Consider the following 115,343-nt stretch of genomic DNA (forward strand, 5'->3'; position numbering starts at 1 on the left):
CGCACACGTCCAACACGGCGGCGGCGGGCTGACACCCTCAGATATCGCACCCGCCCGGCTCCACCAACACCAGATCGATGAGTTGCAACGCCTATACCGGATTGCCGACGTGTTGCCGCTGACCCCGCTGCAGCAGGGATTGCTCTTCCATGCCCGAGCCGCACAGCGCACGGGGGATGACGTTTACGCGGTGCAGCTGGGTATCACGGTGAGTGGTCCGCTTGATCCGGACCGGCTGCGCGATGCGGTGCAGATCGTGATTCAGCGGCATCCTCACCTGGCGGCCCGGTACCTCGAGCATTTCGATCAGCCGGTGCAGGTTATCCCCGCTGATCCCGGGGTGCCCTGGCGGTATGCCGAGCTGAAGGCTGGGGACGTCGAGCAGTGGGTGGAGTGGCTGTGCGCCGCCGAACGCGCTGCGGTGTGCGCCCTCACCGACGAGCCGCCCGTTCGCGTTGCATTGATTCGCACCGCACCAGAGCAGCACCGCATCGTGCTCACAAATCATCACATCGCGCTCGATGGTTGGTCGCTGCCGCTATTGCTGGCCGAAATCTTCGCAGGTTATCAGGGGCAGCGGCTGCCCGCGCCGGTTCCGTATCGCCGCTTTGTCAGCTGGCTCGCCGAGAGGGACCTCGAGGCCGCGCGCGCGGCCTGGGGTGCGGTGTTGGCCGGCTTTGAAGTTCCCACTTTGGTCGGGCCAGCGGATCGGGTGGGGCAGGGGTGTCGTGGTGTGGCCTCCTATCGGGTGTCGGAGCACATCACCGGCGCGATAAGCGAACTGGCCCGCGCGCAGCACACCACCGTCAACACCGTGCTGCAGGCGGCCTGGGCGCAGCTGCTAGCAGGGCTCACCGGCCAGCACGACGTCGCCTTCGGTGCGGTGGTCTCGGGCCGGCCGGCCGAGGTGCCGGGCGCCGACGCGATGGTGGGCCTGCTGATCAACACCGTGCCGGTGCGGGCCAACCTCACGACGACAACCACCACTACCGACCTGCTCGATCAGCTGCAGCATGCACACGCCAAAACCGTTGAGCACCAACACCTGGCGCTCAACGAGATCCACCGCATCACCGGCCACGGACAACTGTTCGACACCGTTTTCGTCTACGAGAACTACCCGACCGAGGCCGCAGCCTTGGTGGGGGCCGACGGGTTGACCGCAAGCGAGCTCAACATCCACGACTGTTATCACTACCCCCTGACGATCCAGGCTGGGCCGGGCCGTGAACTCAACCTGAGGGTGCAGTACCGCACCGATCTTTTCGCCATCGCCGAGATCGAGGCGGTGGTGGAGCGATTTACGCGGATGTTGGCCGCCATGACCGCTGACCCGGCGCTCCCGCTCATGTCGCTGAATCCAACTGATGGGAACGGTCGTAGTTGGGGCAGCGGGGCGGTGCTGACCCAACCCGCGACCACAGCGGAGCCGTCGCCGAAACGTCATGTCATCGGTGGCAGTGATAGCCCCGCTCCGACCACCCTGGTCGATGAACTTCTGGCCGACATCTTCGTCCAAGTGCTGGGCGTGGGCCGCGTCGGAGTCGACGAGTCATTCTTCGACCTGGGTGGGGACTCGCTGTCGGCCATGCGAGCAATCGCCGCGATCAATACGGCCCTGAACATCGAACTCCCCGTGACCACGCTCTTCGAAGCGCCATCGGTTCGACGGCTGAGCGAACAGGCGAGCAAACATGCCAGCAAAGAGAATTTCCTGCGGTGAATTCAGGAGAGTCGGTGAAATCCCTTCTTAAAAGGTTGGTATCCGGGCTGATTGACCCGGTCGTGTTCGGCCTGATTGTGTTTGGGACTGCCGGCACACTCCACTACTGGCAAGCGTGGGTTTTTCTCACGGTATCTTCCCTTTCGACATGGACGCTCGGCATCTTCCTGCTGCGTACCAACCCCACCGTGCTTCAGAGGCGCACGCGTGGCGGGCCGACAGCAGAGACTCGAAGTGCGCAGAAGATCATCATCGTCGGCTGGTACTTGTCGCTCGCCGCAACGGTTGTGCTCAGCGCCCTTGACCATCGCTTTGGTTGGTCGGCGGTACCAACCGCAACCTGCTTGGTCGGCGATGTCCTGGTAGCCGTCGGCCTCAGTGTGGTGATGCTTGTGGTCATTCAAAACAGTTATGCGGCGGCCACAATCCGCGTCGAAGCAGACCAAAAGCTGACGTCTACCGGTCTCTATGGGCTGGTGCGGCACCCCATGTATTCCGGCAACGTCATCATGATGGTCGGCGTCCCGTTGGCGCTCGGTTCCTACTGGGGACTGGTCTTCGTCATAACGGGCGTGATCATGCTCGCCCTGCGCATTCGGGACGAAGAACAGCTTCTCAGAGGCGAATTGGACGGATACCGCGAATACACCGAAAAGGTTCGCTACCGCCTCGTGCCGTGTATGTGGTGACCCTATTTCCCAACGTTGTGGATCAGCTCTACGCTCCTCGCGGCAAATCAGGATCACACGCGGTGCCTGATTTACGGCTGATCACTACGCTCGCCGGCGGGCTGCATTGTCGCCTGCTTCGAGTTCGACAGAGCGGCTCCAGCGGTTTACGCAATATTGCACACATGTCGAAATATCCCGCTAACATCAGCTAACCGACGGCAGTAAATTTTCCGCCGGTCATCTCACCAGTAGAAAGGTGTGATCGATGGAAAAGATACTGAAAGCTATTGCAGTGGCCGCGGTCCTGACCGGTGTGATGCTGGGGTCGTCGGGCTGCATAACGATAGACCTTGCCCCCCACGTTCTTGGCCCGGCAACTGGCCTCTGACGGCGGATGAATTCGTTCGTCATTAGCTTGACGAACGCCGACTGCCGGCGGCGACGCGGCTGCTGACATAGCGTGTGTCATCGCTGTGCTCTCAAAAGCGATGTGGCTGGTCACATCTCAAGAGGGAGGGCGCTAGGCCGCATCGGGCCCTGGACGCTTTTCGCCGACAAGTTTTCACTTCCATGAGTGAGACTGAATTTCTCGTGGGTGAAATCGCTCCCGCATGGAATCTGCATACCTCGCATTCGGTGAGCGCGGCGCAAAGCGAATCGACCGTTTAAAAGTCAGGGCCAAGGTCAATCTTTAGAGCTACAGGTTCCTGATGGGAGGTCCTTTGATGAGCAAGCTTATTCGCCACATGGCGGGCGCCGCCATGATGGCAATAGCGCCGATGACGTACGTGGTTGCGGTGTCTCCGGGGATGAGCTCGGCTCAACCCCCAGACTGCGGTCCGGGGAACTGGTGGAACCCGGGAGCCAATGCGTGTCAGCCGTTGGGGGCGCCGCCGCCGCAAGATTGCGGCCCGGGGAACTGGTGGAACCCGGGAGCTAATGCTTGTCAGCCGTTGGGGGCGCCGCCGCCGCAGGATTGCGGTCCGGGCAACTGGTGGGACCCAGGGGCCAATGTGTGCCGCCCCGTCGTGCCACCGCCGCCGTCTTAGAGCCGGAGCGCGGGGGAGTTGAGCGCGGCCCCGGTGGCGCGCAAACAAAGCCGTATCAAGTCGTATATCGGTCTTACGAGTCGCCGAGTGCCCTCGGTGAGATTCGAACTCACACTGTACGGGTTTTGAATCCGTTTCCTCTGCCAGTTGGGATACGAGGGCGCGGCCTCTTACCTTAGAGGCAGCCTCCCACCATAGAGGATCAGGAGTGCCCGCCAGTCTCACCGCCCCCGAGGTCGCTGGTCTGAGGCGGTCACGACACAATATTTGTCATGACAGGCCCCACGACCGACACCGACGCCGCTGTGCCGCGCCGGGTCCTGATCGCTGAAGACGAAGCGCTCATCCGAATGGATCTCGCCGAGATGCTCCGGGAGGAGGGTTACGAGATCGTGGGCGAGGCCGGCGACGGGCAGGAAGCCGTCGAACTGGCCGAGCGCCATCAGCCGGATCTGGTGATCATGGATGTGAAGATGCCGCGCCGCGACGGCATCGACGCGGCCTCGGAGATAGCCAGCAAGCGCATCGCCCCGATTGTGGTGTTGACCGCCTTCAGCCAACGCGACTTGGTGGAGCGGGCGCGGGACGCCGGCGCGATGGCCTATCTGGTGAAGCCGTTCACCATCAGCGACCTCATCCCGGCCATCGAATTGGCCGTCAGCCGCTTCAGCGAGATCGCCGAACTCGAACGCGAGGTGGCCTCGCTGTCCGACCGACTGGAGACCCGCAAGCTCGTGGAGCGCGCGAAAGGGCTGCTGCAGAGCGAACAGGGCATGACGGAGCCCGAGGCCTTCAAGTGGATTCAACGGGCCGCGATGGACCGCAGGACCACGATGAAGCGGGTGGCCGAAGTCGTCCTCGAGACATTGGATCCGTCCAAAGACGCCTGACTGTGCACCCACGGCGTCCGATGTGCGCTGGTGGCGACGACACGCCGACGCCAGCCGCCGTGGTTGCACAGTGAAGGCCGCCAGCGGCGGTAAACCCTAGCGCGCGACGATCACCGACGAGCCGTGCCCGAACAGCCCCTGGTTGGCGGTCACCCCGACGGTGGCGTTCTCCACCTGCCGGCCGGTCGCCTGGCCACGCAGCTGCCAGGTCAGCTCGCAGACCTGAGCGATCGCCTGGGCGGGAATCGCCTCGCCGAAGCACGCCAGCCCGCCCGACGGGTTGACCGGCACCCGGCCGCCGATGGTGGTGGCGCCGCTGCGCAGCAGCTCCTCCGCTTCGCCCTTGGGGCACAGCCCCAGGTGCTCGTACCAGTCGAGTTCCAGCGCGGTGGACAGGTCGTAGACCTCGGCCAGGCTCACGTCTTCGGGCCCGATGCCCGCCTCGGCGTAGGCCGCATCGAGGATCTGGTCCTTGAACACCCGCTCCGGTGCGGCCACGGCGGCGGTGGAATCCGTTGCGATGTCCGGCAATTCGGGCAGATGCTGCGGGTAGCGGGGGGTGACGGTGCTGACCGCACGCACCGACGGCACGCCCTCGAGCGAGCCGAGGTGCTTGCGGGCGAACTCGGCGCTGGCGACGATCAGCGCCGCGGCGCCATCGGACGTGGCGCAGATGTCGAGCTGCCGCAGCGGGTCGGAGACCACCGGACTTGCCAGCACGTCCTCGACCGAAGATTCCTTGCGGTAGCGGGCATTCGGGTTCTGCAGGCCGTGCTGGGAGTTCTTCACCTTCACCGCGGCGAAGTCCTCGGACGTCGCGCCGTAGAGGTCCATCCGCCGGCGCGCGAGCAACGCGAAGTACACCGGATTCATCGCCCCGATGAGGTGGAAGCGCTGCCAGTCGGGGTCGTTTTTGCGTTCGCCGCCGACCGGCGCGAAGGCGCCCTTGGGTGTGGTGTCGGCGCCGATGACCAGAGCGACGTCGCAGAAGCCGGCCAGGATGTGGGCGCGGGCGCTCTGCAGCGCCTGGGAACCGCTGGCGCAGGCGGCGTAGCTCGAGCTGACCGGCACACCGTTCCAGCCGAGCTTCTGGGCGAACGTCGACCCGGCGATGAAGCCCGGGTAGCCGTTCCGGATGGTGTCGGCGCCCGCGACCAACTGGATCTGCTGCCAGTCCAGCCCGGCCTCGGCCAGCGCGGCCCGCGCGGCGACCACCCCGTATTCGGTGAAGTCGCGGCCCCATTTGCCCCAGGGATGCATTCCGGCGCCGAGGATGTAGAGCGGTTCCGGAGCGCTCATGAGGCCACCTTCCACGCGTGCACGAGGCGTTCGACGCCGTCGTCGTCGGTGAACAGCGGCATCGTGGTCAGCTCCATCTCCATGCCGACCTTCAGATCCGCCGCCAGCGTGCCCTCGACCACCTTGCCCAGCACGATGATTCCCTCGCCGGCCAGTTCCACCGCGGCGATGGCGAACGGCTCGAACGGGTCCGCCGCCGGGTAGGGCGCCGGTGGGGGATAACGATTCTCGGTGTAGCTCCACAACGTGCCCCGGGTCGACAACGCGACGGGCTCTAGGGCATCGCTGGCGCACGCCGGGTTGGGGCAGTTGTTCTCCCGCGGCGGGAAAACGTAGGTGCCGCACTCGGGGCACTTGCTGCCGATCAAATGGGGATTTCCGGCGTCATCGGTGGCGAACCACCCGTCGATCGCGGGTTCATGAGTGGTGACCTCGGGCACTGGGCCAGACTACCCAGCGCACACCCAAAACTGAAACGTGTTGCAGTTCTCCCGGTGGCGCGGTTGGGGCGCCCAGCCCGTCACACCGGGTGCTTAGAGTGAGACGCGTGCCCGCCACCAAAACCACCACGAAGGCCAGCGAGGAACAAACCGCGCCGACGCTGATGCTGCTGGACGGCAACTCGCTGGCGTTTCGGGCGTTCTATGCGCTGCCCGCCGAGAACTTCAAAACCCGTGGCGGGCTCACCACCAATGCGGTCTACGGCTTCACCGCGATGCTGATCAACCTGCTCCGCGACGAAGCCCCGACGCATATCGCCGCGGCCTTCGACGTGTCCCGCCAGACTTTCCGCTCCGAGCGCTACCCGGAGTACAAGGCCAACCGCTCGGCGACGCCCGACGAGTTTCGCGGCCAGATCGACATCACCAAGGAAGTCCTCGCGGCGTTGGGCATCACCGTGCTCGCCGAGGAGGGGTTCGAGGCCGACGACCTGATCGCCACCCTGGCCACGCAGGCCGAGAACGAGGGCTACCGGGTGCTGGTCGTCACCGGCGACCGCGACTCGTTGCAGCTGGTCAGCGACAACGTGACGGTGCTGTATCCCCGTAAGGGGGTCAGCGAGTTGACCCGGTTCACCCCGGACGCCGTCGTCGAGAAGTACGGGCTGACGCCTCGGCAGTATCCCGATTTCGCCGCCCTGCGTGGCGATCCCAGCGACAACCTGCCGGGCATTCCGGGCGTGGGGGAGAAGACCGCCTCCAAATGGATCGGCGAATACGGGTCGCTGCAGGGGCTGGTGGACAACGTCGACTCGGTGCGTGGAAAGGTGGGCGACGCGCTGCGCGCACATCTGGCCAGCGTCATCCGCAACCGCGAGCTGACCGATCTCGTCAAAGACGTGCCGCTGGCCCAGACCCCGGACACGTTGCGGCTGCAACCGTGGGATCGCGACCAGATTCACCGGCTCTTCGACGACCTGGAGTTCCGGGTATTGCGCGACCGGTTGTTCGAGACCCTCGCCGCGGTGGAGCCCGAGGTCGACGAGGGCTTCGACGTGCGCGGTGGCGCGCTGGAAGCCGGCGAGCTGGCCGTGTGGCTGGCCGAGCACAGCTCGGGTAAGCGGTTCGGCCTGGCCGTCGTCGGCACCCACCTGGCCTACGACGCCGACGCGACCGCCCTGGCCATCGTCTCCGCCGACGGCGAGGGCCGCTACATCGACACTTCCGAGCTGGATCCCGAAGACGAAGCGGCGCTGGCGTCTTGGCTGGCCGACCCCGGGCCGCCCAAGGCGCTGCACGAAGCCAAGCTGGCGATGCACGACCTGGCCGGGCGGGGCTGGACGCTGGCAGGCGTCACGTCCGACACCGCGCTGGCGGCCTACCTGGTGCGCCCCGGGCAGCGCAGCTTCTCCCTCGATGACCTTTCGCTGCGCTACCTGCGCCGCGAACTTCGCGCCGAAAACCCTGAACAGCAACAACTTTCGCTGCTCGACGATAACGAGGGCACCGACGACCAGGCCGTGCAGACGCTGATCCTGCGCGCGGTGGCGGTGCTGGACCTGGCCGACGCGCTCGACGAGGAGCTGGCCCGCATCAACTCCACCTCGTTGTTGAGCGGCATGGAGCTGCCGGTGCAGGCGGTGCTGGCGGGCATGGAAAACGCCGGTATCGCAGTCGATTTGGATCTGCTGAGCGAGCTGCAGAGCGATTTCGCCCACCAGATCCGCGACGCGGCCGAGGCGGCGTATGCGGTGATCGGCAAACAGATCAACCTGGGCTCGCCAAAACAGCTGCAGGCGGTGCTCTTCGACGAGCTGGAGATGCCGAAGACCAAGCGCACCAAGACCGGCTACACCACCGACGCGGATGCGCTGCAATCGCTTTTCGACAAGACCGGCCACCCTTTCCTGCAGCATCTGCTCACCCACCGCGATGCCACCCGGCTCAAAGTCACCGTCGACGGGTTGCTGAATTCGGTCGCCTCGGACGGGCGCATCCACACCACGTTCAACCAAACCATCGCCGCGACGGGCAGATTGTCGTCGACCGAGCCGAATCTGCAGAACATTCCGATCCGCACCGAGGCGGGGCGGCGGATTCGCGACGCGTTCGTCGTCGGCGACGGCTACGGCGAGCTGATGACGGCCGACTACAGCCAGATCGAGATGCGCATCATGGCCCACCTCTCCAAGGACGAAGGCCTCATCGAGGCGTTCAACACCGGCGAGGACCTGCACTCCTTCGTGGCTTCGCGGGCATTCGGCGTCCCGATCGAAGAGGTCACCGCCGAGCTGCGCCGCCGGGTCAAGGCGATGTCCTACGGCCTGGCCTACGGATTGAGCGCGTACGGCCTTTCCGCCCAGCTGAAGATCTCCACCGAGGAAGCCAAAGACCAGATGGAGCAATACTTCGCCCGATTCGGGGGAGTGCGCGACTACCTGATGCAGGTCGTGGAGCAGGCCCGCAAGGACGGTTACACGTCAACGGTCTTCGGCCGCCGGCGCTACCTGCCCGAACTCGACAGCAGTAACCGTCAGGTGCGCGAAGCGGCCGAGCGCGCGGCGCTCAACGCGCCGATTCAGGGCAGCGCGGCCGACATCATCAAGGTGGCGATGCTCGAAGTGGACAGGGCGATCAAGGATGCCGGGCTGGCGTCCCGGATCCTGTTGCAGGTGCACGACGAGTTGCTGTTCGAGGTCGCGTCGGGCGAGCGGGAACAGCTGGAGGCGTTGGTACGCGACAAGATGGGCAGCGCCTATCCGTTGGATGTCCCGCTGGAGGTCTCGGTGGGTTACGGCCGCAGCTGGGACGCTGCGGCGCATTAGACGACTAGCGCGCCGAACCAGGGAGTGTCATGAACGCAGGCTGGATCGTTCCTTTCATCGTCCTGGGCGGCGCGCTGCAGACGTGCGGAGCCGCCATGAACGGCCAGCTCTACAAGCACCTGATCAACCCGTGGCTGGCGTCTGCGATCTCATTCGCGGTGATCACCGTTTTCTTCATCGCCGCGTTCGCGTTGATGCCGAAACCGCTGCCCACCGCCAGGGATGTCGCGTCGATGCCCTGGTGGGCCGTGGTCGGTGGCCTGGTCGGCGCCGTCCAGGTCTATGCCGGCCTGACCCTGGTCAACCGGGTCGGGGCCGGCACTTTCATGGGCATCACCGTCACGTCAGCCCTCGTCATGTCGCTGGTGATCGACCATTTTGGCTGGTTGAGGCTCGATCCTCATCCGATCACGCTGCCCAGGGCCCTCGGCGGCGTGCTCATGGTGTGCGGCGTAGTGCTGATCGCCAAGTTCTGACTGGTGGCTCGTCCGAATTTGCCCGCACGTCGTGTCCGCGTCAGACTTGCCGAGGTATGAGCGGCCGAGTTTGGCCAGCATGTGCCCAGTCGAGTAGCCTCGACAGGTAAATCCCAATTGTCCCTACGACCAAACCTGTCCGGAGCAACCCAACAACATGCCGAGTCCCGCCGTCACCTCGCCGCAAGTAGCCGTCAACGACATTGGCTCGAGCGAGGACTTTCTCGCCGCAATAGACAAAACGATCAAATACTTCAACGATGGCGACATCGTCGAGGGCACGATCGTCAAAGTGGACCGGGACGAGGTGCTCCTCGATATCGGCTACAAGACCGAGGGGGTCATCCCCGCCCGCGAACTCTCCATCAAGCACGATGTCGACCCCAACGAGGTCGTTTCCGTCGGTGATGAGGTCGAAGCCCTGGTCCTCACCAAGGAGGACAAAGAGGGCCGGCTGATTCTGTCCAAGAAGCGCGCACAGTACGAGCGCGCCTGGGGCACCATCGAGGCGCTCAAGGAGAAGGACGAGGCCGTCAAGGGCACCGTCATCGAGGTGGTCAAGGGTGGCCTGATCCTCGACATCGGGTTGCGCGGCTTCCTGCCCGCCTCGCTGGTGGAGATGCGCCGAGTGCGCGATCTGCAGCCGTACATCGGTAAGGAGATCGAGGCCAAGATCATCGAGCTGGACAAGAACCGCAACAACGTGGTGCTGTCGCGGCGCGCCTGGCTGGAGCAGACCCAGTCCGAGGTGCGCAGCGAGTTCCTCAACCAGCTGCAGAAGGGCGCCATCCGCAAGGGTGTCGTGTCCTCCATCGTCAACTTCGGCGCGTTCGTCGACCTCGGCGGGGTGGACGGTCTGGTGCACGTCTCCGAGCTGAGTTGGAAGCACATCGACCACCCGTCCGAGGTGGTCCAGGTCGGCGACGAAGTCACCGTGGAGGTGCTCGACGTCGACATGGATCGCGAGCGGGTTTCGTTGTCGCTCAAGGCGACTCAGGAAGACCCGTGGCGCCACTTCGCCCGCACCCACGCCATCGGCCAGATCGTGCCCGGCAAGGTCACCAAGCTGGTTCCGTTCGGTGCGTTCGTGCGGGTCGAGGAGGGCATCGAAGGTCTGGTGCACATCTCGGAGCTGGCCGAGCGCCACGTCGAGGTTCCCGACCAGGTGGTCGCCGTCGGCGACGACGCGATGGTCAAGGTCATCGACATCGACCTGGAGCGCCGCCGAATCTCGTTGTCGCTCAAGCAGGCCAACGAGGATTACACCGAGGAGTTCGACCCGGCGAAGTACGGCATGGCCGACAGCTACGACGAGCAGGGCAACTACATCTTCCCCGAAGGCTTCGACTCCGAGACCAACGAGTGGCTCGAGGGCTTCGAGAAACAGCGCAACGAGTGGGAAGCCCGCTACGCCGAGGCCGAGCGCCGGCACAAGATGCACACCACGCAGATGGAGAAGTTCGCCGCCGCCGAGGCCGCCGGGCCCGCCGAGCAGTCACCGGGCAACGGTGCTCCTCCGGAGAAGGCGGGCGGATCGCTGGCCAGCGATGCGCAATTGGCCGCTCTGCGGGAGAAACTCGCCGGCAACGCGTGACGCTTTCCTGACCACGCCATGCTGCGCATCGGGTTGACCGGTGGCATCGGCGCCGGCAAGTCGGCGCTGTCGTCCACCTTTGCGCAGTGCGGCGCAGTCATTGTCGACGGGGACGTCATCGCCCGAGAGGTGGTGCGGCCGGGCACCGAAGGGCTGGCGGCGCTCGTCGAGGCGTTCGGTGACGACATCCTGCTGCCGGACGGATCGCTGGATCGACCGGCGTTGGCCGCCAAGGCGTTTCGCGACGACGAGGCCCGCAAGACGCTGAACGGGATTGTCCACCCGCTGGTGGGCAATCGCCGTTCGGAGATCATCGCCTCGGTGCCCGAGGATTCGGTTGTCGTCGAGGACATTCCGCTGCTGGTCGAGTCCGGCATGGCGCCGCTGTTCCCGCTCGTCGTCATCGTGTACGCCGACGTCGAGGTGCGGCTGCGGCGCCTGGTCGACCAGCGCGGCATGCCCGAGGACGACGCCCGCGCCCGGATCGCCGCGCAGGCCAGCGACGAGCAGCGCCGCGCGGTCGCCGATATCTGGTTGGACAACTCCGGCAGCACCGAGCAGTTGGTGCAGCGCGCCCACGACGTGTGGAACAACCGCATCCTTCCGTTCGCACACAACCTGAGCGCCCACCAGATCGCCCGGGCTCCGGCCAGGTTGGTGCCGCCCGATTCGAGTTGGCCGGACCAGGCGCAACGAATCGTGAATCGCTTGCGGACCAGCTGCGGTCATCGTGCCCTGCGGGTCGACCACATCGGCTCGACCGCCGTGCCGGAGCTCGCCGCCAAGGACGTCATCGACGTCCAGATCACCGTGGAATCCCTCGCCGTCGCAGACGAACTCGTCGAGCCGTTGCTGTCCGCCGGGTACCCGCGCCTGGAGCACATCACCGCTGACATGGCAAAGGACGACGCCCGCAGCACCGTCGAGAGTTATGACCACACGAGCGATCCGGCGCTGTGGCTCAAGCGGATTCACGCCGCAGCGGATCCCGGTCGACCCACCAATGTGCACATCCGGGTGGACGGCTGGCCCAATCAACAGTTCGCCCTGCTGTTCGTGAACTGGTTGACGGCCAACCCGGAGGCCCGCGCAGACTATCTGAGCGTCAAGCGCACCGCCGCAAGGTCCGGTGGCGGAGACATCGCGGGTTACGTCGAGGCGAAGGAGCCGTGGTTCCTCGACGCCTACCGCCGGGCCTGGGAGTGGGCCGACTCGACGGGCTGGAAACCCTAGGCTAGGGCAATGGTGCCCCGCACTGCAGCGTCCCGTTCATCGGGTCCGCACTGCCGGCCACCGGCCTGACCAATTGGTCGGATTGGACGAAAACGTTGTCGTCCACGTCGATCTCGCAGTGCACGTTCGCCGAGTACGGGAAGCGCACCACGATGCGCATGCCGGCCAGCTGTGGATCGGGCAACACCGTGTCGGCTTCGAATGCGTTGCCGGGCATCGAGCTCAGCCCGGCCGTGTTCGTCTGACCGCCGTTGATCACGAAGGTGGCCTGACTCCCCGTCGTGACGCCGTCGATCCTGGCTCGATAGGTGATGTTGTGCAGATCCGCCCGTGCCGTTACCGGATTCAACACGGCGATAACGGATACGGCGGCGATCGGCAGCAGACCGCGGGCTGTGCAGCTCATAGGAGCTGAGATTACGCCCGACGTAGCCCGGTTCACCAGGCTGGCTATCGGGCCGCCGGCGGCTACCGCGCCCGCCAGGTTAGCTCCATGCCGTGGTGTGCCAGCCACCGCGACAGGTCATAGCCGTTGGCCGCCAACCCATCCACGGCGGCCACAGCGCGTCGCACCGCCTGCTCGGCGACCTCGGGGGTCAGCAGGCCGTGGCGGACGGCGTCCAGCAGCTCGTCGACATCGGTGAGGTCGGCTCTGGCGCCGGTGCGCACCTCGATGTCCAGATAGTGATCCTCGGAGTGCCACGACGTGGGGCCGGGCAGGTATTCGCCCACGTCCAGGTAGTAGTCATGGTCGCGTTCATGCCCGGGATTGAAGTGAAACACGGTGGCGCGCAAGCCTAACGACGGCAGCAGCCACGACTCGAGGTAATGGAACTGGGCGCGACCGGGAGTGGGGCGGGCGACGTAGAGGCCCCACGGGTGCACCGCATACTCGTCGACGGTCCGCACGATGCCCTTGGGATCGGTGTTCGTGCGGGCCGAAAGATCGAACGTCTCGTGCTTCGGCGGGTGAATGATGTCACCCTACCGCCGCTGCGCGATCCCTCACCGGCGCAACCGAATCTTCCATCGCACGAAGCCGGCGTAGAACAGCGACAAGGCGGCCAGCATGCCCATGTCGAGCAGCCAGATCTTCGGCGCGTGTTGCCAGAACCGATCCTGGGACAGCAGCGAATCGGGCACCAGGTGGCGCAGATCCACCGTCGAGGATGCCGCGGCATAGCCCCAGCGCGCCGGCATCGCCCAGGACAACTGGTTCAAGCCGAGCCGACCGGTCACCGGCACCATCCCGCCGCACAGCACCAGCTGGGCCATCACCGTCACCACGAACAGCGGCATGATCTGCTCGCTGGAGCGCACCAACGACGAAATCGCCAGTCCGAGAATGGCCGAGGCGATACACGTGGCCGCGACGGTGGCGAACAGCTCGAAGGTGGCCCCGACGGTCGAGTGGCCGAACAACACCCCGCCGCGCGTCGGGGCGCTCTTGCCGATCACCACGATTGCCGTGACGATCGCCGACTGCAGTATCGCGAAACCGCAGAACACCGCGGTCTTGGCGAGCAGGTAGGCGGTGGTCGACAACCCGACCGCCTGCTCGCGCTGAAAGATGGGGCGTTCGCCGACTAGATCGCGAATTGTCAAGGCGGTGCCCATGAATGCCGCCGCCGGCATCAGCAATGCCAGTATCTGGGCGGCTTCGTCGGGTGTGCCCGCATTCGGTGCGGGGACATGAAAGCCGTTGTTGCCCGGCACCGTCAGCGACAGCGAGCCGAGGATGAAGGGCAGCAACGCGAGGAAGACGAAATAGGCGCGGTCGGCGATCACCAGGCGGACCTGCCGGCGGGCGATGGTGGAGATCTGGCGCCGCACGCTGGTGTGAACCGGTTCACCGAGGCCGCTCGGCTCGTCGGTCTTGTCCGGCAGGTGCCTCTGGGGCCGCTTTTGCGCCTCGTTCTGTTCCAGGAAGCGGCGGTTGGCTTCGTCGGGGTCGGCGCCGACCTGGGTGAAGATCTTCGCCCAGTTGGTGGTGCCCATCGCCCCACCGATCTGGTCGGGCGCGCCGCAGTAGGCGGTCTTGCCGCCGGGAGCCATGAGCAATACCTGGTCACACACGTCGAGGTAGGACAGCGAGTGCGTCACCACCAGCACGACCCGACCGGCATCGGCCAACTGGCGCAGCATCGTCATGACCTGCAAATCCAGGGCGGGATCCAGACCCGACGTCGGCTCGTCGAGGATCAGCAATGACGGCCCGGTCAGCAGCTCGAGCGCCACCGAGGCGCGTTTGCGCTGTCCCCCGGACAGCTTCTCCACGCGGGTATCGGCGTGCTTGGTCAGGTCGAGTTCGTCGAGCACCTGGGCGACGACCTTGGCGCGGTCGGCTTTGCTGGTGTCCGGTGGCAGCCGCAGCTCTGCGGCATAGCCCAGCGCCTGGTTGATGGTCAGCTGGCGATGCACCACGTCGTCCTGCGGGACCATGCCGATCCTGCTGCGCAGGGATGCGTACTCGGCGTGAATGTCGTGGGCCTCGAAGGTGACTGAGCCCGAGGTCGGTGTGGTGTAACCGGCGATGAGCCGGGCCAGGGTGCTCTTTCCGGCGCCCGAGCCGCCGATCACGGCGGTCAGTGTGCCGGGGCACGCGGTCAACGAGATGTCGTCCAGCAGTTGTTTGCCGTCGTCGACGACGTATTTGACGTTACGCACCTCGAGTCCGCCGGTGCGGGCGGTTGCGCCGCCGTGTTCGGTCAGGGTGCCGTCGCGAAACACCAGGTCGACGTTGCCGATGGTGACGATGTCGTCCTCGGACAGGATGGCGGACCCGACCCGGGTGCCGTTGACGAACGTTCCGTTGACGCTGTTGTCCCGGATCTCGGTGCCCAATTGGGTGGGCACCAAGCTGGCGTGCTGGCGTGACGCCAGGACATCGGAGACCACGATGTCGTTCTCGGGGGCGCGGCCGATCGTCATCGCGCCTGCCGTGCCGGCGGCCGACGACGCGCGCGGCGAGAGCAATTTCACAAAGCGCGTCGCCAGGTTCGACACGTCGGCCGTCTTGGTGTCGATCACGGTGAATTCCGCCGCAGGTGTGGCGGACGGCCGCGGCGGTGCCTTGATCTCGCCCGCGCCGGGCGGTGTGACGTGCAACCTTGCCGGCGAGCTTGGGTCGATGACGGTCAGTTCCTCTAGTGGCGGGCCTCCGGGCGGCGGTGTGGGTGGCACGCGGGGCGGTGGCGCCTGTCGCGGCGGTCCCGCCGGCTGCCGGGGTGGCACGGGGCGCGACGGCGCACCCTGCCCACCGCCGCGCGCCGGGCTCCTGTCCGGGGCGCCTTGCCGCGCCTGCGGGCGCTGCGGTGGCCGCGTCGGATTGGTTTGCTCAGCCAGCGCCGACCAGGCCAGGGTCGGCGGGCCGGAGTCGTGGCTTGGCCGCGTGCGGGGCGGCAGGCCGGCATGGCCGGTCTGCGGTCCGATCGCGAAGGTCAGGCGCGGACCGTGGGGGTTTCCGACGTGAAGGCTTTGGCCGTCATGGATATCGACCACCGGCATCCGGTAACCGTTGAGGTAGGTCCCGTTCAGCGAGCCGTTGTCGATTGCCAGCCAACGGCCTTGATCGAACCGCAGGATCAGATGCGCGCGCGAGATGCGCGGATCGGCGATGCGCACATCGGCCTGCACGTCGCGACCGACGACCACCTCGTGGCCGGCCGCGAAGGATCGTTGGGACCCGTCATGCCGAATTGTCAGGATGGGCGGGGCGGGTCTTGTCACTATTCAAGTATCGGCCCGAGTTGACAGTGCTCTGTATTGGACCCGGCTGTGACTTCGCTTTGTTTCTGCGCCGCGACTCATAGCGCATTCATAGCCTGCTGCGACGAATCGCCCACTGCTGTGCGGCATTATTCGATCGGGAGGCTGCAATCTTCGATTGTGTCCGTGCGTGCCGAGCACAGTGTCGTATCGGCAGACTGCAAGACGGAATAGAGGGCCCAATCGCGATGCGCAGCCCGTGGTGTGCGATCCGCATCACACGCGGGCGACACCCGGGCGGTGCCGGGACACGAGGGGGCGAGGCGTTGACGAACGAGCACAAGGGGACCACCCGGCGCATCGGCGCCGGGCGGCAGCTGCTGAGCAATCCGCGACAAGCCGGTGGGGCGTTGCGCGCCGGTTTTCACTCGTTGCCGGCCATGCCCATCGGTCAGCTGTTCCGCCGCATACCGCGCGTCGATTCGGCACCGAACGCGGAACCCATGGTGGCACAACAGAGAAACGAGTCCTCTGCGGCGCGCCTGGCGGTATCTAACGGCGCGTCGTTCGCCGGCTACACGATTCTGCGGCAGCTTGGCGCCGGCGGAATGGCCGAGGTCTATCTCGCGCTGCATCCCAGGCTGCCCCGCCGTGACGTGATCAAGGTGCTCGCCGAGGCGGTGACCGCCGACCCCGAGTTCCGCGACAGATTCAATCGGGAGGCCGATCTCGCGGCGACGCTGTGGCACCCCCACATCGTCGGTGTGCACGACCGGGGCGAATTCAACGGGCATCTGTGGATTTCGATGGACTACGTCGAGGGCACCGATGCCTCGCGGCTGGTCAAGGAGAACTACGCGGAGGGGATGCCGACCCGCGAGGTGTGCGCCATCGTGCAAGCGGTCGCGGGCGCGCTGGACTACGCGCACGATCGCGGCCTGCTGCATCGCGACGTCAAGCCCGCCAACATACTGCTCACCCATCCCGAAGAGGGAGAGCGTCGAATCCTGTTGGCGGACTTCGGTGTGGCACGTCACCTCGGGGATATCAGCGGGATCACCGAAACCAACGTCGCGGTGGGCACGGTGGCGTATGCCGCGCCCGAGCAGCTGACGGGTTCTCCCATCGACGGCCGGGCAGACCAATATGCTTTGGCCGCAACGGCTTTCCATCTTCTCACCGGAGCACCTCCGTTTCAGCATTCGAACCCGATCGCGGTGATCAGTCAGCACCTGCACGGGGATCCGCCGCGGCTCAGCGATTTCCGGCCCGACCTGGCGGCGCTCGACGAGGTGTTTCTTCGGGCCCTCGCCAAACGGCCCGAGGAGCGGTTCGAGCGCTGCCGCGCGTTCGCCACCGCCGTCCGCGAGTCACTAAATGGCGGCGCCGAACTCGGTGGCGGGGCCGGGGCCCGTGCCGCCGTCTCGTCGCCGCATCGCCGGCGCGGGCCGGGCGGCGCCGTCGTCGGCCTGGCCCAACGGTTTTCGTCGAAGGCCCGGTGGGCGGCCGCGCTGGTGTGCGCGGTGCTCATCGCCGTCGCGGCGACCTGGTCGATCCTCTACTCCGTGCAGCCCGACACGCGCCCGGCCAACCCCGCGCTCGCGTCGAAACCCTCCGTCCCGGCCCCGAGCGCCGCACCGGCCCCCGGCGGGCCGGTGCGCGGACCGGTGCTCAACGGGACTTACCGGCTGGACTACGACCAGACCAAGCGCACCACCAATGGCGTCTCGATCCGGCACGGCGGGGCCGCCACCAGCTGGTGGGCCTTCCGGTCGGTATGCACAACCGACGGATGTGCGGCCACCGGCACCCAGCTGGACGACGCCACCCACCAACTCGTCGACACCACCGACGGCGGGCAGAGCGACACCCTGCGCTTCGTCGGCGGCTACTGGCAGGGCACTCCGACCCAGCGGCGGGTGGGCTGCACCCCGCCCAATGGCCCGGTCGCGGCCACCCAGCAGGAAACCATCGGGTGGTCGCTGGCGCCGCAGGCCGACGGCACGCTGCGCGGCACCTTGACCGAGACCGTGCTGAGCAATGAGTGCGGCGCCCAGGGTGCGGTGGTGCGGGTGCCCGTGGTGGCCACCCGGACCGGCCAGACGCCCGCCAAGGTCACGTTGAGCGACCCCAACCAGGCGATCAATGCCTCGACCACCGCATCCGCCCCGGCGCCGCCGGTGCTCGGCGGGCCGTGCGGCGACGTCGGCAAGGTCGCCTACGACCCGACCAACAGCGAGGAGATCGTCTGCGAGGGCAGCAGCTGGGCCAAGGCGCCGATCACGATGGGGGCGCACGCCGCCGGCAGCTCGTGTGACCGGCCGGGCACGCCGGTGTTCGCCATGAGCACGTCCAGCGACGGCTACCTGCTGCAATGCGATCCGATCACCCGGACCTGGACGCGGCCGGCGGGGTAGTTTCCCGGGTACCACCAGGCGAGCCCCGAATCCGCTACCGCGACCAGCTCGCCGACACTTGTCGGTGATCGGTTCTACCCTGGTGCCATGGCGTTCGCCACGGAGCACCCCGTAGTAGCGCATTCGGAGTATCGCGCTGTCGACGACGTCGTGCGCGTCGGCGGCGACTTCGAGGTCGTCAGCCCGCACGATCCCGCCGGGGACCAGCCGGCCGCCATCGAGGAGCTGGAACGCCGGATCAAGGCGGGGGAGCGCGATGTCGTGCTGCTCGGCGCTACCGGTACCGGGAAGTCGGCCACCACCGCGTGGCTCATCGAGCGACTGCAGCGGCCCACCCTGGTGATGGCGCCCAACAAGACGCTGGCCGCCCAGCTGGCCAACGAGCTGCGAGAAATGTTGCCGCACAACGCGGTTGAATATTTCGTCTCGTACTACGACTACTACCAGCCCGAGGCGTACATCGCGCAGACCGACACCTACATCGAGAAGGACAGCTCGATCAACGACGACGTCGAGCGGCTACGGCATTCAGCGACGTCGTCGCTGCTGTCGCGCCGGGACGTGGTCGTGGTGGCGTCGGTGTCGTGCATCTACGGCCTGGGCACACCGCAGTCGTACCTGGACCGCTCGGTCGAGGTGCGGGTGGGCGCCGAGGTGCCGCGGGATGCGCTGCTGCGGCTGCTGGTCGACGTCCAGTACACCCGCAACGACCTGTCGTTCACCCGCGGCTCCTTCCGGGTGCGCGGCGACACTGTCGAGATCATCCCGTCCTATGAAGAGCTGGCGGTGCGCATCGAGTTCTTCGGCGACGAGATCGAGGCGCTGTACTACCTGCACCCTCTGACGGGCGACGTGATCCGGCAGGTCGATTCGCTGCGGATCTTCCCGGCCACCCACTACGTCGCCGGCCCGGAGCGGATGGCGATGGCGATCTCGACGATCGAAGCGGAGCTGGCCGAACGGCTCGCCGAGTTGGAGGGGCAGGGCAAGCTGCTCGAGGCGCAGCGGTTGCGGATGCGCACCAACTACGACATCGAGATGATGCGCCAGGTCGGGTTCTGCTCGGGCATCGAGAACTACTCCCGGCACATCGACGGCCGGGGTCCAGGCTCGCCGCCGGCGACCCTGCTGGATTACTTCCCGGAAGACTTCCTGCTGGTCATCGACGAATCCCACGTCACCGTGCCGCAGATCGGCGGCATGTACGAGGGCGACATGTCGCGCAAACGCAACCTGGTCGAATACGGATTCCGGCTGCCGTCGGCGTGCGATAACCGCCCGCTGACCTGGGAGGAGTTCGCCGACCGGATCGGGCAGACCGTGTACCTGTCGGCCACCCCGGGCCCCTACGAGCTCAGTCAGTCCGCCGGCGAGTTCGTCGAACAGGTGATCCGGCCCACCGGCCTGGTGGACCCGAAGGTGGTGGTCAAGCCGACGAAGGGGCAGATCGACGACCTGATCGGCGAGATCCGGAAGCGCACCGAGGCCGATGAGAGGGTCCTGGTCACGACGCTGACCAAGAAGATGGCCGAGGACCTCACCGACTACCTGCTCGAGATGGGCATTCGGGTGCGCTATCTGCACTCCGAGGTCGACACGCTGCGCCGGGTGGAGCTGCTGCGTCAGCTGCGGCTGGGCGAGTACGACGTGCTGGTCGGCATCAACCTGCTGCGCGAGGGCCTGGACCTGCCCGAAGTGTCGCTGGTGGCGATCCTGGACGCGGACAAGGAGGGCTTCCTGCGCTCGTCGCGCAGCCTGATTCAGACCATCGGCCGCGCCGCCCGCAACGTCTCCGGCGAGGTGCACATGTACGCCGACACCATCACCGATTCGATGAAGGAGGCCATCGACGAGACCGAACGGCGACGGGCGAAGCAGGTCGCGTACAACGAGGAACACGGCATCGACCCGCAACCGCTGCGCAAGAAGATCGCCGACATCCTCGACCAGGTCTACCGCGAGGCCGACGACAGCGAGACGGTGGAGATCGGCGGGTCGGGGCGCAATGCGTCCCGCGGCCGCCGCGCGCAGGGCGAGCCGGGTCGCGCGGTCAGCGCCGGGGTGTTCGAGGGCCGCGATACGGCCAGCATGCCGCGCGCCGAACTGGCCGACCTGATCAAGGACCTCACCGCCCAGATGATGGCCGCGGCCCGTGACCTGCAGTTCGAGCTGGCGGCGCGGTTCCGTGACGAGATCGCGGACCTGAAGAAGGAACTGCGGGGGATGGACGCCGCCGGCTTGAAATGAGTTTGCTGGCAACATATCTGCCGCTCTTGCCGCCGCGAAAGCCCATACGGTAGAGGAGTGACCGACGCGGCGACCATCACCGGAGGCTGGCGTGAGCTGCTGGGCGCGAGGTATCTGAGGACCTCCGTACTGCTGGCCGGCGGGGTAGCGCTGTACGCCACCAACGAGTTCCTGACCACCAGCTTGTTGCCCAACACCATCGCAGAAATCGGCGGCAGCCGGCTCTACGCGTGGGTGACCACCCTGTATCTCGTCGGCTCGGTGGTCGCGGCCACGATGGTCAATCCGATGCTGCTGCGCGTCGGTGCGCGCGCGTCATATCTGCTGGGGCTCGTCGTATTCGGCGTCGCCAGCCTCGTTTGCGCTGCCGCTCCGACCATGCATGTGTTGATTGCTGGCCGGGCCATGCAGGGGGTGGCCGGGGGATTGCTGGCCGGCCTGGGTTATGCGGTCATCAACTCCGCCCTACCCCGCTGGTTGTGGACTCGCGGCTCCGCGCTGGTGTCGGCGATGTGGGGGGTCGCGACGGTGGTCGGCCCCACCACGGGCGGCCTGTTCGCGCAGTTCGGCATCTGGCGGTGGGCGTTTGTCGCGATGGCCGTTCTGACCGGCCTGATGGCCCTGCTGGTCCCGGTGGCGCTGGCCCGCGTCAGCCCGCCGAGCGGCGTCCCCAGGATGAGAGTCCCGGTGTGGTCGCTGCTGATCATCGGGCTGGCCGCGCTGGCCGTCAGCGTCGCGCAGATTCCGCACAACCCCGCCGCGACATATGGGCTGCTCGCGGCCGGCGTCGGCCTGGTCGGCGTGTTCGTGGTCGTCGACTGGCGCATGCACGCGGCCATCCTGCCGCCCAGCGTGTTCACTTCCGGCCCCCTGAAATGGATCTACCTCACCATGGGCGTGCTGATGGGCGCGGCGATGGTGACCACCTACGTGCCGTTGTTCGGACAGCGGCTGGCGCACCTGACGCCGATCGCGGCCGGGTTCCTGGGAGCGGCGCTCGCGGTGGGCTGGACGGTCAGCGAGATCGTCAGCGCCTCGCTGGAGCACCCGCGGACCATCGGGCGGGTGGTTCTCGTGGCCCCGCTGGTGGTGGCGGCGGGACTGGGGCTCGGTGCCGTGGCGCGGCACGGCGACGACTCCGGCTGGACCGCCGCGCTGTGGGCGGTCGCCCTGCTCGTCGCCGGCATCGGGATCGGGATGGCCTGGCCGCACCTGTCGGCCCGCGCGATGGCGTCCGTCGCGGACCCGGTCGAAGGCGGGGCCGCATCCGCGGCGATCAACACCGTCCAGCTGACCTCCGCGGCGATCGGCGCCGGTTTGGCCGGTGTCGTCGTCAACACTGCCACGGGCGGGGACCAGATGGCGGCGCACCTGCTGTTCACGGTGTTCACCGCGTTGAGCGCGGCCGGTGTGGCCGTGTCCTATGCCGCGACGCGCGCCGCCCGGCAGGCCCAGCCGGTCGGCGCCGGAGGCTGAGCTCAGTCCCGCGCTGTGCCGGCCGCGTGGCAAATCACCGCGTGGACTTCACAACCTGCGAGTAGTGGAATTGCCATCGCTCGACGATGCGGAAGCCGAGATAGCCCGGGAATCGGTACGCCGGAGCGCGCCCGAACGCGTTTCCGGGTGGCAGCGATCGCCCGGCTTGATGGTCGGGCAGCGAGTTGTCCTTATTGGTGATGGTCCAGATCGCCGGGCATTTGTTGATTTTGGCGGTCGTCAGCCACACGGCGACGTGCCCGTCCCACAGCGACCCGACCTTGGGGCCGTACGCGCCGCGCTCGACGTCGATCAGCGACCGGAAGGCCGCCGGCCGGGTGGCCAGCAGCGCGCGAATCGGGCCGGGCCGCCACGGCACGGTGTTGTCGACCATCAGGCAATCGCCTGCGGCGGCGTGCGAGCTGATCAGATCGGCGACCTGGCTGTAGTCCCACCCCTCCTTGGCGTACGGCCAACGTTGGACGAACAGGTAGTCGGGGACGGCCGCGGCGACGAAAAGTGCGACAAGACCGGCGATCAGCCACCCCCGGCGCCCGACGGTGACGATGCAGATCGCCAGCACAACGGCCATCGCCGGCGTGGTCAGGATCAGGTAGCGGGGGAAGTACATCGGCTCGCCGACCGCCGAGTAGATGACGACGGCGGCGGTGGGCAATACCACCCAGGCGATGCAGCTGGTCAGCAGGCGAGCGATGTCGCCCGGCGGGGCGGGCGCGCCGGCCAGTCGAGCGGCGACCGCGGCCACCATGATGACCGCACTGAGCACCGCGAACGGAACGCTGTGGTCGAAGTACTGGCGTTGGGTGATGTCGAAGGCGTAGTGCCAGCTGACCGGGAAAAGCCAATTGACCTGGAACGCCTGCCCGTGCGCGAACAGGATGAACGGCGTCATCGCACCCAGCGCGACGGCCGTGCTGGCCGCCCACCAGATCGTTGGAAACCTGCGGGATCCTTTGGCGGCCACCAGCGGCAGCATCGCCGCGTAGACGAGGACAAGCAGGATCAGGTTGAGGCTCAGCAGAATCGACGCCATCAGCGCCACGGCGTAGCCGACCCACAGCCAGGGCCGGCGCCGCCGCACCGCGGCGACGAACATTACCGTCAGCCAGATCGCCGCGGCCACCGACATCGCATACGAGCGGGCCTCGATGCCCGCCCACGTGATGCGCGGCAGGATCGCGAAGACGACTCCGGCGCATACCGCGGTGCCGCGGCTGGGGGTGAACTGCCTGGTCAACACCACGACGCCGGCCGCGGCGACCCCGACCGCCAACGCGCTCGGAACGCGCGACCAGAACTCGGTGGGCGGGAAGATGGCGAACCAACCGTGCATCAGCAGGTAGTAGGCGCCATGGACGGCGTCGATGTGGCCCAGCAACCGCCACAGCTCTGGCAGCGTCCGGCTGGCCGCAGCCGATATCGTCGCGCCCTCGTCGAACCAGAGCGACGGCCGGCAGGCCCAGGCGGCGCTGACGACGGTGGCGAACAGCGCGATCGCCCAGGGATCGAGCAATCTGCCGCGCGCAGGCCCGCACACCGGTTGGGAGCCAACAGCCCCGGCACGCGGTTGCAGAGTGGGCTCGAGGGTGGGCATGGACATGATGCTTGTTACTTTAAGTCGCTGGTCATGCAGTCGGTCACAAAGCGTCCGGCGCATTCGCTATGCGGGTGTTGATTCACGAAAAGCGGCGTAATGCAATGCCTTCCACGCCGGGCGCGTGCAGGTGAATGTTCTGCCATTGTCGATATCCTCCGTTGCCGCAGCCAAAACCCGCAAATTGCGGACGCGCCACGCCGCGTTGTGTCGTTGATCTGTCTCCTCTGTATCGAGCAAACGCGCTACTGTCTTGGGTTGGCTGACCAACCGAAACTGGGAGGGTAAATGGGCGCCTATCGGACTGTGGTGGTAGGAACCGATGGCTCGGACTCGTCGATGCGCGCTGTGGAGAAGGCGGCGCAGATCGCCGGAGAGGACGCCAAGCTGATCGTGGCGTCGGCATATCTGCCCCAACATGAGGACGCCCGGGCGGCCGACGCCCTGCGGGAGGAAAGCTACAAGGTTTCGGGCACCGCACCCATTTACGCGATTCTGCGCGACGCCAAGGACCGTGCCCACGCCGCAGGCGCGAAGAACATCGACGAGCGACCCGTTGTCGGGGCGCCGGTCGATGCGCTGGTGCAGCTCGCCGAGGAGGAGCAGGCCGATCTACTCGTGGTCGGCAACGTCGGCTTGAGCACGATCGCCGGTCGGCTGCTGGGATCGGTGCCGGCCAACGTCTCGCGTCGGGCCAAGACCGACGTGTTGATCGTGCACACCACCACCTAGCACCCCGCTACCAGCCCCGCTCGCGCCATTCGCTCAGGTGGGGGCGCTCGGCGCCCAGCACCGTGTCGTCACCGTGGCCGGGGTAGATGACGGTTGAGTCGTCATACACGTCGAACACCCGGGCGGAGACGTCCTCGATCAGCTGGCTGAAATCACCCGGCTGCCACGTCTTCCCGACGCCGCCGGGGAACAGGCAGTCGCCGGTGAACAGCTGCGTGACCCCGCCGGTCGCGGGGCCGTCGAGCGCCAGCGCGATCGATCCCGGGGTGTGCCCGCGCAGGTGGATGACGTCGAACGTCAGCTCGCCGAGGCGCACGGTGTCACCGCCCGCCAGCAAACGGTCCGGCTTGACCGGCAGCGGGTCCGCGTCGATCTCGTTGGCCGCGGTCGGCGCCCCGGTGGCGGCCGCCACCGCCTCCAGCGCCTGCCAGTGGTCGAAATGCTGGTGGCTGGTCACGATCAGGGACAGCTTCGGCGCGTGCTGCTGGATCAGATCGAGCAGCACGTCCGCGTCGTTGGCGGCGTCGATCAGCAGACTTTCGCCGGTAGCGGAACACGTGACCAGATAGGCATTGTTGTCCATGGGGCCCACCGAGACCTTTAGGATCGTGGCGCCGGGCAGGGTCCGGCGGGCCGCGGTACCGGGCTCAACGTGTCCGGTGTAGTTGTCGTCCACTGCAGTCATACCGGTCACGCTACTGGTCAAAACTCGCTTGTCGGTATGGGCACATAGCATGGAATGCGCCGTGCGCAATTCCGGTTCGGGATGCGCACGGGGCTACCAGGAGGCCACGAGAAGTTGCCGGAAAGTTCTGAGAGGGGCAGCGTTGGCTGACCGTCTGATCGTCAAGGGCGCCCGCGAACACAACCTGCGCGGCGTCGATCTCGACCTGCCCCGCGACGCGCTGATCGTCTTCACCGGGCTGTCGGGTTCGGGAAAATCGTCGCTGGCCTTCGACACGATTTTCGCCGAGGGGCAGCGCCGCTATGTGGAGTCCCTGTCCGCCTACGCCCGCCAGTTCCTGGGCCAGATGGACAAGCCGGACGTGGACTTCATCGAGGGGCTGTCCCCGGCGGTGTCCATCGACCAGAAATCGACCAACCGCAACCCACGCTCGACCGTCGGGACCATCACCGAGGTCTATGACTACCTGCGGCTGCTCTACGCGCGGGCGGGTACGCCGCACTGTCCGATCTGCGGCGAGCGGATCGCCCGCCAGACCCCGCAGCAAATCGTCGACCAGGTGCTGGCGATGCCGGAGGGCACCCGATTCCTGGTGCTCGCCCCGGTGGTACGCACCCGCAAGGGCGAGTTCGCCGACCTCTTCGAGAAGCTCAACGCCCAGGGCTACAGCCGGGTGCGCGTCGACGGCGTCGTGCACCCGTTGACCGATCCGCCGAAGCTGAAGAAACAGGAGAAGCACGACATCGAGGTGGTGGTGGACCGCCTGACCGTCAAGGCGTCCGCCAAGCAGCGGCTCACCGATTCGGTGGAGACCGCGCTGAACCTGGCCGACGGCATCGTCGTGCTCGAGTTCGTCGACCACGAACACGACGCGCACAACCGGGAGCAGCGGTTCTCCGAGAAGCTGGCCTGCCCCAACGGGCACGCCCTGGCGGTCGACGACCTGGAACCGCGGTCGTTCTCGTTCAACTCGCCCTATGGCGCCTGCCCCGAGTGCAGCGGCCTGGGCATCCGCAAGGAGGTCGACCCGGACCTGGTGGTGCCCGACCCCGAGCGCACCCTGGCCGAGGGCGCGGTGGCGCCGTGGTCCAACGGCCACACCGCGGAGTACTTCATTCGCATGATGGCCGGGCTGGGCGACGAGCTGGGTTTCGACGTCGACACCCCGTGGCGCAAGCTGCCGGCCAAGGCCCGCAAGGCGATTCTCGAGGGCTCCGACCACCAGGTGCACGTGCGATACCGCAACCGGTATGGGCGCACCCGGTCCTACTACGCGGATTTCGAAGGCGTGCTGGCTTTCCTGCAACGCAAGATGGCCCAGACCGAGTCCGAGCAGATGAAGGAGCGCTACGAGGGCTTCATGCGTGACGTGCCCTGCCCGGAGTGCGACGGCACCCGGCTCAAGCCGGAGATCCTGGCGGTCACGCTGACCGCGGGGGACCGGGGCGCGAAGTCCATCGCCGAGGTCTGCGAACTGTCGATCTCGGACTGCGCGGAATTTTTGAACCGGCTCACCCTCGGCCATCGCGAGAAGGCGATCGCCGGGCAGGTGCTCAAGGAAATCCAGTCGCGGCTGGGGTTTTTGCTCGACGTCGGGCTGGAGTATCTGTCGCTGTCGCGCGCCGCGGCCACACTGTCCGGTGGTGAGGCACAACGCATTCGGCTGGCAACCCAGATCGGGTCCGGTCTGGTCGGCGTGCTGTACGTGCTCGACGAACCGTCCATCGGGCTGCATCAGCGCGACAACCGTCGGCTCATCGAAACCCTCACGCGGCTAAGGGGTTTGGGCAACACGCTGATCGTCGTCGAGCACGACGAGGACACCATCGCGCACGCCGACTGGATCGTCGACATCGGCCCGCGCGCCGGCGAGCACGGCGGCGAGATCGTGCACAGCGGCACCTACAGCGAGCTGCTGGCGAACGACGATTCGATCACCGGCGCCTACCTGTCCGGCAAGGAACGCATCGAGATGCCCGCCAAGCGGCGCGCGGTGGACCGCAAGCGTCAGCTGACCGTCGTCGGCGCCCGCGAGCACAACCTGCGCGGCATCGACGTCTCGTTCCCGCTCGGCGTGCTCACCTCGGTCACCGGGGTGTCCGGATCCGGCAAATCCACGCTCGTCAACGACATTCTGGCCGCGGTGCTGGCCAACCGGCTCAACGGCGCCCGCCAGGTCCCCGGCCGGCACACCCGGGTCACCGGGCTGGACCACCTGGACAAGCTGGTGCGGGTGGATCAGTCACCGATCGGTCGGACGCCGCGGTCCAACCCGGCCACCTACACCGGGGTGTTCGACAAGATCCGCACCCTGTTCGCCGCCACCACCGAAGCCAAAGTCCGTGGCTACCAACCGGGCCGGTTCTCGTTCAACGTCAAGGGCGGCCGCTGCGAGGCGTGCACCGGCGACGGCACCATCAAGATCGAGATGAACTTCCTGCCCGACGTGTACGTGCCCTGCGAGGTCTGTCATGGCGCTCGATACAACCGGGAAACGCTGGAGGTGCACTACAAGGGCAAGACCATCTCCGAAGTGCTCGACATGTCCATCGAGGAGGCCGCGGAGTTCTTCGAGCCGATCACCGGCATCCACCGCTATCTGCGCACCCTGGTCGACGTCGGGCTGGGATACGTGCGGCTCGGCCAGCCCGCGCCCACGCTGTCCGGCGGTGAGGCGCAGCGCGTCAAGCTGGCCGCGGAACTGCAGAAGCGCTCGACCGGGCGTACCGTGTACATCCTCGACGAGCCCACCACGGGCCTGCATTTCGACGACATCCGCAAGCTGCTGAAGGTCATCAACGGCCTTGTCGACAAAGGCAATACGGTCATCGTCATCGAGCACAACCTGGACGTGATCAAGACCTCGGACTGGATCGTGGACATGGGACCGGAAGGCGGCGCCGAGGGCGGAACCGTTGTCGCGGAAGGAACCCCGGAGGACGTCGCGGCCGTGCCCGAAAGCTATACCGGGAAATTCCTCGCGGAGGTGATCGGGCGTACCCCCGCGTCATCCGGTGCGCCGCCACGATCGAACAGGCGTCGCAAAGTCACCGCCTGAGTCGGCTCAACCCTCGTCGGGCCGCATCGACTCCCGGATCTGGGCGAGCCGCTCGGCCGCCGCGCGCTGGCGTTCGTCGTACTGTTCCTGCACCGACCGGCCCTCGGGTGATTCCGCGCCGAGTTCGGCGGCGCCCTGCGCGGTCGCGTAGCGGGACTCGATCTGGTCGCGCACCGACTCGAAGGTCGGCACACCGGCGTCGTCGTATTCCGGGACGGGCCCGGTGGAGCTGGAAGCGGATCCTTCGTCGGGCATGCCGCCACGCTATCGCGGCTGGCGCTCGAAGTACCGAACCATCTGTTGCCAATACACCAGCGTCAGCGCCATCTGTACCGCGACCGCGATCAGCGCCGGCCGCAGCCGATGCCGGCGCGCGGCGAACAGCGCTATCAGCGCGGCCGCCGACGCCGCCGCGCTGACCGCCATCGCCGCGTCGCGGGGCCGACGGCTGATCCACAGCTCTTCGCCCAGCATCGCGCGCGTCGACCATGCGCGTCGATGCGCGGGCTTGCCGAATACCAACGGATTTACCGTCAGCCACAACGCAATCCACACCGCATGCGCCCATCGCCGCGTCCAGATCGGGACCAGGATCAGCGGTGTGCTCGCCCATCGGCTCCATGCGCTGCACGGATGGCAGTGCCGAGCGAAGACGGCACGCCGAACGCGCGCGACGGACAGCGCAGGCACTATCGGGTGTTGGAGTGCTCGGCCGGGACGACCACCGGGGTGCCGACGGCGGGCGCGGACGCGGCGGGCAACGGCGTCCGCGGTATCCCCGGAGTGCCCAGCTCGCCGGCGAGCCAGGGCAGCGACGTCGCGAACACGCGGTCCGCGAACGGCCAGTCGTGCTTGCCGGGCTGGGGCACCACCGCGCAGTCGATTCCGTTGGAGCGGCCCAGCGCACAGAGTGAATAGGCCGCCGCGGTCTGATTGCCCGGATTGGCGGCCGCGTCGCGCCCGGCGACGCGGATCGCGCCGCTGTCGGCCAGCTGGAGGTCGCGCCGTGCGGCGGGCGGGCCGTCGGACGAGATCGCGAACCAGCCGGCCACGTCGCGGTAGGGCCCGTGCCGGTTGATCACCGTGCTCGGATCGAAAGCCGCCCAGGCGTCGGCGTTTCCGCCGAACAGCCTGGCGATGGTTTGGGCCTTGTTCCCGGCGTTGGGGAAGAAATCGCCGGCCACGTCGACGAACGCGCTGAACATATCGGGGTGCATGACGGTCAGGTCCACCGCGCAGGTCCCGCCCATCGACCAGCCGGCGACGCCCCAGTTGGCCCGCCTCGGGCTGACGCCGAAAGTCGAAATCATAAATGGCACAACATCTTTGGTCAGATGGTCGGCCGCGTTGCCGCGAACACCGTTGACGCATTCGGTGTCGTTGTTGAACGCGCCGCCCGAATCCACGAACACCAGCACCGGCGCCTTGCCGTCGTGCGCGGCCGCGAAGTCGTCAATCGTCTTGACCGCGTTGCCCGCTCGGGTCCAGTCCGCCGGCGTGTTGAACTGTCCGCCGATCATCATCACGGTCGGCAGCGGCGGAGGCGGCGTGGTGGCGAACCACTCGGGCGGCAGGTAGACCAGCTCGCCCCGGTGTTTGAAGTGCGATCCGTCGGAGGGGATCGCCACCGGCACCACGGTGCCGTGCGGCGGCCGGGTCCCCTTGGCGGCCATGGCGGTAACGGTGGCCTGATCGGTCTGATCGGGCAGCGGGCCCGACGTCAGCTGGCTCCACGCCGATTGCACGGTGGGGAAGTAGCCCACCCAGAGGTTGAGCATCAGAGACGTGCTGAGCAGGCACAGTGGCACGGCCAGCACCGCGGCGCCACGCCGCCAGCGGCGCGCGGTGCGCCAGCCCAGGACCAGCACCGCCGCCGCCATGCCCGTCAGCGCGATCCAGATCCACAGCGCCGCCGGGGCGGGGTCATCGGAAAGCCCGCGGTCGACGATGTACCAGTGCGTGAGGTAGGCCGCGACCACGCCGGCCAGCGCGGCCCCCGGCAGCCACACCGTGCGCCACCGGCGCGACCGCCAGCCGATCGCCGACGTCAGCACCAGCGCGGCGAGCACCTGGACCGTCGCGGGCACCCAGCCGTGCATCAGCGAGGTGTGGCTACTTGCCAGGAACTGCGCGGGCGCGCTGTCCATCGGGGCTGTCACGTGACTCATTGTGATCTATCGGTAACCTGCCCGGAACCTGTTTGCCGAATGTTCGCTTTGGGCTTTCTGGACGGATGCGGCCGCCGCTAATGCGGTTTGGCCAGCGGGAATGGCAACGTCTCGCGGATGCTGCGTCCCGTTATGAGCATGACGAGCCGATCGATGCCCATCCCGAGCCCGCCGGTGGGCGGCATCGCGTATTCCATCGCCTGCAGGAAGTCCTCGTCGAGCTCCATCGCCTCGGGATCGCCGCCGGCAGCTAACAGCGATTGCTCCTGCAGGCGGCGGCGCTGCTCGACGGGGTCGGTGAGCTCGCTGTAGGCGGTGGCCAGCTCGACGCCCCACGCCACCAGGTCCCACCGCTCGGCGACGCCCGGTTGGGTGCGGTGCGGCCGCGTCAACGGCGACACCGACGTCGGGAAGTCGATATAGAACGTCGGCTCCTCGGTCCGGTCCTCGACCAGGTGCTCGTACAGCTCCAACACCACCGCGCCGGCATCCCAGTGCGCCCGATAGGGGACGTGTGCGGCGTCGGAGAACTTGCGCAAGACCGACAGCGGAGTGGCCGGGTCGATGCGCTCGCCCAGCGCCTCGGACACGGCGTCATGGACGGTCTTGACCGCCCACACCCCGGAGATGTCGACCGGTTCCAGCCGCCCTTCGGCCCCGGCGCGCAGCACGGTCTGCTCGCCGTGCGCGGCCTGGGCGGCATTCTGGATGAGCTCGCGGCATCCGTCGATCCACACCTTGTAGTCGGCGTGCGCCTGGTAGGCCTCCAGCAGGGTGAATTCCGGGTTGTGGCTGAAGTCGACACCCTCGTTGCGAAAAGCCCGGCCCAGCTCGAAGACTCGCTCGACGCCGCCGACACACAGCCGCTTCAGGTAGAGCTCCGGCGCGATGCGCAGGAACAGGTCCAGGTCGTAGGTGTTGATGTGCGTGACGAAGGGCCGCGCGGTGGCCCCGCCGTGGATCTGCTGCAGGATCGGGGTCTCGACCTCGATGAAGTCCCTGGCGAACAGCGTCTGCCTGACCGAGCGCAACACCTCGCTGCGCGCCTTGATCAACTCACGCGACTCGGGATTGACGGCCAGGTCGACGTAGCGCGTCCGCACCCGCGCCTCCGGGTCGGTCAGCCCCTTCCACTTGTTCGGCAACGGCCGCAGGCACTTACCGATCATTCGCCAGTCGGCGACGATCAGCGAGCGGCTGCCCTTCTTGGAAAAGCCCATGTGGCCGGACACCTCGACCAGGTCGCCCAGGTCGATGGCCGCGGTGAAGTCGGCGGTCCGGCCCCGCTGCAGCTGCGAATTGTCCAGCAGCACTTGCATTTCCCCCGACCAGTCGCGCAGGTGGGCGAACAGCACCCCGCCGTAGTCACGGATCCGCAAGATCCGGCCCGAGACGGTGATGTCGGCGTCATCGTCTGCGTCGAGCGCCCTGGCGACGGTGTGGCTGGGCGGAGCTCCGACCGGATACGCGTCGACCCCCTCGCGCTGCAAGATCTTCAGCTTGGCCAGCCGCACTCGAACCTGTTCGGGCAGGCGGGACCTGAACTCCTCCTCGTCGGCGGACTCGCGGCGCTCCCGCAGCCCGCTGACGTCCGGGGCGCTGCCGTCGTGATGGAGCAGCCCGGATTCCGCCAAGCGCGGCGGGACGGCGGGGTAGTGGCCGGTGTGCGTCTTGCGCCGGCCGAACGGCAACACCAGGAAGCCCTCCGCGAGGGCCGAAGCGACGCCGACCCGGGGAATCAGGCGGGCGTCCTCGTAACAGGCGTAGCGCGGCACCCACTCCGGTTGGTATTTCATGTTCGAGCGGTAGAGGGTCTCCAGCTGCCACCACCGCGAGAAGAAGAGCAGCAGCCCCCGCCACAGCCGGGCGACGGGACCGGCGCCGAGCTGAGCGCCCTGTTCGAACGCCGAGCGGAACATCGCGAAGTTCAGTGAAATGCGGGTGATGCCAAGGGCTTCGGCGCCCAATGCCAGGTCGCTGACCATCAGCTCGATGGTGCCGTTGGGGGATTGCGGCGAACGGCGCATCAAGTCCAGGGAAACGCCGGTGGTGCCCCAGGGAACCAGCGACAGCATCGCCACGACGTTGCCGTCGCGGTCCAGCGCTTCGACCAGCAGGCAATCCCCGTCGGCGGGATCACCGAGCCGGCCCAGGGCCATGGAAAAGCCACGCTCGGTCTGGGTGTCCCGCCAGGCGTCGGCGCGGGAGATGGTGTCGGCCATCGCGTCAGCGGTGATGTCGCGGTGCCGCCGGATCCGCACGGTCAGCCCCGCCCGGCGGGCCCGGGTTACGGCCTGACGCACCCCGCGCATGTCGGGCCCGGACAGTTTGAAATCGGAAGTCCGCAGGATGGCTTCGTCGCCCAGCTCGAGCGCGTTCAGACCGCCTTCGCGATACGCCCGCGCCCCCTGGGTGCTGGCGCCCATCACACCGGGCGCCCAGCCGTAGGTCTGGCACAGACCCAGCCAGGCGTCGACGGCCTGCGGCCACGCCCTCGGATCACCGATCGGGTCGCCGCTGGCCAGGCAGACGCCGATCTCGACCCGGTAGGTGATCGCGGCGCGCCCGCTCTGGGCGAAGACCACCGACTTGTCGCGGCGGGTGGCGAAGTAGCCCAGCGAGTCGTTCTTGCCGTACAGCTCGAGCAGCCCGCGGATCGCCGATTCGTCCTCACCGGTCAACGCGTTCTCCGCGCGCTGGGATTGGAACAGCACGATCGTCGCCACGATCAGCGCCAGCGCACCGAACAACCCGAAGATCGCGTTGAGGAACACGTGCGGCCGGCCGGTGAACAGATCCGGATCCGCCAGCGCGAAACCGACCACCCGGTTGGCCACGTAGGGCAGGCGGTCCTGGCGGGCGAGGGTGCCCGGAAACAACTCGACCAGACCCCAGGACACCAGAATCCCCACCACGTCGCCGGCGACCAGTACCGCGGCGGCCTTGACCAGGGCGCCCTTGCGGACCTTGGCCCAGAACTCCCGGTAGGCCAACACCAGCAGGACGATCGCCACGATATGCAGGGCGAACCCGAGGTTCTCGCCGAAGATCTGGGCGGCGGTGTTGTCGCCCGCGGCGATGTCGGCGGCGTTGAGCGCCGCGGCCAGAATCATGTTGGCCAGCAACAGCACCCAGGCGATGCGCTTACGCGCGGTCAGGGCCGCGGCCAGCAGGGCCAGGATGAACGACCACGCGATGCTGGTGTCCGGGAAGTTGAAGAGATAGTCGTTGATGAACTCGCGCGGCACTTTGATCAAGTACCTGATCAGCGGGGACACGCTCCCGAGCAGCGAGACCGTGGCGATGACGCCCACGGTCCACCCCGCCGCCGCCGGCACCCAGCGGTACCGCGAGTTCGACCGACCGCCGGGTCCCACACGCGGCCCCGAACGAGGAGATGCGAGAGTCACAGACCGCGAGGATATGCGCTCAATCCGGGAAAAGCTTGTGTAACCGTTAAGTGTGGCGGGCACTAGTTGGACACGTTTTTCGGACCCTACCCCGGCCGGTTCGGGCCCGTGCGCCCGGCCGAAGTGCTAAGCGGCACCTCAAGGCTGCTAAACTAGCGCCTGCGACCATCCCGGCGAATGCCAGGAACAGTTAAGTGGAGTCCCACTCCCACCGCGAGCCGACGAAATCCCTGTGCGGATCTTCGAAGGTTTGGCGGTCCGGTCACAGGCATCGCGGATGCCTGTTCCGCGGGCAACGCGGGCGGCTCGAGTAGTTCCAGCCGCGATCGGTCGGCATTGGGCCCTGCTGATGCAGGGCTTTTTTGCTAGTGGTGTGGTGTCTCCGCCGCTGATTCCCGGACCGACCCAGGCAGTCGTCACCGCAGGACATAGAGAAGCCCAACAAGGGAGGCCCCATCAGCACTGAGACCCGCGTCAACGAGCGCATTCGCGTACCTGAAGTCCGGTTGATCGGCCCAGGGGGAGAGCAGGTAGGCATCGTGCGCATCGAAGACGCACTGCGCGTCGCTGCGGACGCCGATCTCGACCTCGTCGAAGTTGCCCCTAATGCCAGACCCCCGGTCTGCAAGATCATGGACTACGGCAAGTTCAAATACGAAGCGGCGCAAAAGGCGCGCGAATCCCGCCGTAACCAGCAGCAGACCGTCGTCAAAGAACAAAAGCTGCGACCGAAGATCGACGATCACGATTACGAGACCAAAAAGGGTCACGTCATCCGCTTCCTGGAAGCGGGATCGAAGGTGAAGGTCACCATCATGTTCCGCGGACGTGAGCAGTCGCGGCCCGAGCTGGGCTATCGATTGCTGCAGCGCCTGGGTGCGGACGTGGCCGAATACGGCTTCGTCGAAACGTCCGCCAAGCAGGACGGCCGCAACATGACGATGGTGCTGGCACCGCATCGCGGCGCGAAGACTCGCGCCAAGGCGCGGCATCCGGAGGGACCCGGGGCCGGCCCGGTCCCGGACGATGCGGCCGCCGAAGCCGAACCTTCGTCGAACTGACCCACGCGAGACTCCGTAAGAGCTCAAGTACTCCACAGAACAGAGGAAACATGCCCAAAGCCAAGACCCACAGCGGGGCGTCAAAGCGGTTCCGGCGCACCGGTACCGGCAAGATCGTGCGCCAGCAGGCCAACCGTCGGCATCTGCTCGAGCACAAGCCGACCAAGCGGACCCGCCGCCTCGACGGCCGGACGACGGTGTCGGCCAACGACACCAAGCGTGTTAACAGCCTGCTGAACGGCTGACCACCACGCCGGCCAGACCCGTAGTTGCGAGCTGGCACGGCGACCCGACCAACTAATTTGTGAACGAGAGTAGGAACATCCAATGGCACGCGTGAAGCGGGCGGTCAACGCCCACAAGAAGAGGCGCAGCATCCTCAAGGCCTCGAAGGGCTATCGCGGCCAGCGATCCCGGCTCTACCGCAAGGCCAAAGAGCAGCAACTTCATTCACTGAACTACGCCTACCGCGACCGTCGCGCGCGCAAGGGCGAGTTCCGTAAACTGTGGATCTCGCGGATCAACGCGGCGGCACGCGCCAATGACATCACCTACAACCGGCTGATCCAGGGCCTCAAGGCCGCCGGTGTGGAAGTGGACCGAAAGAACCTGTCCGACATCGCGATCGCCGACCCGGCCGCGTTCACGGCGCTGGTCGACATCGCGCGGGCGGCACTGCCCGAGGATGTCAACGCTCCCTCGGATTCGGGAGAAGCGGCCTAACTGCGCGCGGACCGGCCAGGTGCTGACCGAACGTTCGGCCAGGGTCGCCGCGGCGGTCAAGCTGCACCGCCACGTCGCCCGCCGGCGGGCGGGCCGGTTCCTCGCCGAGGGCCCCAACCTCGTGGCGGCCGCCGTCCGCCGCGGGCTGGTTCGCGACGTCTTCGTCACCGAGGCCGCCCAGCAGCGTCATGCGTCGCTGCTGGCGACCTTGGGTTCCGCGCGGTGCCCGGTGCACCCGGTCACCGAGCGCGCGGCGAAAGCGTTGTCCGACACCGTCACCCCGGCCGGGCTGGTCGCCGTGTGCGAAACGCCGGCCACCCGCCTTCAGGACGCGCTGGCCGGCTCGCCTCGGCTGGTCGCGGTCGCGGTCGAGATCAGCGAGCCGGGCAACGCGGGCACCCTCATTCGCCTCGCGGACGCGATGGGTGCGTCCGGCGTCATCTTCGGCGGCCACAGCGTCGACCCGTACAACGGCAAGTGCCTGCGCGCGTCGGCGGGCAGCATCTTCTCGCTCCCGGTCGCGGTCGCGCCCGACACGGCTGCCGCCCTCGACGCGGTGCGTGCGGCGGGCCTGCAGCTGCTCGCCACCACCGTGGACGGTGAGACACGGCTCGACGAGGCCGCCGAACTTCTCGGCGCGCCGACGGCGTGGCTGTTCGGCCCCGAATCACACGGTCTGCCAACCGAAATCGCGGCGGTGGCCGACCACCGGATGCGCATCCCCATGGCCGGCGGCGCGGAGAGTCTGAACGTGGCGTCGGCCGCGGCCATCTGTCTGTATCAGAGCGCGCGGGCGCTGGGCCTGCCTACGCGGCCTTAGCCGGCCGTTTGGGCCTGCCCCGCCCGGCGCGCAGGCCGGCGAGCGACAGGGTCGTGTGCACCAGGGAACCCGCGCGTTCCATCAGCGCCCGGGCGGGTTCGAGTGGCGACCTGGGCGGCGGCGGGAAGTAATGCATCGGCAGGCCGCGCCGGTCGCGCGGCGGCGCCATGAACGGCGGCGCCTCGACCAGCGGGGCGTCGCTGGGCAGCCGTCCCTCGGCGCGCCGGTAGGCCGCCAGCGCGCGCGGGTGCAGCCGGATCTCGTCGGGAACCGCCAGGAACGCCAACTCGACGGCCTTGCCGAACAGCCGCAGCAACACCTCGTCGCCCGGGGTCCAGCGCATGCCGGCCTTCTCGCGCACCGCCGGTTCGAAGAGCCCGGCCGCGATCCAGCGCTGGCCGGCGACCAGCGGCTTGAAGAGCTGGTCCCAGATCGGGGTGGGGACCAGGACGAACTTCGGCTTCGGGATGCGTATCTCGAAGATGTCCAGTGTCGCCCGGTTGATCTCCAGCTCCTCGCGGCAGACCCGCTCCCAGTACTCCTGGAATTCCTCCCACGATCCGGGCACCGGCCGCATGCTCATCCCGTACATCCGGTACCACTGCACGTGCTCGGCGAACAGCTGCCGCTTCTCGGCCTCGGTCAGGCCGCCGCAGAAGTATTCGGCCACCTTGACGATCAGCATGAAGAACGTGGCGTGCGCCCAGTAGAAGGTCTCCGGGTTGAGCGCGTGATAGCGCCGCCCTGCGGCGTCGGTCCCCTTGATGGTGTGGTGGTAGCTGGTGATCTGGCGTCCCGTCTGCGATGCCCGGTCGCCGTCGTAGACCACGCCCATGATCGGGTAGACCGACCGCGCCACCCGCTGCAGCGGCTCCCGCAGCAGGATCGAATGCTCCTCGACCGCCGCGCCGAGTTCGGGATACATGTTCTGGATCGCCCCGATCCAGACGCCCATCATTCCGGTGCGCAGATCGCCAAAGTACTTCCAGGTCAGGGAATCTGGGCCGAGCGGATCGACGGCTTCCGACCCGGAAGCGTGCACAGTGCCAGTCATCGCGGCCTCCTGCTCCAGTTGCGCTCACGATAACTTTGACAACGAACGTTGTCTATGATTTCCGGGATGTGTTCGCTCGGGTGTTATCGAGCTTCCACATCGGTGTGGCGCCATCGTGATCAGGCGCTTTGATGCGAGATGTGACACATCCGCCGGACCCGGCCGGGACCGTCGTTGCCTGCCTTCGACGAAACCAAATAACCTGGCCTGGTGGAACTCGCGCGTCGCGATCTGGACCCGGGTGAGCCCGACGAGACCCAAGCGCAATCCGCTCCGCAACGCTCTCCGGTACACAGCGCGACCCAATGGCTGCACAGCCGCAACCGCAGCCCCGGGGCGGTCGCGTTCGTCCGGCGTGCGCGCCGGCTGCTGCCCGGCGACCCCGACTTCGGCGATCCGCTGTCCACGGCGGGCGAGGGCGGTCCGCGCGCCGCGGCGCGTGCGGCCGATCGGCTACTGGGAGACGGCGACGCCGTGTCCCGCGAGGTCAGCCTCGGTGTGCTGCAGCTCTGGCAGGCGTTGACAGAGGGAGTGTCGCGCCGGCCGGCCAATCCGGAGGTGACGCTGGTCTTCACCGACCTGGTCGGCTTCTCCACCTGGTCCCTGGAGGTCGGCGATGACGCGGCGCTGGCGCTGCTTCGGCAGGTGGCGCGGGCCCTCGAGCCACCGCTGCTCGACGCGGGCGGACACATCGTCAAGCGAATGGGCGACGGCCTCATGGCGGTCTTCGGCGATCCGACCGTCGCCGTGCGGGCCGTGCTGACCGCCAAGAAGGCGCTGAAATCGGTCGAGGTGGCCGGTCACACGCCGCGGATGCGGGTCGGCATCCACACCGGGCGACCGCAGCGATTGGCCGCGGACTGGCTTGGTGTCGATGTGAACATCGCCGCACGAGTTATGGAAAGAGCCACCAAGGGTGGAATCATGGTGTCGAGTTCAACGTTGGATCTCATACCGCAAAGCGAGTTGGACGCGTTGGGCGTCGAGGCCAAACGCACGAGGAAGCCGGTCTTCGCGCCGAAGCCCGCCGGCATTCCCGACGATTTGGCGATCTATCGCCTCAAGACTCTTAAGGAGTTGTCAGGCTCTGATGACACAGAAGAAGCGACACCGCAGCCATAATGGACGCCAATGTTAGGGGGCATCTTCTCCCGGCTCGCCCGGGTGCGATTCACGCTCGGGTACGCGGCGCTGCTGCTTGCCATCAGCTGCGCCATCCTGGCCCTGGGCCCGCAGGCACATGACGTCATCGTTGCGCGCGCCAGCACCAACGTGCACAACCTCGCCCACGGCCACCTCGGCACGCTGCTGGGCAGTGCGCTGGTGGTCGACGCCGGCCCGCTCTACTTCTGGCTGCCCTTCCTGACCTGCCTGCTGGCGCTCGCCGAGCTGCACCTGCGCACCATTCGGCTGGTGGTGGCCTTCGTCGTCGGCCACATCGGTGCGACGCTCCTGGTGGCGGCCGCGCTGGCCGCGTCGGTCGAATTCGGGTGGTTGCCCTTGTCGATCACCCGGGCCAGCGACGTCGGAATGAGCTACGGCGCCCTGGCCGTGCTCGGCGCGATGACGGCCGTGATTCCCTCCCGCTGGCGGGCCGCCTGGGTCGGCTGGTGGGTATCGGCGGGCATCGTTTCGGCGATCGTGGGCGGTGATTTCACCGACGCCGGGCACACCGTCGCCGTGATCCTCGGCGTGCTGGTCTCCGCCCGGTTCCGGCAGCCGATCCACTGGACGCCGGCGCGGTACCTGATGTTGGCGGCGTCCTCGGGCTTCGGCTTCCTGATGCTGGCCCACCACTGGGGGACCCTTGCGGCGACCCCGGTGTTCGGACTCGTCGGCGCCTTCGTGGCCTACCAGGTGGCGAAGTTGGCCGGCGGCCGCCGCCTGACGGCCGTGCCGTTCGACGTCGACGACGCGCTGGGCGGTCCGCAGCCGGCCGTCGCCGGTTAAGCCAGCTCCCGGCCGCCCGCTGCGCCCGGCTTAGCTGCCAGCGCCCGCCAGGCGCCACGCGCCGAATCACTATGATCAGCACTTGCTGCGGGCAATGTGCAGCCAACCTTGAAGCAAGGAGAGTGTCGCCGCGTGGCCGATCGACCCGTCGACCTGTCGCCGGAAGCCCTGGCCCAAGCGGTCAGCGCGGCCCGGGAGGCATTCACGCGTGCCGGCGATCTCGACAGTTTGGCGCGGGTCAAAACCGAGCACCTCGGTGACCGCTCACCGCTGGCGCTGGCGCGCCAGGCCCTGGGCGGCGTCCCCAAAGACGAGCGCGCCGACGCGGGCAAGCGGGTCAACGCCGCCCGAACCGAAGCCCAACACGGTTACGACGAGCGACTCGCGGTTTTGCGCGCCGAACGCGACGCCGCGGTGCTGATCGCCGAAGGCATCGACGTCACGCTGCCCTCGACGCGGCAGCCGGCCGGCGCCCGGCACCCGATCACGATCCTGGCCGAGCACATCGCCGACACCTTCATCGCCATGGGCTGGGAACTCGCGGAGGGCCCGGAGGTCGAGACCGAGCAGTTCAACTTCGACGCGCTCAACTTCCCGGCCGACCACCCCGCCCGCAGCGAACAGGACACCTTCTACGTCGCGCCCGACGGTTCCCGCCAACTGCTGCGTACCCACACCTCGCCCGTGCAGGTGCGCACCCTGCTCGCCCGCGAGCTACCCGTCTACATCGTGTCGATCGGCCGGACGTTTCGCACCGACGAACTCGACGCCACCCACACGCCGGTCTTCCACCAGGTCGAGGGCTTGGCGGTGGACCGCGGCCTGACCATGGCGCACCTGCGGGGAACGCTGGACGCGTTCGCACGCGCCGAGTTCGGTCCCGAGGCGCGCACCCGGATCCGGCCGCACTTCTTCCCGTTCACCGAACCGTCCGCCGAGGTCGACGTCTGGTTCGTCGGCAAGAAGGGCGGCCCCGGCTGGGTGGAGTGGGGCGGCTGCGGGATGGTGCATCCGACCGTCTTGCGCGCCGCCGGGATTGACCCGGATGCGTACTCCGGCTTCGCATTCGGCATGGGGCTGGAAAGGACGTTGCAGTTCCGCAACGGCATTCCGGACATGCGCGACATGGTCGAGGGCGACGTCCGCTTCTCGCTGCCGTTCGGGGTGGGTGCCTGATGCGCGTTCCGTACAGCTGGCTACGTGAGATCGTGGCGGCTGGGGCGCCGGAGTGGGACGTCACCCCAGACGAGCTCGAACAGACATTGGTGCGCATCGGCCACGAGGTCGAAGAGGTGATCACCCTCGGGCCGGTCGAGGGCCCGCTGACCGTGGGCCGGGTGACCGCCATCGAAGAACTCACCGGTTTCAAGAAGCCGATCCGGTTCTGCCACGTCGACGTCGGCGCGGGCAGCGTCCGCGAAATCGTCTGTGGTGCAACCAACTTCGTGGTGGGCGACCTCATCGTCGCGGCGCTGCCGGGCACCACATTGCCCGGTGACTTCACCATCGCCGCCCGCAAGACCTACGGCCGCAACTCCGACGGGATGATCTGCTCGGCAGCAGAACTCGGCATGGGCGCCGACCACTCGGGGATCCTGGTGCTGCCCCCGGGCACCGCCGATCCGGGAGCCGGCGGCGCGGCGGTGCTTGGACTCGACGACGTGATCTTCCACCTGGCGATCACGCCCGATCGCGGCTACTGCATGTCGCTGCGCGGCCTGGCCCGCGAGATCGCCTGCGCCTACGACCTCGACTACGTCGATCCCGCCGGCAGCCAGGTGGTCAAGCCGCTGCCGGTCGACGGGGAGGCGTGGCCGCTGACCGTGCAGCCCGGCACCGGGGTGCGGCGTTTCGCGCTGCGCCCGGTCATTGGCATCGACCCCGCGGCCGTGTCGCCGTGGTGGCTGCAGCGCCGGCTGCTGCTGTCCGGCATCCGCGCGACCTCCCCGGCGGTCGACGTGACCAATTACGTGATGCTCGAGCTCGGCCACCCCATGCACGCCCACGACCGCAAGCGGATCACCGGGAGCTTCGGCGTGCGGTTCGCCCGGCCCGGCGAGACCGTGGTGACCCTCGACGACATCGAGCGCAAACTCGAGCCGGCTGACGTCCTCATCGTTGACGACACGGCGACCGCCGCGATCGGCGGCGTGATGGGCGCGGCGAGCACCGAGGTGCGCGCCGACTCGACCGACGTGCTGCTCGAGGCCGCGGTCTGGGATCCCGCCGCCGTCTCGCGCACCCAGCGCAGGCTGCACCTGCCCAGCGAAGCCGCGCGTCGCTACGAGCGCGGCGTGGACCCGGCCATCTCGGTGGCCGCGCTCGACCGGTGCGCCACGCTGCTCGCCGACATCGCCGGCGGGGAGGTCGGCGACGGCCTGACCGATTGGCGCGGTGACCCGCCGCGCGACGACTGGTCGCTCCCGCCCCTCGAGATCGCCGTCGACCTGCCGGATCGCGTCGCCGGCGTGGGCTATGCGCCGGGTACGACCGCCAAGCGGCTCACCCAGATCGGCGCCGGCGTGGCGGAGCGCGACGGCATTCTGATGGTGACCCCACCGAGCTGGCGGCCCGATCTCGCGCAGCCGGCCGACCTCGTCGAGGAGGTGCTGCGGCTCGAGGGGCTGGAAGTCATTTCGTCGGTGCTACCGTCGGCGCCGGCCGGCCGTGGCCTGTCCGCGGTGCAAAAGCGCCGCCGCGCCATCGGCAGGTCTTTGGCACAGTCCGGGTACGTCGAGATCCTGCCGACCCCGTTTCTGCCCGCCGGTGTCTTCGACCTGTGGGGCCTGGCGGCCGACGACCCACGGCGGACCACCACCGACGTGCTCAACCCGCTCGAGGCCGACCGCCCGCAGCTGGCCACCACGCTGTTGCCCGCGTTGCTGGAAGCCTTGGTGCGCAACGTCTCTCGCGGCCTGGTCGACATCTCGCTGTATGCCGTGGCGCAGGTGGTCCAGCCGACGGCGGAAACCCGCGCCGTGGAGCTCATTCCCGTGGATCGCCGGCCCACCGACGGCGAAATCGCCGCGCTCGACGCGTCGTTGCCGCGGCAACCGCAGCACGTCGCGGCGGTCCTGGCCGGCCTGCGCGAGCGCCGCGGACCCTGGGGTTCCGGCCGCCGCGCCGAGGCCGCCGACGCGTTCGAGGCGGTGCGCATCATCGCCCGCGCCAGCGGGATCGACGTACGTTTGCGCGCGGCGCAGTACCTGCCGTGGCATCCGGGGCGGTGCGCCGAAGTGCTCGTCGGGGATACCCCGGTCGGTCATGCGGGCCAGCTGCATCCCGCGGTGACCGAGCGCTCCGGGCTGCCCAGGGGCACCTGCGCCCTCGAGCTGAACCTGGACGCGATGCCCATCCCGCTGACCCTGCCCGCGCCCCGGGTGTCGCCGTTCCCGGCGGTGTTCCAGGACCTCAGCCTGGTGGTGCCCGCACACGTACCGGCCCAGGCGGTGGCCGACGCGGTACGCGAGGGCGCGGGGGAGTTGCTCGAAGACCTTCAATTGTTCGACGTGTTCACCGGCCCGCAGATCGGCGAGGACCGCAAGTCGCTGACGTTCGCGCTGCGGTTCCGCGCGCCCGATCGCACGCTGACCGAGGACGACGCCACCGCGGCCCGCGATGCGGCGGTCCGCCGCGCGGCCGAGGCGGTCGGCGCGGAGCTGCGCGCCTAGTGGAATGGATTTGCAAACCACTGCATAACCATGCAGAATCGGCGGAATGGCCGACGGGATGAAGGTGGCGGTTGCCGGTGCCAGCGGATACGCCGGCGGTGAAATCCTACGCCTGCTGCTCGGGCACCCGGCCTACGCGCACGGGCGCCTGACGATCGGCGCGGTGACCGCGGCCGCCAGCGCCGGCAGCACGCTCGGCGAGCACCACCCGCACCTGACACCGCTGGCCCAGCGCGTGGTCGAACCGACCGACCTCGCCGCGCTCGCCGGCCACGACGTCGTGTTCCTGGCCCTGCCGCACGGCCATTCGGCCGCGCTGGCGCAGCAGCTCGGCCCCGACACGCTGATCATCGACTGCGGCGCCGACTTCCGGCTCACCGACGCTTCCGCCTGGGAGCGGTTCTACGGATCGCCGCACGCCGGCAGCTGGCCGTACGGGCTGCCGGAGTTGCCCGGCGCGCGCGAGCGGTTGCGCGGCGCGCGGCGCATCGCGGTACCGGGCTGCTACCCGACGGCGGCGCTGCTGGCGTTGCTGCCCGCGGTGGCCTCCGACCTCATCGAGCCCGCCGTCACCGTGGTCGCCGTCAGCGGCACCTCCGGGGCCGGCCGCGCCGCCAAGACCGACCTGCTGGGCGCGGAGGTCATCGGCTCGGCGCGGGCCTACAACATCGCCGGGGCGCACCGGCACACCCCCGAGATCGCCCAGGGCCTGGGCGCCGTCACGGGTCGCGACGTCACCGTGTCGTTCACCCCGGTGCTCATCCCGACGTCGCGCGGCATCCTGGCGACATGCACCGCACGCACGCGGGCGCCGCTGCCGCGGCTGCGCGAAGCCTACGAAAAGGCTTACCACGCAGAACCTTTCATCCACCTGCTGCCCGAAGGACAACTGCCCCGCACCGGGGCCGTGATCGGCAGCAACGCGGCGCACATCGCCGTCGCGGTCGACGAGGCGGCGAGCACGTTCGTGGCGATCGCCGCGATCGACAACCTGGTCAAGGGAACGGCCGGAGCCGCCGTGCAATCGATGAACCTGGCGCTGGGTTGGCCGGAAACCGACGGCCTTTCGGTGATCGGGGTGGCGCCGTGACGTCCACCGCGGCCGAGGCGCGGTTGCTGCGCGAACAAGGCGTCACCGCGCCGGCCGGATTCCGGGCCGCCGGCATCGCCGCCGGGATCAAGGCCTCGGGCAATCCCGACCTGGCCCTGGTCCTCAACGAAGGACCCGACTACGCGGCGGCCGGGGTGTTCACCCGCAACAAAATCAAAGCCGCGCCGGTGCTGTGGAGCCAGCAGGTGCTGAGCACCGGCGCGCTGCGCGCGGTGATCCTCAACTCCGGCGGCGCCAACGCCTGCACCGGACCGGGCGGGTTTCAGGACACGCACGCCACCGCGGAAGCCGTCGCGGCCGCGCTGTCGGATTGGGGAACCGAAACCGGCGCCGTCGAGGTCGCGGTGTGCTCGACGGGGTTGATCGGCGACCGGTTGCCGATGGACAAGGTGCTCGCCGGGGTGCGCGCGATCGTGCAGGAGATGGCCGGTGGGCTGTCCGGCGGCGACGAGGCGGCCCAGGCGATCATGACCACCGACACGGTGCCCAAACAGGTTGCGCTGCACCATCCGGGCAACTGGACGGTCGGCGGGATGGCCAAGGGCGCCGGCATGCTCGCGCCGTCGCTGGCCACGATGCTCTGTGTGCTCACCACCGACGCGGCCGTCGACGCCGCGGCCCTGGACTCCGCTCTGCGGAACGCCAGCGCCCGCACCTTCGACCGGCTCGACATCGACGGCGCGTGCTCGACCAACGACACGGTGCTGCTGCTCGCGTCGGGCGCCAGCGAAATCGCCCCCAGCCAGGCCGATCTCGACGAGGCGGTGCTGCGGGTGTGCGATGACCTGTGCGCCCAGCTGCAGGCCGACGCCGAAGGCGTCACCAAGCGGGTCAATGTCACCGTGCAGGGGGCGGCCTCCGAGGACGACGCGCTGGTCGCCGCCCGGACGATCGCCCGCGACTCCCTGGTCAAGACGGCGGTGTTCGGCTCGGATCCCAACTGGGGCCGGGTGCTCGCCGCTGTCGGTATGGCGCCCGTCGCCCTGGACCCCGACCGGATCACCGTGTCGTTCAACGGCTTCGAGGTCTTCGCCGAGGGGGCCGGGGCCCCGGGCGCGCGTGCGGTGGACCTCTCGGGACCCGACATCGACATCACGGTCGATCTGGCGCTCGGCGACGGCCGGGTCACCATCCGGACCACCGACCTGTCCCACGGCTACGTCGAAGAGAATTCGGCCTACAGCTCATGAGCGCCTCAACGGAAGCCCTACCTACCGCGGTTAAGGCGCAGGTGCTCGCCGAAGCCCTGCCCTGGCTCAAGCAGCTGCACGGCAAGGTCGTCGTCATCAAGTACGGCGGCAACGCCATGACCGACGACACGCTGCGGCACGCCTTCGCCGCCGACATGGCTTTCCTGCGCAACTGCGGCGTTCACCCCGTGGTGGTGCACGGCGGCGGCCCCCAGATCAGCGCGATGCTGCGCCGGCTCGCCATCCCCGGGGACTTCAAGGGTGGATTCCGGGTCACCACACCGGAAGTGCTCGACGTGGCGCGGATGGTCTTGTTCGGCCAGGTCGGCCGCGAACTGGTCAACCTGATCAACGCGCACGGACCGTATGCCGTCGGCATCACCGGCGAGGACGCCCAGCTGTTCACCGCGGTGCGGCGCAGCGTCACCGTGGACGGCGTGGCCACCGACATCGGCCTGGTCGGCGATGTCGAACGGGTCAACACCGCCGCGGTGCTGGATCTGATTGCCGCACGGCGTATTCCGGTGGTCTCGACGCTGGCCCCGGATGCCGAAGGCGTGGTGCACAACATCAACGCCGACACCGCCGCGGCGGCGCTGGCCGAAGCGCTGCGCGCCGAAAAGCTATTGATGCTCACCGATGTCGAAGGCCTGTACACCAGCTGGCCGGACCGCGGTTCGCTGGTCAGCGAAATCGACGCCGGCACTTTGTCGCAACTGCTACCCACGCTGGAGGCGGGCATGATTCCCAAAGTCGAGGCGTGCCTGCGGGCGGTGACCGCGGGCGTGCCCAGCGCGCACGTCATCGACGGACGCGTCGAACACTGCGTGCTGGTCGAGCTGTTCACCGATGCGGGCACCGGCACCAAGGTGGTGTGCCTGTGAGCCATACCGACGCCATCAAACAGCGGTGGGAAGCCGTGATGATGAACAACTACGGCACCCCGCCGATGGCCCTGGCCAGCGGGGACGGCGCTGTGGTCACCGACGTGGACGGCAAGGCCTACCTCGACCTGCTCGGCGGGATCGCGGTCAACGTCCTGGGCCATCGCCACCCCGCGATCATCGAGGCCGTCACCCACCAGATGTCGACGCTGGGGCACACCTCCAACCTGTATGCCACCGAACCCGGTGTCGCGCTGGCCGAGCAACTCGTCGCGCTGCTCGGGACCGAGGTGCCCGCGCGGGTGTTCTTCTGCAACTCCGGGGCCGAGGCCAACGAGGTGGCGTTCAAGCTGTCGCGACTCACCGGGCGCACGAAACTGATTGCCGCACAAGAGGCTTTCCACGGCCGAACCATGGGATCGCTGGCGCTGACCGGCCAGCCGAGCAAGCAGGCGCCGTTCGCGCCGCTGCCCGGCGACGTCACGCACGTGCCCTACGGCGACGCGGACGCGCTGGCCGCCGCGGTCGACGATGCCACCGCCGCCGTGTTCTTGGAGCCGATCATGGGGGAGAGCGGCGTCGTCGTCCCGCCCGAGGGATACCTCGTCGCCGCGCGCGACATCACCGCGCGGCACGGGGCGCTGCTGGTGCTCGACGAGGTGCAGACCGGGATGGGCCGCACCGGAACGTTTTTCGCCCACCAGCACGACGGCATCACCCCGGACGTGGTGACGCTGGCCAAGGGGCTCGGCGGCGGACTGCCCATCGGGGCCTGCCTGGCCGTCGGCCCGGCCGCCGACCTGATGACCCCCGGGCTGCACGGCAGCACCTTCGGCGGCAATCCGATCTGCGCGGCGGCGGCGCTCGCGGTGCTGCGGGTGCTGGCCGAGCAGGACCTCGTCCGGCACGCCGAGACGCTGGGCAAGTCGTTGCGCCACGGCATCGAGGCGCATGCCCACCCGCTGATCGACCACGTGCGCGGCCGCGGCCTGCTCTGCGGGGTGGCGCTCACCGCGCCGCGCGCCAAGGACGCCGAAGCGGCCGCACGCCGGGCCGGGTTCCTGGTGAACGCGGCCGCACCCGATGTCCTGCGGCTGGCGCCGCCGCTGATCATCACCGAGGCGCAGATCGACGGCTTCGTCGCGGCGCTGCCGGGCATCCTCGATGAATCCGCCGGAGCCGCCGCATGACGCGCCACTTCCTTCGCGACGACGACCTGTCGCCCACCGAGCAGGCCGAGGTGCTGCAATTGGCCGCCGAACTGAAAAAGGATCCCTTCAGCGCCCGCCCGCTGGAGGGCCCGCGCGGGGTCGCGGTCCTGTTCGACAAGAACTCCACCCGCACCCGGTTCTCGTTCGAGATGGGCATAGCCCAGCTCGGCGGGCACGCCGTCGTCGTCGACGCCCGCAGCACCCAGCTGGGCCGCGACGAAACCCTGGAGGACACCGCGCGGGTGCTGTCGCGCTACGTCGAGGCCATCGTCTGGCGGACGTTCGGCCAGGAGCGCCTCGAGGCCATGGCCGCGACCGCGACGGTGCCGGTGGTCAACGCGCTCTCCGACGAATTCCATCCCTGCCAAATGCTCGCCGATCTGCAGACCATCGCCGAGCGCAAGGGCGCGCTCACCGGGTTGCGGATGACCTATTTCGGTGACGGCGCCAACAACATGGCCCACTCGCTGATGCTCGGTGGCGTCACGGCCGGCCTGCACGTCACCATCGCCGCGCCGGACGGCTTCGCCCCAGACCCGGCGTTCGTGACAGCGGCCCGGCGGCGCGCCGAAGACACCGGCGCCTCGGTCACCGTCACCGCCGACGCCGACGCGGCCGCGCGCGGCGCCGACGTCCTGGTCACCGACACCTGGACGTCGATGGGGCAGGAGGACGACGGGCTGGACCGCCGCACACCGTTTTGGCCCTACCAGATCAACGCCCGGCTGCTGTCCCTGGCAGGCCCGGAAGCGATTGTGCTGCACTGCCTTCCGGCTCACCGCGGCGACGAGATCACCGACGAGGTGATGGACGGCCCGGCCAGCGTGGTCTGGGACGAGGCCGAAAACCGTCTGCACGCCCAAAAGGCCTTGCTGGCATGGCTTTTGGAGCGCCACTCGTGACCCGCTCGAAGACCACGCCCGAAACCACCCGGGCCGGCCGGCAGGCGCGCATCGTGGCCATCCTGTCGTCGGCCGAGGTGCGCAGCCAGAACGAACTGGCCGCGCTGCTGGCCGACGAGGGCATCGACGTCACCCAGGCCACCCTGTCGCGGGACCTGGAAGAGCTGGGCGCGGTGAAGCTGCGCGGCGCCGACGGCGGTGTCGGCGTCTACATGGTTCCCGAGGACGGCAACCCGGTGCGCGGGGTATCCGGCGGCACCGCACGGCTGTCCCGGCTGCTGAGCGAACTGCTGGTGTCGGCCGACGCCAGCGCCAACCTCGCGGTGCTGCGCACCCCGCCCGGCGCCGCCGACTACCTGGCCAGCGCGATCGACCGCGCGGCGCTCCCGTACGTCGTCGGCACCATCGCCGGCGATGACACCGTCTTCGTGGCCGCTCGAGAGCCGATGACCGGCGCCGAGCTGGCCGCCACCCTGGAAAAACTCACGTAAAGCGTTTCAACCTAAGGAGATTTATGTCAGAACGCGTCATCCTGGCGTATTCCGGCGGTCTGGACACCTCGGTGGCCATCAGCTGGATCGGCAAGGAGACCGGCCGTGAGGTCGTAGCGGTGGCGATCGACCTCGGCCAGGGCGGCGAAGACATGGAGGTCATTCGCCAGCGGGCCCTGGACTGCGGCGCGGTGGAAGCCGTCGTCGTCGACGCCCGCGACGAGTTCGCCGACGAGTACTGCCTGCCCACGATCCTGTCCAACGCCCTCTACATGGACCGCTACCCGCTGGTGTCGGCGATCAGCCGGCCGCTGATCGTCAAGCACCTGGTGGCGGCGGCGCGCGAGCACGGCGGCAGCATCGTCGCCCACGGCTGCACCGGCAAGGGCAACGACCAGGTCCGGTTCGAGGTCGGATTCGGTTCGCTGGCACCGGATCTCGAGGTGCTGGCGCCGGTTCGTGATTACGCGTGGACGCGGGAGAAGGCGATCGCGTTCGCCGAAGAGAACGCTATCCCGATCAACGTGACCAAGCGCTCGCCGTTCTCCATCGACCAGAACGTGTGGGGTCGTGCGGTGGAAACGGGTTTCCTGGAACATCTGTGGAACGCGCCGACCAAGGACGTGTACGCCTACACCGAGGACCCCACGCTGAACTGGAGCACGCCCGACGAGGTGATCGTCGGGTTCGAGCGCGGCGTGCCGGTGACGATCGACGGCAAGCGCGTCTCGGTGCTGGGCGCCATCGAGGAACTCAACACCCGCGCGGGCGCCCAGGGCGTCGGCCGCCTCGACGTGGTCGAGGACCGGCTGGTGGGCATCAAGAGCCGCGAGATCTACGAGGCGCCCGGCGCCATGGTGCTCATCACCGCGCACACCGAGCTCGAACACGTCACGCTGGAGCGGGAATTGGGCCGGTTCAAGCGGCACACCGATCAGCGTTGGGCCGAGCTGGTGTACGACGGGTTGTGGTACTCGCCGCTCAAGGACGCCCTCGAGAGCTTCGTCGCCAAGACCCAGGAGCACGTCTCGGGTGAGGTGCGCATGGTGTTGCACGGCGGCCACATCGCGGTCAACGGCCGGCGCAGCGCCGAATCCCTGTACGACTTCAACCTGGCCACCTACGACGAGGGCGACAGCTTCGACCAGTCGGCCGCAAAGGGTTTCGTCTACGTGCACGGGCTGTCGTCGAAGATCGCGTCCCGCCGGGACCAACAGTGACCGTCTCTCCGCGAGGCGCGAGAACGTGAGCACTCGCGAGGGGTCGCTGTGGGGTGGGCGGTTCGCCGACGGCCCGGCGGATGCGCTGGCCGCGCTGAGCAAGTCCACCCACTTCGACTGGGTGCTGGCCCCCTACGACATCGTCGCCTCGCGGGCGCACACCGTGATCCTGTTCCGGGCCGGGCTGCTGAACGAAGAGCAGCGCGACGGGTTGCTGGCCGGCCTGGACCAGCTCGCCTCGGACGTCGCCGACGGCAGCTTCGCGCCGCTGGTCACCGACGAAGACGTGCACGGGGCGCTGGAACGCGGGCTGATCGACCGGGTCGGACCCGACCTCGGCGGCCGCCTGCGCGCCGGCCGGTCGCGCAACGACCAGGTGGCCACGCTGTTCCGGATGTGGCTGCGCGACGCGGTGCGCCGGGTCGCCGCCGGGGCGCTGGACGTCGTCGCCGCGCTGGCCGCCCAAGCCGCCGCCCACCCCGGCGCCATCATGCCGGGTAAGACCCATCTGCAGTCCGCGCAGCCGGTGCTGTTGGCCCACCACCTGCTGGCGCACGCCCACCCGCTGCTGCGCGACGTCGACCGGATCGTCGACTTCGACAGGCGCGCCGGGGTGTCCCCGTACGGCTCGGGCGCGCTGGCCGGCTCGTCGCTGGGCCTGGATCCCGACGCGATCGCGGCGGAGCTCGGTTTCACCGCCGCGGCCGACAACTCGATCGACGCGACGGCCGCCCGGGATTTCGCCGCGGAGGCCGCGTTCGTGTTCGCCATGATCGGTGTCGACCTGTCCCGCCTGGCCGAGGACGTCATCCTGTGGAGCTCGACGGAATTCGGCTACGTCACCCTGCACGATTCGTGGTCGACCGGCAGCTCGATCATGCCGCAGAAGAAGAACCCCGACATCGCCGAGCTCGCGCGGGGCAAGTCCGGCCGGCTGATCGGGAACCTGACCGGCCTGCTGGCCACGCTGAAGGCCCAGCCGCTCGCCTACAACCGCGACCTGCAGGAAGACAAGGAACCGGTGTTCGATTCCGTCGCCCAGCTGGAACTGGTGTTGCCGGCGATGGCCGGGCTGCTGCGCAGCCTGACCTTCGACGTCGAGCGGATGGCCGCCCTGGCCCCGGCCGGCTACACGCTGGCCACCGACATCGCCGAATGGCTGGTGCGACAGGGGGTGCCGTTCCGCTCCGCGCACGAGGCCGCCGGGGCCGCGGTGCGCGCCGCGGAGCGGCGGGCCGTCGGACTCGACGAGCTGACCGACGACGAATTGGCCGCCATCAGCCCCGATCTCACGCCACAGGTCCGTGAGGTGCTGACGATCGAGGGCTCGGTGTCGTCGCGCGACGCGCGAGGCGGCACCGCGCCGGATCGGGTCGCCGAGCAGATCGAAGCCGTCCTGGCCAGCGCCGATAGGCTCAAAAGCCAGCTGCGCGACGACGATTGAGATGGGCTTGTTTTCCCTGACGGGCCGTGACAGGCAGACTAGACTTCGGCCTCACAGCGATCGGCTTGAACATTTGGGGCCGGGTCCTCGTCATCAAGGGGTGGAAGAACGATGAGCGTCGTCGCCGGCGTCTTCGGTGCGTTGCCGCCGCACCGATACTCGCAGCGCGAGCTCACCGACTTCTTCGTGAGCATCCCGGAGTTCGAGGGCTACGAAGACATCGTCCGGCAGCTGCATGCCAGCTCCAAGGTCGGCAGCCGCCACCTGGTGCTGCCGCTGGAGCAGTACCCCGCGCTGACCGACTTCGGCACGGCGAACCGGATCTTCACCGAGCACGCCGTGAAACTGGGCTGCGAAGCGCTGTCCGGCGCCCTCGACGAGGCGGGGCTGCGGCCGCGGGACGTCGACGTGCTCATCACCACCACCGTCACCGGCCTCAGCGTGCCCTCCGTGGACGCCCGGATCGCCGCGCAACTCGGCCTGCGCGACGACGTGCGCCGGGTGCCGCTGTTCGGCCTCGGGTGTGTCGCCGGCGCCGCGGGCGTGGCCCGCGTGAACGACTATCTGCGCGGCGCACCCGACGCCGTGGCCGCCCTGATCTCCGTCGAGCTCTGCTCGCTGACCTATCCCGGCTACACCCCGTCGCTGGCCGGCCTGGTCGGCAGCGCCCTGTTCGCCGACGGCGCCGCGGCGGTGGTGGCCGTCGGCGAGCGGCGTGCCGAACAACTGGCGCCGAGCGGGCCCACCATCCTCGACTCGCGCAGCCACCTGTACCCCGACTCGCTGCGCACCATGGGCTTCGACGTGGGCGCCACCGGCTTCGAGCTGGTGCTGTCCAAGGACGTCGCGGCCGTCGTCGAGCAGTACATCGAAGCCGATGTCACGCAGTTCCTCGCCGCGCACGGCTTGACCACGGGCGACATCGGCGCCTTCGTGAGCCACCCCGGCGGCCCCAAGGTCATCGAGGCCATCAACTCTGCACTCGGCCTGCCGCCGGAGGCACTCGAACTGACCTGGCGTTCGCTCGGCGAGATCGGCAACCTCTCGTCGGCGTCGGTGTTGCATGTGCTGCGCGACACCATGGCCAAGCCGCCGGCGAGTGGAAGCCCCGGCCTGATGCTCGCGATGGGTCCAGGGTTCTGTTCCGAATTGGTGTTGTTGCGTTGGCACTGATTTTGGCCCGTGCACTTCTACCGCAAGGCGTCGCTTCTTGGGCTTGAAAGTTTGGCGAGGGGATGCGGGCCGGCGTGGGACAGGCCCGTCGCGGGAGTATCGCTGTGAGTGACACGAGAGGCCGCCTTCGATGAACGGCAACACCGAAGAGCTGATCAAGGCTCTTCGCCAATCGCTGAAAGAAACCGAGCGGCTCAAGCGCGAGAACCGCGAATATCTTGGCTTGTTAGCCGAACGAGCGACCGAACCGGTGGCGGTGGTCGGCATGGGCTGCCGGTACCCGGGCGGCGTGGACTCACCGGAGGCGTTGTGGCAGATGGTGGTCGACGGCCGCGATGTGGTCTCGGAGTTCCCGGCGGACCGTGGCTGGAACTTGACGGGTTTGTTCGATGCGGATCCCGATGCCGTGGGCAAGTCCTACGCGCGGTGCGGCGGGTTCCTCTCGGACGTCGCGGATTTCGACGCGGCGTTCTTCGGGATAGCCCCCAGCGAGGCGCTGGCCATGGACCCGCAACAGCGGCTGCTGCTCGAGGTGTCCTGGGAGGCGCTGGAGCGGGCCGGCATCGACCCCGCCACCCTGCGCGGGTCGGCGACCGGCGTGTTCGCCGGGATATTCCACGGCTCCTACGGGGGGCAGGGACGGGTCCCGGGACACCTGGAGCGATACGGCCTGCGCGGCTCGACTTTGAGCGTGGCCTCGGGCCGGGTGGCCTATTCGCTGGGGTTCGAGGGGCCGGCCGTGTCGGTGGACACGGCGTGTTCGTCGTCGCTGGTGGCCCTGCACTTGGCGGCGCAGTCGTTGCGTGGCGGCGAATGCGATCTGGCGCTGGCCGGCGGAGTGACGGTGATGGCCACACCGGCGATGTTCATCGAGTTCAGCCGGCAACGCGCCCTGGCCGCCGACGGCCGGTGCAAGGCCTATGCGGGTGCCGCCGACGGCACCGGGTTCTCCGAAGGCGTCGGTGTGCTGGTGCTGGAGCGGCTGTCCGACGCCCGGCGGCACGGGCATCCGGTACTGGCCGTGATACGCGGGTCCGCGGTGAATCAGGACGGCGCGTCCAACGGCCTGGCGACGCCCAACGGGCCGTCGCAGCAACGGGTGATCCGGGCGGCGCTGGCCGATGCGCGGCTGGGCACGGCCGACGTCGATCTGGTCGAGGGCCACGGCACCGGCACCACGCTCGGCGATCCCATTGAGGCCCAAGCGGTGCTGGCGACCTACGGGCAGGACCGTCCGGCGGATCGGCCGCTGCGGCTGGGATCGATCAAATCGAACATGGGCCATACCTCGGCGGCCGCGGGTGCCGGCGGGGTGATCAAGATGGTGCAGGCGATCCGCCACGGCGTGATGCCCAAGACGCTGCACGTGGATGAGCCGACGCCGCACGTGGATTGGACCGCCGGGGCGGTGTCGCTGCTGACGGAGCAGCTGCCCTGGCCGGCGGTGGACCGGCCGCGCCGCGCGGGTGTCTCCTCGTTCGGCATCAGCGGCACCAATGCGCACGTCATCGTGGAGCAGTATGTCCCGGAGCGGGAAATCGGCACGCGCCCAAATGATGACGTGGTGGTGCCGTGGGTGCTCTCGGCCCGCTCGGGCGAGGCGCTGGCGAATCAGGCCGCGCGCCTGCTGGCCCGGGTGAAGGCCGATCCCGGGGTGCGGGTGTTGGACGTGGGCTGGTCGCTGATCGCGACGCGGTCGAGCTTCGAGCACCGGGCGGTCGTCGTGGGCGCCGACGGCGCGCAGTTGCTGCGTGGGCTGACGGCGTTGGCGGGCGGTGAACAGGGTGCGGGCCTGGTGACGGGCCGGGCGCAGCCGGTGGGCAAGACGGTGTTCGTGTTCCCCGGCCAAGGGTCGCAGTGGGCCGGCATGGGCGCTCAATTGCTGGACAGTTCAACGGTGTTCGCCGAGCACCTGCGGCGCTGCGCTGACGCGCTGTCCGACTACGTCGACTGGTCGCTGATCGACGTGATCCGCGGTGCCCCGGGCGCACCCGGATTGGACCGGGTGGACGTGGTGCAGCCGGCGCTGTGGGCGGTGATGGTGTCGCTGGCCGAACTGTGGCGCTCGGTGGGAGTGGTCCCCGATGCGGTGATCGGCCATTCGCAGGGCGAGATCGCGGCGGCTTATGTGGCGGGGGCGCTGTCGCTTCAGGACGCCGCCCGGGTGGTCGCGCTGCGCAGCCGGCTGCTGGTGCGGTTGTCGGGCCGCGGCGGCATGGTCTCGTTGGCGTGCAGTCTGGCGCGCGCCGAGCAGCTGATCGCCGGTTGGGGCGAACGACTGAATATCGCGACAGTCAACGGTGTTGCGGCGGTGGTGGTGTCCGGCGAGGTGGACGCACTGGGCGAACTGATGCAACGGTGCGAAGCCGAGAATCTCCGTGCCCGCCGGATCGACGTCGACTACGCATCGCATTCCGCGCAGGTGGACGCGATTCGCGAGCCCCTCGCCGAGGCGCTGCACGGCCTCGAGCCGCGGTCCGCCGCGGTCGCCTTCTTCTCCACGGTCACCGGCGAACCGATGGACACCGCGCGCCTGGACGCCGACTACTGGTTCCAAAGCATCAGGCGCACCGTGCAATTCGAGCGCGCGGTGCGCAGCGCGTGCGACGCGGGCAATAGCACGTTCATCGAATGCAGCCCGCATCCGGTGCTGATGGCCGCCATCGAAGAAACCACGCCCGACGGCGAGCGGGGGTGCGTCATCCCCTCACTCGGCCGCGATGACGGTGGCCTGGACCGCTTCTGGCTCTCGGTCGCCCAAGCCCACGTCGCGGGCGTGGCCGTGGACTGGCGCGCCGCGATGGCCGGCCTGGGTGGCCGGGTCGTCGACCTGCCGACGTATGGGTTTGTCCGCCAACACTTTTGGCTTCCCGGTGGTGCGACGGGCTCGCAAGACGTCACCACCTTGGGGCTGGCCGCCGCCGAGCACGGATTGCTCGGCGCCGTGGTACCGCGGCCCGATTCCGGCGGTGTGGTGCTGACGGGCCGGTTGTCGACGGCGGACCATCCGTGGCTGGCCGATCACGCGGTGGGCGAGACCGTGTTGTTCCCGGGGGCCGGATTCGTCGAGTTGGCCATCCGCGCGGGCGACGAGGTCGGCGCCGCGGTGCTCGACGAGCTGACCCTGTCGGCTCCGCTGCTGTTGCCGGCCGCCGAGGGTGTGCGGGTACAACTGGTGGTCGGCGCGGCCGACGAGTCGGGCGCGCGGCGGTTGTCGGTGTATTCCGCTGGCGCCCAGCCGGATTCGGACTGGGTGTTGCATGCCCAGGGGGCGTTGCGGCCCGGCACGGTGACGCCGGCCGCGGAGCTTTCGGTATGGCCGCCCGCCGGGGCGACCGCGGTGGACGTCGCCGGGGCCTATGCGCGGCTGGCGCAGCGGGGCTACGGATACGGCGACGCCTTCAAGGGTCTGCGGGCCGTGTGGCGGCGCGGCGAGGAGGTCTTCGCCGAAGTCGCGGTGCCCGAGGCCGGCGCCCAGGACGGCGGCTTCGGAGTGCACCCCGTGCTCCTGGATGCCGCGCTGCATGCGGTCGGCGTCGCCACCGAGCAGGATCAGACCGTGTTGCCGTTCTCGTGGCAGGGTGTGTCGTTGCACGCATCGGGTGCGTCGCGCGCGCGGGTCCGCATCGCACCGGCCGGCGCCGGCTCGGTCTCGGTGGAATTGGCCGACGGGACAGGGCTCCCGGTGCTGACCGTGCGATCGCTGGCCATGCGTCCGGTCTCGGCCGAGCAGTTGACGGCGGCTCCCGCGCAGCGCTTCGAGGGATTGTTCGACGTGACGTGGTCGCCGATCGCGCTGGGCGGCGGCGCCGGTGGCGCCGAGGCCTCGGTGTGGGAACTCGGCGATCACGGGGGCGACGTCGTGAAGGCGGTGCACGCCGCGGCCACCGAGATATTGGCGGCGCTGCAGTCTCATGTGCGCGACGAAAGCGGCGCGATGCTGGCCGTGCGGACGCGCGGCGCGGTCGCCCTTGCCGGGGAGGATGTTTCGGATCTGGCCGGCGCCGCGGTGTGGGGCCTGGTGCGCTCCGCGCAAGCCGAGCACCCGGGGCGGATGGTGCTGATCGACTCCGACGGCTCGATCGACGCCCGCGCGGTGATCGATTGTGGCGAGCCGCAAGTCGTGATCCGGCAGGGTGTGGCGTATGCGGCTCGGTTGCGCCCGGTGCGCTCCGCCGTCGGGCTGCCCGACGCGGTCTGGCGGCTGGATGCCGGCGGGGAGGGAACGCTGGAGGATCTGGTCGTAAGCTCTTGCCCGCGAACCGAATTGACCGGCGGGCAGGTGCGGGTGGCGGTGGCCGCGGTCGGGGTGAACTTCCGGGATGTCCTGGTGGCTCTGGGCATGTACCCGGGGGGCGGGCAGCTGGGGGCCGAGGGCTCCGGCGTGGTCGTCGAGGCGGGGCCCGGCGTGACCGGTCTGGCCGTCGGCGACGCGGTGATGGGCTTGCTGGGGGTCGTCGGTTCCGAGGCGGTGGTGGATCAGCGGGTGGTGACACCGGTGCCGCCGGGACTGTCGCTGGTCGCGGCGGCGGGGGTGCCGGTGGTCTTCCTGACGGCGCTGTACGGGCTGTCGGTCCTGGGCGAGCTGCGCGCCGGCGAACGGGTCCTGGTGCACACCGCCACCGGCGGGGTGGGCATGGCCGCGGTACAGCTCGCAAGGCACTGGGGCGCCGAGGTGTTCGTCACCGCCAGCCGCGGCAAGTGGGACACACTGCGCGCGATGGGTTTCGAGGACGACCACATCGGCGATTCGCGCACGACGGATTTCGAGGCGAAATTCGCGTCGGCCACCGGCGGCGCCGGGTTCGACGTCGTGCTCAACTCCCTGGCCGGCGAGCTCACCGACGCGTCGCTGCGGCTGTTGGCTCCCGGCGGCCGATTCATCGAGATGGGTAAGACCGACGTGCGCGATCCGCACGCCGTCGCCGCCCAGTATCGGGGCGCGCGGTATCGGGCGTTCGACCTGATGGAGGCCGGCCCCGAGCGCACGGCGGCCATGCTGACCGAGATCGTGGAACTGTTGGGCGAAGGCGTCGTGAAACCGTTGCCGTTGAAGACCTTTGACGTTCGCTGCGCCTCGGCGTCCTATCGATATGTCAGCCAGGCGCGTCACATCGGCAAGGTCGCGCTGACCGTCCCGTCGGGGCCAGGCGCAGCGCTCAGCGGCTGCGGTGGCGGGCTGGCGGGGGCCAGCGTGGTGATCACCGGTGGCACCGGAATGGCCGGTTCGGCGCTGGCCCGCCACCTCGTTGACCGCTACGGGGTGGCCCACGTGGTGTTGGTCAGCCGCGCCGGCGCCGGGGCCGCCGGGGTCGCCGAACTGGTGGCCGAACTGCGGGAGGCCGGCGCGCAGGTGTCGGTGGTGGCCTGCGATGTCGCGGACCGCGAAGCGGCGTCGGCGATGCTGGCCGAGATACCGGCGCAGTATCCGCTGCGCGGAATCGTGCATGCCGCGGGCATTCTCGACGATGGGTTGATCTCGTCGCTGACCCCGGATCGGGTGGACGCGGTGCTGCGCGCCAAGGTCGACGGGGCCTGGAACCTGCACGAGCTCACCCGGCACCTGGATCTCTCGGCGTTCGTGGTGTTTTCGTCGATGGCCGGGATCGTGGGGACCCCGGGCCAGGCCAACTACGCGGCGGCCAACAGTTTCCTCGATGGGCTGGCCGCCTACCGGCGCGCCCACGGACTTCCGGGACTGTCGCTGGCCTGGGGCCTGTGGGAGCAGGCCTCCGCGATGACCGCGCACCTCGGCGATCGCGACAAGGCCCGGATGAGCAGGATCGGGTTGGCACCGCTGTCCACCGAACAGGCGCTGGCGGCCTTCGACGCCGCGATGCTGGTCGACAGGCCGGTGCTGGTTGCCGCCCGGGTGGACCGGGCCGCCCTGGCCGAGAACGCCGCCGCGCTGCCTGGACTGCTGCGGGAACTCGTGGCCGCGCCGGCCCGGCGCGTCATCGACGACACGGACGTCACCGCCTCGACGAGCGGGCTATCGGCGCGTCTGCACGGCCTGACTCCCGAGGCACGGCAGCGCGAGCTGGTCGACCTGGTTTGCGGCAACGCGGCGATGGTGCTGGGCGTGCCCAATCCGGCGGACATCGACGCCGGCCGCGCCTTCCAGGAATTGGGGTTTGATTCACTGACCGCGGTCGAACTGCGGAACCGCCTCAAAAACGCGACGGGCCTTACCCTTTCACCGACTTTGATATTCGACTACCCGACGCCTGCCGTGCTGGCGACGCAGCTGGACACCCAACTGGCCGGCACCGCCGGCGCCGTCGATCAGCCGAGCCTGAGTCGCTTCAACGACATAACCCGGGAACTGCAGGCGCTGCTCGGCGCCCCGAACTGGACCGCCGACGACAAGTCGGTGCTGCGCGCCCGCATTCACAACCTGCTCGCCGCGCTCGGCCCGGACGATCATTCCGACGCCGAACACCTCGACGACGACCTCGCCGCCGCCACCGAAAGCCAACTCTTTGCGATCCTCGATGAAGAACTCGGCCGCTGACACCCCACAAGGAGCAACGATGCCGGGCACCACGCAGCACGTCGACTACCTGAAACGCCTCACGGCGGATCTCAGGCGGACCCGGCGGCGCGTCGCGGAATTGGAAGACCGGCTTTCCGAGCCCGTCGCCGTGGTGGGCATGGCGTGCCGCTACGCCGGTGGCGTCCAATCGCCAGAAGACTTGTGGCAACTGGTGCTCGAGGGCCGCGACACGGTGTCGGATTTCCCCGCCGACCGTGGCTGGGACGTCGAGGGGTTGTACGACCCCGACCCCGATAGCAAGGGGAAGATGTACACCCGCCAGGGCAGCTTCCTGCAGGGCGCGGGCGACTTCGACGCCGGTTTCTTCGGCATCGGGCCCAGCGAGGCGCTCGCCATGGATCCCCAGCAGCGGGTGATGCTGGAGATCTGCTGGGAAGCGTTGGAGCGCGCGGGCATTGACCCGTTCGCGTTGCGGGGCTCGGCGACCGGGGTGTTCGCGGGGGTCATTCACGCCGGCTATGGCGGCGAGGTGAAGGGAGAGCTCGAGGGCTACGGGCTGACCGGTTCGACGCTGAGCGTGACCTCGGGCCGGGTGTCCTATGTGTTGGGCCTGGAAGGCCCGGCCGTGTCGGTGGACACCGCGTGTTCGTCGTCGTTGGTCTCCATGCATCTGGCCGCGCAGTCGCTGCGGTCCGGGGAGTGCGATTTGGCGCTGGCCGGCGGGGTGACCGTCATGGCCACGCCCGCGGCCTTCGTCGAGTTCAGCCGCCAGCGCGCGCTGGCCCCCGACGGTCGCTGCAAGGTGTACGCCGGTGCGGCGGACGGGACTTCGTGGTCGGAGGGCGCGGGTGTGCTGGTGCTGGAACGGCTGGCCGACGCGCGGCGCCTTGGCCATCCCGTCTTGGCCGTGCTGCGCGGCACGGCGGTGAATCAGGACGGCGCGTCCAACGGGTTGACCGCTCCCAACGGGCCCTCACAGCAGCGGGTGATCCGGGCGGCGCTGGCCAACGCCGGACTGGCGGCGGCGGACGTGGATGCGGTCGAGGGCCACGGAACCGGAACGGTGCTCGGGGATCCCATCGAGGCCCAGGCCCTGCTGGCGACCTACGGGCAGGAACGTCCCGCGGACCGGCCGCTGTGGTTGGGCTCGATCAAATCCAACATCGGGCACACCTCGGCCGCGGCGGGTGTGGCCGGGGTGATCAAGATGGTGCAGGCGATCCGGCACGGGGTGCTGCCCAAGACGCTGCACGTGGATATCCCGTCACCGCACGTGGATTGGTCGGCCGGGGCGGTGTCGCTGTTGACCGAGCCGCGGCCGTGGCCGGAGCACGGCGGGATACGGCGGGCGGGCGTGTCGTCGTTCGGGATCAGCGGCACCAACGCGCACGTGATCGTCGAGCAAGCGCCTTCCGAACCGGTCCCGGAGCCTGCGCCTGACGATGCGAATCCGGTTATCCCGTGGGTGATTTCGGCGCGCTCGCCCGAAGCCCTTGCCGGTCAGGCGCAGCGACTGCTGGATCGGCTCGACGCCGATGCGGGCGTGCGGCCGGTCGACGTGGGTGTGTCGCTGGCGACCACCCGGGCGGCCTTCGAGCATCGGGCGGTGCTGCTGGGCGCCGACCGCGAGACCCTGGCGGCGGGGTTGGCGGGGCTGGCGTCCGGGCGGCCGGACGCGGGCGCGCTGGTCGGCCGGACTCGGTCGGTGGGCCAGCGGGTGTTCGTGTTCCCGGGCCAGGGCTCGCAGTCGCTCGGGATGGGCGCCGAGCTGTACGGGCGATTTCCCGTATTCGCCCGCGCTTTCGACGAAGCCGTCGCGGCGGTCGACGCCCATGCGCGGTTACCCCTGCGCGAGGTGATGTGGGGCAGCGACCCGGAGTTGTTGCAGAGCACCGAGTTTGCCCAGCCGGCGTTGTTCGTCCTGGAAGTCGCGTTGGCCGCGTTGTGGCAGTCCTTCGGTGTGACACCGGACGTGGTGATCGGCCATTCGGTCGGCGAGATCGCCGCGGCGCACGTGGCCGGGGCGCTGTCGCTGCCCGATGCGGCACGGCTGGTGGCGGCGCGCGGCCGGTTGATGGCCGCGCTGCCCGCCGGCGGCGTGATGGTCGCGGTGACCGCGACGGAAGCGGAGGTGGCCCCGTTGCTCAACGGCGCGGTGAGCATCGCCGCGGTGAACGGCCCGCGATCGCTGGTGCTCTCCGGCGAAAAATCCGCGGTGACGGCGATCGCGGACCGGCTGGCGGCCGCCGGCGCCAGGGTGCACCGGCTGGCGGTCTCGCACGCGTTTCACTCGCCGCTGATGGAGCCGATGACGCGGGACTTCGCGGCGGTGGCCGACGGCGTGGCGGCGGGCGAGCCGCGAATCGCGTTGGTGTCCAACCTGACCGGGCAGCTGGCCGGCCCCGGCTACGGGTCCACCGGGTACTGGGTCGACCACGTGCGCCAGCCGGTGCGATTCGTCGACGGGGTGCGGGTGGCCGAATCCCTGGGTGCCGGTGTCTTCCTGGAGGTGGGTCCGGGCGCGGCGTTGACGTCCGCGGTGGAGCAATCCCTGACGACCGACCGCGCGGCCTCGGTGGTGACCATGGCCAAGGGGCGCCCCGAAGTGGAGTCGCTGCTGCGGGCGGCCGGCCAGCTGTTCACGGCCGGGACCGAGGTGCGGTGGGCCGCGGCCTTCGCCGACTCCAACGCCCGGCGCGTCGAGCTGCCGACGTATGCCTTTGTGCGGCGCCACTTTTGGCTATCCAGCGATTCGGTGGGCTCGGCCAACATCGCCAGCCTGGGTTTGGCCGAGGCCGAGCACGCGCTGTTGGGCGCGGTGGTGGACCGCCCGGATTCCGGCGGCGTGGTGTTGACGGGCCGGCTTTCGCTGGCCGCTCAGCCGTGGCTGGCCGACCACGCGGTCGCCGGCACGGTGCTGTTTCCGGGGGCCGGCTTCGTCGAGTTGGCGTTGCGGGCCGGCGACGAGGCCGGCTGCTCGGTGATCGAGGAGTTGACGCTGTCCGCGCCGCTGTCGGTGCCGGCGGCCGGTGTGGTGCACCTCCAGGTGGTCGTAGCCGCCGCCGGCGAGGCCGGAACGCGTTCGGTCGCGGTGTATTCGCGTGCCGCGCAATCCGATTGGGTGCTGCACGCCGAAGGCGTGCTGAGCGACGGTGCACCCGCGCCGGGCGCCGACCTGTCGGTGTGGCCGCCGCCGGGTGCGGACCCGGTGGATGTGACCGGTGCGTACGACGGCCTGGCCGCCCGGGGCTACGGATATGGACCCGCCTTTCGGGGGTTGCGGGCCGTCTGGCGAAGGGGGACCGAGACTTTCGCCGAGGTGGAGCTGTCGCACCAGGCCGGAGTGTCGACCGGTGGCTTCGGCATCCATCCGGTGGTGCTGGATGCGGCGCTGCACGCGCTGGGAGTGTCCGACGCGCAGGTCGAGACAGTGTTGCCGTTCTCGTGGCAGCAAGTGAGTTTGAATGCGGCCGGCGCATCGCGGGTTCGGGTCAGGCTGGCGCAGGTCGGTTCGGGTGCCGTGTCGGTCGAGCTGGCCGACTCGTCCGGGCTGCCCGTCTTGTCGGTGGGCGCGCTGGTGACGCGCCCCGTGTCGGCCGATCAGCTGACCGCGGCCGTGGCGGCCCGCTCCGGCAGCGGGGAACTGCTCGAGGTGGTGTGGTCGCCGGTCCCGCTGCCCGGCGACGACCTTGGGGAGAAGTTCACCGTCTGGGAGCTACCGGCCACGGGCTCGGGCACGGTGCGCTCCGTCTACGCCGCGACCCACCAGGCACTGGGCGCGCTGCAACCCTGGCTGACAGGTGAGGCGGCCGGCGTCCTGGCGGTGGTGACCCGCGGGGCGGTGAGCCTGACGGGCGAGGACGTCGCGGACCTGGCCGGCGCCGCGGTGTGGGGGCTGACGCGGTCCGCCCAGGCCGAGAACCCGGGCCGCGTCGTGTTGGTCGACACCGACGGCACACTCGATGTCGCAACGGTGATCGGTTGTGGTGAGCCGCAATTGATGGTGCGCGCGGGTGTGGCCTACAGCGCCCGGCTGAAACCGGCCGACCGGCGACCCCTGCTGCAGCTGCCCGACCCGCCGTCGGTGTGGCGGCTGGCCGCCGGCGACGCCGGAACGCTCGAGGATCTGGCGGTGCAGGAGACCGGGCCGGCGCCGTTGCAGGCCGGTCAGGTGCGGGTGGCGGTCGGCGCGGCCGGGGTGAACTTCCGCGACGTGCTGGTGGCGCTGAACATGTACCCGGGGGCCGCGCAGCTGGGCGCCGAGGGCGCGGGAATCGTCACCGAACTCGGCGCGGGCGTGACGGATGTGGCCGTCGGGGACGCGGTCATGGGGATCTTCGGGCTGGCCGGCTCCGAGGCAGTGGTGGATCGCCGCTTGGTGACCCGGGCGCCGCAGGGCTGGTCGACGGCTCAGGCCGCGGCCGTGCCGGTGGTGTTCTTGACGGCCTATTACGGGCTGTCGGTGCTGGCGGGCTTGCGGGCAGGGCAGCGAGTTCTGGTGCACGCCGCCACCGGCGGCGTGGGCATGGCGGCGGTGCAGCTGGCCCGGCACTGGGGCGCGGAGGTGTTCGCGACCGCCAGCCAGGGTAAGTGGGACACGTTGCGCGCCATGGGATTCGACGATGCGCACATCGCCGATTCCCGGACGCTGGATTTCGAACAGAAATTCGCCGCCGGCGTGGACGTGGTGCTCAACTCCCTGGCCGGGGAGTTCAACGACGCGTCGCTGCGTCTGCTGGGGCCCGGCGGGCGCTTCATCGAGATGGGCAAGACCGATCTGCGTGACCCGGATGCCGTCGCATCGGCGCACCCCGGGGTGATGTATCGCGCGTTCGATCTGATGGAGGCCGGCCCGGACCGCATCGCCGAGATGCTGGCGGAATTGATGGGGCTGTTCGCGGCGGGTGTCCTGGCGCCGTTGCCCGTCAAGGTTTTCGACGCCCGCAGCGCCGCCGACGCCTACCGGTTCGTCAGCCAGGCCCGCCACATCGGCAAGGTCGTGCTCACCATGCCGGACGGGCCCGCCGGGCTGGCCGGCGGCACCGCGCTGATCACCGGCGGCACCGGCATGGCGGGTTCTGCGGTGGCGCGGCACCTCGTCGGGCGGCACCGGGTGCCCCACGTGATGCTGGTCAGCCGCAGCGGTGAACGCGCCGACGGCATCTCCGGGCTCGCCGCCGAATTGCGCGAGGCGGGAGCCTCGGTGGCGGTAGTGGCGTGCGATGTCGGCGACCGCGACGCCGTCGCGGCGTTGCTGGCACAAGTGCCGGAACGATACCCGCTGCGGTCGGTGTTCCACGCGGCCGGCGTGCTCGACGACGCGGTGATCGCGTCGCTGACGCCCGCGCGCATCGACACGGTGTTGCGGGCCAAAGTGGATGGCGCCTGGAACCTGCACGAGCTCACCAAAGAGCTGGATTTGTCTGCGTTCGTGGCGTTTTCGTCGATGGCGGGCATCGTGGGCGCGCCGGGCCAAGCCAATTACGCCGCGGCCAACAGCTTCCTCGACGCGCTGGCGGCGCATCGCCGCGCCCACGGCCTGCCGGGCCTGTCGGTGGCGTGGGGGATGTGGGAGGAGACCTCCACGATGACCCGACACCTCGGTGAGCGTGACAAGGCCAGGATGACCCGGGCCGGTCTGAGCGCGTTGTCCACTCGGCAGGCGCTGGACCTGCTGGACGCTGCGCTGCTGACCGAACACCCCATGGTGGTGGGCACCCGACTGGACAGGGGAGCGCTGGCCCACCACAGCGACACGCTGCCGCCGTTGCTGAGCCAGTTGGCCGCCCGGCCGGCGCGTCGCGTCCTGGAACACACCGACATGGTGTCCCTGACGGGCCTGCGGGCGCGCCTGGAGGGCATGACCCCCGAACAGCGGCACAGCGAATTGGTCGAACTGGTCTGCAGCAACGCGGCCGCGGTACTGGGCCACAGCACCGCGGACGTCAACGCCGACGATGCGTTCGGCGACCTCGGCTTTGACTCGCTGACCGCCGTCGAACTGCGCAACCGGCTGAAAATCGCCACCGGGCTTACCCTTTCGCCCACGCTGATCTTCGACCAGCCCACGCCGGGCGCGCTTGCCGAACACCTCGAGACCCAGCTGGCCACCAGTGCCCCGGAAGGGGCGACTGTCACGACGCCCGATCGCATGACCCGCTTCAACGACATCGCCCGAGAGCTGCAGGCGCTGCTCAACCAGGCCGATCTGAGTCCCGGCGACAAGGCGCAGGTCATCGCCCGGCTGGAAGGCCTGTTGGGCGGCGTGGCGGTGGCGTCACCCGCGCCGCTCCTGCCGGCCCCCGAGGACGCGTTCGACGACGACATCTCCACCGCCACCGAGAGCCAGCTTTTCGCAATCCTCGACGATGAAGTCGGCCCCTGATCTTGCCATCGACAGACGTAGCGATCATCGGGCTGGCATGCAGGTTCCCCGCCGCGGCGAGCCCCGGCGCGTTCTGGCGCCTGATCCGCGACGGGCGGGAGGCCACTGAATTCAGCGGTGACCCCGGCGGATTCGACGCCGACTTCTTCAATGTGTCACCGCGCGAGGCGTGCGCGATGGATCCCCGCCAACGCCTGGCCCTCGAACTGAGCTGGGAGCTGTTCGAAGACGCCTTCCTGCTGCCGGAACTGGTTCGGGGAGAGCCGGTTTCGGTGTACCTCGGGGCGATGACGGATGACTATGCCGCGCTGACGCTGCGCGACCTCGCCGACAACCTGGACCACCACACCTTCACCGGGATCAGCCGGGCGATGATCGCCAACCGCATCTCGTATGCCTTCGGGTTGCAGGGGCCCAGCATGACCGTCGATTCCGGCCAGTCGTCATCTCTGGTGGCGGTGCACCTCGGCTGCGAAAGCGTGGCCTCCGGTCAGTCGACGCTGGCGATCGCGGGCGGGGTCCACCTCAACCTGGCCGACGAAATCACCATGCTGGAACGGGAATTCGGTGCGGTGTCGGCGTCGGGCCACACCTATGCGTTCGATCGGCGCGCCGACGGCTACGTGCGGGGTGAAGGCGGCGGGCTGGTGCTGCTGAAGCCCTTGCCGGCGGCGCTGCAGGACGGTGACCGCATCCGCGCGGTCATTCGCGGCAGCGCCGTCGTCAATGCCGGACACAGCGCGACCGCCCAGACCGTGCCGTCGGCGCGCAGCGAAGCCGACGTGATCCGGCGCGCGCTCGCCGATGCCGGCCTGCGCGGCAGCGACATCGACTACATCGAGGCCCACGGCACGGGGACGAAGGTCGGCGACGCGGTCGAAGCTCAGGCGCTGGGGGAGATCTTCGCCGAGCGCGCCCACGATCGGGTGCCGGTGGGATCGGTGAAGACCAACACCGGCCACGCCGGAGCCGCCGCGGGAATCGCGGGCCTGCTCAAGGCCGTACTGGCGATCGAACATGGCGCCATCCCACCCAGCCTCAACTACGCCGAGTCCCAGGGTGACCTCAATGGTTTTGGGCTGCAGGTCAACACCGCGCTGACGCCGTGGCCGCCGGCGGACCATCCACGGCGAGCCGGGGTGTCCTCGTTCGGAATGGGCGGCACCAACGCGCACCTCGTCCTCGAGCAGCCCCCCGTCCAGCAGAAATCGGGCCGACCCGAACCGCCGGCGGACGCAGGCGGGGCGTTGCCGTGGGTGCTGTCGGCCCGCTCCGAGCAGGCGCTGGCCAACCAGGCGCAACGGTTGTCGGCCCATGTCGCCGAACGGCCTGATCTGAGCCCCCTCGACATCGCCTGGTCGTTGGTCAGCAACCGGACGGCCTTCGAGCACCGCGCGGTGGTAGTCGGCGACGACCGCCCCACGCTGGCAAGGGGTTTGGCGGCCCTCGCGGCGGGCGAGTCATCGCCGGATGTGGCGGTGGGTCGCGAGACGCCGTCGGGCAAGACCGTCTTCGTGTTCCCGGGCCAGGGGTCGCAGTGGTTGGGAATGGGACGACAGCTCTATGACCGGTTCGACGTGTTCGCCCGGGCCTTCGACGAGGCTGTCGCCGCGGTGGACGCCCATCTGCGGCTGCCGCTTCGTGAGGTGATGTGGGGAGCGGACCCGGAGTTGTTGCGCAGCACCGAGTTTGCCCAGCCGGCGTTGTTCGTGCTCGGAATCGCGCTGACGGCGTTGTGGCGGTCGGTCGGCATAGCGCCGGATGTGGTGATGGGCCACTCGGTCGGCGAGATCGCCGCGGCATGTGTGGCCGGCGTGCTGTCGCTCGCGGATGCCGCGCGCATGGTGGCGGCGCGGGGACGGTTGATGGCGGGGCTGCCCGCCGGCGGGGTGATGGTGGCCGTCGGCGCCGGTGAGGCCGAGGTGGCTGGGTTGCTGACCGACGAGGTGAGCATCGCCGCGGTCAACGGTCCCAACGCGGTGGTGCTTTCGGGCGCGCAGGCGCCGGTGGAAGCGGTGGCGGACCGGCTCGCCCGCGAGGGCCGGCGCGTGCATCGGCTGGCCGTGTCGCACGCGTTTCATTCGGCCCTGATGCGGCCCATGGTGGCGGAATTCTCCGCGGCGGTGGCCGGCATCGAGGTGGCGGCGCCGCGAATCGGGTTGGTGTCCAACGTGACCGGGCGGCTGGCGGACGCCGGGTATGGGTCGCCGCAGTACTGGGCGGCGCATGTCGGTCAGCCGGTGCGCTTTTTCGAGGGCGTACGCGCCGCCGAGGCGGCCGGCGCCGAACTCTTCGTGGAACTGGGTCCAGGCGCCTCGCTCACCGCGGCGGTGGACCAATCGCTGAGCGCCGAGCGCGCCCTGTCGCTGCCGACGATGGCCAAGGACCGGCCTGAGACGGAATCGCTGATGCGCGCGGTCGGCCAGTTGTTCACCCGCGGCCTCGATCCGAACTGGGCGGCCCTGTTCGCCGGGCGCAACGCGCGACGGGTCGAGTTGCCGACGTATGGCTTTGCGCGGCAGAGGTTTTGGCTGGGCGCCGGTGCGGCGGGGAGTTCGCCGGCCACGTCCACCCGAACACCCGACCTGGCGCACCGGCTGCACGGACTGGCGCCCGACGACCAGCACCGGCTGCTGGTGGAGCTGGTTTGCGAGCATGCGGCGGCGGTGTCGGGGCATCCGGGCGGCGACGCCATCGACTCCGATCGCGCATTCGGCGACCTCGGCTTCGATTCGATGGTCGGGGTCGAGCTGCGCAACCGCCTCACCGGCCATACCGGCCTGGCTTTGTCGCGAACGCTGATCTTCGATTACCCGACGCCGGCAGCGCTGGCCGACCATCTTCGCCGGCAGCTGCTGCATGACGAGGCGGGCGAATCGGAGGAGGAGAAGATCTGGTCGGCGGTGCGCAGGATTCCGGTGCGCGAGCTTCGCAGAACCGGATTGCTCGAAAAACTGCTATTGCTCGCCGGCGCCCCGGAAACTGCCGTCCCCGACGGAAATGTAAGTGCCGACGAGATCGACTCGTTGAGCCCCGAGGCATTAATCGCGATGGCGCTCAGCCCGGCGGACGAGGATGACGCCGAATGACGAATTCTGCTCTGGCGGATATGATTACGCGGACCCAAGATCAGCTTGATCAGACACGTGTTGAATACGCGAGTCTTTGCGCCACCAAACGGAACCGCATAAACTTCCTCGCATTAAGAGGTCCTTTTCCGCTGGGCAATCAAGAGGGTAGAAGATGAGCGTCATCGCGGGTGTATTCGGCGCGTTGCCGCCACATCGGTATAGCCAACGTGAAATCACCGACGCGCTAGTCGAATTGCCCGCGTTGAAGGAGCATGAAGGCGTCGTCCGGCGCCTGCACGCGGCCGCCAGGGTCAACGGGCGCCACTTCGTGCTGCCCCTCGAGCGGTACGGCGAGTTGACCGATTTCGACGCGACCAACGAGATCTTCATCGACAAAGCCGTGGATTTGGGCTGCGACGCACTGCTGGGCGCTCTCGACGAGGCCGGGCTACAACCGCACGACATCGACATGATCGCCACCACGACGGTCACCGGCATCGCGGTCCCGTCGCTCGACGCCCGGATCGTCGGGCGGCTCGGCCTGCGGGCGGACGTGCGCCGGGCCCCGCTGTTCGGGCTGGGCTGCGCGGCCGGCGCGGCGGGCGTCGGACGGCTGCACGATTACCTGCGGGGTGCGCCCGACGGCGTCGCCGCCCTGCTGTCGGTCGAGCTGTGTTCGCTCACCTTTCCGACGGTCAGGCCGACCGTGTCCGGACTGGTCGGGACGGCCATGTTCGGTGACGGCGCCGCGGCCGTGGTCGCAGTCGGCGACCGTCGCGCCGAGCGGCTGAATTCCGCAGGGCCGGACGTCGTGGATTCGCGCAGCCGTCTGTACCCCGAATCGCTGCACATCATGGGCTGGAACATCGGCGCGGACGGCATGCAACTGACGATGTCGCCCGAACTGCCGGACATCATCGACCGTTACCTGGCCGACGACGTGAACGGTTTCCTCGCCCAACATGGCCTGACCAAGGACGACATCGGCGCCTGGGTGACCCACCCGGGCGGCCCCAAGGTGATCACCACGATCGCCAAGAGCCTCGAACTGCCGCCCGACGCGCAGGAATTGACCTGGCGCTCGCTCGGGGAGGTCGCCAACCTGTCCTCGGCCTCGGTGCTGCACATCCTGCGCGACACCATGGCCAAGCCGCCGCCCGGCGGCAGCCCCGGGCTCATGCTCGCGATGGGTCCCGGCTTCGGCTCCGAACTGGTGTTGCTGCGCTGGCACTGAATTCGCTAATCGACTCGCGAAATCCCCTGCGCATCACTGTCATTCGAGTAGCTCGGAGAGCTCCAGCCAGCGGGTCTCCGTCTCGGCGACCTCGTCGTGGAGCGCGCGCAACTCGCCTGTGAGCCGGGTGATGCCGACATGGTCGGATTGGTCGTGCGCGGCGAGTTCCGTGTGCTTGTCCTCGATCCGGCCCGCCAACCGCGCAAGTTGGCGATCGAGGGAGGCCACCTCTTTTTCCGCGGCGCGGCGTTGCGCGCCGGACATTTCCGACGAACCGGCCGGCGCGCGTTCCGGCGTGGGTTCCGGCGCCGCAACGGTGCGCCGGCCGGCCAGTTGCAGATACTCGTCGACGCCGCCGGGCAGATGGCGCAGCCGGCCGTCGAGCACCGCGTACTGCTGATCGGTGACCCGCTCCAGCAGGTAGCGGTCGTGCGAGACGACGATCAGGGTGCCCGCCCACGAGTCCAGCAGATCCTCCATCGCGGCCAAGGTGTCGGTGTCGACGTCGTTGGTCGGCTCGTCGAGCAGCAACACATTGGGCTCGGCCAACAGCGTCAGCATCAGCTGCAGCCGCCGCCGCTCACCGCCGGAGAGATCCTCGACGCGGGCGGACAGCTGGCCGCGCGCGAACCCGAGCCGCTCCAGCAGCTGCGCCGGGGTGGCCTCGCGTCCGTCGACCTGATAACCGCCCTGCAGCCTGCCCAGCACATCGGCGATCCGGTCGCCGCCCACGCCGGCCAGCGCATCGCCCTGCTGGTCGAGCACCGCCAGCCGCACCGTCTTGCCGCGTTTGACGCGCCCCGCGTCCGGCGTGACGGTGCCGTCGATCAAGCCCAGCAGCGTCGACTTGCCGGCGCCGTTGGCCCCGACGATGCCGGTCCGCTCGCCGGGCGCGATCCGCCACTCGATGTCGCGCAGCACCGGGCGGCCACTGAGAGGTGGGTAGGAGACCGACACGTCGAGCAGGTCGACCACGTCCTTGCCCAGCCGGGCGGTGGCCAGCTTGGCCAGCTCGACGGTGTTGCGCAGTGGCGGCACGTCGGCGATCAGCTGGTTGGCCGCCTCGATCCGGAATTTGGGCTTGGAGGTGCGCGCCGGGGCCCCGCGGCGCAGCCACGCCAACTCCTTGCGCATCAGGTTTTGCCGCTTGGCCTCGGCGACGGCGGCCATCCGGTCCCGTTCGACGCGTTGCAGGACGTAGGCCGCGTATCCGCCGTCGAACGGTTCGACGACGCCGTCGTGCACCTCCCACGTGGTGGTGGCGACTTCGTCGAGGAACCAGCGGTCATGGGTCACCAGCAGCAGGCCGCCGGTGTTGCGTGCCCAGCGTTGGCGCAGGTGGCCGGCCAGCCAGGTGATGCCCTCGATGTCCAGGTGATTGGTGGGCTCGTCGAGCGCGATGACGTCCCACTCGCCAACCAGCAACCTGGCCAGCTGCACCCGGCGGCGCTGACCGCCGGACAGCGTGGCAACCGTTGCCTCCCAGGCGATGTCGGAGACCAGACCGGCGACCACGTCGCGGACCCGCGCGTCACCGGCCCACTGGTGTTCGTCCGCCGCACCGACCAGGGTCCAGCCCACGGTGTGGTCCGGGTCCAGGGTGTCGGCCTGGCTCAGCGCGCCGACCCGCAACCCGCCGCGCCGGGTGACCCGGCCCGAATCGGGCCGTTGCCGGCCGGTGAGCAGCCGCAGCAGGCTGGATTTGCCGTCGCCGTTGCGCCCGACGATGCCGATGCGCGCGCCGTCGTTGACGCCGACCGTGATCGACCCGAACACCACCTGGGTCGGGTATTCGAGGTGTACGGCCTCGGCTCCGAGTAGGTGCGCCACCGGCCCGACCCTACTGGCGCTACATGAGCGTCAGCAGCGCCTGGTCCACGTGGCTTTGCGTTTCCGCTGACGCCTTGCTGGCCACGGCGTCCAGGAAACGGCTCGCGACGTCTCGCACCTTGAGGTTGGTCTCCTGGGAACGCCACACCAGGATGTCGAACGCACGCTCGGCGGAAATGCCGTAGGCGATCATCAGCACGCCCTTGGCCTGCTCGATGCGGGCCCGGGCGTCGGCGACCGCCGACAGCACATTGGTGATATCGGAGTGCAGCGAGTCGGTGACGTCGACGTAGAAGCCGGAGGTGCCGGCCAGCGCGCCGGTGTCGTCGACCATCCGATCGCCGGCGACGACGACGCAGTGGGTGCGCCCGGCGGTATCGATGATGCGGTGCCGGCTGCTGAACGGCTTTCCCTTCATCACCCGTTCGAGCACGGCCGCCACCCGTTCGCGGTCCTCGGGGTGCTTGTGTTGCAGCAAGAGTTCCGTGGTGGGCTGCACCCGTCCGGGCTTGTAGCCGTGCATGCGCGCCACCGCGTCCGACCATTCCCAGCGATGGCCGTCCAGAAAAAACCGGAACCGGCCGACACGCTGCGGATCGCCCAGACCCAGCACCTCGTCGACCGCGCTCAGGTCGTCGTGTTCGACGACGTCGGACGCCGGCGCCTCGCGGCGCTCAACAGTCTCGTCGTTGGAGTTCACCGCCATCGCCGTTTCCCCAATTCCCGCTGTGAAAACCTTGGCATATCATTCCCGTTTTTGAGCGCGTCCATTCCTGCCCCGGCCAGGGGATTTCGAAAGCTGCTCGACGGTCAGGCCACCCGATAGCGCTCGGCATCCTGGTGTTTGAACTCCAGGCCGAACCCGGGGCGATGCTGGTCGGGTCGTAGCGCGCCGCCCTCGGGCGAGAGCGCGCCATCGAAAAGCATGTGTTCGATGCGGTGGTGGTCGTGGAAGTACTCCAAATGCCGCAGGTTTCCGATGGTGCTGGCGACGTGGGCGTGCAGGTTGGGAGCGCAGTGCCCCGAGACGTCCACGTTGTAGGAGGCGGCCACGGCCGCGGCGCGCACCCAGTCGGTGATCCCCCCGCAGCGCGTGACGTCGATCTGCAGGCAGTCGACCGCATCGGCGGCGAGCATCCGGTTGAAGTAGGCCAGGTCGTAACCGTACTCACCGGCCGTGACGTCCGGGCTGACCTGGTCGCGCACTTCGCGCAGCCCGGCCAGGTCGTCGGAGGACACAGGCTCTTCGAACCAGGTGACCCCGTGGTCGGCCATGGCGTGGGCCACCCGGATCGCCTGTTTGCGGCGGTAACCCCCGTTGGCGTCCACGTACAGTTCGACATCGGGACCGATCACCTTGCGCGCCAATGCAATCCGATCCAAGTCCCGCCTGACGTCGGAGCCCCATGACTCACCGATCTTGATTTTGACGCGCGGGATCTTCCATTCGTCGACCCAGCGCTCGAGTTGGGCGCGGGTGGTGGACTCGTCGTAGGTGGTGAAGCCGCCGCTGCCGTAGATGGGTACTTCGGGGTGCGCCATGCCGATCAGCCGGCACACCGGTAGGTCCAGCAATTTGCCCTTGAGATCCCACAACGCGGTGTCGACCGCCGAGATCGCGCACGAGGCCAGCCCGGGCCGCCCGTTGTTGCGCATCGCCCTGACCATCGACCCCCACCGCGCCGGGATATCCACGGCGCTGTGTCCCGTGAGTGCTTTGCCGAGCTTGCCGCCGATCAGCTTGGCGCAGGCCCCGTCGGCATAGGTGTAGCCGACCCCGCGCCGGCCGCCGGCCGCAACCTCGGCGAGCACCAGCGTGGTCGACGACCAGGCCAGGGTGCCATCGGCTTCCGGTGCGTCGGTGGGGATTTCGTAGACCTGCGCGGTGACCTCTTCGATCTGCGCGTCGGGCGTCATCGCGCCCACCGTCGTCCCGCCCGCGCCACGAGCCAGGCGCCCACCCCGGCGGCGCTCAGCGCGCCGGTGCCGCTGACGACCGGGTGCTGGGAAGCCCACAGCTGGGGGCTGTGCGCGTGCGACTGGTTGTCGAATTGGCCGTGCGGGCCGTGGTCGGTGCCCGGCTCCTGATCCAGCGGCTGCCACAGGTTGTTGGGCCGGTCGGGGCTGACGTGTTCGGAGGTCTGCTGCGAGTCGTATCCGGTGCGGCCGAGGTAGCGGTCCAGCAGCGGCGCGACGAACTTCTGCCCCAGCAGCGTAACGGCGGTGGAATCACCGACCCAATATTGTTTGCGCCCTGGATGATCGGCGGCATACACGACGCCGCGCGCGGCCACCTCGGGCTGGTAGATCGGCGGCACGGGCTGCGGATGGCGGGGGAGCCGGGACAGCACCCAGGAGAATTGCGGGGTGTTGACCGCCGGCATCTGAGCGACGGTGATCCGCACGTTCGAACCCTCGTGGAACAGCTCGCAGCGCACCGACTCCGTGAACCCGTTGATGGCGTGTTTGGCGCCGCAGTAGGCCGACTGCAGCGGGATCGATCGCTGGCTGAGCGCCGAGCCGACCTGCACGATGGTGCCGCGGTCGCGGGGTCGCATCTTGCCCAGCGCCGCCATGGTGCCGTGCACGTACCCGAGGTAGGACACCTCGGTCACGCGTTTGAACTCCTCGGCGCTGATCTCACTGAACGGCGCGAACACCGACGTGAACGCGACGTTGACCCAGACGTCGATGGGACCGAAGGCGGATTCGGCCTCATCGGCCGCGGCCTCGACGGCCGAGTGGTCGGCCACATCGGTCGGAATCGTCAGCGCCTTGCCGCCGCCGGCTTCGACATCGCGAGCGGCGCCGTCGAGCCCCGCGGCGCCGCGGGCGAGCAGGACCACGTTGTCGCCGCGCTGCCCGAACGCCTTCGCGGTGGCGCGGCCGATGCCCGCGCTGGCTCCGGTGATCACCACTGTCTGTGTCATCGCAGTACTGCCTTTCGCTCGGTCCGAGTAATCAGTCATGGTGGGCGTCGTCGTCGGTGAGGGTTGCCGTGCATTCGAGCATCAGCGCGTGCGCGAACGCTTGCGGCAGGTTGCCGCGGAGCTGGCGCTGGCGCACGTCGTACTCCTCGCAGAACAGTCCCGGCGGGCCGCACGCGGCCCGGTTGCGTTCGAACCAGCGCATCGCGCAATCGCCGTGTCCCAGTTGGTTTTCGGCCAGCGCCATCATGAATCCGCAAAGTAAGAACGCCCCCTCGGCGTCGCCGAGTTCGCGCTCGTCGTGCCGGAAGCGGTACACGAACCCGTCTTGCGTGAGTTCCCGCCGCACGGCGTCCAGGGTGGCCCGGGTGCGGGGATCCTCGGCGGGAACGGCGCCGCGCACCGGCGGAAGCAGCAGCGACGCGTCGACCCCCGTCCGCCGCGGACTGCGCTGCCAGTAGCCGTGCGGGTGCAGGCTGCTCGAGGCGGTCTCGGCCAGGATCGCGTCGGCCAGGGAAGCGCAGGCTGCCACCTCGGGGCCGGCGCCGGCCACCTTGGCGATGGCACGCAATCCCGCTACACAGGCCAGCCGCGACTGCGCCCAGTGCTCATCGTCGATCTCCCAGACCCCGGCGTCCGGTTCGCGCCAACGCTTTTCGATGGCCTTGATGGCCGTCTGCGCGGCTCGCCACCCGTCGGCGTCGAGCCGGTCGGCGTCACCCGCCTTGGCCAGCAGCTGCAGGGCCTCGCCGAACACATCGAGTTGAAACTGTTGATTGACCCAGTTGCCGACCTTGTCCGTGCCGCCCGGATAGCCCGGGAGGTCGAGCGTTTCTTCGCTGGGCACCGCACAGCCGGTGACGGTGTAGGCGGGTTTGAGGTTCGGACCGTCGTCGAGCAACCGGGCGCCGACGAATTCGACAGCCCGGTCCAGCAGTTCGGTAGTGCCGACGGTGGCTGCGGCCATCCCGGCATAGACCTGGTCCCGGATCCAGGCATACCGGTAGTCGTAGTTCTGATTGGTGTGCGCGCGTTCGGGCAGGCTCATCGTGGCGGCGGCCACCATGCCGCCGCCACTGCTGGTCAGCCCGCGCAGCACCGCGTAGGAGTGGCGACCGTCGCGGGGGGCGATGGTGCAGTCGAGCTGGGGCACGCTCCGCCGCCAGGCGGCCGCGGTGGCGTCCCAGGCCAGGTCCGGGTCGGGCGGTTGATCGGGCAGGGCGCGTTCGGACAACTCCAGCACCAGGTCGTGCTGCCTGCCCTCCTCGAGGGTGATCTCGCAGGTGAGCAGTTCGGATTTGTCGTGCGAGGCTTTGACGGTGCGCGCGTCGCAGCCGGCCTGCCACCGCCAGCGCAACCGGCCCGACCGGCCGCTCCACACCCCACCGTCGCAACTCGGCCGGCCCAGACCGTGCCGGCCGAATCCCGCACTCGGCGCCAGCAGCACCCGCACCCGCGCCGTGCCGCGGCAGACCATGAGGCGCCGCAGCAGCACCACCCGGTCGGGATCGCCCGGAAAGGCCAGCGCCTCACGGCATTCCACGGTGCCGTCGCGGGTAATCCAGCGGTTGCGCCAGATCAGGGTGCCAGGCTCGTAGTAACCGCCCCACACGTGCCGGATGTCGGTCGGCGTGATCGCGTAAATTCCGCCGCCACCAATGAGATTGGAGAAGACGGCGTCGGAGTCCCAGTGCGGCGCGCACATCCAGGCCACGTCCCCCTGCGGCCCGACCAGCGCGCCGCGCTCGCCGTCCGCCAGCAGCGCGTACTCGCGCAGCACCCGCGGCGCGAAGGTAGTCTCGACGTCCATTGTCTGGTCAGCCACGGGCTCTCGCCTCCGACCTCCGTCCCGCGGTGGTATCGATCTTCCCACCGGCCAGCCGTTCGGCGAGCCGCGAGGTCAGCGCCATGATGGTCAGCGCGGGGTTCGCCGATCCCTGGGTCGGGCACACCGAGCCGTCGGCGAGAAACAGGTTCGGCACCCCCCACACGCGTTGATCGGAGTCGACGACCGACTGCTGCGGGCTGGTGCCCATGCGGGCACCGCCGATCAGGTGGGCGAAGCGCTCGATGGTGAGCACATCCTGGGCGTCGGCCGCGTGCAGGATGTCGCCGATCACCTTGGTGGAGTAGGCCATGTTGGCCTTGTCGTTGTCGCACAGCGTGTAGTCGAACCGGGCCACCGGAATGCCGTACGGATCTTTCTCGTCGGCCAGGGTCACGCGGTTGTCGGGTAGCGGCAGCAGCTCGTTGAGCACGCCGACCGTCGCCCAGTGGTTGTAGTCGCGCATGTATTCCCGCATCGCGCGGCCCCAATGTCCTTCGGCAAGAACGTGTTCAGCCCATCCGATGGGCAGCGGCGACACGGTCTGGATGGCGAAGCCACGGGCGAAGCCGCGAGAGACGTCGGTCTCGTAGAACTGTTCGGAGGTCACCTCCGGCGGAGGCGCCTTGTACATGCGGACCTCCTCGGACCACCGGCCGGCGGACTGGGTGGCGCCCTGCACCATGACGTAGCGCCCGACCTGATCGTCGTTGTTGCCCAACCCGTTCGGGAAGCGGTTGCTGGCCGAATTCAACAGCAGGCGCGGCGTCTCGATCGAATAACCGGCAATGGCAACGACTTTGGCGCGCTGCAGCCGCTCCTTGCCGCCGATCTCGTCGTAGTACACTACGCCGCGCGCCGCGCCGTTCTCGTCGAGCTCGACCCGCGAGGCCATGCAGTTGGCGCGGATCTCCACGGCGTGGGCCAGCGCGTCGGGCAGATGCGTGACGTACGGGCTGGCTTTGGCATTGACCTTGCAGCCCTGCAGGCAGTAACCGCGGTAGATGCAATGCGGCCGATTGCCGAACGTGCCGTTGACGATGCCGACCGGCCCGACACGCATCTCGATTCCGAGCTTGAGCGCTCCGCGCCAGATCTTGGCGGCGGCACCCGAAATAGGGTGCGGTGCGAACGGATAGCGATGCGGGTCGCCCCAGGGCCAGTTCTGGCCCGCCACGGGCAGCTCGAGTTCGACCTGTTCGTAGTGGCGGCGAATGTCCTCGTAGCGGATCGGCCAGTCCGCCCCGACGCCGTCACGGGTGTACGTCTCGAAGTCGCTGGGGTGAAACCGCGGGGTGTACCCGGCATAGTGCACCATGGAGCCGCCGACTCCGCGCCCGGAGTTGTTCTTGCCCAGCTCGATCGGGTCATCGCCGCCGAGGATGCGCTTTTGCGTCCAGTACAGCGCATGGGACCCGGCCTCGTCGGACACCCAGTCCTCGTCCGGGTGCCAGAACGGGCCGGCCTCCAAAATCACGACCCGCCAGCCCTCCCGCGCCAGCCGCTGCGCCAGCACCGAGCCGCCGGCCCCGGCCCCGACTACCACCAGGTCGACCTCGTCGTCGTCGGCGTAGCGGCGCATGGTCTTCTCACCGGGCAGATCGCGCGAGTGCACGTCGAGCAGGAAGCGCGAATCGTTGTCTTTCGGTTCGACCGCGCCTTTCAAGAGGCCGCGCAGCAGATCGCCCATCACAGCTCCCCGTTGTTCACGATCTGCACCGGATCCTCGTCGGTGGCGCCGGGGGTCTCGTACGGTTCCCGCGCGGCGGCCGGCCCGGTGGCACCACCGAGGCGCATGAACCCGCGCGGGTAGGCCGGCCCGCCGAAGCCGATCTCGTTCCACGCCCAGGGGTGAGAGTAGAAGCCGGACAACGTCGCTCGCATGCACACCGACCACGCGCGCTTGACGTTCAGGCTCTCCCACGCCCCGCCCTGCAGATCCCCTTGCGAGAACTTGTCGATGATCGCTTCGCGGGTGGCGGGATCGGCTTCGGCGAACGAGGGCTTGCCGTGCTTGGCCGACGCCGTCTCGTCGAGCCCGCGCAGCACCAGCCGCCAGGTGTCGCGGTCGTCGGGCATGTCGTCGTACTGGTAGCCGTCGAGGCGCCCGTCGGCGAGCTTGGAGTCGACGGACTCGGCCACCGGAACCCGCGGCTCGACGTCCTGCGCCAGCACCGTGTCGCAGAACGCGCGCAGGCAGGGCTCCTCTTCTGGAGTGAAAAACCGTAGCGGCCCGGGCGGTTCCAGCCGGGCCAGCACCACCTTCCTGGTGGCAGTGTCCCAGTTGTCGGCGGTTTCGAGCACGTCGTAATCGGGGTAGCGCCCGATCATCTGCGGCGTGGTGCCGCGACGTTGCTTGGGCAGCCAGGACGGGTGCGGCGGCTTGCCATCGGGACGCAGGTTGGGCAGGTGGTCGGGGCGTGAGGTGTTGGCCATCTCGGGAATCCCAGCGCCCCTAATCCCGGAACCGTTCGCGGCGCAGGATCGACGCCAGCAATCCCATCCCGCCGACCATGCACATCAGTCCGGGTGCTGCGATCGGCGGCCCCATCGGCACGTTGTAAGACGCGTTCTTCCACCCGCCCGGCTTGCGGGCAACCCCGCGCGCGTGCAGGTATTCACCCAGCAGCCCGTTGGCCGTGTAGATGCCCGCGGTGATCGGCAGCCAGACTTTGGCCCAGCGCCGCGAGAACACCCCACCGACTCCGGCGACGACCACCGGCGGGGTCACCACGATCGGGCTCCACATCCACTTGTTGCCGAAGCTGGCTTTGTAGTGCTCGAAGTAGATTTCGGCCGTCGTGACGAGTGCCGCGACGGCGGTGAGCCCAGACAGCGAGCGTTCGAAACGGCCGTGCGCGACGTCGTACAACGCCCTCCCGGCCAGATGCTGTACCTCGCCGAGTCCGTCGCCGCCGGCGGTGCGGCCTTTTCGCCGTCCGCCGTCGCCCAGCAACAACATGTGTCGTCCTTTCTCGCGCGCGTTTGCCCGGACCGGGGTTTACCGGTGCCGGCTGGTTTCTTTGGTGGGGAGGTTGGCCGCGTTCGGTGCGAGGACGAGGCCGTCGTTCGGTGACCGCGGGAACCCGCTGACGCTTTCGGTGCTGGGTCCGCCGACGAATTCTGTCGTCGTGTCCATGAACGACCTCGCCTTCGGCTGAAACCACGCTCCGGCGGGCTTCGGTCCCGGCGCTGTCACTACAACACTGGTTGCCAAAGCTGCCCAGAGAACTGAAAGCGCCCAGCTGTGTCTTTCAACCGAAGTGGTCTCGACGACGCGTCGCGACCGAAGCGCAACGGCTGTGTACCCCCGGTCGTGCTGCGCAAACTGCGTCGCAGCTGGTTCTCAGCAGGCTTTCAGGAGCACAGGTTGCCGGCCCCCGCCCGCTCCTTGATGAGGCCGGGATGGAGCTCGGCGCCCTTCTGCCAAATCCGTTCCCGCTCGGCGGATGTGGCAAGCCGGGCGGTGCCGTGCCAAGTATGGCCGTCGAGCTGGATTAGGCAGTGCCGGAGCGGGTAACTGCCTGTCATGAAAAAGATCGTGCGCATCGCAGCATCGGTGGTCGCATTGACCGCCGGTTTGGGGCTCGCCGGTTCGGGGGCGTCCGCCATCGCACACGCGCATCCCGCGCCCACACCGGAGTACCACTGGTGCCCTGGCCAATGGTGGGATCCGGGCTGGGGCGGTAACTGGGACGCGGGTCGTTGCCACGGTGACCACTGGTATGACGGTGAAGTCCACGACCAGGGGCACTGGCACAACGGCCCGTGGGACCCGAACTGGCGCTGATCCGCCGTGCGGCCCAGCCGCTGACCCGCCGAGCCCAACAACGACGGGCGCAGCGGATTACGTTGGGCTGGACCGTATTTCGCACAGCCGTTTGAACGTGCGACGCGCGGCGTGCTGGAAGGCGGTGTAGCTAGCGGTACCGGGACTGGCCGGCAGACCGGCCATCGACGCCGTGTTCACCATGGGCCCGAGCGCCGCCAATGCATGCGTCAGACCCCCGTAGTATCGAACGTATGTTCGAATCAAGGGCGGGTGTCGGGTCGTCGCCGGAGGTGATGGCCTGGTTTGACGACCTTGGCGAGCGGCAGTGTCCGTCGCGGACGCCGGAGTCCGTGGGGTTGGTGGATGAGATTTGCGTGTCGGCGCGGGCGGAGAATCGGGCCGCGGCCGCCCAGTTGGTCGCGATCGGGAAGTTGTTCGCCTACCGGTTGTCGCGGTGCTCAGAAACCGAGGAGTGGGCGATCGACACCCAGGAGGCGGTGAGCGCGGAGGTGGCCGCGGCGTTGCGGATCAGTCAGGGGTTGGCCGCCAGCCGGGTGCGGTACGCGCGCGCGATGTGCGAGCGGTTACCGAAAGTGGGCGCGGTCTTTCGGGCCGGGGATATCGGCTACCTGATGTTTCAAACGATCGTGTTCCGCACCGATTTGATCACCGATTCCGATGTGTTGGCGGCGGTGGACGCCGAGTTGGCGGTCAACGTGGCGCGGTGGCCGTCGATGACCCAGGGCCGGCTGGCCGCGCAGGTGGACAAGGTGGTCGCTCGCGCCGATGCGGATGCGGTGCGGCGCCGCAAGGAACGTGTGGCCGGGCGCGAGGTGTGGGTCGCCGACATGGGGGAGGGGTTGGCGCATCTGGAGGGCACCTTGCTCGGCCCAGATGCGCATGCGCTGGACAAGCGGTTGGATGCGTTGGCGGGCACGGTGTGTGAGCATGATCCGCGTACCCGCGAGCAGCGCCGCGCCGATGCGCTGGGGGCGCTGGCGGCCGGGGCGGACCGGTTGGGTTGTCGGTGCGGGCGATCGGAGTGCGCCGCGGGGAAACGGCCCGCGTCGAGCCCGGTGGTGATCCATGTGATCGCCGAGCGTCCCACGCTGTGTGATGGCCGGGCACCGGCGGTCGAAATGGGTGCTGAGGGGTTGATCGCGCCGGAGTTGATAGCCGAACTGGGCGCCTCGGCCAAGGTGGTGCCGCTGATCCATCCCGGTGATGCCGGCCCGGAGTCTGGTTATGTGCCGTCGAGGGCGTTGGCCGATTTCGTGCGGTGCCGGGATTTGACCTGTCGCTGGCCCGGGTGTGATCGCCCGGCGTCCGACTGCGACCTCGACCATACGATCCCGTACGCCGACGGCGGGCCCACGCACGCCTCGAATCTCAAATGCTATTGCCGCACACATCATTTGGTGAAAACGTTTTGGGGCTGGCGCGACCAGCAGCTGCCCGACGGCACGCTGATCCTCGTCTCACCGGCCGGGCACACCTACGTCACCACTCCGGGCAGCGCGCTGCTGTTTCCCAGCCTGTGCATGGCCACCGGCGCGATACCCGCCGCCGAAGCCGACGTGGCGCCCGATTACTGCGCCGAGCGCACCGCGATGATGCCCAAACGCACACGCACCCGTGCCCAGGGCCGCGCCGCACGCATCGCCACCGAACGCCGCCGTAACCGCGACGCACGACTGTCCCGGGCCGGCCCCACGGTGAACTCCACCTGGCCCACCGCCTACGGGCCCGACGACGACCCGCCACCGTTCTAACGGGGTATCGGGCTGGCTCTCACATGGTTGCGTGGCACGCCGCCGACGCCGCGGCCCTAAACGGCGCGGAACCGGGTCGACCATCGATCTGATCGGCTGCCCGTTTGGGGAACCACTGCCCTTCTAGCTGGCCTGATGTGCCATGATGTCCAAGCTGTCAACACTCAGGGAGCAGCAGTGGATCTCAATTTTTCGATGGTCACACGACCGGTCGAGCGGCTGATCGCTACAGCGCAGAACGGGCTGGAAGTCTTGCGACTGGGGGGCCTGGAAACCGGCAGTGTCCCGTCGCCGTCGCAGATCGTCGAGAGCGTGCCGATGTACAAGCTCCGGCGGTATTTCCCGCCGGACAGCCGCGGTGGCCAGTCGCCCGTCGGGCCGCCGGTGCTGATGGTGCACCCGATGATGATGTCTGCGGACATGTGGGACGTCACGCGCGACGAAGGCGCCGTGGGAATCCTGCACGCCCGCGGGCTTGACCCCTGGGTCATCGACTTCGGCGAGCCCGACAAGGTCGAGGGGGGCATGCGTCGCACCCTGGCCGACCACATCGTCGCGCTCAGCCAGGCCATCGACACGGTCAGGGACACGACCGGCAGCGACATCCATCTGGTCGGCTATTCGCAGGGCGGCATGTGGTGCTACCAAGTGGCCGCCTACCGGCGCTCGAAAAGCCTGGCCAGCATCGTCACCTTCGGTTCGCCGGTCGACACCCTGGCCGCGCTGCCCATGGGTATCCCGGCGAACTTCGCCGCGCCGGCCGCCAACTTCATGGCCGACCACGTCTTCAGCCGGCTGGCCATCCCGAGCTGGATGGCGCGGACCGGCTTCCAGATGCTCGACCCGCTCAAGACCGCCAAGGCGCGCGTCGACTTCGTGCGCCAGCTGCACGACCGGGAGGCGCTGCTTCCGCGCGAGCAGCAGCGCCGCTTCCTCGAGCGCGAGGGCTGGATCGCCTGGTCGGGCCCGGCCATCTCCGAACTGCTCAAGCAGTTCATCGCCCACAACCGGATGATGACGGGCGGGTTCGCCGTCAACGGCCAAATGGTCACCCTCACCGACATCACCTGCCCGGTACTGGCCTTCGTCGGCGAGGTGGACGACATCGGGCAGCCGGCATCGGTGCGCGGTATCCGGCGGGCGGCGCCGGACGCCGAAGTGTACGAATCCACCATCCGCACAGGTCATTTCGGTTTGGTCGTCGGATCCAAAGCGGCGCAACAGAGTTGGCCGACGGTGGCCGAATGGGTGAAGTGGCTGTCCGTCGGGGGCGACAAACCCGACAGCATCGACCTGATGGCCGATCAGCCCGAGGAGCACACCGACAGCGGCGTCGCGTTGAGCTCCCGGGTCGCGCACGGGGTCGGCGAAGTCTCCGAGGCGGCGCTGGGGCTGGTGCGCGGAGCCGCAACCACCGTCGTCGCGGCCAACAAGTCGGTGCGCACCCTGGCCGTCGAGACGGCTCGCACCATTCCGCGACTGGTCCGCCTGGGCCAGATCAACGACCACACCCGGATTTCGCTGGGCCGAATCATCGAAGAACAGGCTCACAACGCGCCCCAGGGCGAATTCCTCTTGTTCGACGGCCGCGTGCACACCTACGAGGCGGTGAACCGGCGCGTCAACAACGTCGTTCGCGGACTGATCGAGGTCGGGGTGCGGCAGGGAGACCGGGTCGGCGTGCTGATGGAGACCCGGCCCAGCGCGCTCGTGGCCATCGCCGCGTTGTCCCGGCTCGGCGCCATCGCGGTGGTGATGCGGCCCGACGCCGACCTCGCCGCCTCGGTGCGGCTCGGGGGAGTGACCGAGCTGCTCACCGACCCCGCCAACCTCGACGCGGTGCGCGGGTCCGACCAGGGGCTGCGCCAGGTGCTGGTTCTGGGCGGCGGCGAGTCGCGCGACCTACACCTGCCCGACGACTCCGACGTCATCGACATGGAGCAGATCGACCCGGATGCCGTCGAGCTGCCCGGGTGGTACCGCCCCAACCCGGGGCTGGCCCGGGATCTGGCGTTCATCGCGTTCAGCGCGGCGGGCGGCGAGCTGGTGGCCAAGCAGATCACCAACTACCGCTGGGCGGTGTCCGCCTTCGGCACCGCCTCAACGGCCGCCCTGGACCGCCGCGACACCGTCTATTGCCTGACGCCGCTGCACCACGAGTCGGCTCTGCTGGTCAGCCTGGGCGGCGCAGTCGTCGGCGGCACCCGCATCGCGCTGTCGCGCGGCCTGGACCGGGATCGATTCGTCCAGGAGGTGCGCCAGTACGGCGTCACCGTGGTGTCCTACACGTGGGCCATGCTTCGCGAGATCGTCGACGATCCCGCATTCGTTCTGCAAGGCAATCACCCGGTGCGGCTGTTCATCGGTTCCGGCATGCCAACCGGCCTGTGGGGGCGCGTCTTCGAGGCGTTCGCGCCCGCTCACGTCGTCGAGTTCTTCGCCACCACCGACGGGCAGGCGGTGCTGGCCAACGTGTCCGGCGCCAAGGTCGGCAGCAAGGGCCGCCCGCTGCCGGGCGCCGGGCGAATCGAGTTGGGCGCCTACGACGTCGAGCACGACCTGATCCTGGAGAACGAGCGGGGCTTCGTGCAGATCGCCGAACCCAACGAGGTCGGCGTCCTGCTCGCCGCGTCAAACGGCCCGGTCGATCCGAGCGCGTCGGTCAAGCGCGGCGTCTTCGCCGCCGGCGACACCTGGATCTCGACCGAGTACCTCTTTTATCGCGACGACGACGGCGACTTCTGGCTGGCGGGCCGGCGCGGCTCGGTGGTGCGCACCGCGCGCGGCCTGGTCTTCGCCGAGCCGGTCACCGACGCGCTGGGTTGCATCAACGGCGTCGACCTCGCGGTGACCTACAACGTGCCGGTGGGCGATCACGAGGTGGCGGCGTCGGCGGTCACGCTGTTGCCGGGGGCCTCCATCACCGCGGCCGACCTGACCGAGGCGTTCGCCAAGCTTCCGATCGGCCTGGGTCCCGACATCGTGTGTGTGGTGCCGGAGATGAACCTGAGCGCGACGTTCCGGCCGACGGTCAGCGCCCTACGGGCGGCCGGGATTCCGAAGGCCGGGCGTCAGGTGTGGTGCTTCGATGCCGGCGCCAACCAGTACCGCCGCATGACCAGTGGAGCCCGTTCCGAGCTGAGTGGAGCGCAATCATGATCGATGACGCGCTGCTGAGCATCCTGGTGTGCCCGGACGACCGGGGACCGTTGGTGCTGGTCGGGTCCGAATTGCTCTACAACCCGCGGTTGCGGCGCGCCTATCGCATCGAGGACGGCATCCCGGTGCTGCTCATCGACGAGGCGCGCGACGTCGGCGACGACGAGCACGCCCGGCTCATGGCACAAGGCCGTCCGGCAGATCCCCGGTGAGGTAGCGCTGCAGGTTCGGTGCGACGGTTTGTGCGATGTGCTCGGGCGCTAGCGATGTGAACGGCTCCAGTTGCAGGATGTAGCGCGCCATCACCACGCCGACCAGCTGTGACGCGACGAACTGGATCCGGATGGTTCCGCTGCCCGGTGGATTGTCCACTCGGGAGCCGACTTCCACGCCGATCACGTCCTCGATGAACGTCCGGAACAGGTTGGACTCCGAACCGGCCAAAATCGACCGCAGCGTCGCGATGAACGCCGCACCAACCTCGGAGTCCCACAGCGACAACAACGTTGACGGAATCCGGTAGCCGAGCTCCTCGATGGGCACCTCGCGTAACGGGCCGATGACGTCCATCGGGTCGATCGGGATGTGCACGGCCGCGGCGAACAGCTTCTGCTTGGTGCCGAAATAGTGATGCACCAACGCCGAATCCACTCCCGCCGCGGCGGCCACCGCACGAATCGAGGTATTGCGAATCCCGTTGCGCGCGAATAGCTCCCGTGCCTTTTCGAGAATACGGTCGCGGGTGTCGGAGTTTCCGGCCGGCCGCCCCCGCCGCCGGCGCCCGGCATTGGTGGTCGTCGCCACTAGGGTGTCCGTCGCCGCAGTGTCGCCGCGGCCAGGCACAGCGCCGCCAGGGCGAAGCCCAGCACCACGACGATGTCGCGCACCGCGATGAACGTCAGCTCCGGGTGCGCACCGACCTGCTGCAGGGCCTCCAGCGCGTAGCTGGCCGGCAGCACATTGCTGATCCATTGCAGCCAGTGTGGCATCAGCGCGCGCGGCACGATGATGCCGGCCAGCAGCAGCTGCGGCACCATCACCAACGGGATGAACTGCACGGCCTGAAACTCGGTGCGGGCGAACGCACTACACAGCAGGCCCAGGCCGACTCCCAGCACGGCGTTGACGATCGCGATGACGAACACCCACGCCGGGCTGCCGGCGGTGTCGAAACCCAGCAGCCAGAACGACACGAGGCACGCCAGAATCGCTTGCGCCGCAGCCGCGATGGAGAAGGCGGTGCCGTAGGCGATCAGCAGGTCCAGGCGGCGCAGCGGCGTGGTCAGAATGCGCTCCAGCGTCCCGGAGGCCCGTTCGCGCTGCATGGTGATCGCGGTGATGATGAACATCACGAACAGCGGGAACAGCCCGAGCAGGATCAGGCAGGCGTTGTTGAACGGGGTCGGCGTGCCGGGGCGGTGCGGGGCGTTCTGAAACATGAAGTACATCAGGCTGATCACCAGGACGGGCACGAACAGGATCATCGCGACGCTGCGATTGTCGGCGACCAGCTGGCGCAGGATTCGTGCGGTTGTCGCGGTGTAGCCGCGCAGGCTCAGCCCGCTTCGCGCATGGTGCTGCGCTTGATGATGGACAGAAACGCGTCCTCCAGTGACGTGCATCCGGTGTCCTCTCGCAGTTGGGTCGGGGTGGTGTGGGCGACCAACCGGCCGTCGCGCATCAGCAGCAGGTCGCCGCAGTGGTCGGCTTCGTCCATCACATGGCTGGAGACCAGCAGCGTGGTCCCGGTGCGAGCCAGCTCGGCGAACTGCTCCCAGAGGTCCGCGCGCAGCACCGGGTCCAGGCCCACGGTCGGCTCGTCCAGCACCAGCAGGTCGGGCTGGCAGACCAGCGCGCACGCCAGCGAAACCCGGGTGCGTTGACCGCCGGACAGGTTGGCGCACAAGGAAGTCCGGTGATCGGTCAATCCGACTCGGTCGATGGCGGCATCAGCGGCCTGGCCGTCGAACCCGTAGAGCGCCGCGAAATAGCGCACGTTGTCCACGATCCGCAGGTCGTGGTAGATGGTCGGATCCTGCGGCAGGTAACCGATGCGGTGGCGCAGTTCGGGGGAGCCGGCCGGCCTGCCGAGCACGCTGACCGCGCCGGACGTGATGATCTGCGTGCCGACAATGCAGCGGATGAGCGTGGTCTTGCCGCAGCCGGACGGGCCGAGCAGGCCGGTGATGCTGCCCTCGGCGATTTGCACCGAGAAGTCGTGCAGCGCTGGGCGTTTTCCGCGGACGACACGCAGGTGCTCGATGCGCACCGCCGGCTCCACCGGCCCGGGAATTAATTCATCATGCGATGAACTCATCATGCGATGAATAATCGTCCGGTCGCGCGGGGTTGTCAAGGCCGAGAGTGAGATAGAGGCGGCGCGGCGCCGGTGTGCTAGTTGAACCGCTCGCCGGTGGCGGGGCGGCGCTGCGGCAGGTGGCCGTGCACGCCCTCGGCGTAGGCGGTCTCGGCGTGCTGCGTGAGGTCGACGCCGGTGGTCTCGTCTTCGGCGCTGACCCGGAAACCCATCAGCCGGTCGATGACCTTGCCCAACACGAACGTCATGGCGAACGCGTAAAGCGCGACGACGCCGATCGCCAGCGCCTGCTTGCCCAGCTGGCCGAAGCCGCCCCCGTAGAACAGGCCCTGCGGGCCCGCCGTCATGACCGCCGTCGCGAACAGGCCGATCAATGACACTCCGACCACGCCGCCGACGAAGTGCACGCCGACGACGTCGAGCGAATCGTCATAGTTGAAGCGCAGTTTCGCGCCGACCGCGAACGCGCAGACGATGCCTGCCGCCAGCCCGACGACCGTCGCGCCGAGCGTGTTGACCGTCCCGCAGGACGGGGTGATGGCGACCAGGCCGGCGACCACTCCCGACGCCGCACCGAAAGTGGTGGGCCGGCCGTCGCGGATCTGTTCGACCGAGAGCCAGCCCAGCATGCCCAGGCACCCGGCGACCAGCGTGTTGAGGAAGATGGCCGCGGCGGTTCCGTTGGCGGCCAAGGCGGAACCGGCGTTGAAACCGAACCAGCCGAACCACAGCAGCCCGACACCGACGAAAAGCAAAGGCAGGTTGTGCGGCCGCATCGCGTCCTTCTTGAACCCGATGCGCGGCCCGAGCACCAGCGCCAGCGCCAGTGCCGAAGACCCGGAGACGATCTCGACGACGAGCCCGCCCGCATAGTCGAGGACGCCCAGCTTGGACAGCCAGCCGCCGGGGCCCCAGACCCAGTGCGCGACAATCGAATACACGGCGATCGCCCACAGCGGGACGAAGACCATCCAGGCGGCGAACTTGGCGCGGTCGGCGATCGCGCCGCTGACCAGGGCGGCCGTGATGATCGCGAACGTCAATTGGAAGGTGGCATACAGCAGTTCGGGGACAGTGCCGTGGACGGTGCCGGGGGTGATGCCGAGCATCCCGAAATGCCTGAGGTTGCCGGCGAGTCCGCTGACCCCGTCCTCGGAGAACGCAATGGTGTAGCCGACCAGCAGCCAGGCCACCGTCACCAGTGGTATGGAGATGAAGCTCATCATCATCATGTTCAGCACACCGGTGGTGCGGACCATGCCGCCGTAGAAGATCGCCAGGCCGGGGGTCATCAGCAGAACCAGCGCGGTGCTGGCCAACAGCCACGCCGTGGCGGCGGGATCGATCGCATGCATGAGGTGGGCTCCTTCTCGCGGCCCCTGGGGTCACGGGACACCGGGATACTGCCACGTTCGGCCTGCCGGTAGGTTCGTTGGGTTCAAGAAAAGAGGATTCAGGATCTGATGTGGCCGGGGCTCGAGGACGCTTTCGCCAAGGCACGGCTGCTGCGCGGCTGTTAGTCGACCCGGTCGAGGCCGCGCGCCGGCTGTTGGGCGCCATTCTCACCGCGCGGGGCGTGAGCGGGACGGTCGTCGAGGTCGAGGCCTATGGGGGAGTTCCCGACGGTCCCTGGCCCGACGCCGCCGCACACTCGTACAAGGGGTTGCGCTCCCGCAATTTCGTGATGTTCGGGCCCCCCGGGCGGCTGTACACCTACCGCAGCCACGGCATCCACGTCTGCGCCAACGTCTCCTGCGGACCCGACGGCACCGCCGCGGCGGTGTTGCTGCGCGCCGCGGCCATCGACGACGGCACGGACGTCGCGCGCGCCCGTCGCGGCGAGCTGGTGCGCACCGCCGCCCTGGCGCGCGGCCCCGGCAACCTATGCTCTGCCATGGGAATCACCATGGACGACAACGGCATTGACCTCTTCGCGCGCAACAGCCCGGTGACCCTCGAACTGCACGAACCGCTGACCGCGACGGCCGGCCCGCGCGTCGGCGTCAGTCAGGCCGCCGACCGGCCCTGGCGGCTGTGGCTACCCGGCCGCCCGGAGGTTTCGGCGTATCGCCGCAGCCCCCGCGCGCCGGCCCCGGGCGCCAGCGACTAGCCGGACGGTTCCCGGGTGGAAGGATCTTGGATCATGGGCGAGATGATCATCGACGAGCTGGGCTGGCGCGGCCTGATCGCGCAGTCCACCGACCTCGATGCGCTGACCGCCGAAGCTCGGCGCGGGCCGCTGACCGTGTACGCCGGCTTCGACCCCACCGCGCCGAGCCTGCACGCCGGGCACCTGGTGCCGCTGCTGGCGCTGCGCCGGTTCCAGCGCGCCGGCCATCGCCCGATCGTGCTCGCCGGAGGGGCCACCGGCATGATCGGCGACCCGCGCGACATCGGCGAGCGCACCCTCAACGAGGCCGACACCGTCGCGGAATGGACCGAGCGGATCGGCGGGCAGCTGCAACGCTTCGTCGACTTCGACGAGTCGCCGACAGGCGCCGTCGTCGTCAACAATCTGGACTGGACCCGCCCGCTGTCGGCGATCGAGTTCCTGCGTGACATCGGCAAGCACTTCTCGGTCAACGTGATGCTGGACCGCGACACCGTCCGCCGGCGTCTCGACGGCGACGGCATCTCCTACACCGAGTTCAGCTACATGCTCCTTCAGGCCAACGACTACGTCGAGTTGCACCGCCGCTACGGCTGCACCCTGCAGATCGGCGGCTCCGATCAGTGGGGCAACATCATCGCCGGCGTCCGGTTGGTGCGCCAGCAGCTGAGCGCCTCGGTCCACGCGCTCACGGTGCCACTGGTGACCGCCGCCGACGGCACCAAGTTCGGCAAGTCCACCGGGGGCGGCAGCCTGTGGCTGGACCCGGCGCTGACCACGCCGTATGCCTGGTACCAGTACTTCTTCAACACCGCCGACGCCGACGTGATCCGGTACCTGCGCTGGTTCACCTTCTTGACGGCCCACGAGCTCGGCGAGCTGGAACAGGTGACGGCCGAGCGCCCGCAGCAGCGCGCCGCCCAGCGGCGCCTGGCCCGCGAACTGACCGTGCTGGTGCACGGCGAGGCGGCCACAGACGCCGTCGAGCACGCCAGCCGGGCGCTGTTCGGGCAGGGCGAACTGGGCCGCCTGGACGAGGCCACGTTGGCGGCGGCGCTGCGCGAAACCCCGGTCGCCGAACTCAAACCCGGTGCGCCCGACGGGATCGTCGACCTGTTGGTGGCCAGCGGGCTGTCCGAGAGCCGCAAGGCCGCGCGCCGCACCATCGGTGAGGGCGGCGTCTCGGTGAACAACGTCCGCGTCGACAGCGAGGAGTGGGCGCCGCGGCCGACGGACTTCCTGCACGGCAAATGGCTGGTGCTGCGCCGCGGCAAGCGCACCGTCGCCGGGGTCGAAAAGCTTTAGCCGGACCCGGGGCCGGACGGGCCGCGCGAAACGCGTGCGTGCATGAATCTTTACCTCACCGTGTCCTCGACGTGACCCACGGGGACCACTGTTGTCACGGTGCTTTTCGCGACGCGTGTGCGGTTGACCGGTCTGCCGATCCTGGGGGTGAGCACCGGCCTGGTGGCGCTGGCGTTGTCGGCGCCGATCCGCGCAGACGTGGTGAGCAATGCGTTCCTGTCGGCGCTGACGAATGCCGGAGTTTCCTATACCCAGCCGACCGGCACCACGGCGATGGGGCAGTCGGTGTGCCCGATGCTGTTCGAGCCCGGCGGGTCGTTCGACGAGGTGACCGCCAAGATGGCCGAGGGCAACGGACTGTCCTACGAGATGGCGGGCCGGTTCACCATCGTCGCGATCGCGACCTACTGCCCGGCGCTGATCGCGCCGCTGGTGGGTAACCGGCCGCAAGGCTAGGCGGCGGGCTGCCCGTATTCTCGGCTGCGTGGTCGACGACAGGCAACGACAGCGCGGCGAACGGCGGGGGCGGCCGGCGTCCAACGGCTGGTCGGGTCCGGGCCGCGCGCGCCCGGCCCAGCCGCAGGCCGCCGGACGTGGGGAGGCACAGGCCGATCGCGCGCCGCAGGACGGGCCGCCGATACCGCCGGGCGTGGAAGCCAAGCAGCTGGCGCCCGAGATCCGGCGCGACCTGAGCACGCTGGACCGCGCGACCGCGGACGCCGTCGCGCGCCACCTGGTGGCCGCGGGCGAGCTGCTCGACGAAGACCCGGAGGCCGCCTTGCGCCACGCCAGGGCCGCGCGCGCCCGGTCCAGCCGGATCGCCACCATTCGTGAAGCGGTCGGCATCGCCGCCTACCACTGCGGCGACTGGGCCCAGGCGCTCGCCGAGTTGCGCGCGGCCCGCAGGATGGGCAGCAAGTCCTCGCTGCTGGCGCTGATCGCCGATTGCGAACGGGGACTTGGCCGCCCGGAGCGGGCGATCGAACTCGCGCGCGGGCCAGAGGCCGCCGGGCTCACCGGTGACGACGCCGACGAGTTGCGCATCGTCGCGGCCGGGGCGCGCGCGGACCTCGGCCAGCTCGAGCAGGCGCTCACCATCTTGTCCACGCCGCAACTGGACCCCGCCCGCACCGGCACGACGGCCGCCCGGCTGTTCTACGCGTACGCGGACACCCTGCTGGCGCTCGGCCGCGACGACGAGGCGCTGCAGTGGTTCCTGCACTCCGCTGCCGCGGACGTCGACGGCGTCACCGACGCCGAAGACCGGGTCAGTGAACTCGGCTGATGACCGACTCAGATCACGCCAAAACCCTTGCGCAGCAATATGACTGCCTGCTGATAGACCTGGACGGCACGATGTTTCGCGGCCGTCGTCCCACCGAGGGCGCGGTGCAGGCGCTGGCGCAGGTGCGCAGCCGCGCCTACTTCGTCACCAACAACGCGTCGCGCAGCGCCGATGAGGTCGCCGCGCACCTGACCGAGCTGGGCTTCACCGCCGTCGCCGACGACGTCGCCACCAGCGCCCAAAGCGCCGCGCGGCTGCTGGCCGACCGGTTGCCGCCCGACTCACCGGTGCTGATCGTGGGCACCGAGGCCCTGGCCGACGAGATCACGGCGGTCGGGCTGCGCGCGGTGCGCAGCTACGACGACGGCCCGGCCGCGGTCGTGCAGGGTCTGTCGCAGACCATCGGGTGGCCGGAGCTGGCCGAGGCCGCGCTGGCCATCCGGGACGGGGCGCTGTGGGTGGCGTCCAACGTGGACCTGACGCTGCCCACCGAGCGCGGGCTGTTGCCCGGCAACGGATCGTTCGTGGCCGCGCTGCGGGCGGCCACCGGCGGCAAGCCCGAGGTCGCCGGCAAGCCGGCGCCCGGACTGCTGCGAGATGCCGCGGCCCGCGGCGACTTTCGCGCCCCCTTGGTGGTCGGGGACCGGCTCGACACCGACATCGAGGGCGCCAACGCCGCCGAGCTGCCCAGCCTGATGGTGCTCACCGGGGTCAATTCCGCGCGGGACGCGGTTTACGCCAACCCCGCCCAGCGCCCCACCTATATCGGGAACGACCTGCGCTCGCTGCACACCGACGCCGGGCGGCTCGCGGTCGGGCCGCAGCCGGGCTGGCGGGTCGAGGCCGCGGACGCGCAGATCACGGTCAGTGCCGACGGGACGGACGACGACGGGGATGGCCTGTCGATCGTTCGCGCGGTCGCCGCCGCGGTGTACGCGCGCCCCGATTCCGACTCAGGCGAGGTGCGCATCGAGGCCGCCGACGACCGGGCGCGCGCCGCGCTGGGGCGCTGGTCTTTGGTGCACACGGACTGACGGGTGACTAGCGTAGGAACGCGATGACTATCGATCCCGACGAGATTCGCGCCGAAATCGACGCCCTGCTCGCGCGGCTGCCCCAGCCCGGGGACGGCGAAGACCCCGAGCAGGTGCCCCTGGAACGCCAGCTCGACGAGCTGGAAGAAATAGCACGCCGCCTGTCCGAGGCGCATGACGTGCTGCTGGCCGCGCTGGAGTCGGCGGAGAAGGGCTGAGTGCGCGGATGTCGCGACGCGCCCGCGTTGACGCCGAACTGGTCCGGCGCGGCCTGGCCCGGTCCCGGCAGCAGGCCGCCGAGTTGATCGGTGCGGGGAAGGTCTGCATCGACGGGATGCCGGCGCGCAAGCCGGGCACCGCCGTCGCGGTCACCGCGGCCCTGACCGTCGCCGAGGACGGCGAGCGCGGCTGGGTGTCGCGCGGAGCGCACAAGCTGATCGGGGCGCTGGATGCTTTCGAGATCTCGGTCGCGGGCCGTCGCTGCCTGGATGCCGGCGCGTCGACGGGTGGCTTCACCGAAGTCCTGCTGGATCGCGGGGCCGCCGAAGTGGTCGCGGTCGACGTGGGATACGGCCAGCTGGCCTGGTCGCTGCGCAGCGACGCCCGGGTGGTCGTCGTCGAACGGACGAACGTGCGCGACCTCACGCCGGAGGCGGTCGGCGGGCGGGCCGACCTGGTGGTGGCCGACCTGTCCTTCATTTCGCTGTCCACGGTTTTGCCGGCGCTAACTGGATGTGCCGCACCGAACGCGGATATCGTTCCCATGGTGAAGCCGCAGTTTGAGGTGGGCCGGGGCCTGGTCGGCGCCGGTGGTGTGGTGCACGACCCCGGCCTGCGCGCCGACGCCGTGCTGGCGGTCGCCGGCCGCGCCGGCGAGCTGGGCTGGCACACCGTCGACGTCACTGCCAGCCCGCTGCCGGGCCCGTCGGGCAACGTCGAGTACTTCCTGCGGCTGCGCACCCAGACCGATAGTCCACTCATCGGCGACGACCTGGTGACGGCGGTGCGGCGCGCGGTGGAAAGCGGGCCACGGTGAGTGAAAGCGCGTCACGCACCGTGCTGATGGTGGCTCACACCGGCCGAGACGAGGCCACCGAGACCGCGCGGCGCGTGCAGAAAGTGCTGAGCGCCAACGGAATCGAGCTTCGTGTGCTGTCCGCCGAGGCGGTCGACAAGGGGCCGATGCACCTGGCCCCCGACGACATGCGCGCCCTCGGCATCGAGATCGAGGTGGTCAACGCCGACCCGCAGGCGGCCGCGGGCTGCGAACTGGTGCTGGCGCTGGGCGGCGACGGCACGTTCCTGCGGGCCGCCGAACTGGCCCGCAACGCCAACATCCCGGTGCTCGGCATCAACCTGGGCCGCATCGGCTTCATGGCCGAGGCCGAGGCCGAGGCCATCGACCGGGTGCTGGATCATGTTGTCGCACGCGATTATCGGGTGGAGAACCGGTTGACGCTCGACGTGATGGTGCGCCACGGCGGCGACGTTTCGGTGCACGGCTGGGCGCTGAACGAAGTCAGCCTGGAGAAGGGCCCCCGGCTGGGCGTGCTCGGCGTCGTCCTCGAGATCGACGGACGCCCGGTGTCGGCGTTCGGCTGTGACGGGGTGCTGGTGTCGACGCCCACCGGATCCACCGCCTACGCGTTCTCCGCGGGCGGGCCGGTGCTGTGGCCGGACCTCGAGGCAATCCTGGTGGTACCCAACAACGCTCACGCGCTGTTCGCCCGCCCCATGGTCACCAGCCCGGACGCCACCATCGCGATCGAGATCGAGGCCGACGGCCATGACGCCTTGGTGTTCTGCGATGGCCGCCGCGAAATGTTGGTCCCGGCGGGGAGCCGGCTGGAGGTAAAGCGTTGCGACACACCGGTGAAATGGGCCCGGCTGGACAGCGCCCCATTCACCGACCGGCTGGTGCGCAAATTCCGGCTGCCGGTGACCGGGTGGCGCGGGAACTGACGGCCTTAGCTCTGGTGCTCGCTGAATGCTGACCGAAATCCGCATCGAGTCGCTCGGTGCCATCAGCGCCGCGGTGGGGGAGTTCGACCGCGGCCTGACCGTGCTGACCGGCGAGACCGGTACGGGCAAGACCATGGTGGTGACCGGGCTGCACCTGCTCGGTGGCGCCCGCGCGGACGCGACCCGGGTGCGGTCGGGCGCCGATCGGGCGATCGTCGAAGGCCGTTTCACCACAACGGATCTCGACGAAGCCACGATCGCGAAGCTGGACGACCTGCTGGACGCCTCGGGCGCCAAACGCGACGAGGACGGCAGCGTGATCGCGTTGCGCTCGGTCAGCCGGGACGGACCGTCGCGGGCGTATCTCGGCGGCCGCAGCGTGCCGGCCAAATCGCTGGGCGACTTCACCGCCGGGCTGCTGACCCTGCACGGGCAGAACGACCAGCTGCGGCTCATGCGGCCCGAGGAGCAGTGCGGCGCGCTGGACCGGTTCGCGAAGGCCGGCACCGCGCTGGAGCGCTACGGCAAACTGCGCGACGCCTGGCTGTCGGCGCGCCGCGACCTGCTCGACCGCCGCAACCGGATGCGCGAGCTCGCGCTGGAGGCCGACCGGCTGAACTTCGCCCTCAACGAGATCGATGCGGTGGACCCACAACCCGGCGAGGACGATGCCCTGGTCGCCGAGATCCTGCGGCTTTCCGAGCTGGACACCCTGCGCGAGGCCGCGGCGGGGGCCCGGGCGGCCCTGTCCTCGGACGAGGCGGACGGATCCGGATTCGGCGCGACCGACAGCCTGGGAAAGGCAAGGGCCGCACTGGAATCCACCGACGACGCGAAGCTGTTGGCGTTGGCCGGCCAGCTCGGCGAGGTGCTGACGGTGGTCGTCGATGCGGCCGGTGAGCTGGGGGGCTTCCTGGCGGAGCTGCCGGTCGATGCCAGCGCGCTGGAATCCAAATTGGCCCGGCAGGCCGAACTGCGCACGCTCACACGCAAGTACGCCGCGGACATCGACGGCGTGCTGGCCTGGGCCGCCGAATCACGCGAACGACTGGCCCAACTCGACGTCTCCGAGGAAGGGCTGGCCGCGCTGGCGGCGCGGGTCGACGAGCTGGCGGGTGAGTTGGCCCAGGCCGCGGTCGATCTGAGCAGCATCCGGCGCAAGGCCGCAAAGCGGCTCGCCAAGGAAGTCACCGCCGAGCTGTCCGGGCTGGCGATGGCCGACGCCCAATTCAGCATCGACGTCACCGTCGACGCCGCGCCGGCCGCCGACGACGCCGCCGCGTTGAGGTTGCCCTCGGGCGAGCTGGCCCGCGCGGGCGCCGACGGCGTCGATGAGGTGGAGTTCGGCTTCGCGGCCCACCGGGGGATGGATCAGCTCCCGCTGGCGAAGAGCGCTTCGGGCGGCGAGCTGTCCCGCGTGATGCTGGCGCTGGAAGTGGTGCTGGCCGCCTCGGCGGCGGGCACCACCATGGTGTTCGACGAGGTCGACGCCGGCGTCGGAGGCCGGGCGGCGGTGCAGATCGGGCGGCGGCTGGCGCGGCTGGCCCGCACCCACCAGGTCATCGTGGTCACCCACCTGCCGCAGGTCGCGGCTTACGCCGACGTGCACCTGGTGGTGCATGGAGCCGGGCCCAAGGGGACCAGCGTGGTGCGGCGGGTCGCCGACGACGAGCGGGTCGCCGAGCTGGCGCGGATGCTGGCCGGGCTGGGCGAGTCCGACAGCGGCCGCGCGCACGCCCGTGAACTGCTCGATGCGGCGCAGAAGGACGAGATCTGAGCGCCCGGAACACGTAATACAGCTGTGACTAATGAGACTCTAGATAACTTCTGAGGCTGATGTTACGGCGCGCCTCCCGTCCTCTCCCGGGCTTCGCGGACAGAATCGCCCCCATGAAGATGTCAGGCCTTCTTTCCCGTAACACCGACCGGCCGGGTCTCGTCGGCACCGCCCGTGTGGACCGGAACATCGATCGACTGCTGCGTAGGGTCTGCCCCGGCGACATCGTGGTGCTCGACGTCCTGGATCTGGACCGCATCACGGCGGACGCGCTGGTGGAGGCCGATATCGCCGCGGTCGTCAACGCGTCCCCGTCGGTGTCGGGCCGCTACCCGAACATGGGTCCCGAGGTGCTGGTCAACAACGGGGTGACGCTGATCGACGAGGCCGGACCCGACATCTTCAGGAAGGTCAAGGACGGCGCCAAGATCCGGCTGCACGAGGGCGGGGTGTATGTAGGCGATCGCAGGCTGGTCCGCGGGACCGAGCGCACGGACCACGACATCGCCGACCTGATGCGCGAGGCCAAGAGCGGCCTGTCCGCTCACCTCGAGGCCTTCGCCGGCAACACGATCGAGTTCATCAAGAGCGAGAGCCCGCTGCTGATCGACGGCATCGGCATCCCCGACGTCGACGTCGACCTGCGCCGCCGGCACGTGGTGATCGTCGCCGACGAGCCCAGCGCCGAGGAGGACCTGAAGTCGCTCAAGCCGTTCATCAAGGAGTATCAGCCGGCCCTGATCGGGGTGGGCACCGGCGCCGACGTCTTGCGCAAGGCGGGCTACCGGCCCCAGGTCATCGTCGGTGACCCCGACCAGATCAGCACCGACGCGCTCAAGTGCGGCGCCCAGGTCGTATTGCCCGCCGACGCCGACGGCCACGCGCCCGGCCTGGAGCGGATCCAGGATCTCGGCGTCGGGGCGATGACGTTCCCGGCCGCGGGCTCGGCGATCGACCTCGCCCTGCTGCTGGCCGATCACCACGGGGCCGCGCTGTTGGTGACGGCCGGCCACACCGCAAACATCGAGACCTTCTTCGACCGCACCCGCGCGCACAGCAACCCCTCCACCTTCCTGACCCGGTTGCGGGTGGGCGAGAAGGTGGTGGACGCCAAGGCCGTTGCCACCCTGTACCGCAACCACATCTCGGCGGGCGCCATCGCGCTGCTGGCGCTGACGATGCTGATCGCCGTGATCGTCGCGCTGTGGGTGTCACGCACCGACGGCGTGGTGCTGCATTGGGTCACCGACTATTGGAACCACTTCTCGCTCTGGATCCAGCACCTGGTCAGCTAGTCATCTCGAGGATGCGCTCATGATCTCGTTACGCCAACATGCCTTGTCGCTGGCCGCCGTCTTCCTGGCGCTGGCCGTGGGAGTCGTGCTGGGCTCCGGGTTCTTGTCGGACACCTTGTTGTCCAGCCTCCGCGACGAGAAGCGCGACCTGACCACCCAGATCAGCGGACTGAACGACCAGAAGAATGTGCTGAACGAAAAGCTCAGCGCGGCAAACAATTTCGATACCCAACTGGCTGGCCGGATAGTGCACGACGCGCTGGGCGGCAAGTCGGTGGTGGTGTTCCGCACCCCGGATGCCGCCGACGACGACGTGGCCGCGGTGTCGAAGTTCATCGGCCAGGCCGGCGGGACGGTGACCGGGACGGTGTCGCTGACGCAGGAGTTCGTGGAGGCGAACTCGGCGGAGAAGCTGCAGACGGTGGTCAACTCCTCGGTGCTGCCCGCGGGCCAGCAGCTGAGCACCAAGCTCGTCGACCAGGGCTCGCAGGCGGGCGACCTGATGGGCATCGCCCTGCTGGCCAACGCGAACCCGGCGGCGCCGGCGGTCGATGAGATCCAGCGCAACACCGTGCTGGCGGCGCTGCGTGACACGGGCTTCATCACCTATCAGCCAGCCGATCACATGGGCGCGGCCAACGCCGCCCTGGTCGTCACGGGCGGCTCGTTGCCCGGCGACGCCGGCAACAAGGGCGTCAGCGTGGCGCGCTTCTCGGCCGCGTTGGCCCCGCACGGCTCGGGCACCCTGCTCGCCGGGCGCGATGGTTCGGCGACCGGGGGCGCCGCCGTCGCGGTGACCCGCGCCGACGCCGCGATGAACTCGGCGATCACCACGGTCGACGACGTCGACGCCGCGCCGGGGCGCATCACCGCGGTCCTGGGGCTGCACGACCTGCTCAATGGCGGCCATGCCGGGCAGTACGGCACCGGGCACGGGGCGGCGTCGATCACGGTGCCTCAGTAGCGGGCGTGTTAGCCGCGGCACAGCGCGGTGGATGTTAGGGTGGGTTTCCGTGGGTCGGCAGGCCCATCTAGTTATTCGCTAGAACAATTTTGACGCCCTGCCCGTCTTCACGGAGGTCGCCTGTGCGAAAGCACCCGCAATCCGCCACCAAGCACCTCTTCGTCAGCGGGGGAGTCGCTTCCTCGTTGGGCAAGGGTTTGACCGCCAGCAGCCTCGGCCAGCTACTGACGGCCCGCGGGTTGTACGTGACGATGCAGAAACTCGACCCGTACCTCAACGTCGATCCGGGCACCATGAACCCGTTTCAGCACGGCGAGGTGTTCGTCACCGAGGACGGCGCCGAAACCGACCTGGACGTCGGCCATTACGAACGATTTCTGGATCGCGACCTGTCCGGCTCGGCGAATGTGACTACGGGACAGGTCTATTCGACGGTCATCGCCAAGGAGCGGCGCGGCGAGTATCTCGGTGACACGGTCCAGGTGATCCCGCACATCACCGACGAGATCAAAGGGCGCATCATGTCGATGGCCCAGCCCGACGCCGAGGGCAACCGTCCCGACGTGGTCATCACCGAGATCGGCGGCACCGTCGGCGACATCGAGTCGCAGCCCTTCTTGGAGGCGGCGCGCCAGGTGCGTCACGACCTCGGCCGCGAGAACGTCTTCTTCCTGCACGTCTCGCTGGTGCCCTACCTGGCGCCGTCGGGTGAACTCAAGACCAAACCCACCCAGCACTCGGTTGCGGCGCTGCGCAGCATCGGTATCACCCCCGACGCGCTGATCCTGCGCTGCGACCGTGACGTTCCCGAAGCGCTGAAGAACAAGATCGCGCTGATGTGTGACGTCGACATCGACGGCGTCATCTCCACCCCGGACGCGCCGTCGATCTATGACATCCCCAAGGTGCTGCACCGCGAGGAACTCGACGCCTACGTGGTGCGCCGGCTCAACCTGCCGTTCCGCGACGTGGACTGGACCGAATGGGACGACCTGCTGCGCCGCGTGCACGAGCCGCACGAGGTTGTGCGAATCGCCCTGGTGGGCAAGTACGTTGAGCTTTCCGACGCTTATCTGTCGGTCACCGAGGCGCTGCGTGCCGGGGGGTTCAAGCACCACGCCAAGGTGGAGCTGGTCTGGGTGGCGTCCGACGACTGCGAGAGCCCGGCCGGCGCGGCGTCGGCCCTGGGCGACGTGCACGGCGTGCTGATCCCCGGCGGGTTCGGCATCCGCGGCATCGAGGGCAAGATAGGCGCCATCCACCACGCCCGCGGGCGAGGGCTGCCGGTGCTCGGCCTGTGCCTGGGTCTGCAATGCATCGTGATCGAGGCCGCCCGCTCCGCCGGTCTGGCCCAAGCCAATTCGGCGGAGTTCGACCCCGAGACGCCCGATCCCGTCATCTCCACGATGGCCGACCAGGTCGACATCGTCGCCGGCGAAGCCGACCTGGGCGGCACCATGCGGCTGGGCGCCTACCCCGCGGTGCTGGAACCGGAATCGATTGTGGCCCAGGCATACGGCGCAACCGAGGTGTCCGAGCGGCACCGCCACCGCTACGAGGTCAACAACGCCTACCGCGACAAGATCGCCGAAAGCGGCCTGAAGTTCTCCGGCACCTCTCCGGACGGTCATCTGGTGGAGTTCGTCGAGTACCCGCCGGACGTGCACCCGTTCATCGTCGGCACCCAGGCCCACCCGGAGCTCAAGAGCCGCCCCACCCGGCCGCACCCGCTGTTCGTCGCCTTCGTCGGCGCGGCCATCGACTACAAGGCGGGCGAGCTGCTGCCGGTGGAAATCCCGGAGCAGTCATCGAACGGCATCCAGCACCGGGACAGCGCGGCGCGGCCGATACCTGAGCCCGCGACCCGTGGCTGACCACGTCTTCGAGACGGCGTCGTCCGAAACGCTGTACACCGGAAAGATTTTCGCGCTGCGCAGCGACCGGGTGCGGATGCCGGGCGGCAAGGTCGTGACCCGCGAGATCGTCGAGCATTTCGGCGCGGTCGCCGTGGTCGCGATGGACGACGACGGCAACATCCCGATGGTCTACCAGTACCGGCACGCCTTCGGCCGGCGACTGTGGGAGTTGCCCGCGGGACTGCTCGATGTCGATGGCGAGGCAGCCCATCTCACCGCGGCGCGCGAGCTGATGGAGGAGGCGGGGCTCAAGGCCGCGGCCTGGACGGTGCTCGTCGACCTCGATTCCACACCGGGTTTCAGCGACGAGTCGGTGCGCGTCTATCTGGCCACCGGCCTGACTCAGGTGGAACGGCCCGACGCGCACGACGAAGAAGCCGACATGACATTGGAGTGGTACCCGCTGGCCGACGCCGCCCGCAAGGTGCTCAGCGGTGACATCGTCAATGCCATTGCGGTGGCGGGGATTCTGGCCGCCCACGCCGTGACCACCGGCTTCGCGCAGCCGCGTCCGGTGGACAGCCCGTGGCTGGACAAGCCGACGGCGTTCGTCGCGCGCAAGGCCAAGTAATGACAATGGCGGCGCTGGACACGCAGTTGCAGGGCTACCTCGACCATCTGACGATCGAGCGCGGCGTCGCCGCGAACACCCTCAGCTCGTACAGCCGCGATCTGCGTCGGTACACAAAACACCTGTCGGACCGTGGAATTCACGACCTGGCCAAGGTGGGTGAGAACGACGTCAGCGAGTTCCTGGTTGCGCTGCGCCGCGGCGATCCCGACACCGGGGCCGCTGCGCTGTCGGCGGTGTCGGCGGCGCGGGCGCTGATCGCGGTGCGCGGCCTGCACCGGTTCGCCGCCGCCGAAGGGCTGGCCGAACTCGACGTGGCGCGTGCCGTCCGGCCACCGACGCCGGGGCGGCGGCTGCCCAAAAGCCTGACCATCGACCAGGTGCTGGCGCTACTTGAGGCCGCGGGCGGCGACAGCCCGGCCGACGGTCCGCTGACCCTGCGTAACCGGGCGCTGCTGGAACTTCTGTACTCCACCGGCGCACGGATCTCCGAGGCCGTCGGCCTCGACGTCGACGACGTCGACACGCATGCCCGGTCGGTGTTGTTGCGCGGCAAGGGCGGTAAGCAGCGGCTGGTGCCGATCGGGCGTCCGGCCGTCGCCGCCCTGGACGCCTACCTGGTGCGGGGCCGTCCGGAGCTGGCGCGCCGCGGGCGCGGAACGCCGGGCATCTTCCTCAATGTGCGTGGGGGGCGGTTGTCACGGCAAAGCGCGTGGCAGGTTCTGCAGGACGCGGCCGAACGTGCCGGCATCACCTCCGGGGTGTCGCCGCACATGCTGCGGCACTCCTTCGCCACCCACCTGCTGGAGGGCGGCGCCGACGTGCGGGTGGTGCAGGAATTGCTCGGGCACGCCTCGGTGACGACGACGCAGATCTACACCATGGTCACCGTGCACGCGCTGCGCGAAGTGTGGGCCGAGGCGCACCCCCGGGCGCATTAGCCCACGTATTCGGACTCCAGCACCAGGTCGGACACCAGTGTCTGATACTCGACGTGCGCCTTGTGCTCGACGGTGTTCCACTGCTTGCCCTGCTGTCGCCGCATGTACTCGCGATACTTCGGCGCACCCGGCACCCGCACGTTGTCGGCCACCACGATCGAGCCCGGATGCAACCACTCCCGGTCCAGGATGCTGGTCAGGTCGTCCAGGTAGGCGTCCTTGTCGTGATCGAGGAACACGAAATCCAATGTGCCGGAGGCAAACCCATGCTCGTTGGCCAGTGCGTCCAGGGTGCGCCCCCCGTCGCCGATGGTGCCGACCACACACGTCACCCGGTCGGCAACGCCGGCGTGCGCCCAGATCTGGCGGGCGTTGGCCGCGTTGGCCTCGGCCAGTTCGACCGAGAACACTTTGGCATTGGGGGCGGCCCTCGCGATGCGCAAGGCGCCGTAGCCGCAGTAGGTGCCCAGTTCGAGCGCGAGCGACGGATCGGCGCGCCGCACGGCGGCGTCGAGCAGCAGCCCTTTCTCGTCGCCGACGTTGATCAGCAGCGATTTCTCATAGGCGAACTTGTCGATGGTGGCCAGCACGTCGTCGATGTCGCCGGCGCGGGCGTTGCGCAGGACGTACTCGACCGCGGCCGCCTCGCGCCCGTCACCGATCTGCCCGGTGGTGGTGATGTTCTGGGCGCCGGCGGCCATGCGCCAGACCGACCAACGCAGCAGAGGTATCCGTCGTTTGAGGTTCATAAACGTCACGATAGGCCGGGGGCTGGTATCGCCCTGAAGGCCCGTGCTAGCACGTTCCGGAGTCGCGTCGCCCCCGGAAATTGGTGCTGCTGTGACTGAAGTTAACAGGCTGTCGGGATGTGCGTTCCACCACCGATATTTGCCCATATCGGCTGGTTAATTGCCTGCGGGTCGCCGGGTTTCGCGCGACGAACCCGTTAGACTTTCCGACGATGTTCACCTCCCGAACACCCCCGCCATGACCGAGCAGCCGGACAACGGCGTCGAGCTCGGCCTGACCGGGCGGCCGCCGCGGGCGATCCCGGAACCACAGCCGCGCACCTCGCACGGCCCGGCCAAAGTCGTCGCCATGTGCAACCAGAAGGGTGGCGTCGGGAAGACCACGTCCACGATCAATCTGGGTGCCGCGCTCGCCGAATACGGCCGCCGGGTGCTGCTGGTGGACATGGATCCGCAGGGCGCGCTGTCCGCCGGCCTGGGCGTCCCGCATTACGAGCTGGAGAAGACCATCCACAACGTCCTGGTCGAGCCGCGGGTGTCGATCGACGACGTGTTGCTGCAGACCCGGGTCAAGCACATGGATCTGGTGCCCAGCAACATCGACCTGTCGGCCGCCGAGATCCAGCTGGTCAACGAGGTGGGACGCGAGCAGACGCTGGGCCGCGCGCTGCACCCGGTGCTGGATCGCTACGACTACGTGTTGATCGACTGCCAGCCGTCGCTGGGGCTGCTCACGGTCAACGGCCTGGCCTGCTCCGACGGCGTGGTGATTCCGACCGAGTGCGAGTATTTCTCGCTGCGCGGGCTGGCGCTGCTGACCGACACCGTCGACAAGGTGCGCGACCGGCTCAACCCGAAACTCGAGATCAGCGGGATCCTGCTCACCCGGTACGACCCCCGCACGGTCAACTCGCGCGAGGTGATGGCCCGGGTGGTGGAGCGGTTCGGCGACCTGGTGTTCGACACGGTGATCACCCGGACCGTGCGATTCCCGGAGACCAGCGTCGCCGGCGAACCCATCACCACGTGGGCCCCGCGATCCACGGGGGCCATCGCCTACCGCGCGCTGGCCCGCGAGTTCATCGACCGATTCGGCGCGTGAACGCGACCGAAACCGGTGCGGCGCCACAGCAGAACGGCTACGGAGCTGGCTTCCACGTCCGCCTGACGAATTTCGAGGGCCCGTTCGACCTGCTGCTGCAGCTGATCTTCGCCCATCGCCTCGACGTGACCGAGGTGGCGCTGCACCAGGTCACCGACGACTTCATCGCCTACACCCGCGAAATCGGTCCGCAGCTCGAGCTGGAGGAGACCACGGCGTTTCTGGTGGTCGCCGCGACCCTCCTGGACCTGAAGGCGGCCCGGTTGCTGCCCGCCGGACGGGTCGACGACGACGAGGACCTCGCGCTGCTGGAGGTGCGCGACCTGCTGTTCGCCCGGCTGCTGCAATATCGCGCGTTCAAGCACGTCGCGGAGATGTTCGCCGAACTCGAGGCCACGGCGCTGCGCAGTTACCCGCGCTCGGTGTCGCTGGAAGACCGGTTCACCGAACTGCTGCCCGAGGTGATGATCGGCGTGGACGCCGAACGCTTCGCTCAGATCGCCGCGATCGCGTTCAGCCCGCGGCCCGTTCCGACCGTGTCGGTCGAGCACCTGCACCAGGTCCAGGTCTCGGTTCCCGAACAGGCCAAAAAGTTGCTGGCGATCCTAAAAGCGCGTGGCAGCGGCGCGTGGGCCACGTTCTCCGAGCTGGTCGCCGACTGCGAGGCGTCGATGGAGGTGGTCGGGCGCTTCCTGGCGCTGCTCGAACTGTATCGGTCCCGGGCGGTAGCATTCGACCAGTCAGAGCCGCTTGGCGTGCTCCAAATCTCGTGGACCGGGGAGCGTCCGGCCAGTGAAGCCTTGGTAGAAGTGCGAGACGAATGACTGAAGAACTGCCCGAGATCGACCTGGATTCAGGCATCCCGGACATCGCCGAGGTCGCGCCCATGGAATCCGAGGAACTCGGCTCGGTGCTCGAGGCGCTGCTGTTGGTGGTGGACACGCCGGTCACCGCGGAGGCGCTGGCGTCAGCGACCCAGCAGCCGGTCTACCGGATTGCCACCACATTGCAGGAGATGGCCGAGCAACTCACCGAACGCGACAGCGGCATCGACCTACGGAAAAACAGCGAGGGCTGGCGGATGTACACCCGGGCCCGGTTCGCCCCCTATGTCGAGAAGCTGCTGCTGGACGGGGCGCGGTCCAAGCTCACCCGGGCCGCGCTGGAGACACTGGCCGTCGTCGCCTACCGCCAGCCCGTGACCCGCGCGCGGGTGAGCGCGGTGCGCGGCGTCAACGTCGACGCCGTGATGCGCACGCTGCTGGCGCGCGGCCTGATCACCGAGGCCGGGGCCGACGACGACACCGGCGCGGTGACGTTCGCCACCACCGACCTGTTCCTCGAGCGCCTGGGGCTGACCTCGCTGGCCGACCTACCAGATATCGCGCCGCTGCTTCCCGACGTCGACACGATCGAGGACCTGTCCGAATCCCTGGACAGCGAGCCACGTTTCATCAAACTGTCCGGCGGTCAATCGTCCGACCAGGCGCTGACCTTCGACGTGGACCAGGATTGATGGAAGAAGCCCAGGGGATCCGGCTGCAAAAGGTGTTGTCCCAGGCCGGAATTGCGTCGCGGCGGGCCGCCGAGAAGATGATCATCGACGGCCGCGTCGAGGTGGACGGGCAGGTGGTGACCGAGCTGGGCACCCGGGTCAACCCCGACTCCTCGGTGATTCGCGTCGACGGCGCCCGCGTGGTGCTCGACGACTCGCAGGTGTACCTCGCCCTGAACAAGCCGCGCGGTGTGCACTCGACGATGTCCGACGACCGCGGCCGCCCGTGCATCGGCGATCTGGTCGAGCGCAAGGTTCGCGGTAACAAGAACCTGTTTCACGTCGGACGGTTGGACGCCGACACCGAGGGGCTGATCCTGCTGACCAACGACGGCGAACTGGCGCACCGGCTGATGCACCCCTCCCACGAGGTGCCCAAGACGTATCTGGCGACGGTGACCGGGGCGGTGCCGCGCGGCCTCGGCAAGAAGCTGCGTGCCGGCATCGAATTGGACGACGGCGTGGCCAAACTCGACGAGTTCGCGGTGGTGGACGCCATCCCGGGTAAGACGCTGGTGCGGGTGACGCTGCACGAGGGGCGTAACCGCATCGTGCGCCGGCTGCTCGCGGCCGCCGGATTCCCGGTGGAGTCGTTGGTGCGCACCGACATTGGACCCGTCGCGCTGGGAAAGCAGCGACCCGGCACCATCCGGGCGCTGGCCCATCACGAGGTCGGCCAACTGTACAAGGCGGTGGGCCTGTGAGCGCAATGGTGGTTGCCATCGACGGCCCGGCAGGCACCGGAAAGTCCTCGGTGTCAAGGGGATTGGCGCAAGCGCTCGGCGCGCGCTACCTGGACACCGGCGGGATGTACCGGACGGTGACGCTGGCCGTGCTGCGCGCCGGCATCGACCCCGCCGACGCCGACGCCGTCGCCCGCACGGCGGAGAGGGTGCAGATGTCGGTGGACTATCAGCCCGATGGCGACCGCTATTTCCTGTCAGGAGAAGACGTCTCGACGGAAATCCGCGGCGACCGGGTCACCGGCTCGGTGTCGGCGGTGTCCTCGGTGCCCGCCGTCCGTACCCGGCTGGTCGCCATGCAGCGCGAAATGGCCCAGGGGCCGGGCAGTGTGGTCGTCGAGGGCCGCGACATCGGCACCGTCGTCCTGCCCGATGCGCCCGTGAAGATCTTCTTGACCGCGTCGGCCGAAACCCGGGCGCGGCGGCGCAACGACCAGAACGTGGCGGCCGGCCTGGCCGACGACTACGAGGCCGTGCTGGCCGACGTCCGCCGACGCGACCACCTGGATTCCACCCGGGCGGTGTCACCGCTGCGGCCCGCCGAGGACGCGGTGGTCATCGACACCAGCGAGATGACCGAGGCCGAGGTCATTTCGCACCTGCGCGACGTGGTCAAGCAGCGAAGCGGGGTCGTGCGGTGACTCAGGACGGCACGTGGAGCGACGAAAGCGACTGGGAATCCGTCGAATTCGGCCTGGACCAACCGGAGGAGGCCGGCCCGGCGCCCGTGGTGGCGGTGGTCGGCCGGCCCAACGTCGGCAAGTCGACGCTGGTCAACCGGATCCTGGGCCGCAGAGAAGCGGTGGTGCAGGACATCCCGGGCGTCACCCGCGATCGGGTGTCCTACGACGCGCTGTGGACCGGCCGCCGGTTCGTCGTGCAGGACACCGGGGGATGGGAACCCGACGCCAAGGGTTTGCAACAACTGGTGGCCGAACAGGCATCGGTGGCCATGCGCACCGCCGACGCGGTGATCCTGGTGGTCGACGCCGTCGTCGGCGCCACCGCGGCCGACGAGGCCGCCGCACGGATTCTGCTGCGGTCAGGCAAGCCGGTCTTCCTGGCGGCCAACAAGGTTGACAGCGACAAGGCCGAGGCGGACGCGGCGATGCTGTGGTCGCTGGGGCTCGGCGAGCCGCACGCCGTCAGCGCCATACACGGCCGCGGAGTGGCGGACCTGCTTGACCAGGTGCTTGCCGCGCTGCCCGAGGTGTCCGAAGTGGCGCCGACGTCGGGAGGCCCGCGCCGTGTCGCGCTGGTCGGCAAGCCGAACGTGGGCAAGAGCTCCCTGCTGAACAAGCTGGCCGGCGATCTGCGCTCGGTGGTGCACGATGTCGCCGGGACGACGGTGGACCCGGTGGACTCGTTGATCGAGCTGGGCGACAAGGTGTGGCGGTTCGTCGACACCGCGGGGTTGCGGCGCAAGGTCGGTCAGGCCAGTGGGCACGAGTTCTACGCCTCGGTGCGCACGCACTCGGCCATCGATGCGGCCGAGGTGGTGATCGTGCTGATCGACGGGTCGGAACCGCTCACCGAGCAAGATCAGCGGGTGCTGTCGATGGTCATCGAGGCCGGCCGGGCCCTGGTACTGGCTTTCAACAAGTGGGACCTGGTGGATGAAGACCGCCGCGAGCTGTTGGAGCGCGAGATCGACCGCGAACTTGTGCAGCTGCGGTGGGCGCCGCGGGTCAACATCTCCGCCAAGACCGGGCGCGCGTTGCAGAAGCTGGTGCCCGCTATGGAGACCGCGCTGGCGTCGTGGGATGCGCGGATTCCGACCGGCCCGTTGAACTCGTGGCTCAAGGAGGTGGTGGCCGCCACGCCGCCGCCGGTGCGTGGGGGCAAGCAGCCCCGCATCTTGTTCGCCACCCAGGCGACCGCCCGGCCCCCGACGTTCGTTCTGTTCACCACCGGTTTTCTGGAGGCCGGGTATCGCCGCTTCTTGGAGCGGCGGCTGCGTGAGACCTTCGGGTTCGAGGGATCGCCGATCCGGATCAATGTGCGGGTGCGCGAAAAGCGGGGAGCCAAGCGGCGCTGAGCGACTCCGACCTCGTGGTCGCGTGCAGCGGAGGTCGCTTGGCGGGCCGGCCGACCAGTTACGGTAGGCTTTCGACCTGCTGCCGATGCGCGCATCGGCGCGCGGGCTGTGGCGCAGTTTGGTAGCGCACTTGACTGGGGGTCAAGTGGTCGCAGGTTCAAATCCTGTCAGCCCGACGCAGGTGAGACGTAGTTTCACCCCTCGGTCAATACCCCACAAGGGGCCGGTACCCCAACCCGTACCCCAACCATGCAGTGTTTCCCGCTGTCCGCACGTGTTCATAAGCCGAGCCGCGCTGCCAAACCGATCGACCGCGGCGCGCGCCGCATCGTCGCTCGTATGGCCGTACACGTCGCCGGTAATCGCGACCGACGAGTGCCCGAGCAGGTCGGCCACCGCCTTGATATGCACGCCGGCCTCGAGCCACGCAACGGCCGCCGAGTGCCGCAGAGTGTGCACGCCGATGCCGTCGGTGCCGACCGCTTTTGCGGCCGCCTCGAGCACCCGGAGCAGGTTGCGCGGATCGACGGGCCCGCCGAGCTCGGTGGTGAACACCAGCCCGCTATCGGCCCACTGATTGGCTGCACGCAACCGATCGGCGGCCTGGTTCGCCTTCTGCTTGCGCAGCATCGCGACCAAGGAAGGCGATAGCGGCACTGCCCGACGCGATCGCGCCGTCTTGGGTTCGGTAATCACCAGTTCGCCGCCGACGCGCGCGATCGTCGCCGCCACCCGCAGCGCGCCGGCGTCGAGGTCTACCCTGTCCCACCGCAGCGCCAGCGCCTCACCCTTACGCAGACCGGTCGAGGCGATGAGCACGAGCGCCGGGTGGTACCTCGAGCTCTCGGCCGCCCGCAGGACCGCGGTCACCGCGGCGCCGTCCAAGTGCCTAGCCTCTCGCCGCTCCACGCCAGGGCGGCGCACCTGGGCGGCCGGATTACGGGCCAGGAGCCCGTCGCGCACCGCAGCGTCGAGGCCGGCCCTCAACACGGTGTACGTCTGCCGGATCGTGGAGTCGGACAGTGCCCGCACCGGGTCGGCGTCCTCGCCGGGGCCGGGCTTTGTTTTGGCCCGCATCCTGAGCACCAGCGCCTCGACGTCGGACGGGCGCAATCTGTCCAGAGTGATCGCGCCGAACGGCGCCGGCTCGAGGTGGCAGCGTGAAAGCGCCGCGTACAGCGCCTTGGTCGACCCCTTGCGATCCGATGCTGTGAGGGTCGTTGCGCGCCAGTGCGCGAGCCAATCGCCGACCGAACGACTTGCATCCTTGACCGGAGCCCCGGCGTCGAGTCGCTCACGGGCCTTTTTCATCTCTGCGCGTGCGGCCTTGGCTGTCGCCCCGTACAACGAGACCCGCTTGACCTGCCCAGTGTCGGTATCGGTGTAACTGAGCCGGGCCTCCCAGCGCCCGTTGGCCCGCTGCCGAACGGTGCCCTCCCCGTTAGCTCGTTTCGCCATTTGCGCCCCGCCCCTCATGGTTGTACGCACTACCGTCGTTTGGTTGCGTTGACTACCAACGCTTTTCACCGATCACAGAGTGCCGTGCTACTCGACACCCCCGTCTCTATAGTTCAGCACGATAGCGCGCCGAACGCGTACTGACTTGAAGAAACGAGGAGAGGCACGAAACGATGAATAGCGACACAGGCAGACTTCTGCTGCCCTATGCGGAAGCGATGGCCGCGCTCGGCGGTATCAGCCGCACAACGCTTTGGGACTTGGTCACTAGCGGCCAGGTAGTGCGGGTCAAGATCGGTGCACGAGCTTTCATCACCGCGAAATCCGTTGCCGCCTACGTGGATCGGCTCACCGCAGCCGCCACGGCATGACCGCCGAGCGAGGCCGAGGCAAAGGGCCGCCCGGGGACGACCCCGGCGACGGTGCGCCGTGACCGAGCAGCTGGCGTTCTGGGGTATGCCGCCGCGGCGCCGTCAACCGGGCCGGCCGTCGCGGCGGGCCCGATTCGATCGGGCGCTCGACACTATGCTCACCTACGCAGACCTGTCTGCGGCAGCCGGCCCGACCAACGAACGCTCAGACCCGACTATGTGGATCGTTATGAGCGACGACGATTGGGATAACCCCTGGCTCAACAACGTTGGAATGGCCGCGCAGGGCCTCTATTGGAAGGGTCTCTGCTGGGCGAAGGACCAGACCCGCGGCCGCGACTTCCTCGCATCCAAATCGGTGCTCGGCGATCTGGAGTCGTGGTTCATCCCCGACGGACAAATCCGCTATTGGAAAGCGACTCGCGAGGCTAGGCAGCTGGTCGAGGCGAGCATCTGGATACCCATCCAGGGCGGCTACCGATACGTGTATCTGCGGGACCAGAACAAGCCAAAGACGGTTTACGAGGCGCGACTTAAGAAGACCAGGGAGAAGCGCCGCCACCGCGCGGCCGGGCCGCCCGACGACGCCGCCGACGGGTGGTGAATGTGTTTGCTGGAAAGGCGATGTCTCCAGGAGACACGTGTGGAGACATCCGAAAGGCTGTGTCAGACCTTGCTACAAGCGCACCTGCTGTGACCTGCATAAGAAGGTCGATGTCTCCAGGAGACACCTTGGTACGTCTCGAACTCACGCCAACATGTGTCAGCGATGAGTTTGCAGACGTAACCGCTGCCGCGTTCACAGCGCGACCGCCCAGCCCCGAAAACCCCATCGCAAAGTCCGGGGAGAAACACCCCGAATTTCGCGATGGCCGTATCCACTCCTGGCTGCTTTCCGTCCGCTACCGTCCGGCGCGCAAACCACCTGCGGCAAGCAACCTGTCCGTCGACGACCGCGGCAACCGCCTGGACCAACCACAGAAAGCAACCAGCTCGATGTACGTGGCAACCGAGCGTAGCGAGGGCGGCAGCCGGTCGTCGTTGCGTTCATTGGGTACGGCACTACGCGCACGCGAGGGCGAGGCGGCGTGAGAGCCCGCCACAATCACGTCATCGTCCGTGCCTATTGCGACACGCGCGCGATCGACCGTCCATGTCCGACATGCCGCGCCGCGGTCGGCGAATACTGCACTCGCACCGACGACAGAGGCCAGGCGCGCATCCGCCGCGTGCCGTGCGTGCAGCGCTGCCCACCAAGCCCGCCGGCTACCGACGAGCCGGTCCAACCGAACCACCGTCCGCCGGCTCGATCTTTCGACGAGCCGCTTCACGAGCTCGACGACGACACGGAGACACGATGAGGCTCAATGCTCTACCGGCACTGCGGGCCACCGTCACGGCGCTGCCCGGCCAGCAGCCGCGACGAGTGCGCCTCACCGCAGGCCCGTTCACGTTCACCGTCGAGCCCGACGAGGCGCTCAAGCTCGCCGATCGGCTCGTCGACGCCGTCGAAATGATTCGCAGCCACCCCAACGGAAGGACCGCACGATGACCGATGAGACCGACGACCGGCTTGCCGAGGCGCGCCGCGATTACTGCGCGGCGCTGTACGTGGTGGCGCAGGCCACCGGTGACCGCGAGCTCGAGTTCGAGGTATTCCGCCGGCTGGCCGCTTACGGCGGCCGCGGCTGTGTGACCGAGACGCTCACCCGAGGTCTACGTCTGATCTTCGAGAAAACGGACCTCGTCGAGCTCGAGCCGGTCGTCGTCGCGTTGCGCGCCTATGCGGCCCGTTTGGTGGAGTGGTTCGGGCATGAGCAACTCGACACCGGCGACGACGACACCGTGGTCGATCCTGCCGAGATTGAGGCCGAGGCGCGGCGATTGCTCGGCGGCGGGGGCGCTGCGCCGTGATGCGACGCGGTGTCCTGCTCGACGTTGCGGAGGCGGCAGTGCTCGTCGGCACGATCGAGGACTTGTGCCGCCGTACCGGCCGGCAGCCATCGGGCCGGCTCGACCCGATTGTGGCGAAATTGCGCAAAGTTGTTGCAAACACTGACGGTTTGACCGCAAAAAGCGTCAGTTTGTTTGGCATTGAGGCGGATTCGGATCAACACTGCGCTTATGACCTCGTCACGTCAGGCGAAGCGGCACGAATCTTGGGCATCGGCGCCCACGGTGTGCGCGACCTTCGCCGGCGCGGCGTCCTCACAGCGCACTTCACCGGCACCCGCTGGTTGTACCCGCTCCGAGTCGTCGAGGCCCGCGCTGAGCACCAGGCCGCCAAACGCGCCGACCCCTGAGCGAGGCCGCCGTGCCTGACCTACGCACGGTGCGCAACGTCGAGATCCTCAAGGTGGGTCAGTGGGACGGCTCGAGCGGTACGTTCACGATCGACCGTGAGGATCTCGCCTCGGCCGTCGAGTTCCACCGGGCCGGTGTGCTGCGGCCTGCGCCGTTGAAGATCGGCCACGACGACCCGCGTTTCGATGGCGGCCCGGCATTAGGCAACCTCGATTCGCTGCGGCTGAGCGACGGCGGCGACACGCTAGTCGCTGATTTCGTCAACGTGCCTGCCAGCATCGCGAAGCTGCTCCCCGCGGCATACCGCGATCGCTCGATCGAGGGCGTTTTCGATTACCGCGACGGCACCGGGCGCACGTGGCGGTTCATCGTGACGGCGTGCGCACTGCTCGGAGAGCGGGCCCCGGCGGTCCACACCCTCAAGCAACTCGGCGAGCTCTATGGCGTCGACGTCGCTGCGGCCGCATCGGGCCGGCGCGTCATCGTGGCCGCCAGCGCATTCCATTCCGAGGACACGCAGCGCCACCGCGCTGTCCAAGTTGCCGCCGCCCGCCGGCGGCGCACCAACCGACCGATTGGAGTCTGAGCAATGTCGACACCGCTTTTGCAGGTATCGGTTTACGACCCTGGTAAGGACATCAGCGCCGAAGCGACCGCCGCGGTGACGGTGCGCCGGTTCGTGAAGATCAGCGGTAACCGCACCAGCGGCGGCAATGTCGCGGTTGCGCCGGCCGCTGCCGGTGACCGGCCCTGCGGTGTAGCGGGTCATGACGCCGGGGTGGGCGAGCTCGTCCGCGTCGTGCGCGGCAACTCTCGTGTCGTGAAAGTCACTGCCTCGGGTGCGATCGCAGCCGGCGCCGAAGTCCAGGTCGGCGCGAATGGCACCGCCGCGACCAAGGCCGCCGGTATCGCTGTGGGCTATGCGATCACCGGCGCAGCCGACGCCACCGACGCCGAAATCTCGCTCTACTGAGAGGAATTGAGCCACAAATGCCTAGTCCGTTGATTCCCGAACTTACTGGCCGCCGGCTGACGGTCGACGTCGCGCTCAAACAGCCGTCACTCCTCCGCGACCGCATCGCGAAGATTGCCGACGATCAGCTCCTCCTGCCGCGGTTCTTCCGCCCGTTCGGTGCCCAGGTCCAAGGCGCTGGGCTGCTGTACAGCGTCGTCAAAGCCTCCGATTTCTACACGACCGACGTCGAGAAGCGTGCGCCAGGAACCGAATACAAGGCAGTCGAAGGCGTCGACCCCGAGAAGAAGCTCGCTGTTGTCGAAGACCACGGTGGCTGGTTCGAAATCAACGACGAAGAGATCATCCGCAACGACGTCAGCAAGCTGGATCAAGAGACCACGCAGCTTGGGAACACAATCGCCAAGCGCCTCGATGCACTGGCGATGGCGGCCCTCGAAGCCAGCGACATCGAAAGCATCGCTATCGACGGCACCTGGTTAAACCTGGTATTCGAGGGTCCGCTGGACCAGATCACCCCGAGCGCGGCGCGGCCACTGAGCCATCTTTCGGAGGCCCAGTTAGAGGCCGACCTCGACGAACTCGGCGTGAAGCTCAATCTCGTTGTCTGCCACCCGCAGAACGCCCACGAACTCCGCGTCGCCTACGGTCCCGAACTCGACGCCGCGCTGAAATCTGTTGGTCTCGAGCTCTATGCACATCCGCGGGTGACCTACAACCAGCCGTACGTCGTCGAAAAGGGCAACGTCGGCATCGTTGGATTTGAAACCCCGCTGATGACCGAGACGATCGATATCCGTGAGCGCCGCTGTAAACGCATACAAAGCTATGTAGTTGGCACCTTCGCGGTCGACCGCCCCGCCGCGGCGAAAAAGCTCATCCTCGCCTAAAAGGAGACTTACAAATGGAATTGACTTTCACCGCCGCCCAGGTTTCGACGATGCTCACGAAACTTGGTCTGCCGGCGGATACCGACAACACTGAGATGATCCTCGCCTGCATCGAGGACGTCTGTGCACAGGTCGCCGAGCTCGACCCAGAGAAGCCGTCAACAGTCGCGGCGGCTGCCAAGCGCGCCGGCCTCGAGGTAGTCGACACCGACATGCTCACCGCGCTGCGCCACGACGCTCAAGAGGGCCGAAAGATCGCGGCCGCGGCCAAGCACGCCGATATCGAGCGCCAGGTCGACGAGGCGGTGAGCGCGGGCAAGATCACCGCCGCGCGAAAGAAGCACTGGCAGACGCTCCTTGAGGCCGATCCCGGCATGGCCGAGGTTCTTGCGAGTGTTCCCAATGAGACTGCCGTCCCGATGACCGAGCTCGGCCACAGTCTCGAGCCCGTCGACGCCGGCGCCGACAAGCCGGCGTGGTTCTACTAGACGTCGCTGCTCGCGGTTGCCTGGCATGGCCTGATGAGTGCGACTACGGTGGCCGGCCGTCCCGTCACTGAGCGGCCGGCCATCGTGACCTCCGAATCCGCCT

General features: G+C 68.7%; 93 protein-coding genes, 2 tRNA genes and 1 pseudogene. 67 read left to right on the forward strand and 29 right to left on the reverse strand.

Features of this window, described 5'->3' with window-relative positions; genetic code table 11:
• On the forward strand, positions 1-1,723 hold a 1,723-nt coding region (locus AC5Y7E_RS12540; RefSeq protein WP_499949204.1), incomplete at its 5' end, for a condensation domain-containing protein.
• A 14-nt stretch (positions 1,724-1,737) separates the two neighbouring features.
• Positions 1,738-2,412 (forward strand): methyltransferase family protein, encoded by a 675-nt coding sequence (locus tag AC5Y7E_RS12545; protein WP_499921840.1) that lies wholly within the window; start codon positions 1,738-1,740, stop codon positions 2,410-2,412.
• A 1,119-nt stretch (positions 2,413-3,531) separates the two neighbouring features.
• On the opposite strand, the gene AC5Y7E_RS12550 is transcribed toward AC5Y7E_RS12545, so the two are convergent.
• Positions 3,532-3,605: transfer RNA gene (locus AC5Y7E_RS12550), tRNA-Leu, on the reverse strand.
• Positions 3,606-3,715: 110 nt separating this feature from the next.
• Between AC5Y7E_RS12550 and AC5Y7E_RS12555 the strand changes: the two genes are divergently transcribed.
• A complete protein-coding gene (locus AC5Y7E_RS12555; RefSeq protein WP_064952729.1) occupies positions 3,716-4,333 on the forward strand; it encodes an ANTAR domain-containing response regulator in 618 nt (205 codons plus the stop codon).
• Between the two features lie 96 nt (positions 4,334-4,429).
• Here the strand turns inward: AC5Y7E_RS12555 and AC5Y7E_RS12560 are convergent, their stop codons facing one another.
• Positions 4,430-5,632: a lipid-transfer protein gene (locus tag AC5Y7E_RS12560; protein WP_499921838.1), complete on the reverse strand. Its 1,203-nt coding sequence runs from the start codon at positions 5,630-5,632 to the stop codon at positions 4,430-4,432.
• Positions 5,629-6,072: a Zn-ribbon domain-containing OB-fold protein gene (locus AC5Y7E_RS12565; protein WP_499921836.1), complete on the reverse strand. Its 444-nt coding sequence runs from the start codon at positions 6,070-6,072 to the stop codon at positions 5,629-5,631. Before AC5Y7E_RS12565 ends, AC5Y7E_RS12560 begins: the two co-directional genes overlap by 4 nt.
• Positions 6,073-6,236: 164 nt before the next feature.
• On the opposite strand from AC5Y7E_RS12565, the gene polA reads away from it, so the two are divergent.
• The 4 genes from polA (at position 6,237) to coaE (ending at position 12,200) form a co-directional block, all read left to right on the forward strand.
• Positions 6,237-8,897, forward strand: coding sequence for a DNA polymerase I (polA, locus tag AC5Y7E_RS12570; RefSeq protein WP_499949500.1), 2,661 nt, complete (start codon positions 6,237-6,239; stop codon positions 8,895-8,897).
• Between the two features lie 29 nt (positions 8,898-8,926).
• Entirely contained in the window at positions 8,927-9,373 is a 447-nt protein-coding gene (locus AC5Y7E_RS12575) for a DMT family transporter (RefSeq protein WP_499949206.1), read from the forward strand.
• A 157-nt stretch (positions 9,374-9,530) separates the two neighbouring features.
• Positions 9,531-10,967, forward strand: coding sequence for a 30S ribosomal protein S1 (rpsA, locus tag AC5Y7E_RS12580; protein ID WP_499921832.1), 1,437 nt, complete (start codon positions 9,531-9,533; stop codon positions 10,965-10,967).
• Between the two features lie 18 nt (positions 10,968-10,985).
• The gene (gene coaE, locus AC5Y7E_RS12585) at positions 10,986-12,200 is read left to right on the forward strand and encodes a dephospho-CoA kinase (RefSeq protein ID WP_499949207.1); all 1,215 of its coding nucleotides are present in this window, start codon (positions 10,986-10,988) and stop codon (positions 12,198-12,200) included.
• Position 12,201: 1 nt separating this feature from the next.
• On the opposite strand, the gene AC5Y7E_RS12590 is transcribed toward coaE, so the two are convergent.
• From AC5Y7E_RS12590 to AC5Y7E_RS12600, 3 genes are all read right to left on the reverse strand, one after another.
• Positions 12,202-12,606 (reverse strand): hypothetical protein, encoded by a 405-nt coding sequence (locus tag AC5Y7E_RS12590; protein ID WP_499949208.1) that lies wholly within the window; start codon positions 12,604-12,606, stop codon positions 12,202-12,204.
• Between the two features lie 62 nt (positions 12,607-12,668).
• Positions 12,669-13,109, reverse strand: a complete 441-nt coding sequence (locus AC5Y7E_RS12595) for a ribonuclease FAU-1 family protein (protein WP_499949209.1) — start codon at positions 13,107-13,109, stop codon at positions 12,669-12,671.
• A gap of 96 nt (positions 13,110-13,205) precedes the next feature.
• Positions 13,206-15,932 (reverse strand): ATP-binding cassette domain-containing protein, encoded by a 2,727-nt coding sequence (locus AC5Y7E_RS12600; RefSeq protein WP_499949501.1) that lies wholly within the window; start codon positions 15,930-15,932, stop codon positions 13,206-13,208.
• Positions 15,933-16,348: 416 nt separating this feature from the next.
• Here AC5Y7E_RS12600 and AC5Y7E_RS12605 point away from each other — a divergent pair, with 416 nt between their 5' ends.
• The 3 genes from AC5Y7E_RS12605 to AC5Y7E_RS12615 all read left to right on the forward strand — a co-directional run bounded on the left by AC5Y7E_RS12605 (position 16,349) and on the right by AC5Y7E_RS12615 (position 22,048).
• Positions 16,349-18,325 carry a serine/threonine-protein kinase gene (locus AC5Y7E_RS12605; RefSeq protein WP_499949503.1) on the forward strand — a complete coding sequence of 659 codons (1,977 nt, stop codon included), beginning with the start codon at positions 16,349-16,351 and terminating at the stop codon, positions 18,323-18,325.
• Positions 18,326-18,412: 87 nt separating this feature from the next.
• Positions 18,413-20,572, forward strand: coding sequence for an excinuclease ABC subunit UvrB (gene uvrB / locus AC5Y7E_RS12610; protein WP_499949211.1), 2,160 nt, complete (start codon positions 18,413-18,415; stop codon positions 20,570-20,572).
• Positions 20,573-20,629: 57 nt separating this feature from the next.
• Positions 20,630-22,048, forward strand: a complete 1,419-nt coding sequence (locus AC5Y7E_RS12615; RefSeq protein WP_499949212.1) for an MFS transporter — start codon at positions 20,630-20,632, stop codon at positions 22,046-22,048.
• 34 nt (positions 22,049-22,082) lie between these two features.
• Here AC5Y7E_RS12615 and AC5Y7E_RS12620 read toward each other — a convergent pair whose 3' ends face one another.
• The gene (locus AC5Y7E_RS12620) at positions 22,083-23,669 is read right to left on the reverse strand and encodes a mannosyltransferase (protein ID WP_499949214.1); all 1,587 of its coding nucleotides are present in this window, start codon (positions 23,667-23,669) and stop codon (positions 22,083-22,085) included.
• A 282-nt stretch (positions 23,670-23,951) separates the two neighbouring features.
• On the opposite strand from AC5Y7E_RS12620, the gene AC5Y7E_RS12625 reads away from it, so the two are divergent.
• On the forward strand, positions 23,952-24,395 hold the full coding sequence (locus AC5Y7E_RS12625) for a universal stress protein (RefSeq protein ID WP_499921818.1): 444 nt from the start codon (positions 23,952-23,954) through the stop codon (positions 24,393-24,395).
• A 7-nt stretch (positions 24,396-24,402) separates the two neighbouring features.
• Here AC5Y7E_RS12625 and AC5Y7E_RS12630 read toward each other — a convergent pair whose 3' ends face one another.
• Positions 24,403-25,080, reverse strand: coding sequence for an MBL fold metallo-hydrolase (locus AC5Y7E_RS12630; protein ID WP_499949215.1), 678 nt, complete (start codon positions 25,078-25,080; stop codon positions 24,403-24,405).
• Positions 25,081-25,222: 142 nt separating this feature from the next.
• Between AC5Y7E_RS12630 and uvrA the strand changes: the two genes are divergently transcribed.
• Positions 25,223-28,138 carry an excinuclease ABC subunit UvrA gene (gene uvrA / locus AC5Y7E_RS12635; protein ID WP_499949216.1) on the forward strand — a complete coding sequence of 972 codons (2,916 nt, stop codon included), beginning with the start codon at positions 25,223-25,225 and terminating at the stop codon, positions 28,136-28,138.
• A gap of 6 nt (positions 28,139-28,144) precedes the next feature.
• Here uvrA and AC5Y7E_RS12640 read toward each other — a convergent pair whose 3' ends face one another.
• The 4 genes from AC5Y7E_RS12640 to lysX form a co-directional block, all read right to left on the reverse strand.
• Entirely contained in the window at positions 28,145-28,393 is a 249-nt protein-coding gene (locus AC5Y7E_RS12640; RefSeq protein ID WP_499949217.1) for a hypothetical protein, read from the reverse strand.
• A gap of 9 nt (positions 28,394-28,402) precedes the next feature.
• Positions 28,403-28,828 (reverse strand): DUF6653 family protein, encoded by a 426-nt coding sequence (locus AC5Y7E_RS12645; RefSeq protein ID WP_499949219.1) that lies wholly within the window; start codon positions 28,826-28,828, stop codon positions 28,403-28,405.
• Complete coding sequence (locus tag AC5Y7E_RS12650) at positions 28,828-30,306, reverse strand: alpha/beta hydrolase (RefSeq protein WP_499949220.1); 1,479 nt, start codon at positions 30,304-30,306, stop codon at positions 28,828-28,830. The genes AC5Y7E_RS12645 and AC5Y7E_RS12650 overlap by 1 nt, the downstream gene beginning before the upstream one ends.
• 77 nt (positions 30,307-30,383) lie before the next feature.
• Positions 30,384-33,716: a bifunctional lysylphosphatidylglycerol synthetase/lysine--tRNA ligase LysX gene (lysX, locus tag AC5Y7E_RS12655; protein ID WP_499949221.1), complete on the reverse strand. Its 3,333-nt coding sequence runs from the start codon at positions 33,714-33,716 to the stop codon at positions 30,384-30,386.
• Positions 33,717-34,171: 455 nt separating this feature from the next.
• Here lysX and infC point away from each other — a divergent pair, with 455 nt between their 5' ends.
• The 4 genes from infC (at position 34,172) to AC5Y7E_RS12675 (ending at position 36,320) form a co-directional block, all read left to right on the forward strand.
• Positions 34,172-34,777: a translation initiation factor IF-3 gene (infC, locus tag AC5Y7E_RS12660; protein WP_499921844.1), complete on the forward strand. Its 606-nt coding sequence runs from the start codon at positions 34,172-34,174 to the stop codon at positions 34,775-34,777.
• 50 nt (positions 34,778-34,827) lie between these two features.
• Positions 34,828-35,022: a 50S ribosomal protein L35 gene (gene rpmI, locus AC5Y7E_RS12665; RefSeq protein ID WP_066882282.1), complete on the forward strand. Its 195-nt coding sequence runs from the start codon at positions 34,828-34,830 to the stop codon at positions 35,020-35,022.
• A gap of 82 nt (positions 35,023-35,104) precedes the next feature.
• Positions 35,105-35,500: a 50S ribosomal protein L20 gene (gene rplT, locus AC5Y7E_RS12670; protein ID WP_007776071.1), complete on the forward strand. Its 396-nt coding sequence runs from the start codon at positions 35,105-35,107 to the stop codon at positions 35,498-35,500.
• A gap of 19 nt (positions 35,501-35,519) precedes the next feature.
• Positions 35,520-36,320: a TrmH family RNA methyltransferase gene (locus tag AC5Y7E_RS12675; protein ID WP_499949223.1), complete on the forward strand. Its 801-nt coding sequence runs from the start codon at positions 35,520-35,522 to the stop codon at positions 36,318-36,320.
• On the opposite strand, the gene AC5Y7E_RS12680 is transcribed toward AC5Y7E_RS12675, so the two are convergent.
• A complete protein-coding gene (locus AC5Y7E_RS12680) occupies positions 36,307-37,374 on the reverse strand; it encodes an oxygenase MpaB family protein (protein ID WP_499921803.1) in 1,068 nt (355 codons plus the stop codon). The genes AC5Y7E_RS12675 and AC5Y7E_RS12680 overlap by 14 nt on opposite strands.
• Positions 37,375-37,584: 210 nt before the next feature.
• Here AC5Y7E_RS12680 and AC5Y7E_RS12685 point away from each other — a divergent pair, with 210 nt between their 5' ends.
• The 17 genes and pseudogenes from AC5Y7E_RS12685 to AC5Y7E_RS12765 all read left to right on the forward strand — a co-directional run bounded on the left by AC5Y7E_RS12685 (position 37,585) and on the right by AC5Y7E_RS12765 (position 69,807).
• Positions 37,585-38,496: an adenylate/guanylate cyclase domain-containing protein gene (locus AC5Y7E_RS12685; RefSeq protein ID WP_499921801.1), complete on the forward strand. Its 912-nt coding sequence runs from the start codon at positions 37,585-37,587 to the stop codon at positions 38,494-38,496.
• 9 nt (positions 38,497-38,505) lie between these two features.
• The gene (locus AC5Y7E_RS12690; RefSeq protein WP_499949224.1) at positions 38,506-39,324 is read left to right on the forward strand and encodes a rhomboid-like protein; all 819 of its coding nucleotides are present in this window, start codon (positions 38,506-38,508) and stop codon (positions 39,322-39,324) included.
• Between the two features lie 132 nt (positions 39,325-39,456).
• Positions 39,457-40,500: a phenylalanine--tRNA ligase subunit alpha gene (pheS, locus tag AC5Y7E_RS12695; RefSeq protein ID WP_499949226.1), complete on the forward strand. Its 1,044-nt coding sequence runs from the start codon at positions 39,457-39,459 to the stop codon at positions 40,498-40,500.
• Positions 40,500-42,995, forward strand: a complete 2,496-nt coding sequence (pheT, locus tag AC5Y7E_RS12700; RefSeq protein ID WP_499949227.1) for a phenylalanine--tRNA ligase subunit beta — start codon at positions 40,500-40,502, stop codon at positions 42,993-42,995. The genes pheS and pheT overlap by 1 nt, the downstream gene beginning before the upstream one ends.
• Before the next feature lie 30 nt (positions 42,996-43,025).
• Positions 43,026-44,085 (forward strand): annotated as a pseudogene (gene argC, locus AC5Y7E_RS12705) (N-acetyl-gamma-glutamyl-phosphate reductase).
• Positions 44,082-45,296, forward strand: a complete 1,215-nt coding sequence (argJ, locus tag AC5Y7E_RS12710) for a bifunctional glutamate N-acetyltransferase/amino-acid acetyltransferase ArgJ (RefSeq protein ID WP_499949229.1) — start codon at positions 44,082-44,084, stop codon at positions 45,294-45,296. The pseudogene argC and the gene argJ overlap by 4 nt, the downstream one beginning before the upstream one ends.
• On the forward strand, positions 45,293-46,180 hold the full coding sequence (gene argB / locus AC5Y7E_RS12715) for an acetylglutamate kinase (RefSeq protein WP_499949231.1): 888 nt from the start codon (positions 45,293-45,295) through the stop codon (positions 46,178-46,180). Before argJ ends, argB begins: the two co-directional genes overlap by 4 nt.
• On the forward strand, positions 46,177-47,370 hold the full coding sequence (locus AC5Y7E_RS12720) for an acetylornithine transaminase (RefSeq protein ID WP_499949232.1): 1,194 nt from the start codon (positions 46,177-46,179) through the stop codon (positions 47,368-47,370). The genes argB and AC5Y7E_RS12720 overlap by 4 nt, the downstream gene beginning before the upstream one ends.
• A complete protein-coding gene (gene argF / locus AC5Y7E_RS12725; RefSeq protein WP_499949234.1) occupies positions 47,367-48,293 on the forward strand; it encodes an ornithine carbamoyltransferase in 927 nt (308 codons plus the stop codon). Before AC5Y7E_RS12720 ends, argF begins: the two co-directional genes overlap by 4 nt.
• On the forward strand, positions 48,269-48,784 hold the full coding sequence (locus tag AC5Y7E_RS12730) for an arginine repressor (protein ID WP_499921785.1): 516 nt from the start codon (positions 48,269-48,271) through the stop codon (positions 48,782-48,784). Before argF ends, AC5Y7E_RS12730 begins: the two co-directional genes overlap by 25 nt.
• Before the next feature lie 23 nt (positions 48,785-48,807).
• Positions 48,808-50,004, forward strand: coding sequence for an argininosuccinate synthase (locus AC5Y7E_RS12735; RefSeq protein ID WP_499949235.1), 1,197 nt, complete (start codon positions 48,808-48,810; stop codon positions 50,002-50,004).
• Between the two features lie 25 nt (positions 50,005-50,029).
• Entirely contained in the window at positions 50,030-51,448 is a 1,419-nt protein-coding gene (gene argH, locus AC5Y7E_RS12740) for an argininosuccinate lyase (RefSeq protein ID WP_499949236.1), read from the forward strand.
• A gap of 111 nt (positions 51,449-51,559) precedes the next feature.
• Positions 51,560-52,621, forward strand: coding sequence for a type III polyketide synthase (locus AC5Y7E_RS12745; RefSeq protein WP_499949238.1), 1,062 nt, complete (start codon positions 51,560-51,562; stop codon positions 52,619-52,621).
• Between the two features lie 130 nt (positions 52,622-52,751).
• A complete protein-coding gene (locus tag AC5Y7E_RS12750) occupies positions 52,752-59,135 on the forward strand; it encodes an SDR family NAD(P)-dependent oxidoreductase (protein ID WP_499949240.1) in 6,384 nt (2,127 codons plus the stop codon).
• 19 nt (positions 59,136-59,154) lie between these two features.
• Positions 59,155-65,502, forward strand: coding sequence for an SDR family NAD(P)-dependent oxidoreductase (locus AC5Y7E_RS12755; RefSeq protein ID WP_499949242.1), 6,348 nt, complete (start codon positions 59,155-59,157; stop codon positions 65,500-65,502).
• Positions 65,503-65,504: 2 nt separating this feature from the next.
• Entirely contained in the window at positions 65,505-68,591 is a 3,087-nt protein-coding gene (locus tag AC5Y7E_RS12760; protein WP_499949243.1) for a type I polyketide synthase, read from the forward strand.
• Between the two features lie 154 nt (positions 68,592-68,745).
• Complete coding sequence (locus tag AC5Y7E_RS12765; protein WP_499949244.1) at positions 68,746-69,807, forward strand: type III polyketide synthase; 1,062 nt, start codon at positions 68,746-68,748, stop codon at positions 69,805-69,807.
• A 39-nt stretch (positions 69,808-69,846) separates the two neighbouring features.
• Here AC5Y7E_RS12765 and AC5Y7E_RS12770 read toward each other — a convergent pair whose 3' ends face one another.
• The 10 genes from AC5Y7E_RS12770 to AC5Y7E_RS12815 all read right to left on the reverse strand — a co-directional run bounded on the left by AC5Y7E_RS12770 (position 69,847) and on the right by AC5Y7E_RS12815 (position 79,920).
• Entirely contained in the window at positions 69,847-71,637 is a 1,791-nt protein-coding gene (locus tag AC5Y7E_RS12770) for an ABC-F family ATP-binding cassette domain-containing protein (RefSeq protein ID WP_499949246.1), read from the reverse strand.
• 19 nt (positions 71,638-71,656) lie between these two features.
• Positions 71,657-72,343 (reverse strand): PAS and ANTAR domain-containing protein, encoded by a 687-nt coding sequence (locus tag AC5Y7E_RS12775; protein WP_499949247.1) that lies wholly within the window; start codon positions 72,341-72,343, stop codon positions 71,657-71,659.
• A gap of 104 nt (positions 72,344-72,447) precedes the next feature.
• Complete coding sequence (locus AC5Y7E_RS12780) at positions 72,448-73,554, reverse strand: enolase C-terminal domain-like protein (protein ID WP_499949248.1); 1,107 nt, start codon at positions 73,552-73,554, stop codon at positions 72,448-72,450.
• The gene (locus tag AC5Y7E_RS12785; protein WP_499949250.1) at positions 73,551-74,567 is read right to left on the reverse strand and encodes an SDR family oxidoreductase; all 1,017 of its coding nucleotides are present in this window, start codon (positions 74,565-74,567) and stop codon (positions 73,551-73,553) included. The genes AC5Y7E_RS12780 and AC5Y7E_RS12785 overlap by 4 nt, the downstream gene beginning before the upstream one ends.
• A 31-nt stretch (positions 74,568-74,598) precedes the next feature.
• Positions 74,599-76,389 carry a glycoside hydrolase family 15 protein gene (locus AC5Y7E_RS12790; RefSeq protein ID WP_499949251.1) on the reverse strand — a complete coding sequence of 597 codons (1,791 nt, stop codon included), beginning with the start codon at positions 76,387-76,389 and terminating at the stop codon, positions 74,599-74,601.
• Positions 76,382-78,079, reverse strand: a complete 1,698-nt coding sequence (locus AC5Y7E_RS12795) for a GMC family oxidoreductase (protein ID WP_499949253.1) — start codon at positions 78,077-78,079, stop codon at positions 76,382-76,384. Before AC5Y7E_RS12795 ends, AC5Y7E_RS12790 begins: the two co-directional genes overlap by 8 nt.
• A complete protein-coding gene (locus AC5Y7E_RS12800) occupies positions 78,079-78,825 on the reverse strand; it encodes a gluconate 2-dehydrogenase subunit 3 family protein (protein WP_499949254.1) in 747 nt (248 codons plus the stop codon). The genes AC5Y7E_RS12795 and AC5Y7E_RS12800 overlap by 1 nt, the downstream gene beginning before the upstream one ends.
• A gap of 19 nt (positions 78,826-78,844) precedes the next feature.
• Positions 78,845-79,351: a hypothetical protein gene (locus tag AC5Y7E_RS12805; RefSeq protein ID WP_499949255.1), complete on the reverse strand. Its 507-nt coding sequence runs from the start codon at positions 79,349-79,351 to the stop codon at positions 78,845-78,847.
• Between the two features lie 39 nt (positions 79,352-79,390).
• Positions 79,391-79,528 carry a hypothetical protein gene (locus AC5Y7E_RS12810; RefSeq protein ID WP_499949257.1) on the reverse strand — a complete coding sequence of 46 codons (138 nt, stop codon included), beginning with the start codon at positions 79,526-79,528 and terminating at the stop codon, positions 79,391-79,393.
• Between the two features lie 218 nt (positions 79,529-79,746).
• On the reverse strand, positions 79,747-79,920 hold the full coding sequence (locus AC5Y7E_RS12815; protein WP_499921752.1) for a hypothetical protein: 174 nt from the start codon (positions 79,918-79,920) through the stop codon (positions 79,747-79,749).
• On the opposite strand from AC5Y7E_RS12815, the gene AC5Y7E_RS12820 reads away from it, so the two are divergent.
• The 4 genes from AC5Y7E_RS12820 to AC5Y7E_RS12835 all read left to right on the forward strand — a co-directional run bounded on the left by AC5Y7E_RS12820 (position 79,919) and on the right by AC5Y7E_RS12835 (position 85,304).
• Positions 79,919-80,179, forward strand: coding sequence for an Mtp family mycobacterial-type pilin (locus AC5Y7E_RS12820; protein WP_499949258.1), 261 nt, complete (start codon positions 79,919-79,921; stop codon positions 80,177-80,179). The two genes, AC5Y7E_RS12815 and AC5Y7E_RS12820, sit on opposite strands and share 2 nt — an antisense overlap.
• 233 nt (positions 80,180-80,412) lie before the next feature.
• Positions 80,413-81,933, forward strand: coding sequence for an HNH endonuclease signature motif containing protein (locus tag AC5Y7E_RS12825; protein WP_499949260.1), 1,521 nt, complete (start codon positions 80,413-80,415; stop codon positions 81,931-81,933).
• A gap of 135 nt (positions 81,934-82,068) precedes the next feature.
• Entirely contained in the window at positions 82,069-85,092 is a 3,024-nt protein-coding gene (locus AC5Y7E_RS12830) for an acyl-CoA synthetase (RefSeq protein WP_499949261.1), read from the forward strand.
• A complete protein-coding gene (locus tag AC5Y7E_RS12835; protein WP_499920889.1) occupies positions 85,089-85,304 on the forward strand; it encodes a Trm112 family protein in 216 nt (71 codons plus the stop codon). Before AC5Y7E_RS12830 ends, AC5Y7E_RS12835 begins: the two co-directional genes overlap by 4 nt.
• Here the strand turns inward: AC5Y7E_RS12835 and AC5Y7E_RS12840 are convergent.
• The 4 genes from AC5Y7E_RS12840 to AC5Y7E_RS12855 all read right to left on the reverse strand — a co-directional run bounded on the left by AC5Y7E_RS12840 (position 85,270) and on the right by AC5Y7E_RS12855 (position 88,764).
• Positions 85,270-85,896: a TetR/AcrR family transcriptional regulator gene (locus tag AC5Y7E_RS12840; protein ID WP_499949263.1), complete on the reverse strand. Its 627-nt coding sequence runs from the start codon at positions 85,894-85,896 to the stop codon at positions 85,270-85,272. The two genes, AC5Y7E_RS12835 and AC5Y7E_RS12840, sit on opposite strands and share 35 nt — an antisense overlap.
• Entirely contained in the window at positions 85,896-86,714 is an 819-nt protein-coding gene (locus AC5Y7E_RS12845; protein ID WP_499949264.1) for an ABC transporter permease, read from the reverse strand. Before AC5Y7E_RS12845 ends, AC5Y7E_RS12840 begins: the two co-directional genes overlap by 1 nt.
• Positions 86,648-87,412 carry an ABC transporter ATP-binding protein gene (locus tag AC5Y7E_RS12850; RefSeq protein ID WP_499949266.1) on the reverse strand — a complete coding sequence of 255 codons (765 nt, stop codon included), beginning with the start codon at positions 87,410-87,412 and terminating at the stop codon, positions 86,648-86,650. Before AC5Y7E_RS12850 ends, AC5Y7E_RS12845 begins: the two co-directional genes overlap by 67 nt.
• 74 nt (positions 87,413-87,486) lie before the next feature.
• Positions 87,487-88,764, reverse strand: coding sequence for an ammonium transporter (locus AC5Y7E_RS12855; protein ID WP_499949267.1), 1,278 nt, complete (start codon positions 88,762-88,764; stop codon positions 87,487-87,489).
• 110 nt (positions 88,765-88,874) lie between these two features.
• Here AC5Y7E_RS12855 and AC5Y7E_RS12860 point away from each other — a divergent pair, with 110 nt between their 5' ends.
• From AC5Y7E_RS12860 to xerD, 14 genes are all read left to right on the forward strand, one after another.
• Positions 88,875-89,519: a DNA-3-methyladenine glycosylase gene (locus tag AC5Y7E_RS12860; protein WP_499949269.1), complete on the forward strand. Its 645-nt coding sequence runs from the start codon at positions 88,875-88,877 to the stop codon at positions 89,517-89,519.
• A 33-nt stretch (positions 89,520-89,552) separates the two neighbouring features.
• Positions 89,553-90,824 carry a tyrosine--tRNA ligase gene (gene tyrS / locus AC5Y7E_RS12865; protein WP_499949270.1) on the forward strand — a complete coding sequence of 424 codons (1,272 nt, stop codon included), beginning with the start codon at positions 89,553-89,555 and terminating at the stop codon, positions 90,822-90,824.
• Between the two features lie 99 nt (positions 90,825-90,923).
• Entirely contained in the window at positions 90,924-91,280 is a 357-nt protein-coding gene (locus AC5Y7E_RS12870) for a DUF732 domain-containing protein (protein ID WP_499949271.1), read from the forward strand.
• Between the two features lie 28 nt (positions 91,281-91,308).
• The gene (locus AC5Y7E_RS12875) at positions 91,309-92,109 is read left to right on the forward strand and encodes a tetratricopeptide repeat protein (protein WP_499949272.1); all 801 of its coding nucleotides are present in this window, start codon (positions 91,309-91,311) and stop codon (positions 92,107-92,109) included.
• Positions 92,109-93,143, forward strand: a complete 1,035-nt coding sequence (locus AC5Y7E_RS12880; RefSeq protein ID WP_499949274.1) for an HAD-IIA family hydrolase — start codon at positions 92,109-92,111, stop codon at positions 93,141-93,143. Before AC5Y7E_RS12875 ends, AC5Y7E_RS12880 begins: the two co-directional genes overlap by 1 nt.
• Before the next feature lie 23 nt (positions 93,144-93,166).
• Positions 93,167-93,361: a hypothetical protein gene (locus AC5Y7E_RS12885; RefSeq protein ID WP_499920908.1), complete on the forward strand. Its 195-nt coding sequence runs from the start codon at positions 93,167-93,169 to the stop codon at positions 93,359-93,361.
• Positions 93,362-93,369: 8 nt separating this feature from the next.
• Entirely contained in the window at positions 93,370-94,179 is an 810-nt protein-coding gene (locus AC5Y7E_RS12890; RefSeq protein ID WP_499949276.1) for a TlyA family RNA methyltransferase, read from the forward strand.
• The gene (locus tag AC5Y7E_RS12895; RefSeq protein WP_499920912.1) at positions 94,176-95,105 is read left to right on the forward strand and encodes an NAD kinase; all 930 of its coding nucleotides are present in this window, start codon (positions 94,176-94,178) and stop codon (positions 95,103-95,105) included. Before AC5Y7E_RS12890 ends, AC5Y7E_RS12895 begins: the two co-directional genes overlap by 4 nt.
• Before the next feature lie 25 nt (positions 95,106-95,130).
• Complete coding sequence (gene recN / locus AC5Y7E_RS12900; RefSeq protein WP_499949277.1) at positions 95,131-96,882, forward strand: DNA repair protein RecN; 1,752 nt, start codon at positions 95,131-95,133, stop codon at positions 96,880-96,882.
• Positions 96,883-96,995: 113 nt separating this feature from the next.
• A complete protein-coding gene (steA, locus tag AC5Y7E_RS12905; RefSeq protein ID WP_499920916.1) occupies positions 96,996-98,177 on the forward strand; it encodes a putative cytokinetic ring protein SteA in 1,182 nt (393 codons plus the stop codon).
• A gap of 19 nt (positions 98,178-98,196) precedes the next feature.
• On the forward strand, positions 98,197-99,141 hold the full coding sequence (locus AC5Y7E_RS12910; protein WP_499949279.1) for a copper transporter: 945 nt from the start codon (positions 98,197-98,199) through the stop codon (positions 99,139-99,141).
• Between the two features lie 122 nt (positions 99,142-99,263).
• Positions 99,264-101,015, forward strand: a complete 1,752-nt coding sequence (pyrG, locus tag AC5Y7E_RS12915; RefSeq protein WP_499920920.1) for a CTP synthase — start codon at positions 99,264-99,266, stop codon at positions 101,013-101,015.
• Positions 101,008-101,628 carry an NUDIX domain-containing protein gene (locus AC5Y7E_RS12920; protein WP_499949281.1) on the forward strand — a complete coding sequence of 207 codons (621 nt, stop codon included), beginning with the start codon at positions 101,008-101,010 and terminating at the stop codon, positions 101,626-101,628. The genes pyrG and AC5Y7E_RS12920 overlap by 8 nt, the downstream gene beginning before the upstream one ends.
• 5 nt (positions 101,629-101,633) lie before the next feature.
• A complete protein-coding gene (xerD, locus tag AC5Y7E_RS12925) occupies positions 101,634-102,569 on the forward strand; it encodes a site-specific tyrosine recombinase XerD (protein WP_499921122.1) in 936 nt (311 codons plus the stop codon).
• On the opposite strand, the gene AC5Y7E_RS12930 is transcribed toward xerD, so the two are convergent.
• Positions 102,566-103,318, reverse strand: coding sequence for an O-methyltransferase (locus AC5Y7E_RS12930; protein WP_499949283.1), 753 nt, complete (start codon positions 103,316-103,318; stop codon positions 102,566-102,568). The genes xerD and AC5Y7E_RS12930 overlap by 4 nt on opposite strands.
• 238 nt (positions 103,319-103,556) lie before the next feature.
• Here AC5Y7E_RS12930 and AC5Y7E_RS12935 point away from each other — a divergent pair, with 238 nt between their 5' ends.
• From AC5Y7E_RS12935 to AC5Y7E_RS12965, 7 genes are all read left to right on the forward strand, one after another.
• Entirely contained in the window at positions 103,557-104,420 is an 864-nt protein-coding gene (locus AC5Y7E_RS12935; RefSeq protein WP_008257550.1) for a ParA family protein, read from the forward strand.
• Positions 104,417-105,244 (forward strand): segregation/condensation protein A, encoded by an 828-nt coding sequence (locus AC5Y7E_RS12940; protein ID WP_499949284.1) that lies wholly within the window; start codon positions 104,417-104,419, stop codon positions 105,242-105,244. The genes AC5Y7E_RS12935 and AC5Y7E_RS12940 overlap by 4 nt, the downstream gene beginning before the upstream one ends.
• A complete protein-coding gene (gene scpB, locus AC5Y7E_RS12945) occupies positions 105,241-105,936 on the forward strand; it encodes an SMC-Scp complex subunit ScpB (protein WP_499920928.1) in 696 nt (231 codons plus the stop codon). Before AC5Y7E_RS12940 ends, scpB begins: the two co-directional genes overlap by 4 nt.
• A complete protein-coding gene (locus AC5Y7E_RS12950; protein WP_499949285.1) occupies positions 105,936-106,679 on the forward strand; it encodes a pseudouridine synthase in 744 nt (247 codons plus the stop codon). The genes scpB and AC5Y7E_RS12950 overlap by 1 nt, the downstream gene beginning before the upstream one ends.
• A 5-nt stretch (positions 106,680-106,684) precedes the next feature.
• On the forward strand, positions 106,685-107,359 hold the full coding sequence (gene cmk / locus AC5Y7E_RS12955; RefSeq protein WP_499949504.1) for a (d)CMP kinase: 675 nt from the start codon (positions 106,685-106,687) through the stop codon (positions 107,357-107,359).
• On the forward strand, positions 107,356-108,756 hold the full coding sequence (gene der / locus AC5Y7E_RS12960; protein WP_499949286.1) for a ribosome biogenesis GTPase Der: 1,401 nt from the start codon (positions 107,356-107,358) through the stop codon (positions 108,754-108,756). Before cmk ends, der begins: the two co-directional genes overlap by 4 nt.
• 102 nt (positions 108,757-108,858) lie before the next feature.
• Positions 108,859-108,932, forward strand: a tRNA-Pro gene (locus AC5Y7E_RS12965).
• Here the strand turns inward: AC5Y7E_RS12965 and AC5Y7E_RS12970 are convergent.
• On the reverse strand, positions 108,898-110,214 hold the full coding sequence (locus AC5Y7E_RS12970; RefSeq protein ID WP_499949288.1) for a tyrosine-type recombinase/integrase: 1,317 nt from the start codon (positions 110,212-110,214) through the stop codon (positions 108,898-108,900). The genes AC5Y7E_RS12965 and AC5Y7E_RS12970 overlap by 35 nt on opposite strands.
• 173 nt (positions 110,215-110,387) lie before the next feature.
• On the opposite strand from AC5Y7E_RS12970, the gene AC5Y7E_RS12975 reads away from it, so the two are divergent.
• From AC5Y7E_RS12975 to AC5Y7E_RS13015, 9 genes are all read left to right on the forward strand, one after another.
• On the forward strand, positions 110,388-110,585 hold the full coding sequence (locus AC5Y7E_RS12975) for a helix-turn-helix transcriptional regulator (RefSeq protein ID WP_499949290.1): 198 nt from the start codon (positions 110,388-110,390) through the stop codon (positions 110,583-110,585).
• Between the two features lie 58 nt (positions 110,586-110,643).
• Entirely contained in the window at positions 110,644-111,189 is a 546-nt protein-coding gene (locus tag AC5Y7E_RS12980; protein WP_499949292.1) for a hypothetical protein, read from the forward strand.
• A gap of 753 nt (positions 111,190-111,942) precedes the next feature.
• Positions 111,943-112,137, forward strand: coding sequence for a hypothetical protein (locus AC5Y7E_RS12985; protein WP_499949293.1), 195 nt, complete (start codon positions 111,943-111,945; stop codon positions 112,135-112,137).
• Positions 112,134-112,499 (forward strand): hypothetical protein, encoded by a 366-nt coding sequence (locus tag AC5Y7E_RS12990; protein WP_499949295.1) that lies wholly within the window; start codon positions 112,134-112,136, stop codon positions 112,497-112,499. The genes AC5Y7E_RS12985 and AC5Y7E_RS12990 overlap by 4 nt, the downstream gene beginning before the upstream one ends.
• Positions 112,500-112,537: 38 nt before the next feature.
• Positions 112,538-112,888, forward strand: coding sequence for a helix-turn-helix domain-containing protein (locus tag AC5Y7E_RS12995; protein WP_499949296.1), 351 nt, complete (start codon positions 112,538-112,540; stop codon positions 112,886-112,888).
• Positions 112,889-112,899: 11 nt separating this feature from the next.
• On the forward strand, positions 112,900-113,475 hold the full coding sequence (locus tag AC5Y7E_RS13000; protein WP_499949297.1) for a hypothetical protein: 576 nt from the start codon (positions 112,900-112,902) through the stop codon (positions 113,473-113,475).
• 3 nt (positions 113,476-113,478) lie between these two features.
• A complete protein-coding gene (locus AC5Y7E_RS13005) occupies positions 113,479-113,862 on the forward strand; it encodes a capsid cement protein (RefSeq protein WP_499949298.1) in 384 nt (127 codons plus the stop codon).
• A 17-nt stretch (positions 113,863-113,879) separates the two neighbouring features.
• Positions 113,880-114,752 (forward strand): major capsid protein, encoded by an 873-nt coding sequence (locus tag AC5Y7E_RS13010; RefSeq protein WP_499949300.1) that lies wholly within the window; start codon positions 113,880-113,882, stop codon positions 114,750-114,752.
• Between the two features lie 14 nt (positions 114,753-114,766).
• Positions 114,767-115,240: a hypothetical protein gene (locus AC5Y7E_RS13015; protein ID WP_499949301.1), complete on the forward strand. Its 474-nt coding sequence runs from the start codon at positions 114,767-114,769 to the stop codon at positions 115,238-115,240.
• Positions 115,241-115,343: the final 103 nt, after the last annotated feature.

It is taken from the genome of Mycobacterium sp. NGS17, assembly GCF_059813205.1.

What these genes read in the sequence shown, in the direction of transcription:
- AC5Y7E_RS12555 (WP_064952729.1), top strand. Translation starts at nt 3,716, where the DNA reads ATGACAGGCCCCACGACCGACACCGACGCCGCTGTGCCGCGCCGGGTC.
- AC5Y7E_RS12560 (WP_499921838.1), bottom strand. Translation starts at nt 5,632, where the DNA reads ATGAGCGCTCCGGAACCGCTCTACATCCTCGGCGCCGGAATGCATCCC.
- polA (WP_499949500.1), top strand. Translation starts at nt 6,237, where the DNA reads ATGCTGCTGGACGGCAACTCGCTGGCGTTTCGGGCGTTCTATGCGCTG.
- AC5Y7E_RS12575 (WP_499949206.1), top strand. Translation starts at nt 8,927, where the DNA reads ATGAACGCAGGCTGGATCGTTCCTTTCATCGTCCTGGGCGGCGCGCTG.
- rpsA (WP_499921832.1), top strand. Translation starts at nt 9,531, where the DNA reads ATGCCGAGTCCCGCCGTCACCTCGCCGCAAGTAGCCGTCAACGACATT.
- coaE (WP_499949207.1), top strand. Translation starts at nt 10,986, where the DNA reads ATGCTGCGCATCGGGTTGACCGGTGGCATCGGCGCCGGCAAGTCGGCG.
- AC5Y7E_RS12590 (WP_499949208.1), bottom strand. Translation starts at nt 12,606, where the DNA reads ATGAGCTGCACAGCCCGCGGTCTGCTGCCGATCGCCGCCGTATCCGTT.
- AC5Y7E_RS12605 (WP_499949503.1), top strand. Translation starts at nt 16,349, where the DNA reads ATGCCCATCGGTCAGCTGTTCCGCCGCATACCGCGCGTCGATTCGGCA.
- uvrB (WP_499949211.1), top strand. Translation starts at nt 18,413, where the DNA reads ATGGCGTTCGCCACGGAGCACCCCGTAGTAGCGCATTCGGAGTATCGC.
- AC5Y7E_RS12620 (WP_499949214.1), bottom strand. Translation starts at nt 23,669, where the DNA reads ATGTCCATGCCCACCCTCGAGCCCACTCTGCAACCGCGTGCCGGGGCT.
- AC5Y7E_RS12625 (WP_499921818.1), top strand. Translation starts at nt 23,952, where the DNA reads ATGGGCGCCTATCGGACTGTGGTGGTAGGAACCGATGGCTCGGACTCG.
- AC5Y7E_RS12630 (WP_499949215.1), bottom strand. Translation starts at nt 25,080, where the DNA reads ATGACTGCAGTGGACGACAACTACACCGGACACGTTGAGCCCGGTACC.
- AC5Y7E_RS12640 (WP_499949217.1), bottom strand. Translation starts at nt 28,393, where the DNA reads ATGCCCGACGAAGGATCCGCTTCCAGCTCCACCGGGCCCGTCCCGGAA.
- AC5Y7E_RS12650 (WP_499949220.1), bottom strand. Translation starts at nt 30,306, where the DNA reads ATGAGTCACGTGACAGCCCCGATGGACAGCGCGCCCGCGCAGTTCCTG.
- rpmI (WP_066882282.1), top strand. Translation starts at nt 34,828, where the DNA reads ATGCCCAAAGCCAAGACCCACAGCGGGGCGTCAAAGCGGTTCCGGCGC.
- rplT (WP_007776071.1), top strand. Translation starts at nt 35,105, where the DNA reads ATGGCACGCGTGAAGCGGGCGGTCAACGCCCACAAGAAGAGGCGCAGC.
- AC5Y7E_RS12680 (WP_499921803.1), bottom strand. Translation starts at nt 37,374, where the DNA reads ATGACTGGCACTGTGCACGCTTCCGGGTCGGAAGCCGTCGATCCGCTC.
- AC5Y7E_RS12690 (WP_499949224.1), top strand. Translation starts at nt 38,506, where the DNA reads ATGTTAGGGGGCATCTTCTCCCGGCTCGCCCGGGTGCGATTCACGCTC.
- pheT (WP_499949227.1), top strand. Translation starts at nt 40,500, where the DNA reads ATGCGCGTTCCGTACAGCTGGCTACGTGAGATCGTGGCGGCTGGGGCG.
- argB (WP_499949231.1), top strand. Translation starts at nt 45,293, where the DNA reads ATGAGCGCCTCAACGGAAGCCCTACCTACCGCGGTTAAGGCGCAGGTG.
- argF (WP_499949234.1), top strand. Translation starts at nt 47,367, where the DNA reads ATGACGCGCCACTTCCTTCGCGACGACGACCTGTCGCCCACCGAGCAG.
- AC5Y7E_RS12730 (WP_499921785.1), top strand. Translation starts at nt 48,269, where the DNA reads ATGGCTTTTGGAGCGCCACTCGTGACCCGCTCGAAGACCACGCCCGAA.
- AC5Y7E_RS12735 (WP_499949235.1), top strand. Translation starts at nt 48,808, where the DNA reads ATGTCAGAACGCGTCATCCTGGCGTATTCCGGCGGTCTGGACACCTCG.
- AC5Y7E_RS12745 (WP_499949238.1), top strand. Translation starts at nt 51,560, where the DNA reads ATGAGCGTCGTCGCCGGCGTCTTCGGTGCGTTGCCGCCGCACCGATAC.
- AC5Y7E_RS12750 (WP_499949240.1), top strand. Translation starts at nt 52,752, where the DNA reads ATGAACGGCAACACCGAAGAGCTGATCAAGGCTCTTCGCCAATCGCTG.
- AC5Y7E_RS12755 (WP_499949242.1), top strand. Translation starts at nt 59,155, where the DNA reads ATGCCGGGCACCACGCAGCACGTCGACTACCTGAAACGCCTCACGGCG.
- AC5Y7E_RS12765 (WP_499949244.1), top strand. Translation starts at nt 68,746, where the DNA reads ATGAGCGTCATCGCGGGTGTATTCGGCGCGTTGCCGCCACATCGGTAT.
- AC5Y7E_RS12775 (WP_499949247.1), bottom strand. Translation starts at nt 72,343, where the DNA reads ATGGCGGTGAACTCCAACGACGAGACTGTTGAGCGCCGCGAGGCGCCG.
- AC5Y7E_RS12780 (WP_499949248.1), bottom strand. Translation starts at nt 73,554, where the DNA reads ATGACGCCCGACGCGCAGATCGAAGAGGTCACCGCGCAGGTCTACGAA.
- AC5Y7E_RS12785 (WP_499949250.1), bottom strand. Translation starts at nt 74,567, where the DNA reads ATGACACAGACAGTGGTGATCACCGGAGCCAGCGCGGGCATCGGCCGC.
- AC5Y7E_RS12795 (WP_499949253.1), bottom strand. Translation starts at nt 78,079, where the DNA reads ATGGGCGATCTGCTGCGCGGCCTCTTGAAAGGCGCGGTCGAACCGAAA.
- AC5Y7E_RS12800 (WP_499949254.1), bottom strand. Translation starts at nt 78,825, where the DNA reads ATGGCCAACACCTCACGCCCCGACCACCTGCCCAACCTGCGTCCCGAT.
- AC5Y7E_RS12805 (WP_499949255.1), bottom strand. Translation starts at nt 79,351, where the DNA reads ATGTTGTTGCTGGGCGACGGCGGACGGCGAAAAGGCCGCACCGCCGGC.
- AC5Y7E_RS12810 (WP_499949257.1), bottom strand. Translation starts at nt 79,528, where the DNA reads ATGGACACGACGACAGAATTCGTCGGCGGACCCAGCACCGAAAGCGTC.
- AC5Y7E_RS12820 (WP_499949258.1), top strand. Translation starts at nt 79,919, where the DNA reads ATGAAAAAGATCGTGCGCATCGCAGCATCGGTGGTCGCATTGACCGCC.
- AC5Y7E_RS12815 (WP_499921752.1), bottom strand. Translation starts at nt 79,920, where the DNA reads ATGACAGGCAGTTACCCGCTCCGGCACTGCCTAATCCAGCTCGACGGC.
- AC5Y7E_RS12825 (WP_499949260.1), top strand. Translation starts at nt 80,413, where the DNA reads ATGTTCGAATCAAGGGCGGGTGTCGGGTCGTCGCCGGAGGTGATGGCC.
- AC5Y7E_RS12830 (WP_499949261.1), top strand. Translation starts at nt 82,069, where the DNA reads ATGTGCCATGATGTCCAAGCTGTCAACACTCAGGGAGCAGCAGTGGAT.
- AC5Y7E_RS12835 (WP_499920889.1), top strand. Translation starts at nt 85,089, where the DNA reads ATGATCGATGACGCGCTGCTGAGCATCCTGGTGTGCCCGGACGACCGG.
- AC5Y7E_RS12845 (WP_499949264.1), bottom strand. Translation starts at nt 86,714, where the DNA reads ATGCACGTCACTGGAGGACGCGTTTCTGTCCATCATCAAGCGCAGCAC.
- AC5Y7E_RS12850 (WP_499949266.1), bottom strand. Translation starts at nt 87,412, where the DNA reads ATGATGAGTTCATCGCATGATGAATTAATTCCCGGGCCGGTGGAGCCG.
- AC5Y7E_RS12855 (WP_499949267.1), bottom strand. Translation starts at nt 88,764, where the DNA reads ATGCATGCGATCGATCCCGCCGCCACGGCGTGGCTGTTGGCCAGCACC.
- tyrS (WP_499949270.1), top strand. Translation starts at nt 89,553, where the DNA reads ATGGGCGAGATGATCATCGACGAGCTGGGCTGGCGCGGCCTGATCGCG.
- AC5Y7E_RS12880 (WP_499949274.1), top strand. Translation starts at nt 92,109, where the DNA reads ATGACCGACTCAGATCACGCCAAAACCCTTGCGCAGCAATATGACTGC.
- AC5Y7E_RS12885 (WP_499920908.1), top strand. Translation starts at nt 93,167, where the DNA reads ATGACTATCGATCCCGACGAGATTCGCGCCGAAATCGACGCCCTGCTC.
- AC5Y7E_RS12890 (WP_499949276.1), top strand. Translation starts at nt 93,370, where the DNA reads ATGTCGCGACGCGCCCGCGTTGACGCCGAACTGGTCCGGCGCGGCCTG.
- recN (WP_499949277.1), top strand. Translation starts at nt 95,131, where the DNA reads ATGCTGACCGAAATCCGCATCGAGTCGCTCGGTGCCATCAGCGCCGCG.
- steA (WP_499920916.1), top strand. Translation starts at nt 96,996, where the DNA reads ATGAAGATGTCAGGCCTTCTTTCCCGTAACACCGACCGGCCGGGTCTC.
- AC5Y7E_RS12910 (WP_499949279.1), top strand. Translation starts at nt 98,197, where the DNA reads ATGATCTCGTTACGCCAACATGCCTTGTCGCTGGCCGCCGTCTTCCTG.
- xerD (WP_499921122.1), top strand. Translation starts at nt 101,634, where the DNA reads ATGGCGGCGCTGGACACGCAGTTGCAGGGCTACCTCGACCATCTGACG.
- AC5Y7E_RS12930 (WP_499949283.1), bottom strand. Translation starts at nt 103,318, where the DNA reads ATGAACCTCAAACGACGGATACCTCTGCTGCGTTGGTCGGTCTGGCGC.
- AC5Y7E_RS12935 (WP_008257550.1), top strand. Translation starts at nt 103,557, where the DNA reads ATGACCGAGCAGCCGGACAACGGCGTCGAGCTCGGCCTGACCGGGCGG.
- scpB (WP_499920928.1), top strand. Translation starts at nt 105,241, where the DNA reads ATGACTGAAGAACTGCCCGAGATCGACCTGGATTCAGGCATCCCGGAC.
- AC5Y7E_RS12950 (WP_499949285.1), top strand. Translation starts at nt 105,936, where the DNA reads ATGGAAGAAGCCCAGGGGATCCGGCTGCAAAAGGTGTTGTCCCAGGCC.
- cmk (WP_499949504.1), top strand. Translation starts at nt 106,685, where the DNA reads ATGGTGGTTGCCATCGACGGCCCGGCAGGCACCGGAAAGTCCTCGGTG.
- AC5Y7E_RS12970 (WP_499949288.1), bottom strand. Translation starts at nt 110,214, where the DNA reads ATGGCGAAACGAGCTAACGGGGAGGGCACCGTTCGGCAGCGGGCCAAC.
- AC5Y7E_RS12975 (WP_499949290.1), top strand. Translation starts at nt 110,388, where the DNA reads ATGAATAGCGACACAGGCAGACTTCTGCTGCCCTATGCGGAAGCGATG.
- AC5Y7E_RS12985 (WP_499949293.1), top strand. Translation starts at nt 111,943, where the DNA reads ATGAGGCTCAATGCTCTACCGGCACTGCGGGCCACCGTCACGGCGCTG.
- AC5Y7E_RS12990 (WP_499949295.1), top strand. Translation starts at nt 112,134, where the DNA reads ATGACCGATGAGACCGACGACCGGCTTGCCGAGGCGCGCCGCGATTAC.
- AC5Y7E_RS13005 (WP_499949298.1), top strand. Translation starts at nt 113,479, where the DNA reads ATGTCGACACCGCTTTTGCAGGTATCGGTTTACGACCCTGGTAAGGAC.
- AC5Y7E_RS13010 (WP_499949300.1), top strand. Translation starts at nt 113,880, where the DNA reads ATGCCTAGTCCGTTGATTCCCGAACTTACTGGCCGCCGGCTGACGGTC.
- AC5Y7E_RS13015 (WP_499949301.1), top strand. Translation starts at nt 114,767, where the DNA reads ATGGAATTGACTTTCACCGCCGCCCAGGTTTCGACGATGCTCACGAAA.